We start from the raw sequence: 115,343 nt of genomic DNA, 5'->3' as shown, positions 1-115,343 counted from the left end.
CGTTCTACTTCCGGACGGACCTCGACGCCCCCCGGAAGCGCGTGATCGCCATCGACATCGAGAAGCCGAAGCCCGCCGACTGGCGCGAGCTGATCCCGCAGGCCGAAAATGTCCTGTCGGGCGTCTCGCTGGTCGGGAACACGTTCATCGCCGAGTACCTCAAAGACGCTGTCTCGCAGATCAAGCTGTTTGACACCGCGGGCAAGTTCGTCCGCGACCTTTCGCTCGAAGGGATCGGCTCGGCGGGCGGCTTCACCGGCGACCGGGAAGACACCGAAACATTCTATACGTTCTCCAGCTTCGCGACGCCCCCCAGCATCTACCGCCATGATCTGCAGACCGGCGAGACGAAGCTGATCCGACGGGCCAACGTCGATGTCAATCCGGAGAACTACGTCGTCCGGCAGGTCTTCGCCACCAGCAAGGACGGCACCCGCGTGCCGATGTTCATCGCTCACAAGAAGGGGCTGCCGCTGGACGGCAATCAGCCGACGCTCCTCTACGGCTACGGCGGCTTCAATATTCCTCTCACACCCGGCTTCAGCGTCTCTCGCGTCCTCTGGATGCAGATGGGGGGCGTGATGGCGGTCGCCAACCTCCGCGGCGGCGGCGAGTATGGCGAAGACTGGCACAAGGCCGGCACCAAGCTCAAGAAGCAGAACGTCTTCGACGATTTCATCGCCTCCGCCGAGTGGCTGATTGCGAACAAGTATACGAGCCCGAAAAAGCTCGCCATTCAGGGAGGGAGCAACGGCGGTCTGCTGGTCGGCGCCTGCATCACGCAGCGGCCCGACCTGTTCGCAGCCGCCCTGCCCGCCGTCGGCGTGATGGACATGCTCCGCTTCCACCGCTTCACCGCGGGACGGTTCTGGGTCGACGACTACGGCTCGGCCGACGATCCCGACGAATTTCAGGCCCTGTACGCCTACTCGCCCTATCACAATCTCAAGCCGGGGACGGCCTACCCCGCGACTCTGGTGACGACTGCGGACACCGATGACCGCGTGGTTCCGGGCCACAGTTTCAAATTCGCCGCCCGTCTGCAGGCGTCGCATGAAGGACCGAATCCGGTGCTGATCCGGATCGAAACCCGCGCCGGACATGGTTCGGGCAAGCCGACCGCCAAGATCATTGAGGAGGCCGCCGACCAATGGGCCTTCCTGGTCCGAGTCCTCGGCATGAAGCTGCCGGAATAGCCATCGCGTCGCGCCATCCCGATTGACTAACTCCGGAGTCTGCCGACATGCGACTGCTGCTGAGTCTCTGCCTTCTGTCGCTGGTGGTCCCCGTCGCCGGGGCCGCGGAGGCCACGTCAAAACGGCCGAACATCGTCCTGATCCTCACTGACGATCAGCGGTTTGACACGCTCGGGTGCCTGGGGCATCCCGTCCTCAAAACGCCTCACCTCGACGCTTTGGCGAACCGCGGCACAATCTTCCGCAACTCGTTCGTGACGACATCGATCTGTGCGATCAGCCGGGCCTGCCTGATCACAGGCCAGTATGCCTCCCGACACGGCATTCAGAACTTCGCCAAACCGCTGACTGCCGAGCAGCTCGCCAGCTCGTTCCCCGTTCGTCTCCGGCAGGCCGGCTATCGGACGGGCCTGGTCGGTAAATGGGGGCTGGGAGGCCAGCTTCCCAAAGACTCCTGGGATTATTTCACGGGCTACAGCGGTCAGGGGCAGTATTTCAAGCCGGGCGAAAAGGGGACCGGCGAACATCTGACCGATACCCAGCGGGACGAAGCGCTGCAGTTCCTCGCAGGCTGCAATGCCGACCAGCCCTTCCTGCTGCAGGTCTACACCAAAGCCGCCCACTGCCAGGACGGCGATGCGTGGCAATACCAGCCCGCTCCGCGCTACAAGACCCTCTACGAAGACGTCACCTATCCACGTCCCGTGACAGCCACAGAAACCGACTTCCAGGCGCAACCGCACTTCCTGCAGACCTCCGAAGCCCATAACCGCTGGAAGCTGCGGTTCACCGAAGAGCTGTTTCAGCCGACTGTCCGGGACTACTTCCGGTTGGTCCAGGGGATCGACGACCTCGCGGGGGCTCTGACGGCGCGACTCAAGGAGCAGGGGCTCGCGGAAAACACCGTCTTCATCTTCACCTCGGACAACGGGCACTACCTCGGCGAACACGGCCTCGCCGGCAAGTGGTTCATGCACGAGGAGTCGATTCGGGTGCCGCTGTTCGTCTCCGATCCCCGCGTCGCGACCGGCGCCCGGGGTCAGAATCGCCAGGAATTCGCCCTGACCATCGATATCGCCCCGACGATCTTCGATCTCGCCGGCGTTGCCCCCTCCCCTGGCCTGCAGGGCCGGAGCCTGGCGCCCATCGTGCGGGGAGAGCAGCCCGCCAACTGGCGACCGGAATACTACTACGAGCATCGGTTCGTCCATCCGCACATCGCGCAGACCGAAGGGATTCGCACTGCGCGCTGGAAATACACCCGCTACATTTCCGAAACGCCGGTTTACGAAGAACTGTTCGATCTCGCCGCCGATCCCTATGAGCGGAAGAATCTGGCGAATCAGCCCGAGTCGACAGCCGTTCTGGCGGAGCTGCGTCAGAAAACGGATGCCGCGTACGCGGAAATCAAGTAACGTCTCCCCGTCTCGCTGCTGCTGCTGAATCGATTGACGTCACCGACGGAGAAATCCCCCATGTCGCGCTGCATTCTGGCTCTCGATCAGGGAACGACCTCCAGTCGGGCCATTGCGTTTGGCGAACAGGCGCAGGTGCTGTCGGTCGCGCAGCGGGAGTTTCCGCAGCTCTATCCGTCGCCCGGCCACGTTGAGCACGATCCAGAGGCGATCTGGGAATCGCAGCTTGCCACGGCGAAGCAGGCGCTGCATCAGGCCGGCTGCTCCGCCACGAAAGTCGCTGCGATCGGCGTGACGAACCAGCGGGAAACGACGGTCCTGTGGGACCGCCAGACCGGCAAGCCCGTTTCCAACGCCATCGTCTGGCAGAGCCGGATCACTGCCGACATCTGTGCCCGACACAAGGCCAACGGTGAAGAAGAAGTCGTCCGGCAGAAAACTGGCCTGGTGCTCGATCCCTACTTCTCCGGTACGAAGATCGAATACCTGCTCGCGCAGAGCCCTGACCTGCGCGCCCGGGCCGAACGGGGCGACATCCTCTTCGGGACAATTGACAGTTTTCTCTTCTGGCGACTCTCTGGCGGCAAACTCCATATTACGGATGCAAGCAACGCCAGCCGGACGCTGCTGTTCAATCTGCAGACAGGCGACTGGGACGACGAACTGCTGAAGCTGTTCGGCGTTCCGCGGGCCATGCTGCCCCAGGTGCGGGCCTCGAGCGAGGTCTACGGCGAGACCGATTCGTCTCTCTTCGGCCGTCCGATTCCGCTGGCCGGTTGTGCCGGCGATCAGCAGGCGGCGACCTTCGGTCAGACCTGCTTTGCTCCCGGCAGCGCCAAGAACACCTATGGGACCGGCTGCTTCCTGCTGCTCAACACGGGAAATACTCCGGTGCATTCGCAGCACGGATTGCTGACGACGGTCGCCTGGAAGATCGGCGACGTGACGACCTATGCTCTCGAAGGGGCCGTCTTCGTTGCGGGGGCCGCGGTTCAGTGGCTGCGGGACGGGCTCAACGTGATCGCCTCGGCCGGCGAAACGGAGGCTCTGGCGGCGTCGCTGACTCAGAATGACGGCGTCTATCTGGTCCCTGCCTTCGTGGGTCTCGGCGCCCCCTACTGGGATCCTCAGGCCCGCGGCATCCTTGTCGGACTGACGCGCGGCACCAGCCGCGCCCACCTGGCCCGCGCCGCCCTCGAAGCGATGGCCTATCAGACCTGCGACGTCCTGCAGGCCATGCAGCAGGACCTCGCCGCTCAACCACAGGGGGGTTCCAGCGCTTTGACCGTTCTGCAGGTTGACGGCGGCGCCACCGCGAACTCGTGGCTGATGCAGTTCCAGGCAGACTTGCTCGGACTGCCGGTTCGTCGGCCCGTCGTGCAGGAAACCACGGCTCTTGGAGCGGCCTATCTGGCCGGCCTGGCTGTCGGCGTCTGGCAGAATCAGGACGAACTTCGCAAGCACTGGGCTCTCGACCGGGAGTTTCGACCGGAGATTGCCGCCGAGTCGCGCGCCAGCCTCTACGCCGGCTGGCGGCGCGCGGTGGAACGCTCGCGCGGCTGGGCCGTCGAAGGTTAACGTCTCTCGCTCCCAGGCTCTCTGCATCTCTCCGAGCGTCGCGCCTTCGGTCCGTCGCCCGGATTTCATGCTTCGGATTTCGGATTTCCGTTCTCTCTGATTACCATGCGTTTTTAGTGCCGCGTTTCAAGCCGATGGGATCCTCCTCAGGGTGGCTGGGGTCGGCTGCTTTGGGCCGCCCCCAGCGAGATGGTACGAAGCTGGAGCTCGAAGACTCGACCCCAGCCACCCGCCGCTTCTGAAGAGGATCCCGCAATTCGGCAGCATGACACGAGCATCCCGACGACCCTTGACCCCGCGAGACATCCATGCCGGGCGCTTTGCTCGCTGCTGACCTCTGGATCAGCGAATACCTCACTCCCTGCGACGTCTGGCAGCATGGCGTCACGCGTTTACTCGCGCACCGTCAAACGTCTTTTCAGGAAATGTCCATCGTCGAGTCGGGTCCGTATGGCAAAGCCCTCGTTCTCGACGGCAAGTGGCAGACTTGCACTGGCGACGAATTCCTCTATCACGAGCCGATCGTCCACGTTCCCTGTTCGCTGCACGGCGCACCGAAGACGGTTCTGATTGCCGGCGGGGCCGACGGCGGCGCCCTCCGCGAAGCCCTGAAGTGGAAGTCGGTCGAGCGGGTTGTCGTCGCCGATATTGACGGCGAAGTCATTCAGGCCTGCCGGGAGCTCCTCCCCGAAATCCACCAGGGAGCGTTCGACGACCCGCGGGCCGAGATCGCTGTCGGCGACGCCTGGGACTATGTCGCCTCCACGCCGAACACCTGGGACGTGATCATCGCGGACCTGACCGATCCGATCGAAGAAGGCCCTGCCTTCAAGCTCTTTACCCGCGAGTTCTTCGCCCTCTGCCGAAATGCGCTGCGGCCGGGGGGCCTGTTCGTCAACCAGGCCGGTTCGATGTCTCCGCCGCTGTCGCATCTGCTCAGCCGGGTCGTCAAGACGATCGGCTCCGTCTTCCCCCAGACGTCGCTGATCTCGGCGAACGTCCCGACTTACGGCTCGCAGTGGGGCTTGGCGCTGGCCAGCGATCGGCTGCTCAACACCCGGCCGGATCCCGCTGTAATTGACGAACTGCTGGCGACGTCGCTGCAGGGGCAGCCGCTGCGAATGTTCGACGGTCAGACGCTGCTGGGGCTGCTGCAGTGGCCCAAGTATCTCCGCGACGCGGTCGCCGCAGAGACCTGCATCTACACCGTCGATGCTCCGCCGAAGTTCTTCGGTCAGTCGCTCGGCACGGGGAAATCCTGAATTGCCGGAGCCGGGCAGCGCTTCGCGTCAGGGGCAATTGCAGGAGTAGGCGTTGATCCGGATGAGCTGCGGATTGCCGCTGAAACAGACGTACCGGGCGTAGGACTCGGCGGTCACATTGTAGGGGCCGAAGGTCTGGCCGAGCAGGTTGCCGGTGATGCTGGGCACCTGGATCGTCTTGCGGGCGCGGACGCCGAACGCCTGGCCGGACGACGAAATCGTCGCGTCGAAAAAGACGGTCGAACGATTCGCATTGACGCGCGTCAGCGTGCCGACCAGCGTCTGACCGCTGACGACGATTCGAACTGTCGCACCGGTGGTCGTAAACGGATTGGAGCTGGCCGCGTTGCTTGCGTCCGTCCCGAATTCGCCGCCAAAATCCTGGACCGCGGAACCTACGCCACCGCCTGAGCCGATGTTTCCGCCTACGTTGTCGGTGTCGGTTCCCCAGAAGAAGCGATTTGTGCCCGGTGTCGAGGGGGGCAATCCACTGCCAAGGGTGACTCGCATGACTCGCGGTTCTGTGGCGGCGCCGCCCGAAAAGCTGAATGTCGGACTGACACCGGCGTCATTGACGGCAATCAGGCTGTTGCCAGGACCGGGGGGAGTCCCGATTCCGCGGTTGTTGTCCGAGTTCGACTGAGCTGTCTTCAGATCGAAAAAGCCGTCATCCATTGCGGGTGTACCACCGACGGACGAGGCGATCCGCAGATCGCGAAGGTCCAGCTCCACACTGTTGAGCACCAACGGCGAGGCTCCGCTGGTCTGAGTGAATTGTTCAATGCGGAATGTTCGATTCGCTACCGTCGCGGATCCGGGGCCGGTCTGGATTTGAAAGGTATCCCCGTTAGGATCGGTCTCGACGGCAAAGAGTGCCGTGAAGGTTCCCGTCACGCACCCGGGAACCTGAGCGCAGTCAAATGCGTAGTTGCTGGCGCCGATGTCCGAGATGGCTCCGAGGACGATCTCGCCATCGCTCGAAACGTTGCCGTTATTGCAGCCGCCCGAGGTTGCGTCCAGAGACCAGACTGTACCGCGTACGGTATTGCTCACGAACGCCGCTTGTGCGTCGAGCCGCGCCAGACCGGTGCTGTTCCCTTCACCCCACGTCTTCACGCCGGACAACGCCGCGGCGTCCAGGGCATTCTTCAGCTCGATGTGACTCAACCACAGATTGGCGACGTCGGTCAGCACGACCATGCCCAGCGCGAGCGCCGGCAGCAATCCGATCACCCACATCGTGGAGATTCCACGGCGGATCGATGACTGACGGGGGAGTGGAGAAGAAGATCGCAACATATTCGGCCAGAGTCCCGTCAGAGGCGGACCAGACGGAAGGTGATGAAGGCGGCCTGTGAGCGTCCGCAGCGGTCGGTCACCGTCAGAGTCACTATTCGATCTTGCGATCCGGGAGAGTTTGGTATCGGGAGCGTCGCGGTCGTTGTCGTGCCGGAAGAGCTGCTCAGCGATGCCGCCGAAGCCCACTGAAAGACCAGGCTTCCGAACGGATCCTCGGCGTCGCTCGACGCCAGCGAGTTCAGATTGACCGAGACGACGGTATTCGCCGGCGCGTTGTCCGGCGCCGTGATCGTTACGAGCGTTGAAGCTGGCGGGGAAGTCACGATCTGGCTGCCGCCGGGCGACTCGAAGTTCGGCTCTGCCACCAGATCGACGCTCATCGGATCGATCGACTGCACCGGGACCGTCATAATCGGCGTGGGCGGGCTGTTGACCGGTTCGTAGCGGAACGTCGTCGAGTGCCGCAGCGTGGCGTCCTTCAGGGCGAAGCCGAACGTGTCGAGCAGATCCGGGACATTCCCGGCGACCCGCACGCAGACGGTGACCCGCACAAATTCGGGGTGCGCCTGGCTGCCGGGATAGGGCGAAGGTTCCAGTGGGCGCACCGGGGATTGCACCGGCGCACAACGACATCCCGCCGGGATCGACGGCGGGCTCTGCTGCACGAACGGATGACCCGAGCAGACGTTGTGTTCCAGAAAGACTTCGCAACTGGGCCCCAGTCCGACGGTGGCGAGGTAGCTGTCGATCTGAGATTTCAGCAGCGACGGATTGCCCGTATTCAGCGTGCGCAGATTGATTCGCGACTGTTCGGAGGCGATCTTCGCCCCGAACCGGCTGGCGTAGGCCACCTGCTTGTCGACCTGGTACAGAATGGCGAATTCGATCAGTGCGGCCAGGAAGATCATCAGCACGGGCAGCCAGAGGATCAGTTCCAGCACCACGATGGCGCGACGCGACCACCCGCGGCGGTGATCGCCGTGGCGAAAGCGGGCGGCAATCGATTTCCCGACCTGCATGCTGATCTTTCCCTCCAGGTCCCTCGCGCCGGAATGCGCACTCTGACCCGAATTCCTCGAATTGCAGATGATGTGCCGAACTTGTGCTCCCGACCTCGGAAACTCGCGGACAGTTCGTACGTTTCGAATTCGTTCAGCCGGCGTCATCCTCTGTGCGACTACGCTGGAAGCCTACCTCATGCCGACGGCGCTCCATTCGTTGAACAAATCGCTAACATCCGGAAACGTGACGCCGGTCCGCGGCAGTGCTGCGATTCCGGGAAAACGTTGGCTTGCCGCCACCCGGTTGCACCCCATGTTGCTCACAGGCATCGTTCCGCTGGCTTGACGCATCCCGTGGAGAAAGAATGAGTTTCGTGCCGCATGAATTGACTGGCGGAGACCGGCGGGAGCGATTGTGCTGGTCGTGCCTGGCCTGGCTGAGCACCCTGCTCTATCTGTGCGGCCTGTCGATCGCCGATCCGGACCTCTGGGGCCACACACTTTACGGTCTGCGGGCGCTTGAACAAGGTGTCGCTGCGGAACCGACCGATCCGTTCTCGTGGTCCGCTCCAAATGCCGTGTGGATCAATCACGAATGGCTGTCGGAAGACAGCATGGCCTGGGCCTACCGGCGGTGGGGAGACGGCGGACTCGTACTGTGGCGCAACCTTTGGCTGCTCCTGCTCTGGCTGGCGGTCGCCGATGCCTTCTGGCATCGCTCCGCGTCACTCTCCGGGCAACTTGTCTGCCTGGGGTTCGGGGCGCTCTGTCTCTCGGATTTCCTGGTGTTCATCCGCCCGCAACTCGCGACTTACGCCTTGCTGGCGTGGAACTTACGTCTGCTCGACCGGATGCGCGACCCGGGGCGGCAATGGCTCGGCTGGCTGATACCGCTGGTGATGATCCCCTGGGTGAACCTGCACGGCGGCTTTCTCGCGGGAGTCGGCGTCACGACCGCAGGCTGTGCGGCTATCGCGTGGGAGACCCACTCCGAGATTCGCAGTCGCCACTGGCGGTTCGCCTGTCTGGCGGTGATCCCCGTTCTGACAATCGAGGCGACGTTCTGCAATCCCTACGGCTCCCGACTACACTCGATGCTCTGGACGCATCTCGTGACCTACCAGCCGGTTCGGGAGTGGCAGCCGCTGTGGGCCACGACTCCGTCGGTGGTCTACGGCGTCCCCTTTCTGCTGCTCGGGCTGGCTCTCGTCGGATGGCGGCAATGGAGACCGCTAGAGGTCGTGACGGTGCTGGTCGTCGGCTGGCAGGCGGTGAACCATTTGCGGCACATTGGCCTGCTGACCGTGACCAGTCTCGTTCTGCTGCCGGGGGCAATCTCGGCCGGTTTGTTCCAGCTCTTCCCCCTGCTGCACGAACAATGGAGCGGCACCGCAGGGCGGCGGATCCGCTGGGCCGGCTTATTGCTGTTCTGCGGTGCCCTGTGGCTGTTTCACCAGAGTGGTGCGGAACGCCTTTCTGCATCAGGGCTTACCCCCTGGCAGGTGGCGGTCGAAGTCCGCAGCGATGTCCCCGGCGTACCGGCGCGCGCGGTCCAGTGGCTGGCAGACCGCAAGGTTCAAGGGCGTCTGCTGACGCAATACGGCTGGGGGCAATACGTCCTGTGGCATCTTTACCCAGACTGCACCGTCGGTTTCGACGGCCGATATCGGACGATCTATCCGGCCGAAATCGAGGCACAATTCCTGGCGTTTCAAGAACTTGAGCCCGGCGACGATCCGCCCGAGCTGCTGGATCAGGCCGAGATCGTCCTCTGGCCGGTCGAGCACCGCCCTCTCCCTTTTCTAGTCGGCCGGCCAGAGTGGGTCGAGGTCTACCGGGATGATCAGGCCAGCGTGTGGCTCCGCGATCAGCCTGCCTGGGCCGCCACTCTCGTCGATCGATCGAAGCTGCCGGAAACATCGTCGGACCAGCGGCGCTGGCTCCGTTTTCCGGGCGGGCCGCAGAACGGCATACCAGTTGCGACCAGTCGGAACCGTTAAGCCGGTTCGCGTCCCATGAGGGGTACGTGGCCGGCGAAGGAACCGATTCACAGGTCAGCGGCGGGCCGCTCCCGCGAAGGTGGCGTTATGTGGCAGCGTGGTAAGCAGTTGCGTCGGCAGGGGTCAGGGCGACGGAAGGGCACGATCTTCGTCGAGTACGTCCTGCTCGTGACGCTGGTCGGCCTGGGCGTCATCGTCGGACTGGCCGTCGTCCGGTCGGCGCTCGTCAATGAGCTGATCGACTTGTCGAACGCGATCAACGCGATCAACGCCTGATTGCTGACGTAGGTTAACTTCGGGAAGCGCTGTGTCAGCGAAAAGTGACGCAGCGTCTGATCCCGTTGACGCCCGTCGGATCGCCGAGCGATCTTCAGCCTTCCCTCGCGACGTCCCGCCGGGCGTTTCATTTCCTGAACGCGGTTGACAATGCGTGTTGCCTTTCGACACCTCCGACGTCTGCGAAATCGCCGCCCGGGCCAGAGTTCTCGGCGAGGTGCGATCTATCTGGAATTCCTGCTGGTCTTTCCGATTCTGTTCATCGCAACGCTGGCGCTGTTCGAGTTCCTGTTCGTGGCGCTGATCATGCAGGCTGTGACAGCGACGACGCTGGAGGCCGCGCGGGAAGCGGCCAAAGTGGGAGCGACCCCTTCGGAAGTGGAACAAGTAGTCGCCGGGTATCTGGGAATCCACAATCTGGCCGCGGGCGGAACGCTCGATTCGACCTCCAACGGTCTCGTTCACGTCTTCGTCGAACGCCCCGTCTCCGGGGACTACAACCTCGGCAACACGGCGATTCCGTGCTTTCCCCAAGGAGGCGTCTTGCCGCCCAGCCAGACCCGGGTGACGGTCAGCGTCCGCCTGACCGATGCCCAGGGAAAACGCCCGGTCCCCAACATGTTGCGATCGTTCGGATTCGACCTCGGTTCCAGCCGTTTTGAGCTGAGCTCGAAAGAGACGCTGGAATAAGCGGTTGAGTGCGAGGTAGGCTCCCCTCAGAGAGTTTCGCCGTCCGGGGCGCTGCCGAAGTCGTTTCGGTCGCGGCTTCGATCGCCTGACTCTGACGAGGGCAGTTGCGTGTCGCGCGTCTGGGAACAGTTCTGTTCGCAATTTGCCGCGGAGCTGGAGGCCGATGCGCCCTGGAATGACGCATTCCGCCTGGCGCTGGAGACCTCGCCCGGAGTTCCGAGACTTTCGACCGTTCCGACCGAACCGGCCGAACTGGCTGCCTGGCTGAATCGAGTTACATCGCCCCCCTGGCCGATGACCCTGCTGGCCGATGCGATAGAGATCGCTCCCGATCGTCCGCAGCTCTGGGCGGTCGCCGCCCGACGGGTTGTCGTCCTGCTTGACGCTCAAGACGAACTGTCGGACGAATGGCAGCGGCAGGTCCGACCGGTCCGCCGGTCCGCCTGGCTCTGGCTGGCGGGCGTGCCGACGCTAGCCGTTGGCGGGGTCGTACAGGGATGGTCAATTCTCAGCGGCGGTCTCGGGCAGCACGGTTCGCCCGTCGTTGCCGTCCTGTCGGGATCCTTGGCCGTGGCTGCGGCCGTCTGGTGGTGGCTGCTGCTGACTGAGGCTGACCGGCAACTTCCCCGCAAATCGCTGCGGACCCTTGCGACGGACCATCATGGTTCCCAGCCGTCGGCCGCGTTATCTGTGATTCGCTGACCGGAGTCCGTCGACAACCATTTCGGATTCGGAATGCACGATCTCTTTTCCCAGTTTCTGGCGTGGTTTGTCCGCTTCGCGATTGTTGCGGGGGGGGCATTGCTCGTCGTTCACTTGGCCGTCGGGCGAGCAGATCGGACGACCGGAGCCGCTCGAGTTGATCGCGATCCGCTGCTGCGCCGGCGCGTTCGCGGGGCGTTGACCTGCGTCGCGGCCGGTGCATTCGTTGCGTTCCTGTCATTGCGAGCGCCGGCCGGTCTGCCAGGCTGGGCGCTGGCGGGAATCGTACTGGCTGGCGGGCTGGCGGGGCTGGTGGTGTTTGGTCGAAAGCCGCCTGTTACTCAAGAACAGACTCCGGGGCTGGCCAGCATTCTGGAGCGGACCGCCATCCGGCTGGCGGCAGGTTGGGAGTTGGAACCGGCTCTTGCCGACGCTTGCAGCAAAGCGGGAGTGCCGACCCCGGACAGTCTGATCGGCCCGCGCTGGCTGGCCTGGCTGCGCGACGTGGATGCCGACCGCACGGGGCCGCCGGAATTGCGGGATGGGTTCGATTTCCCGGCGGAGGTAGACCGGGCAGCCATCGTCTGGCGTTGCGCAGTCGCCGTTCGCCAGCGCGATGCGGAGGCCGTTCTGGCGCGAGCAAAGCAACTCTCGGCCGAAGCCCGCCGTCCCTGGTTGTGGTGCGTGGCGCCCGCCGTCTATGTCTGGTTCCTCGGGCCGGCCATCATCGAGCTGGCCGGCTTTTGGCAGCGAGTTCCGGCGGCGGCCGTGCGCGCCGGCGATGTGGACCTCGATCACTCGGCAGGCGGATCAGCGCCGCCTCCCGGCTGTGCGACCTGTCAGACTGGCCCGGCGCAGCCCTGACCTGGAATCCGGTTCCGCGACCGCTGGTTGCGGAGCGGAGTCGCGGTATGCTCAAATGCTGGCTGATGGGTGGCCCCTCCGTGCGCCACTCCGCGAAACAGTCCAGCGACGGCAACCGGGAATTCACAGGAGAGTGCGATGCGGCTTCGATTGACCCCCTGGCTGAGCATAGCTCTGCTGTGTGCGCCGGCCTGGTTCACGCCAGCGACCGCCCAGGCCCAAGACGACGGCGTCTCGATTTTCGACGGGAAGACCCTCAATGGCTGGGACGGCAACCCGGAATTCTGGCGCGTGGAAGATGGCACGATTACCGGGCAGACGACCGCCGAGAAGCCGACCAAGGGGAACACGTTCATCATCTGGCGGGGCGGCGAGGTCGGCGACTTCGAGCTGACGCTGGACTATAAACTCGTCGGCGGCAACTCGGGCATTCAGTATCGCAGCTTCGAAGTGCCGAATGAGAAATGGGTGATCGGCGGCTACCAGGCCGACTTCGAAGCGGGAGACACTTACTCCGGCATCAATTACGGCGAACGCTTCCGCGGCATCCTGGCCAACCGCGGCCAGAAGACGATCGTCAAGAAGGGGGCCGACGGTAAAGTGCAGGTCGAGGTCGTCGGCAGCGTTGGCGATACGAAGGAAATCCAGTCGAAGATCAAGAAGGAAGACTGGAACAGCTACCGGATCACCGCGAAGGGTTACACCTTCGAGCACCGGATCAATGGCGTGCTGACGTCCGTCTGCACCGATGAACATCCAGACCGCCGGGCGACTGGAGTCCTGGCGCTGCAGCTCCATGCCGGTCCGCCGATGAAGGTGCAGTTCAAGAACATCAAGCTGAAGAAGCTCGACGCCGCGAAGACCTCGGCGGTCGGCAAGAAGCAGATCCTGCTGCTGGCCGGTCGCAAGAGCCACGGTTTCGGGGCGCACGATCACACTGCGGGCTGCCATCTGCTGGCGAACCTGCTCAATGCGAGCGGGCTGCCGGTCGAGGCGAAAGTCCACGAGCTGGAGCAGGCCGGCTGGCCGAGTCAGGCCGACCTTGAAGCCGCCAACACGATCGTGATCTACTCCGACGGCGGAGGAGGACACCCTTTCAATCCGCACCTCGATCAGCTCAAGACCCTGACCGACAAGGGGACCGGCATCGTCTGCATTCACTACGGCGTGGAAGTCCCGCAGGGACCGAGCGGCGAAGCGTTCCTCGGCTGGACCGGCGGCTACTTCGAGCCGAACTGGTCGGTCAATCCTCACTGGGTCGCCAGCTACCAAAAGTTCCCGGCTCATGCCGTCGCCAACGGCGTGAAGCCGTTCAAGACGAACGACGAGTGGTACTACCACATGCGGTTTCGGGAGAACATGGAAGGGGTCACGCCGATCCTGACCGACCTGCCGCCGAAGGAAAGCCTGAGCCGGCCGGACGGTCCGCACAGCGGCAACCCGGCGGTGCGTGAAGCGATCGCTAAGGGGGAATCGCAGCACATGGCCTGGGCCCGGCAGCGACCGGACGGCGGCCGGGGCTTCGGCTGCTCCGGCGGTCACGTCCACTGGAACTGGGGCAACGACCAGTTCCGCAAGCTGATTCTCAACGCAATTGTCTGGACCAGCGGTGCTGATGTCCCGGCCGATGGAGTCAACGCCGGGAAGGTGTCGGTCGATGATCTGCTGCAGAACCATGACGAACCGATTCCGGCCGACTTCAACAAGGCCAGGATCGAGGCGATGCTGCAGGAGTGGAATGCGCTGGCGGCGCGCTGAATGAAGCCGTAGTACGACCGTCGGTCTTTCGTACGACGGACGTCCAAGTCCGTCGCTCTCTGTGTAGCGAGAGTTCCGATAAGGAGGCCGACGGACGAGGACGTCCGTCGTACACGGGAATCGAAGGATTGGTGAATGGACCCAGCCGAGAGACTGAACTCTCGGCTGTTTCATTTTAAGCCGGGTGCCTTATGCAGAACGTCGACGTCGCGGCCCTGTTTACCGAACTGGCCGACCTGCTGGAAATTCAGGGGGCCAATCCCTTTCGCGTCCGGGCTTACCGGAATGCGGCCCGGACGATCGAGAACCTGTCCGAATCCGTCGCCGGAATTGTCGCCGACCCGGACCACGATCTGAGCACGCTGGAAGGGATCGGCAAGGATCTCGCCGAGAAGATCGAGACCATCGTCAAGACCGGGCATCTGCCGCAGCTCGAAGAGCAGCGGGCGGAGATCCCCGCCGACGTCCGCGAGATGCTGCGGATTCCCGGCCTCGGTCCCAAGAAGGTGGCGGCCCTCTTTCACGAACTCAACGTCCGCACGCTCGGGGATCTGCGGGCAGCCGCCGAGGGGGGCAAAATTGCCGAGCTGAAGGGATTTGGCAAGAAGACCGCCCAGACGATTCTGGAAGGACTCGCACTGCTGGAAGAAGTCGGCAAGCGGGTTTATCTGGCGGTGGCCAAGCCGGCTGCGGATGAAATCGTGGCCGACCTGCTGGCCTCCGGAACCGTCGAGCAGGCTTCTGTCGCGGGGAGCTGCCGCCGCCGGAAGGAGAGTTGCGGCGATCTGGATCTGCTCGCCGTCGCTTCCGATTCCAAGGGGGCGATGGACTGCCTCGCCGCTCATCCGCTCGTAACAAAAGTCCTGGCCCGCGGCGAAACCAAGCAGCGCGTGCGACTCCACAGCGGGCTGGAACTCGATCTGCGCGTCGTGCCGGCGGAGTCGTATGGGGCGGCCCTGCAGTACTTCACCGGATCGAAGGAGCACAACATCGTCGTCCGGCGCAGGGCGCAGGAACGGGGCCTGAAGATCAACGAGTACGGCGTCTTCCGCGGCGAAGAGTCGATTGCGGGTCAATCTGAGGAAGAGGTCTATGCGGCGGTCGAACTGCCGTGGATTCCTCCTGAATTGCGAGAGAACCGGGGCGAGATTGAGCTGGCGGAACAGCACAGGCTGCCAAAGCTGCTGGAACTATCCAACATGCGCGGCGACCTGCACATGCACACGACAGCCACGGACGGGACGGCCTCGATCGAGGAGATGATCGAAGCCGCCAAGGCCCGCGGGCTGGAGTACATCGCCATTACCGATCACTCGAAGCGGGTGACGATGGCGAATGGCCTCGACGCCGATCGGTTGCGCGAACACTGGCGGAATATCGACGCGGTCCGCAAGAAGACAAAGGGCATTCACGTCCTGTGCGGCATCGAGTGCGACATCCTCGAAGACGCCACCATGGATCTGCCGGACGACGTCCTCGCCGAGGCCGACTGGGTGCTTGCCGTTCTGCACTACGGCTTGAAGCAGCCGCGTGCCAAAATCCAGGAGCGGCTGCTGATGGCGCTGCGGAATCCGTACGTCCACGCCATCGGCCATCCGTCGGGCCGGATTATCGGCCAGCGTCCAGGGGCGGACATCGATTTCGACGAGCTGTTCCACGTCGCAAAGGAAGAGGGGAAGTTTCTGGAGATCAATGCCGACCCGTCCCGGCTGGATCTGGACGACGTCCATGCGGCGGCGGCGAAGGCCCGCGGCATCCCAATCGTGATCAGCACCGACGCCCACAGCACCAGGGGCTTTGCGTCGATGGAGTGGGGTGTCTACCAGGCGCGACGCGCAGGCCTGACGGCGGCCGATGTGATCAACACGCTGCCGTGGAAGGAGTTTTCGAAGAGAATTGCTCGGCGGTGAAAATTGCCACTGGTGCCCAGGCTCTGCCTGGGCGCCCGCCTTTGCGAGGCTCTGCCTCGCTTCTCTCACCCGCCGGCGCATGGTCAGATGCGACGCACAGCGTCGCTGCCAGACGCTCCCAGACAGTGACTGGGAGCGAGAGACTGGCCTGTTCAGTCCAGCGGAATCGGCCAGTTCATCCCCGCCGTGAAGCCGCCATCCACGTAGATCGTCTGGCCCGTCAGGAACGCGGCGCCAGGACTGGCGAGGAAGACTGCCGTGCCGACCATGTCTTCCGGGTTTCCGAGTCGTCCGAGGGGGGAATTCGCCGCGTTCCAGGCCTGCATGTTCGGATCGGACCAGAGCTTCTGCGTCAGGTCGGTCAGAATGAATCCCGGAGCGAGGCCATTGACGCGGACTTTGTGCCGGCCCCATTCGTTCGCCATGCCGCGGGTCATCATGCTGAGCCCTCCCTTGCTCATCGCATAGGGGAGCACGCCCGTGAGCGGCGAGCTGGTGTTGAGCGAGTCGATGTTCGTGATCCAGCCGCCAGTTCCCTGGGCGATGAACTGCCGGCCGACGTGCTGGGCGACGAAGAACGCTCCGCGCAGGTTGATGTCGACGATGAAGTCGAACTCCTCGGGCGTGTAGTTTTCGACCCGCTTGCGCTTGTTGACGCCGGCCACGTTCAGCAGTCCGTCGATCCGACCGGCTTCGCTGACCACCGATTGGACCATTGAGGCGACGTCGTCTATCCGCGAAACATCGCAGACGACGGTTTTGACCGGATAGCGCCCCGTCGAGATTTCGCCCGCCGTCGTTTCGAGCGTATCGGCTTCCCGCCCGGCGATGAAGACCATCGCATCGCGAGCTGCGAACGCGGCGGCCAGCTCGCGACCGATCCCCCGGCTCCCTCCGGAAACGAGAACGACCTGATCAGCGATGTTGAACAGCGGGTCGGTCATGGACGGTGTTCCTGAGCGGGAAGCGGCGGCGGAAGGACGTTCGAGCATCGTACTCGCCTCCGGTGATTTGCGGGAGTTTCACGGCGATTGATCGGCAGACCTTGCCGGAAACGCCGGCGGATGCAGACTTTTTCGGCACGGAAGGTCGCCGGGACCGGCAGAGCGGACGACCTGGCGTTGAGGGATCTGGCGTCCTGCGGTAACACGCACGAATCCCGTCCTGAATTCATTGATTCCCGCCGATCCCGTCGGCGGCAGCACCTCCCGTATGGAAGGTCTTCTGATGCTTGCGCGGTCCCTCAGTTTCACCCGGCTGTGGATGGCGGCCCTGACCGTTTCGTGCCTGGCTTGCCCCTCGCAGGCTCAGGATCTGCGGGTCTATACCGTAATCCGCAATGGCGCGGACGAAGGAGTGCTCGGCCGGAATCTGACGCTGTTCCACGCCGGAAAAGTCTACGACTACACCGAACCCGCCCGCGAACTGACCGTCTACGATGCGGCTCACAAGCAGTTCGAAGTCCTGAATCTCGGACGCCGCGTGGCGACGAGCATCTCGCAGGAGCAGATGCGGTACTTCCTGAAACTGGTGGAGACGGACGCCAACAAGGTTCTGGATCAGGTCCACGAACAGTCCGATCCGGATCAACTGGCGGCGGCGCAAATGCTGGAATTTCAACTGCATCCGCTGTTCCGGTCGCAGTTCGATCGCGACAAACAACTGCTGACCATGCACAGCAAGGTCATGCAGTACAAGGTCGAGTGCACGACAGACGCGATTCCCGAAGCTGTCGCGCGCTACCTCGACTATGCGGACTCGATCGCCCAGCTCAACTCGGTCCTGCATCCCCAGGCGCCTCTTCCCGCGGCCCGGCTGCGCGTCAACGACCAGTTGCGCGAGATCAAGCAGTTGCCGGTGAAAGTGGAAATGACCGTCAATCCGGGAAAGACTCCGGTCAGATTGAAGGCCGAGCATCAGTGGATGTGGAAGCTGACGACTGCGGACCGCAGCAAGATTCACGAGTGGGAGACGCAGTTGAAGGAGGAGGGGCTTCGTCGCCTGGAGTTCGCGGAGTACCAGAAGGAAGTCCTGAGCAATCCGGGCGTTGCCCGGCTCGGCCCCAGGAAGAACTAGTCGAACTGGACTCGGGGCCTGATCGACATCGCGTCGGCGCTCCGCTGCGCACTGCTGTTGCCCTTGATGCGGGTTTCTAGCTAGGATTCCGCGGATTCGGGCCAGAAGCCGAAGTCCGCGCCGCGATCGCATTGAGGCTCACTTGCCGTGGCGCGCTGGAAAGGGAGTCCCACAGTGCGCTGCAACCCGACCATTCGATGGCTGTCCCGGGGATTCTGCGGACTCCTGCTGTGCGGCCGCTTGGCCGCCGCCGACGTCGATCCGGGCGTGCGGGTTCCCGAAGGCTTCGAGGTCGTGCAGGTCGCCGGCGATGAACTGGCTCACGACATCTACTGCCTGACCGTCGACAGCCAGGGGCGGCCGGTCGTCAGCGGCCCCGGCTACATCCGGACGTTGATCGACGCCGATGGCGACGGCGTCGCCGAGCGGGCCGAGGAGTTCGCCAGCGGGCCGAAGTCGGGCGCGATGGGACTGTTCTTTCACGGCCGCAACTGCCTGTGCGTCGGCGACGGCGGCGTGCTGATCTATCGCGATCAGGACGGCGACGGCAAGGCCGACGGTCCTCCCGAGCGACTGCTCCGCTGCCGGACGGGGGGCGAGCACGACACGCACTCGATTCAGCACGGCCCCGACGGCTGGTGGTACATTATTGCCGGGAATACCGCGGAGATCACCGCGGCCTACGCCACGCTGCCGACTTCCCCGATCCGTCAGCCGAGGGCCGGCGTGCTGATGCGGCTGAAGCCCGACTTTTCGGGCGGCGAACTGATCGGCGACGGCTTTCGCAACGCGTACGACTTCGCCTTCGGTCCGTACGGCGACATCTTCACCTACGACAGCGACGACGAGCGCGATATCTCGCTTCCCTGGTATCGACCGACACGGGTCTTCCAGACGTTGACGGCCGCCGATCACGGCTGGATCAGCAAGAGCTGGAAGCGTCCCGACGAGTACATGGATATGCCTCCCGTCGTCGCCTCGATGGGCCGCGGCTCTCCGACCGGCATGGCCTGCTACGAGCATTCGCAGTTTCCCGAGCAGTACCACGGCGGGCTGTTCGTGCTCGACTGGACCTACGGCCGCGTGAATTTCCTGCGGCTGCAGCGTGACGGGGCGGCTTACACCAGCAAAGTCGAGCTGTTCATGTCCGGCGCCGGCGGGAACGGCTTTGCTCCGACCGATGTCGAGGTCGCTCCCGACGGCAGCCTGCTGGTCTGCGTCGGCGGCCGTGGGACACGCGGAGGAGTCTACCGCGTGAAGGCCAGAACGACTGCCAAACCTGCCGAGATCGAGGCCCCCCTCGAAGCCTGTCTGCGGGCGCCTCAACCGCTGAGTGCCTGGAGTCGAGCAAAATGGTTGCCGACGGCTCGCGACCTGGGACGCGACAAGCTGCTGGCCGCGGCTCAGGACGGCGAACGTCCGGTTCGCGAACGGACGCGTGCCATCGAGATCGTGACCGAAGTGTTCGGCGGACTGACCGCCGAGGAATTGAAGGCCTTTCGCACCGACAACCGCTTCCTGGTGCGAGCCCGCGCCGTCTGGTCGCATGGCCGACGGCCCGCGGCGGAATGGGATCTGAGCGAGATCGCGGCCTTTGTCGCGGACGAGGACCCGCTGGTCGCACGCTGCGCCCTCGAAGTCCTGGCGGGGCTGCCGACGATCGATGATGCCGCGCCACTGATGGATTCGCTGGCGAAGCAGCTTGGATCCGACGATCGATTCACTCGCTGGCAGGCGGCGCTGGTCGTCCGACGGTTGCCGGAATCGGCGTTGAAGGATCTCTCGGCTGCAGCCGGAAAGCAGGGATCGCGGGCAGTCACCACGTATGCCGCCGGCTGGCTGGACCGGATGCCCGATCTGATGACGCGCGCCCGGAGCACGGTTCCGACGCTCGCCACGGCGCTCGTTCAAGGCAACTACTCGGCGGACATTCGCCTGGACGCCGTGCGGCTGCTGCAGAACTCGCTCGGAGACATGGGACCGCGGGACGGAGTGCCCCCCGCCTTCGACGGCTACAATGGCGCCGTCGATCCCCAGCAGGAGGAGCCGCTCCTGCAGCCGCTCCTGATTGCATTGTCGGAAGCCTATCCCACTGGCAACGCTCAGTTGGACGACGAACTGGCCCGACTGCTGGCCATGCTGCACCCGTACAACCAGACGCTGCTCGAAAAGGTTCTCGCACCCATCAACGCAGACTCCGACGCCGTGCATGACATCCATCAACTGCTCGTCGCCGCGCAGTTCCCGGTGCCGCGATCGGCGACACAGCGCCAGCGGATCGCCGCCGGCCTGGTCGGACTGGACGTCAAGTTCGCGAAGCACAAGTTGCCCCAGGACACCAACTGGAACGACCGGATCAAAGAGTTGTATACGCGGCTGGCGTCGCGCGACGAGGACTATCTGGCCACTGCGGTCCTGGACGAACCAGAATTCGGCCGTCCCGGCCACGTGCTGTTTCTGAGCGAAATTCCGGGCGACCTGCTCCCCGGGGCCATCGATGCATTCGTCAAGAACATTGAGAAGCACGGCGAAGACTATCCCTGGAACAACGACGTCGTCTTCCTGCTGGGGGAATCGAAGGAGCCGGCTCATCGCACGCTGATCCGCGAGCAGTTCGAACGTTTCAACGTCCGCGGCGCCGTGCTGATGACGCTGGCGGGCGAACCCGATCCGCGCGACCGGCCCCTGTTTCTCCAGGGGCTGGAGATGTCCCAGGTGGAAGTCGTCGAAGCCTGCGCCCAGGCTCTGCTGAAACTCCCCGCCGGTCAGTCCGCCGCCGAACAGTTCGCCCTGCTGCGGGCTTTCCGCCGGCTGGGACAGGACGCCCGCGAGTACGCCGTCCGCGAACAGGTTCTGCGACTGCTCGAACGAAACAACGGCGTCGCATTCCCGTTTGTCTCGGGCGAAGTCGGCTATCAGCCGCAGCCGGTGGCGACACAAAAGTGGACCGACTGGTTGCAGCAGAAATGGCCCCAGGAAGCCGCCGGGCAACTCGGCGGGAACGAAACCGACCTGGCGCTCCTCAAGCAGATTCTCGCCCACGCGTCCAACTCAACCGGCGACGTCGGCCGGGGAGAGAAGCTCTATCAGACACGCCAATGCGCCCAATGCCACGGCGGACGGAGTGGCCTCGGCCCCGACCTTGCCGGCGCCGCCGGGCGATTCTCCAAGAACGACCTCTGGACTGCCATCGTCCTCCCCAGCCGGGATGTCTCGGCCCGGTATCAGACGACGATTCTGCAGACGCATGGCGGAAAGACTTATTCCGGACTGATCGTCTACGAATCTGTCGACGGTCTGCTGCTGCGCGACGGGCAGAATCAGACGTTCCGAATCGAAACGTCAGACGTCGCGATCCGCAGGAAGTCCCCCGTTTCCTTGATGCCCAGCGGTCTGCTCAAAGATCTGAGCCTGCAGGACTGCACGGACCTGTACGCCTACCTGCAGACCCTTTCCAAACCGGCCGTGGCCGAAAAGCCCCGCCCCTCGCCCTCTGAGTAGACAATGTCCGCAACCGCAGAGGCGCCTGCCCCGACGAATTCACGTCGCGATCCCCGGCGTCGCTTCGTCGCGTGCCTCCCCTGGCTGCTGCTGGTCGGCGTGGTGATCGGCAACGGCGCGGATCGGACGCCGGCTGATGCAACCGTTCCCATCGCCTGGAATGGACCTGCGCCTGTTGCCGGCAACGGCGACATTCTCAGAATCGCCACGTTCAATATCCACGGCGGACGGGGCGCCGACGGCCGACTCGACCTTGAACGGACGACCGCACAACTTGGAGAATTCGACGTCGCCTGGCTGCAGGAAGTCCACGGCGGCGGCTGGACGGGTGGGATGGATCAGGCCGGGGAACTCGGACAGCGACTGCAGATTGCTTCGGCGTTCCTCCCGACGGAACGGCGCTGGTGGACCGACCACTTCGGCAACGGTCTGTTGACCCGCCTCCCGGTCGAGCTGGTCCAGCGGTGCCCGCTACCCGGAACCCGCGGCAAAGCGTTTCGTCAGGCGGTCCTGACGGAGGTCACGCTGCAGAGCCGGCGGGTGCGCATTCTCGGCGTCCATGTCGACCGTCAGGACGATCGTCTCCGACAGCTTGAGATCGTGTCCCGGATGTTCCTGGCGCTGCAGCCCCCGGCGATTCTCCTGGGAGACCTCAACACGCAGCCCGACGACCCGGCCCTCTCAGCGCTGCTGGCTGCGCCAGATGTCGTCGATCCGCTGGGCGGCATCACCGCAGCCCGCGGCCACATCGACTGGATCCTCGCCCGCGGTCTCGAATGCCGGACCATTGAGTACGTAACGGGAGACGCTTCCGATCATCCCGCCGTCAGGGCCGAATTCAGCCTGCCGTCTGCTCGCTGAGCAGACTCTCTCCGCGAATCCCTGTGGGAATTCGTCCGAGATTCCGGTGTGCAATCAGCTCGGCGACGATGCTGATCGCGATCTCCGGCACCGTCTGCGACCCGATCTCGAAACCGACGGGCGCGTAGACCCGCTGCAAAGCGTCACGAGCAATCCCTTCCCGCAGCAGGTCTTGAAAGATCAGCCGGATCTTCCGACGGCTTCCAATCATGCCCACATACCGCGCCCGTGTTTCGGCCAGGTGATATAACGCCTCTTCGTCGTGGTTGTGCCCGCGGGTCACGATGATGCAGTACGTGCTGGAATCGACATCGAGCCCGCTCAGCGCCTGGTCGATCGGTGCGACGATCAGCCGCTTCGCTGTCGGAAACCGCTGCGACTGACAATACTCTTCGCGATCGTCGATGACCCAGACGTCGAAGTCAGCCTCCGCGGCGAGCTGAGCCACCTTCTGCCCGACATGTCCTGCCCCGACGATCACCAGCCGGCAGCGCGACAGGCACGGCAGATACGAGATCCCCCCCGCGACATACGGCCGGGGACGTTCTTCCAGCGACCGCAATCGTTCGCGAACGCCGGCCAGTTCCTTCGTCCCCGCGGTTCGCTGCGCAATCACCGTGCCGTGTTCATCGAGCAGATAACGATCGGCCTCGGCGCCTGCCCCGGCGGCTTCCGCGTCGAGTACCACCGCCTCCGTGCAACCCGTCCCCGTCAGGAGCCGATCGAACCACGTCCGGTAATAACTGCTGTCGTCGCCGGGACGGATCGGATCGACGAGCATCTTCATCCGCCCGCCGCAGATCAGGCCGTCATCCCAGCCGTAGTCGCTATCGAGCTGAAAGGTCAGCAGGCCCGCGGTTCCTTCATCAAGGAGCTGCAGCGCCCGGCGTTTGACTTCCGCCTCGACACAGCCGCCTCCCAGCGTCCCGACCTGCGACCCGTCCGGAAAGACGAGCATCATCGCCCCGGCCTTCTGCGGCGTCGATCCCCGCGTCTCGACCAGCGCGCAGTAGCAGACCGGACGTCCCGTCCGCAGAGCGACTTCCAGCTCACGCAGCACAAGTTGCATGTTCGACTCTCTCCCGCAGGCCGCGACCGGGTGATCCCCGACCAGGCTCCATCATAGCGGAGGATCGTGATCAAAGGGCATCGCGCCGGACAGGAGAAGAAGACGATTGACCGCGAAGTGTTGCGAGAATGCCTCCGGTTCAAACGGATGTTCGGGCTGATGCGAACATGCCGACGACGATCCAGCTCCATGGCAGACTTGTCGGCCTCAGGCACGATCGATCGGCGCCGGCCGCGGCGGAGTGGATGGATTCAACAGACAAGACACGGAGGACGCGGAGAAACAGTGAAACGAGAAAGGCGCGAAGCGAGTTGCAAATGGCCGGTGCGGACTGGACGTGTCCCCGGACTAACCGATAAAAGGGAGTTGGAGAGACATTGCAGGGCCGGGCGGCGCTTCTGCCGGTCGGGCGTTCTGGATGCGATCTTCCGAATGGCGGCGACCGGCCGTCTCCTCACATGGCTGACAATGAGCTTCGCGAACGGATTGCCGCCGAGGCGGCCCGTCTCATTCTGCGCGGCAAGGAACAGGACTTCTCGGCCGCCAAACGCCGCGCCCAGCGCTGGCTGAAACAGCGGAATGTTCACCGGGACGACATTCCGTCGCATGCCGAAATCCAGGTGCAGATGTACGCCCTCTCCGGCGTATTCGCATCGGAGGTCGACGCGGGCATTCTGATCCGCATGCGTGAAGCCGCTCTGCAGGTCATGCTGCTGCTCGAGCACTTTGAGCCTCGCTGCCGGGGAGCAGTGATTACTGGCCAGGTCGCCCGCGGAGCCGAACTGGAGATCACCGTCCGCAACGCCCGCCGCGAACTGGTCCGCGAACGCCTCCGTCAGGCAGGCTACCAGGTCGAGTCTCGCCGGCCGGACGAGCCGGCCCTGTCCGATGACGACGCCCCCTGGTCACTCACCTTTCAGGCCTCGTTCCCCGGCATCATCCGGAGCGGCGAATCCCGTGAAGACTTCGCCTGGTCGATCGAAGATCTCGTCGAAGCCATGGGACCGGACGACGATTCCGCGGAGTCTGCGGAATCGGAACTCGACGCCATCGAAGTCTTCGCGGCCCTCCGACTCCTCGTCGAGCCGCTGTCGCGCGTGATGCAGGATCCCGCCGATCATCCCGAAGGAGACGCCCTCTATCATTCGCTCCAGGTCTTCGAGCTGGGTCTCGCCGAGCGGCCGTGGGACGAAGAATTCCTGTTGGCCTGCCTGTTGCACGATGTCGGCCTGGCCATCGACCGCCGCCGACCGGTGGAAGCCGGCCTCGAAGTCCTCGGTGACCTGATCACCGACCGCACTCGCAACCTGATTGAACAGCGTCCCCTGGCAGGCGAGTACATTCGCACGGGCAAAGTCTCCCGCGGCGTCCGAACTCACGAAGACTTCGAAGACGCCTGCCTCCTGGCCCGCCTCGATCGCGCCGGCCGCGTCGCGGGAGAACAAGTCTGTACCCTCGACGAAGCCTTCGAGACCCTGCTGCGACTGCAGGAGGAGTGCGAGGGAGAGGGAAGCGAATAGGTAGAAGCCAGAGAAAGCGGGCGTATCGCTTATCGTGGATCGCTTATCGCCGGCGAAGAAGAGACCTGCGATTGTGCAGCACAATGCCTCTTTCAGCGGATGATCTGCGCGCCCCTCGACCAAGGGCGATCCGTATCTGGCGATCCGCGATAAGCGATCTGCGATAAGCCCGCGTTCTCTGGCTACTCGCTATTCCCTACTCGCTACTCGCTCCCCTCTTGACCTCCATACCTCAAGCGTCTAGGCTTATACCCAGCACGCCTGGGTATCGTTTGTCTCGGGAGCACCGTCATGGACTCGCGTTTCCTCTGGGGCATGGTTGAGACGCTGATTCTCGAAGTCGTCTCACGCGGCCCTTCGTACGGCTACGAAATCGTCCAGCGCGTCTTCAGCCAGTCGGGAGGCTACTTCGATCTCAAAGAGGGCAGCCTCTACCCGGCCCTGCATCGCCTCGAACAGCAGAAGCTGCTCACCTCGTTCTGGAAAGAAGTCGACGGACGCCGCCGCAAATACTACGAATTGAGCGCCGCCGGGAAGAAAGCCCTCTCGGCCCGCAGAGTCGAGTGGAAAGCCTTCTCCCGCGGCGTCGAAGGGATTCTCGACGCGCCGCTGGTCGTGCCGGCACTCTGAAGTTCCAAACACCAAATCTCAAATCTCAAATCTCAAACACCAAATCTCAGACAAAACGGCAACATCGGGACTCACAAACCACGTCGTTGCGTCTTTGCGTGAATTCTTGTGTCTTCGTCGTTCTGGCTCTCGACTCTGGACCCTCGTCTCTCGACTTCCCCGCGTGAAATCGTCTCTTCCGGACACGTGCCATGTCCCCCGAAGACCTGCTCGCCGACCTGCCTCCCATGCGCGATGACGAACCGTCGTCGCTGCGGCAGGACATCGTCGACGAGCTGGCCGATCACCTGGAATGCGCCGTCCGTCGCGAGCAGGTGAAGTCGAACGGAGCGGACGACGTCGAACGCCGGGTGCTCGAACGCTTCGGCAACCCCCGTCAGATCGCCCGCCGCCTCTGGTGGCTGGCCATGTGGAGTCGCATCATGTCTCAACGGGTTCTCCTCGGCTTCAGTCTGGCCGGCAATGTGCTCGCTATCCTGCTCAGCGTGGCGGTGTTCTGGCAGTTTGAGCGGGAGAGAATGTCGATCGCGCACGAACGACAGGCGCTGATGCTGCACATCATGGAGATGACAACCCGGATTAACGAAATCCAGAACCGCCCCGCACCCGCCCCCCTGCAACCTCTCGGCGAACCGACTCTCAAAGTCCGACTCGAAGGGCCGGAGCCCGGCTCGCCGCCGCCGGAGTCGGCCAAGGTTTCGATTCAAGGACTTCAACTACGGAATCAGGCGCTCGAACGGACGAACGGCGTGAAATTGGAACGGCCGGAAGTCGACTTTGGCAGGGTCGTATCGGGGGGATACGCAATTCAAGTCGGTGTCGGACCGTACAAATACTCGGAAGAGATCTCGCTGGCGGACGGGGAGAACCGCGAACTGCTGATCCGCTGCCCCGGATTTGGTCCCGGCGTCCGGCCGAAGCTCGATCGCGAGCTTCCCGAGGATCTCCAGGCGCGCGGAATTGTGCCGTATGCCGAGTACGAACTGCTGCCCGTCGAAGTTGCCGGAAACCTCTGGGAGCGCACTCTTCCCGAACGCGGTCGCAGCCAGGGTTTCAATCGCAATCGAAGCCCGTTTCTCACGTTTTTGGGAATCGAGGCCAGATCCGTGGTCGAGGGCCAACGTAACTCCAGCCGGATGACCCCCTGGTCCGACCAGGACAACCAACCATTCGGACCGTTTGATCCATTTCTTGCCGCCGTAATGCGATTTGCAGGAGAGGAGGCCACACCCGATGCCAGCAGCGAGAATGTTTGCCGCGGCATGCGCGTGCAACTCACGCGACTGGTCCTGGTGGATGACGTGTATCCCCTGAGCGACGACAAATTGCAGTCGTCGCGCGGGCTCCGCGTGGGGGACGGAGAGCCGCAGCAGAGGTGGTCGCCGGCGGTGCTCGTTTTCGACGCCGATCGACTGCAGCAGTTCCCTTCGATCGTCGAACCCGTCGTCCTCTCCGACGAACCGGTCCAGCTTGCGCTGCCCCAGGAACTATTGAATCTCATCCGCACGACGCTGAACCGGGTCGACGCCGCGGATGCAGCAATCCCCGCGAATTTCCTGCGGTCGTCCACCTACCGCAGAGAGGATATTCGCTCGATGCTCTCGGCCCGTCGAAAAGTTCTCCGCCCCTGAGTTCTTCGCGTCTCTGACAGAGATAGGCCGGCCGCTCAAGCCGTCACGTTCAGCAGCAGGCCGGTTGCCGGCGCTTGCGAACCGGTCTGCGTCGCCAGTCCCTCCGGATTCCCCAGCAGCGACTTGAGCACCGACAGCACCAGCGCCCGCTGATCCTCGACGCTTTGCGCGCCGCCGCCGTCGCTCGCACCCGCGGCTTCTGTCGCGTCGCCCGGCGGTCTGGCCTCGGACGCCTTGTCAGTCTCGATCCCGTTCTTCTTCAGGATCGCTTCGATCGCCTTCCTCAGAGCGTCCAGGGGATCGTCTTCTTCATCATCCGACGAATCGACGCCACTCAGAACCTCGTTGATCGCCTGCTTGAGCTGCTCGGCCAGCGATGCTTCTTTGCTCCCCGAGGCCGCGCCCGTGGAAGTCGCTGCGGCGCTGCCTGGGCTGGCGGTCGCCGTCTGGCTCTGCAACCAGAGCTGATACGAATTCGAACTGGAGATCGAGGAAACGGACATAACGGCGCCTTACCTGCAGCGGCAGGCATTTGACCGACCGGGCGGCATCCTTTCCGTCCTGACCGCAAACGCTCTTGCTCCACCGCCGTTTCCAAAGATCGACCGCCAGTCCGCCGTCACATAATCAGCGTAACCCGCAGATTCTGCAGGAGGCCTCCAGACAACGCTCCTGTTCCCGCAAACTCAACGCAGATTGCGGCAGCAAGTCGGCGAAAAGCCTCCGCGATGCGACTGCGGCGGATTCCAGCTTGCTCCGTCGCGGGATTGGCACTCGTTATGAATATCGAGCAACGCGACATCGCGCAGACGGAGGAAAGCCGATCCTGCCACTTCGCCCATATTGATCGCCGGTATACGTGAAGGGCTTTGCAACGGCGCCTTGCCGAGTGTCCGTGGAAAGGCACTCGCAACTCGGTCGATCAGGAGTCACCCCGCCCGGAGAACTCAATCGCCCTCGTCGGGCATTTGAGTCAGGGAATGGGGCGAGAAGAACTGCGTGCTCATGCCCGCAGGCGTGCTGCCCAGCCAGCACTCGACATTCGAGATTCTGCAACCCTCCGACGTTATGAACGGCTCGACTTTGCGGTTGTCAGAGGGGCGTTGCGGACGACGAAGATGCCTTCGAGTGACCAGTCCTTGACCAGCCCCCGCAGCGAATCGAACTGCCGCTGTATGTTAGCGTCTCCAGACCGGAATAGCGCATGTCTCACTCGACGCAAATTGTCAGCCGTTCCCCGGCTCAGTGTCATTGCTGCGACACTGAGATCCATCCTGGAGAAGATTGCTGCTCTCGGTGCGGCTTCTATCGCCGGGGGCGCCCCTGGCGCATCAAGGCCCTCGATCTCGCGCTGGCGATGGTGCCCTGGTTGATCTTGGGCGCTACGCTATTATTCATCGCCTATCTTGCGCTGACGTGGATTGGTGCCATCGGTGGAGCGGCATTTGTGATGTAGACGCAGAAAGCCCCCTCCACTCTCATCGGCTGGCGTTCTCCTTGCACCGTGCGGCCTGCGATGTTCGACATTGAGCCCCCGTCGCGCCGTGGCGTGAGATCTCCTCTTGATCGTGGCGCTTCGCAAGGTCTTCGATTTTCAGCGGGGGAGCCAGAGCTGCGGACTGACCGCGTCCTCTTGCGTCGAACGCCGGACCCGGCGGGCCTTCATCCGGACGTACGGCGCGACGAAGCGGCCGCGGTAGCCGAAGTGGTCGACCTTGGCGGTCGGGTCGGCGCGCTTCGGTTCGCGGAGGTCTTCAATGACGAAGCCGGCTCGGCAGAGCCCTCCGACGAGCTGGTCCCAGCGGTGGAGGTACTCGACGGCGCCCGTTTCGCGATAGGAAGTGTCTTCGACCTTCGGGAGCGGGCCGGTGTGGTAGTACTCGACGCCGATGACGAACCGGTTGCAGTCGTCGCGGTGGGCGATCTGCAGGCTGGTGGGGACTTTGTGCTGGCTGATGTAGAGTCCGTCGTCCCGGCTGACGCGGGCGATTTCCGCATAGACCTTCTCCAGGTCGGGGACGTAGCAGGTGCTGACCGGCTGATGGACGATGTCGAAGGTAGCGTCGCCGAGCATCGGCAGGTCGTCCATGGACGCCTCGATCGTCGTGACCGACAGGCCCCGGCGTCTGGCCTCCTTCCGGTCGAGCTCCAGCATGCCTGGGCTGAGGTCGACGACGGTGACGCGGGCGCCGGCCGCAGCGTAGAGGATCGACTGCCAGCCGCCCCCCGAAGCGAGGCAGAGAACATTCAGCCCGGCGACGCTCTGCGGCAGCCAGCCGCGGCTGTCGAGGGCTTTGAGGGGCTGCCGGCATTCTTCATCGCTGGCGACTTTGGCGAACTGGCTGCCGTCGGAGAGGCGGTTCCAGGCCGATTGATTCTGCCGCTGGTAGTCGGACATGGGGGGGATCGTTGATCGTTGATGGTTGATCGTTGATGGTTGGTAGAGAAGAGTTTATTGGATTCGAGTCGGCTGCGAGTCTTAACGATCAACGATCAACCATAAACGATCGACGATCTCACGATTTCAGCACCGGCAGCCGGATCTGCACAGGGCGGTCGCCTTGCTCCGGCTCTGTCGGAGCAGGTTGGAGCGGAGCGGGGTCAGGGTCGATGGTGGTGCGGCCGGGGCCGAAGAGGGTGGTCCAGGCGACGCGGGCGAAGCCTTTCCAGGTGTTGAAGGTTTCGGCGACGGCGGTGGGTTCGTAGCCGCAGTGGACCATGCAGTCGGCGCACTTGGAGTTGCCGCTGGCCTTGCCGTAACTGGGCCAGTCGGTGGTTTCCATGAGCTCCTGGAAGGTCTCGCAGGTGCCTTCGTTGAGGAGGTAGCAGGGTTTCTGCCAGCCGAAGAGGTTGTAGGTGGGGGTGCCCCAGGGGGTGCATTCGAGGTCCCACTTCCCCTGCAGGAACTCCATGAAGAGAGGGGAGAGGTTGAACTTCCAGCGGCGTTTCGGGTTGCCGAGCATCTTTTGAAACAGACGCGTCGTCTGCTTGTGCTGGAGGAAGAGGTCCTGGTCGGGGGCTTTCTCGTAGGCGTAGCCGGGAGAGACCATCATCCCTTCGACGCCGAGGTCCATGAGGGTGTCGAACATCTTCCGCATCGATTCGGGGTCGCCGTTGTTATAGACGGTGGTGTTGGTGGTGACGCGGAAGCCTTTGCTGACGGCGGTTTTGATCGCGGAGATGGCGATGTCATAGACCCCTTCGCGGCAGACGGCGAAGTCGTGTTCTTCGCGGGGGCCGTCGAGGTGGATCGAGAATGAGAGGTACTTAGAGGGCTTGAAGCGGTGGATGTGCTTTTCGAGGAGGATGGCGTTGGTGCAGAGGTAGATGAACTTTTTGCGGGCGACGAGGCCTGCGACGATTTCGTCGATCTGGGGGTGGAGGAGCGGTTCGCCGCCCGGGATGGAGACCATCGGGGCGCCGCACTCGTCGACGGCTTTGAAACACTGTTCGGGTGTAAGGTTTTTGCGGAGGATGTCGGCGGGGTACTGGATTTTTCCGCAGCCTGCGCAGGCGAGATTGCAGCGGAAGAGGGGTTCGAGCATCAGGACGAGGGGGTAGCGTTTCCGGCCCTGGAGGCGTTGTCGAAGGACGTACGACGCCACGGTCCACATCTGCGAAATCGGCACTGCCATCCCGTCGCTCCCTCCCCGGCTTGAATTTGCGGGGTGTAGAGATATCAGGTTCTGCGGCGTGTGTCAGCGCTCAAACGGGTTCCCGGCGTGGCCTGGGGTGCGGCGAGGAAGTGATCTTTGCCCTTGCGGCTGCCGGGCGGCTACACTGGCGGCATCTCGTCTTTCCCATCTTTTGCCGGGTTGCCGACATGATCTGCATTTCAGTTACGCCGGAATCGCGTCAGCTTGCCAAGGTCGACATCCTGAACGCATCGCGACAATGCGATCTGATCGAAGTTTGTCTGGACCGGCTGATCAAGGAGCCGGACGTCAAGGAGATGCTGGAGGGGGCGAAGAAGCCGGTGCTGGTTTCGTGCCGCCGGGCGGCGGACGGGGGGCAGTTCCAGGGGACGGAAGACGAGCGGCAGGGGCTGTTGCGGCAGGCGATTCTGGCGGGGCCGGCGTACGTGGAACTGGATCTGGACATTGCCCGGCGGATTCCGCGGTTCGGCAAGACGCAGCGGGTCATCAGCTATACGAGTCTCGGTCGACCGCTGGGAAACGTGGACGAGGTGTTCGACGAGGCGGTGTCGGCGCAGGCGGACGTAATCAAGTTCACGTGGCCGACGGAGACGCTGGAAGCGGCATGGCCGTTATTGGCGGCGGTGAGCCAGAAGCGGTCTGTGCCGATCGTGGGCCTGGGGCTGGGCCGATGCGGGCTGAGTTTTTCGCTGCTGGGTCGGAAATACGGTTCGCCGTGGATTTATGCGGCGCTGGAAAAGGGGATGGAGGCGTTTCCCGGACAGCCGACGGTGGGTGAGCTGGACGATATTTACCGTTGGCGGGAGGTCGGGCCGAAGACGCGGTTCATTGGTCTGGCGGGTTTCGGCGAAGCCGAGGTGATGACGGCGAAGGTGTTCAATGCGGGGTTTGATGCGCTGAAGCTCAATACGCGCTGCCTGCCGTTTGATGTCCGATCGCTGGACCAGCTTCCCAAGATGCTGGAGATTTTGAAGATCCCGGCGGTCGTCGCCACGGGCGATACGGGGCGAAAGCTGGCGGGGCTGGCCGTGCAGCGGGACGAGATCGGGACGCAGGCGAACTTCACGGATCTGCTGGTCAAGCAGGCGGATGGCTGGCACGGGCACAACCTGATCTGGAAGACGGCGTTGCGTGCGCTGGAGGAGCGGCTGGGGAAGACGACGTCGGGGGAGCGGCCGTTGGATCGACGGAATGCAGTAATTGTTGGCGGCGGCGGACTGGCGCATTCGATTGCGTTGGGGATTCAGAAGCGGAGCGGGATGGTCAGCGTGTGCGCCGGGGACGAGCAGGAGGGGCAGGCGATCGCCCGCCAGACGGGGACGCGTTTCATTCCGCCCGCCCAGCTCTACGACACGCTGTTTGACGTGGTGGTCCTGACGACGGGGAGTCTCGATCACGCCAGCCGGCGGCAGCCGGTCAATCCGTCGCTGTTGCGTCCGGACATGACGGTGCTGGATCTGATTCAGTTTCCGGCGGATTCGCCGCTGACGTCGGAGGCGCGCGACCGAAGCTGTCGGCTGATTGAGCCGTCGGCGGTGTTTGCGGACTATCTGGGGGACCTGTTCAAGTCGCTCAGCGGACAGGATCTGCCGGTGGAGGCGTTTGCGAAGGGGCTGGCGGAGTAGGGGAGGCTTTCGCCAACTGATGGTCCGCGGACCTGTTTGCGAACGATTCTCTTCCCGTGAGGCGGGGCGATCGTGCATCTTTCAGGGCGAGATTCCTCCGTCCCTCCGGGACGGCTCGAGGAGACGTGTGGTTTCCCCGGTGGCGGTTGACCACGGGTTGCGCTTCGCCCGCGGGACGCGGGCTGCGCTCCACCCGTGGCTACAACCCGACGCCCCTCCGGGGCTGAGACTGCGGCGGATCTTCGAAGATGTCCACGAAGGGGCGCCTTCCGCCATCCGATGGCGACCGTACGGGAAGAGAGAGTTCTGGCTGGCTTTCCGCTTTCCGCTTTTGGCATTCCGCTCATCAGTCCCTCCACTTCGGCAACAAATCGACTACAATTGATCCGTTAAGTCCGCCCGAGGGGGGTGGGCGTCCGTTATTCAGGAGTGGATCGGTATGAAGACTCTGACCTGTCTGTTGCTTGTCGGCGTGTGCGCCGCGCTGTCTGCCAATGCCGGGGCCGCTGAAAAGGAAACGCCCAAGCTGCTGCAGCACAAGATGAAGACGCTGACGGGCAAGGAAGTGGACCTCGGCAAATACGAGGGGAAGGTGCTGCTGGTGGTGAATGTCGCCAGCAAGTGCGGGGCGACGCCGCAGTACAAGCCGCTGGAAGGTCTGCACGAGAAGTACAAGGATCAGGGCCTGGCCGTGCTGGGCTTCCCGTGCAATCAGTTCGGCAAGCAGGAACCGGGCTCGGCGAGCGAGATTGGCGAGTTCTGCGAGAAGAACTACGGTGTGAAGTTCGATCTGTTCGAGAAGATTGACGTCAACGGCCCGGAAGCGGCGGCGCTCTACAAAGAGCTGACCAGCACGCCGGGGATGGACGGGGCCGTGAAGTGGAATTTTGAAAAGTTCCTCATCGGTCGGGACGGAAAGGTTGTGGCGCGGTTCAAGACGGGCGTGCAGCCGGACTCTGAGGAAGTTGTGAAGGCGATCGAGACGGAACTGGCGAAGAAGTAACTCAGCGTCCATACTCGGACACAGCGTCAGCCTGCCGGAGGCGTCTCCTGCAGGCTGTTTTTGTGCGCCCCCAGCGTGTGGAATCCTGAGTGACTCTGCTGTACGGACTGCTGACTCTGGCTCTCTCCGCCGGTTTCGCCAAGTTGACGGCGGTCGTGGTGAACTGGTTTGAGGCCCACCCGCTGCACAAGTTCGTCTTCTGGCTGACCAAGCTTTCCGGCGTCCTCGCGTTTCCGGCGGGGATCGTCTGGTTTGGCCTCGGACTCTGCACGGCGCAGTTGTCCGCTCCGGATCTGCGGTCTCAATGGGTCGCGAGCTGCACTGCAGCAATGATCGGGCTGGTGTGGCTGGCGGGGGATGCAATTCGCTTTCAACGCTATCGTCCGCCGGCGTGTGTGACCGACTACCGCTGTACCCGACACGACCTGCGCGTCGAAGTCGGTCCGCAGGTCCAGGGACGGCATCGATCGGGCTGGATGCTGAGACTGCCGGGGAATCAGCAGTTCCTGCTCGACTGCGTCGAGTTCACGGCTCACGTGCCGGATCTGCCTGCGGCCTGGGACGGCGTGACAATCGCGCACTTCAGCGACAGCCACTTCCGGGGGAGCGTTTCGGAAGAGTGGTTCGCGGCGGTTGCGGACCACATCGCCGCGGGCACGCCGGATCTGATCGTGTTCAGCGGGGATCTGCTCGACGATCCGCGGACGCGGGCCTGGGTTCCTGCGACGTTCGGCAAGCTATCGGCCCCGTGGGGCTGCTGGTACATCCTGGGGAACCATGACTGGCTGCAGGAAGCTGAAGCGTCCCGCGCGGCGCTGGAAGCGGCGGGCTGGCAGCCCCTCGCCGGTCGGGTTGTCGAGCTGCGTCGAGAAGGAGCGGGGTTGCTGCTGGCAGGATCAGAAGCGCCCTGGATGCCGCCCCGTCCGGAGGTCGACGGCCTGCCGCCGGGGGGATTTCGGATTCTCGTCAGCCACTCGCCGGACGAGATCGGCTGGGCGCGGCGGCAAGGGTTTCAATTGATGTTCGCCGGCCATACGCACGGGGGGCAGATCCGGCTGCCGCTGCTGGGGCCGGTCTTTTCGCCGAGTCGCTACGGCGTCCGGTTTTCGGCGGGTGAATTCTTTGTCGATCCGACGCTGCTGGTTGTCAGTCGGGGGCTGTCGGGGCGGGATCCGTTGCGGTACGGGTGCCCGCCGCAGATCAGTCGAGTCACGCTACGACGCGATACTCCGGCGCAGCATGCGTGACTACTGTTTGAATTCACCGGTCGCCTGCGGCGACTTCAGACTCTCGCGCAACTCGAACAGCGGCTGATCGGCGGCGTCGAGGCGGATGAAGCCCCTGCGGGGAAATTCGAGGTCGAAGGTCACCAGCACCGTCAGCGACAGCATGGCGGCGAATCCGGTCATATGCAGCCAGTTGCGTCCTTCCGGGATGGCCATCGCGGACCCAGCCAGAATCGAACAGAGGATGGCGAGCGCGCAGAGCAGCAGCAGGATAATATTGGGCACGTGCATCTGCGTCGCCGTTGTGCGCGCCGTGGCGATATCGAACATTTCGTTGAGAGCGGGGGTGACGAGGGTGGCGACGTGCGTTCGTCCATCTTCGGCAATCCCTGCCTGGGCCCGTTTCCAGATCATGTCCTGGAGCTCCGCCTGGCGCACCAGTCCGGCCCGGGCGGACTCGTCGAGGAGTCCCCGGCGGAACAGGTCGATTCTCAGGTCCAGGTATTCGCGGAAGAAATCGCGCAAGGGGGGCTGAACGTCGGCCGGAAGCAGATCCAGTCGCAACCAGGCCGTTCCGATGGAGTTGGCCTCGTCGACGATCTGCACGCGGCGGGCGTCATAGCGCCCCGCCGCTCCGCTGAAGGTAAAGGCGACCAGCAGACCGAGCAGACCGAAGACCGCTCCTTCGACAATCCCGGTTCCCTGACGGGACTTTTCGGGATCGAGCAAGGAGCGGTGCAGCCAGATCCGCCGACCGGCCTCCATACCGGCCAGCATCGCCAGAAACAGACCGCCGGCCAGCAGCAGAGACTCGACTGCGAAATTCAAGATTCTCTCCGTTTCCCGGACCGTTGGGCGCCTGCCGTGGATCGTGCCGAGTCTCGACGAAGCCTGCAACAATCGCAGCGTGGATCGAATCGCTGGAGAGCCGCGCGGCGACCGTGCCGTCGGACACGTCACGGCTTCGGCAGCGCCGTCCGGAACGGCGTCGCGGGCAGGCCGGCCTTGTTGAACAGAACCGCAGTCGGATTGTTCGACCAGGCGTAGCGGGCGGCGTGCGGCTGTGGGACGTCCAGGCTGGAGAGCGTCAGAGTATCACTTTCGACGCGAGCTTCGGCCGTTTTCCAGACGCCATCCGTTCCGGCGACTTCGAAGCCCGCATGCTCGCCGCGCAGTTCCAGGCCGCCGTCAGCGTGCTTGAAGCGGACCTCCAGGCTCCGGCCCTCCAGCGTCGTCTCAGTCGGAATCGGACCGGACGACGGGATGTCGCGACCGTAGACGTCGTGGAGAGCCCACAGGGCCAGTCGTCGGCCGATCTCCTGTTTGTTCTTCGGGTGAATGTCCTTCGGATCGCCGACGTCGATCGCGATCGCCATCCCGGTGTGGGGCTGCTCCAGGGTCTGCAGCATCCCTTCGCGGACCGACGGCCAGTCGCGGGTTTCCGGGGCGATGAAGTTCGGAAGCTGCACCCAGGCGAACGGCAGCTCCGGCTGGCCCCAGCGGATCCGCCAGTCGGTGATCAGCAGCGTCAACTGCCGGTGGTACAGCGTCGCGGTTTCCGGGCGGGTGTTATGCTCGCCCTGATACCAGACCATCCCGCGCACGGCGTACGGGATCAGGGGGGCGATTTTGCCGTTGAACAGATTGCCCGGATGGTTGCGATCCTGCCGCGGTTCCACCGGGACCTGCGGCCGACGGGGCAGGAGCTTGCCTGCGGCCCGAGCCGCCTCGGCCTTCGTCTTCCAGGCCGCAAGCGCCCTCTCGTACTGCTGCCTGGCCCGACCCGCATTGTACGCGGCAATGCGATCTTCCCACTCGCCCAGGATCGGCTTCAACTCCGGGTCGCGCTGCTGGACTTCGAGATCGGTCCAGGCCTCGATCCCAGTTCCACCGACCGAAGAGTTGATCAGCCCGACCGGGACCTGCAGTTCCCGATGAATTTCGCGCCCGAAGAAATACGCCGTCGCGGAGAAGTTGCCGACCGTTTCAGGCGAGCAGACGACCCATTGCCCCTTGCACTCATCTTGCGGCGAAGTCGCCGGTCCGGAGGTGACCGTGAACATCCGCAGATTCGGCAGCCGGGCGGCCTGCTGTTCTTCCGCAACGCTGTTGCAACGGGAGACCGTCATCGCCATGTTCGACTGGCCCGATCCGAGCCAGACTTCGCCCACCAGGACGTCCTTGACGGTCAGCGAATTCTTGCCTGCGACTTTCAATTCCAGCCCTTCGGCCACTTCGAGCGGCTGGAGCGCGACGCGCCACTTCCCGTCGTCGCCGGTAGTGGCCCGGACCGACTGACCGGCGACGGAAACCGTCACCGCTTCGCCGGCATCGGCCCAGCCCCAGACGGAAACAGGCTGCCCCTGCTGCAGAACCATGTGATCGGAAAAGAGTGCGGGCAGTCGGACATCGGCCCGAGCGATGGCCGGGATCGCCGTCAAGGCGATCAGACAAAACGCACTCAGAATTCGACGCATCATTTCCGGCTCCCTGCTGTACGCCACATTGTGAACGAGATGTGCCGGTATTGAACCAGACGCTCGCTGGCGACGCGAGCGGAAAGGGAATTGCGCCAGTGCCGGTAGGAATACTTCAACGGACTGGCGCCCGGATGAACCGGACATTGGCGATCCCTGGATCGCCTTCGGTCACCAGGATGCTTCCGATTGCTCGGAGACATGAGCGATCGGAAGCCGGAGATAAGTTCCGGTTTATCTGCGTCTTTGAGCGGAGATGAGGCGGGTTTTAAGTTCGCTTCAGCACGACTTTATCGCTCGCTGCGATCGTTCCTGCAGATTGCTCGTTCATCGCAAAGACGCAGGAGAAAATCATGACGCACGTCGCATTCCTTTTCCAATCGGCTGCAGCCGTTACCGCGGCCATCTTGCTGTTTCTCTGCCTGGCATGCTATCTGCGAAGCCGAACCGACTGTCACGCCAGCGACCGCGCTGCCAAGTCGAGCTGAGTTTGGCCGGGAGCCTCATGCCCGGCGACGGCCCCCGTTGCGCCGCGTTCCGCCATCCCGGCGCGTACAAAAGCCCTCCCCGATCGCTGTGTCGACCTGGTGACGAGATGACAACAGACCGCGTCGGGCGACGGCGGCAGATTTGCACAACTGAGAGGCATGATCCGCCGACCGGCCGCTACTTCGGCTTCGTCTGGTGGTGCGTCCCGTCAAAGGAGATCACCGCAGGCTGGTCGTCGATGATAGTCTCGATGTGCACAGGCCGGGCCCAGAGCTTCTGCAGATTCGTCAGCGTATCCTGCGCGTAGTCCTGCCGCAGTTCGACTCCCTGGTCGCGATGAGCCAGGTAGAGCTCGCCCCGGTTGCGGTGGTTGGCGTCGACGACGTAGATGAAGGGCCGGCCGTGATTGGTCAGACTGTTCAGAAGCTGCTGCTTAATCTCGACGAATTCCCGGGACGCGATTTCGTAGTTCTCGCTGTCGTCATTGTAGGCGAACGAGAACATCTTGTGCTTCTCGCAGAACTCGGCGGTCAGATAGGTGTCGATGAACGTCACGTCGTTGTGGACCTTGCGGATTTCAAAGATCTTCTCCCGTCCCAGCCCGAGTTGCTTGTCCCACTTGCGTTTGGTTTCGCGGTCGTCGCAGTGGTCGTATTCGGCGCCGAAGCGTCCGGTGTTCCAGCGTTCTTCGATGTCGCGAAACAGCTCCAGCCCGATCTTGTAGGGGTTGATCCGCTGCGGGCTCATCGCCACGGTACCGCTGTGGTGGTCGGCGTAGTCGATCACCTCGGCGTCGGTCAGCCCGTGCCGGGTCATCAGCGTCGTATGCCAGAAGCAGGCCCAGCCCTCGTTCATGATCTTCGTCTGGCCCTGCGGGGCGAAGTAATAGGCCTCGTCGCGGATGATCGACAGAATGTCGTGCTGCCAGTCTTTGAGCGGCGCGTGCTGCAGCAGAAACAGGAGCACGTCCCGCTGCGGTTCGTCGGGAAAGGATCGCTTGCGTTCCCGTTCTTCCTCGGCCTTGTGGCGGTCCTCGGCTTCCTTCTGAAGCACTTCGGGCGGATTGATGAACGGCTGCAGATAGCCCTTGGCGGGGAGCCGGGATTCCTGTTGCAGGTACTCGAAGTCGTCCTCACGCAGCAGCGCGGCATGGGGCACCGGAGAAATTTCGGGCTGCCGGCGGATGTGGACCGAATGAGGATCGATGAGGTCTTCGAGCGACAGACAGGCGTCGATGAATTCTTCGACCTTTTCGTAGCCGACGCGTTCCACGTAGCGCGTGATCCGGGTGGCGTGGTTGGCCATCTGATTGAGCATCTTCCGGTTCGTGTGGGAGAACCAGGCGTTATTCTTGAAGAAATCGCAGTGGCCGTAGACGTGGGCGATGACCAGCTTCTGGTCCGACAGTTCGTTGGTGTTGAGGAGGTAGGCGTAGCAGGGATCGTTGTTGATCACCATTTCGTAAATCCGCTGGAGACCGTACATGTGGGTCTTCAGCAGCTCGTCGTACTCGGCCCCGAAGCGCCAGTGGGGGTAGCGCGTGGGGAAGCCGCCGTACGCGGCGAACATGCAGAGTTCTTCGAGGTTGAGCATCTCGAAGATCGTTTCGAAGCAGTCGAGGCCGTAAGCCCTGGCGTGGGCCTCCATTTCGGCCTGGATGTCCTGGATTTCCGGCGGCAGCGCGCGATAGGTGGAGATGGACATGGCGGAGTTCCTTCAGCATACAGCAACAGCAGATTTCTTCGGACTCAGCCGAATTCCGTCCAGCGAACGGACTGCCGTCCCCGTCATTTCCCCTTCCCCAGAAACGTCCGGATCGACTCGTAGATCCCGTCTCGATCTTTGATCTCGCTGAGGATCAGGTTGTCCCACTTCCCCTGAATCTTCTTCAGCTCTTTCAGATAGTCCCCGGAGCCGTAGGGGCTTTCGACCTGGCCGTAGCAGAAGAGGTTCGCGGACGGAATGAGCGGATCCTGCAGGAGCTTCATGCAGTTCGAATTGTCTTCGCCCCAGTTGTCGCCGTCCGAAAACTGAAAGATGTAGATGTTCCACTGGGCGACGGGGAAGTCCCGTTCGATGATCTGCTGCGCTTTCACGTAGGCGCTGGAGATGCGGGTGCCGCCGCTTTCGCGGGTGCGGTAGAAGGTGTCCTCGTCAACTTCGTGGGCGACGGCGTCGTGGACGATGTATCGCCGCTGCAGGCCGTCGTACTGGCTCTGCAGCCAGGTGTCGATCCAGAAGGCTTCGGTCCGGACGATCGCCTTCTGCTCGTCCGTCATCGAGCCAGAGACGTCCATAATGTAGAGGATCGCCGCGTTCGCTTCGGGGAGCGACTCGTCGGTCCAGGAGCGGAAGCGTTCGTCTTCGCGGGTGGGGATGATAATCGGTTTGCGGGGATCGTACTCGTCGGAGGCGATCATCCGGCGGAGCGCACGCTTGTAGGTCCGCTTGAAGTGGCGGAGGGATTTGGGGCCGGTGGGGCTGATGCTGTTATAGCGGGTGCGGATGGTCCGGAGGTTTTCGTCCCCCTTGGGCTGGATCCGGGGCAGGTGCAGTTCTTCGCCGAGCATCTGGGCGAGTTCTTCGAGGGTCAGTTCGGCCTCGCGGACGTGCCGGCCCGCTTCATCCCCCGCCTGGCCCTGGCCGTCTCCTTCGTCCTGTCCCTTACCAATCGGCTGGCCGACTTCCCCTTCGCCCTGGCCGACGCCGCCCGAGCCTTTTTTGCCGTGGCGGAAGTGGGGGATGTCGATGCTGGGAACGGGGATGGAGACGACTTCGCGACCTTTGCGGCCGAGCATTTCGCTATGGGTGATGTATTTTTTGAGCCCCTGGCGCACCTTGCCCCGCACGATTTCTTTGAACCGTTGGGAATCGCGATCGATGGAGCGGGTCATGAAAACACCAGAGTGGCTAGTGGTGAGTGGTTCGTGGCTGGTGAAAGACTGTTGATGGTGTCTGCTTTGCCATGGCTCAGCCCTTTCCTGCCGCGAAGCAGGCCGTGACATCCACCACAAAGCCGGGCAGCAGGATCGAGGCAGCCACGTCCCCCGCCTTGGATTCACTCGACACCTCGTACTCGGTTGCCCCCTTGAGCAGTGTCAGAACCGTAATCGTTTCGGTCTCCGGGTCGACGATCCAGTATTCGGGGATACCCGATTCAGCGTATTCAACTCGCTTCTCCTCGAAGTCTCGTTTCCGACTCTGGGCGTCGGGACTGACGATCTCTATCACCAGGTCTGCGCCGTCAGGCACATCGGCGGTCCGCGGATGACCTGTTCTCAGAAAGAACACGTCCGGCTCCCGCAGTTTGCCGGACCGCAACCTCACGCTGACCGGCGCCCAGAAGACTTCGCCGAGCTGCCGCGTCTCCACGTGGCGACGGAGCAGATCCGACACGAATCGCGAAATCCGGGCATGGGACAGCTTCGGCATCGGCAGGAACTCCAGGATCCCGTCGGTGAACTCGATCAGCCGGTTGCTGTCGAGCGCCAGATAATCCTCCTCCGTCCACGCGCCTTGTCGGGGCGCATCGACCCCCAGTTCCCATGTCGGCTCGCCGCGCCGCGAGGGGCGGCGGCGGGGGGCGAGTTCGGGTTCTGGATGGATTGTTGACACGGTTTCATGCCTTCTGAGAATCGATGGGCGGGAGCCCACCCTACGAGAGTCGTTGCGGTGAATCTTTCTGCTACTCCCGCTTCGCGTCGCCGCGGGCGAAGATGCTGGCCACGTACTGCAGCACGTCGGAGGCCGATTCTTCGTTGTAGCCGAAGTCGCGGATCAGACGCGATTTGACGATGTCGATTTTCTCCTGCGTGTCCTTGTCGACCACGTTCGACACCAGCGTCGTCAGCTTGATCGTGTCTTTCTGATCTTCGAACAGCTTCAGTTCGAGCGCCTTGTGCAGCCGCTCGTTCGTCTTGTAATCAAACTTCTTGCCGTCCAGCGACAGCGCGCCGATGTAGTTCATGATCTCCCGGCGGAAGTCGTCCTTCCGCGTTTCCGGGATGTCGATCCGCTCCTCGATCGAGCGCATCAGCCGTTCGTCCGGCTGCTCGTCCTGGCCCGTGAACTTGTTCCGGACCTTCTCACGCTGCGTATACGCCTTGACGTTGTCGATGTAATTTCCACACAGCCGCGAGAGCGCCTCTTCGTCGGCGGCAATCGCCCGCTGGACTTCGTTCTTGACCACGTCCGTGTACTCGTCTTTGACGACCGAGATCAGCCGGCGGTACGCGTCGCGGACTTCTTCGCTCTGGATCAGGGAGTGATGCCGGAGGCCGGCCTCCAGTTCGTTGAGGACCATGAAGGGGTTGATGCAGGTCGCGTCGGCGTTGTTGACCAGCGCGTTCGAAATCTTGTCCTGCACATAGCGCGGGGAAATCCCCAGCATCCCTTCCTGCCGGGCTTCCCGGCGGAGCTGTTCGACGTTCTCCGTCGTGAAGCCCGGCAGGCTCTTGCCGTTGTAGAGCTTCAGTTTCTGCAGCAGGGTCAGGCCGTGATGCTTCGGCTCTTCCAGCCGGGTCAGCACGGCCCAGATCGCGGCGACCTCCAGCGTATGCGGGGCGATGTGTTTGCCTTTGACGCGGCGCGGGTTGTAGTCCTTTTCGTAGATCCGCAGTTCGTAGGCGAGTTTGGTGACGTAGGGGACGTCGATTTTCACGGTCCGGTCGCGGAGGGCCTCCATGAACTCGTTGGACTGCAGCTTGCGGTACTCGGGCTCGTTCGTGTGTCCCAGGATCACCGTGTCGATGTCGGTCTGGGCGAACTTCTTCGGCTTGATCTTGTGTTCCTGCGAGGCGCCCAGCAGGTCGTAGAGGAAGGCGACGTCGAGCTTCAGGACTTCGATGAACTCGATCATGCCGCGGTTGGCGACGTTGAATTCGCCGTCGAAGTTGAACGCCCGCGGATCGGATTCGCTGCCGAACTCGGCGATCTTGCGGTAGTTGATGTCGCCCGTCAGTTCCGTCGAGTCCTGATTCTTTTCGTCCTTGGGCTGGAAGGTGCCGACGCCGATGCGGTCGGCTTCGGAGAGGAAGAATCGGCGGACGACGATGGAGTCGAGGACCTTGATCCAGTCTCCGCCGGTCTCGGCGAGTTTTTCGCGGAAGTAGAAGCGGGAGAGGGGACAGACGTCGCCGGCGATTTCGACGCAGTAGTCTTTGTCGGGATTGCGACCCTCGTTGAGGATGGCGCAGAACTTTTCCCGCTGGTCGTGCGGGACAAGCTGCAGCGGTTCGCTGTTCATCGGATCCCAGATGACGCTGCCATCGTCCTGCTTCCAGCCGAACGAATACAACGCCCCTTCGGGCTTCCGGCTGTAGCGTTCCAGCCCCCGTTTCAGCAGGCGGGCGATCGTGCTCTTGGAGCTGCCGACCGGGCCGTGCAGCAGCAGAACGCGGCGTTCGCTGCCGTACTTGAGGGCGGCGCTGCGGAAGACGCTGACCAGTTGCGAGAGCGGTTCGGTCAGTCCGAAGATCGCGTCTTCGCCGTTGTGGTCCGGGTCGTCAAAGAATCGATACCGGAGCAAACCGTCCCGGCGGCCTTCTTCGATGGGGTACGACCCGTAGGAGACGACCATGTCGTACATCCGCTGGTGGGCGGAGCGGGTGACCTGGGGGTGCTGCCGGACGATGTCGAGGTACTCGTCGAACGAGCCCTGCCAGTGCTCGTGCCGGTAGGCCTCGGCGTCCTGGTCGGCCGCAATTTTTTCCAGCAATTCACGTCCTGTGGCCATGATTCTCTCCTGACGTTCTGGCCCGCGCACAGGCGGCCTGTGCTATCCCGCGAGCGGGTGGTGTTCGACATCAACAGGACGCGATCCCGGCGAATTTCCCCACCGGGATTCGCGGCTCGACCTCGACTCGGTCAACAGGGGCAAGTCTGCGGAAGAATTCGGAAACGATGTGGCAAGCTCATCGGTGTGCGACGGCCCTCCGCCGTCGGATTCAACGCCGTCCAGACCTTTGGGTCGGCGGGGCTCCTGCGGCAGCGACTGCTTCGCAGGCTTCCTGCGGGTGGCAAGGGGAATGCACCCCGAGGAAGAGAGCCGACCTTCCTGGTCCCGGCATCAGGGGTGCGAAAGAACAACGGTCCCGGAGCGTCGCGCGGACGCGTTCGACAGGCTGAGCCGTCATCCCAGCGGATCAAACTCCGCCTGTACCGGAATTATCGCATCCGGAAGACTCTCGACAAGACCAACTTCGCGAATGCAAATAATCTCGGGCGAACATCTGTCGGGCGGGCGGGCCGGCGGGTGGCCGACGCACCTCCGTGTGCCACGGCCGTGTCGGCCGTGCTCTTTACCAATCTCCGGTCATGCTGCTCGTCCGCGTAAAGGAAGAACCCGCCGCCGCGTTCTACCGCCAACACGGCTTCGAGCCGGTCCTCGACGACCCGCTCAAACTCTTCCTGCCCGTTCCACTGTCTTCGTGACGGGTGGCGACGAGGTCCTGATTGCATCTCCGGCATTCCATGTAGCGGCTGCTCGTCTTGTACAGTATTCTCGTGAGAGGATCTTCAGATCGAACGAGCAAGTCCGGTTGGAGTTCGGGAGTGTCGGCTGCTTGATGAATCGAGAAGAGCACTGCTGGCCCGCGGACGGTCCAGCAGTGGCACCCGCGCGAGTTTTCGGAGAAGAGAAGATGTCGACGTACAGGATTCGTGGCGCCTTTACAGTCGGAATGATCCTGGCATTCGCCGCCGCTGCGGTGGCGCAGGAGGGCGCTGACCTCAGCGAGACTCCCCGGTCGCCGGATTACAGCTCCAGTGGATCGACTCTGATCAACCTGCTTGCAAACCCGCGAGTTCAGACGGAGCTGGGGCTAGCCGAACCCGAGTCGAAAAGGTTGCTGGATTTGCTGCGCGAGATTGACCCGACACACCCCGCGTTTCGCACGCCGGAGGACAAGCAGCAGGAATTCGCCCGCGAAATGGCAATTCAGGAGGAGGTCAAGCGGAAGTCTGAAGCAACCATACAGAAGTCTCTCAGCGAGGAACAATTCCAACGTCTTCAGCAACTGGAGCTGCAGGACCGGGGTGGAGTCGCGTTGTTGAATCCTGAGATCGCCCGGCGATTGGCGTTGACTGCCGAACAGCAGAAAACGCTGGAGACGATCAAAGAGGAATTTCGGCGGGCGGGTCCGACGAGCCGCAGCGGTTTCGCGGGGGGCACGCCACGACCGGGCGATGAAGCGGCAGCGACTCGACTGGACAAATACAAGGCCGATCTGCTGGCTATTCTGACGCCGGATCAGGCGAGACAATGGCAAGCGATGACCGGCGCTCCGATCGAGGTTCCGAAGTTTATGAAACGCTTTCCCTTTCATCTGGTCATTGCGACGGAAGTTCAAAAGGAACTGGGTATGGCGGAAGACGAAGCCGCAGCGCTCGTGCAATCGCTGGAAGCAATCGAGCGGGAAGGGAACAAGAGCCGAGGCGAGACGTTCCGTTTAATGTGGGAGGCCAGCTCTCCGGAAGATCGGAGGCGGCAATCCCGACAAATCGTTGACACGGTCAAATCTTCGCTGACGGTCTCGCAATGGAATCGGCTGCAGGAGGTCATTCTCCAGCAGAGGGGAATGAGTGTGCTCGCTCATCCGGACGTGGCAAACGGACTGGGTCTCAGCCGGGAGCAGCGAACCCGAGTCCGCGAGACGATGGACGAATATCGGCGGGAATCCATCGGCAATCGAAGTCTGCTGCCGAAGCCGGGAGAATCTGAGACTCACAGGCAAAAGGAACAATCCGACTTGCTCGAAATCCTGACCCCGGAGCAGAAAACAAAGTGGGAAGCGATGCACGGAGCACAAGCCGATCTGGGGAACCCGTTGGGCATACGCTGACTCTCGCCGGCCGAAGGTTTCCAAGGGACTTGGAGCGCTCTCACGGCTGACACAGCCGTGGCACACGTGACTTCAACCGACTGATCGTTCGCGGACGCCGTCATCCCGGTGCGTGTTTCCTCCGAGGAGCCGATCATGGAATGGAAGCCGCTGGAGTCGGCGAGTTTTGACGCCGGGCGTCTCATCCGCGACTCTCCGCCGCGAATGGGACACAAGAACAAGCGGGTGGTCTACGAGATCGCCTGTTCCACCGGATTCCCCTTCGAAGGGGAGGTGAACTATGCCCGCTGGCCGACGCAACAGCCGCTCGGCGTACTCCAGGCCCGGCCGCCGTTTTCGATCCGTCAGGGAGTGTTCGCGTACGAGCGACCCGCGGATTCGACAACAGCCAGTTGGCACGTGAACTTCGCCGACCCCCTCCTGTTCGTCGCCTACGATTCGCCTCTGCTGGCGCAGGACGAACTGCAGGTGGCCGAACACCCGGTGCTCGGATCCTTGCGGGACGCACTGGTTGCCGCGGGGAACGAGCCGCGGACCGTCGACCGTCAAGGGAGCCCCACGCCGATCACGATCACCGGCGTGCAGCGCCGGTGCGTCATCGAGACGCGGCCGGATGCAGCAGCGGGACGCCGCCACGGTCTCTACGGAAACGCGTTCGCCCGAGCCCCCGCCGAGCTGGTGGCGGCCGCCACGCAAGCGCTCGCGCCGCCGACGGTCAGCAACATCCTGGCGATGGCCGCGCCGGACGGGGGAAGCGGCGCCTACCGTCGCGGAGAACTGGACGACATTCTGAGCACGGCGTTCACAGGTTTCTCAGCGGCCCGGCAGGAGAGTGAACGGATCGTCTCCGGCGGCCCGCGGACGACGATCCACACCGGTTTCTGGGGGTGCGGCGCCTTCGGAGGCAACCGCACGCTCATGACGATCCTGCAGTCGCTCGCCGCCGACCTGGCCGGCGTGGAGACCGTCTTCTGGGCGTTCGATGAGTCCGGGGTCGAACTGGTCGAGGCCGCCCGCCGGCAGTACGAGCAACTCCGCGACGCGACGTCGAACGTGTCGGAACTCCTGGATCGGCTCGTACAGCGGGGATTCGAGTGGGGGGTGTCGGATGGGAATTGATGGCCCGTCTTGCCCAGCTCACGCCGTTCCTGTTTGATCTGCCGGACCCGCCCTTCTTTGACTCGGAATCGCTGAGCCACCGCCATTGTCCTGCCGCCCGTATCACACGCCGCCAGCACCTTGCGCCGGTACTCCATCGAATGCGCTCTACGACTGCAGCGGCAAGTAGATCACTCGATTCCTGAGTTCATCCGCTGCACAGCAGGTCAGACAGAGTTCGAGATCGGTTGCCATCCGCCCGATTGGCTGACCCTGACGGGCAAAGAACAGGCCGGGGAACTCCCGGCCGGATTGCAGCCATCGGGAGGCAATCTCAAGGAAGTCCTCGTCCTGAGTCATCAGTAACCGGTCCAGAGAGACGGCGCGCAACAGCAGCGTTTCGTCGTCGACGTCTCGAGTCCCGTCATCTTGGCTCGTCAGAACGTCGATGGACCTGCTGCGAAGCGTCCGTGTCAGACTCGCGGGGACATGGACATCCACGTAGAGCTTGAGGGCCATCACGCCCCCTGCGCTGCTCGACGCTTCAGTAGCTCTTCCCGCGACAACGCCTGAGCGATCGGGACGCGGTCATGGTCACTGGCTGTTTGCTCGATCGACGCCACGAGCTCGTCGTAATGGTCGTGAAAGTAAGTCAGAGCGGCATAGACCTCGGCTGGACGCAGATCGGGATGCTGCCGCAGCAGTTCCTCAGCCGACCATCCATAGAAGTACTGTTCGGCCGCCAGATGACGTACTTTGTAGCGAGTCTCGGCGATCCGGACCGTTCCGTCTGGATCATTGGTCAGATGAGGGTAGCTGATGGTCGCGGACATGGAACGCAGATCCTCGCGTGGCTCAGGCCGGCGACAAATCCAGCCTTTCTCGACGGTCAAGTCACTCGTCTGATATTCTGTCGACTGCTCCGCTCGCGAAGCAACCCCGATCGAAGCCTGCCCATCAGATCTCACAGGCGGGCGATGATTGTCCGTCCGCACCCTGTCGCGGCGGCAATGCCACACGAAGTTGAATCGCCGCAGACGGGTCGCCGCTCAGCAACCGCCTGCCGTTCAATCTCACCCCAACCCCCGAATCACCCGTCCCTCCGACAATCGCCGCGGGACTCGCTGAAACTGGTCGTGGTACTCCCGCTCCGGATCGATCCCCAGATGACTCAACACCGTCGCCGAGAGGTCCGCGGGGGTGACCGGCTTGTCTTCCACAAACGCCCCGTGGCGGTTCGTCGAGCCGTAGATCTGACCGCCCCGCACGCCGCCGCCGGCGAGCAGGACTGTGAACGCGTGCGGCCAGTGATCCCGGCCCGTCGCCTCCGTCATGCCGTTCTGGGTGATCAGGCCGATCCGCGGCGTCCGCCCGAACTCTCCCGAGGCGACGACCAGCGTGCTCTCCAGCAAGCCGCGTTGATCCAGGTCCGCCAGAAACGTCGACAGCGCTCGATCGAACGGCGGGCAGAGATTGTCTTTCAGCCGGGCGAAATTGTTGTGGTGCGTGTCCCAGTGGGGCGAGACCTTGTCGCTGCGCGAGTCGTCGTCCCAGTTGACGGTGACCAGCGGAATGCCAGCCTCCACCAGCCGCCGGGCTGCCAGCAGGCTCTGGCCGAATTTCGACGGACCGTAGGCGTCCCGTTGAGACTGCGGTTCGCGCTGCAGATCGAATGCCCCCGCCGAGCTGGCCCGCTCGATGGTCGTGAACGCCGCGGCGTAATGCCGGTCAGACAGATCCCCCAGCGCGGTTCCGTCGGCGATCCGTTCCAGGCGGGTCAGTTCTGTGCGGAGTTTCCGCCGGCGGTCGAAGCGGGTGCTGGAGACGTCGGGAGGAAGTTCGAGCCCCTGCACGCGGAAATCGGGGCGCGTCGGGTCTCCCTCCATCAGGAAGGGGTTGAACTCGTTTCCCATCCGTCCGCCGGTCTGGCCGGCGATCCGCTTGTCCTGGCCGACGAACTGCGCGTACCACGGCAGGACGACGGCGGGGGGAAGGCCGGCGGGGGACTGGCCGTAGCGGGTGACGAGGGCGCTGAGCGAGGGCCAGTCCTCGGGGGTCGCCTGATCGGTGACCGGCGGCCCGAAATATTCCCGTCCGGTCGTAATCTCGCTGCAGGCCGGCCCGTGCACGGGCATCTTGTGGGTCATCGATCGCAGCAGACAGAGGTGGTGCGTCTGCCGCGCGAGGAGCGGCAGGTGCTCGCAGAGAGGGATGCCCGGCGTCGACGTGGCGATCGACCGGAACTCGCCGCGGATCTCCGCGGGGGCGTGGGGTTTCATGTCCCACAGATCGATGTGGCTGGGGCCGCCGAAGAGAAAGAGGAAGACGCAGGATTTTGCGCGGGGGGCGACGTCGGCGCGCAATTGCGACAGCCGGGCCAGGTCGAGCCCGCAGATCCCGACGCTGCCCGCGACCAGCGCCTGCCGTCGGGTGAGCGCGCTGCGATGCATCATGCCGCCTCCGGTCCGGGGCTGGGATGGAACGGATCAATTGTGCCTGATGAATGGCGTGGAGTCCAGAGGGAGTCGGGGGCCGGGCGCGCCCGGCCCCCGTACGGTGGACGTCCTCGTCCGCCGACGGTCCCACGGCCGCCGTGCCCGGCCGTCATCGCGGATCACCGTCGCCGATGCCAGAACTACTTCGCGCCCGACGTCGCTCGCGGCCGAACGGAAACAATCAGTTCGGCGTTGATCGCATTCGCCAGGCGCTCCAGCGTTTCCACCGTAGGATTCCCCTGGCCTCGCTCCAGCCGCGAGTAGTTGCCGCTGTTCATGGGCATGGCGTCGGCGACTTCTTTCGCCGACTTGCCGGAAGAGACGCGCAGTTCCCGCAAAAACTTCAGGACGTCGATATCCAACGGATCCCAGTAGACGGGAAGAAAAGACACCCAATCCCTATCCCTCGCCCGCGTTCGAATGCTCGAGAGGGAACAAGACAATGACTCGCTGTTTTAGAATCGATTTCGGTGATTCAGTGCGGCTGACACGGGGTCAGATTTCTCACACTCGCACACCATCCCCAACGCCGGGAGAGTCGTATGGACTCACGGCTCTGCCTTCAGCCGCCCCTCCAGCGCATCGAACTTCTGCTGCAGCTCCGGCGGGCTCTGCCGCCGGTAGAGCAGGGCGGTGACTTTGAACAGTTTCCCCGCTTCCGGGGTCTGGCCGGAATCGAGCATCGCTTCGATGCGACCCAGACGTGCGGCGATCCAGTCGGAAGAGCCCGGCTTCGACGTCGCCTCCTGTCGCGACCAGGTGAGCTCGCGCACCGCGTCGGCTTCCGGCGTCTTGACATCGGCCAGCAGCTTGACCGCGAGCCGGGCCAGTTCGAGATCCTGCGGATTGGCTCGAACCAGATCTTCCAGCACGCGCGACGCCCGGTGAAACTGTCCCGACGCCAGATGGGCGTCCACCAGCGCCAGATCCCACTCCCGCCTTCGCTCCGGGGGAACCGTCTTCCGTGCATCGGCAACCCGCTCGATGGTTTTCAGCAGCAGGCTTGTCAGGCGGGGCTGCAGTTCGGCGCGGACTGACTGCCGGACTTCGACCAGCGTCTTCATCAGCGTCAGCAATTTGTCGGGCGGAGCGGAATCCCACTGCGTCGCCAGAGCCTCGGCGGCGCTGCCGCGTCCTTCGCCCGCCAGGGCGACGATCTGCACCGGAACGGCTTCGGCCTTGAGGAGATCCCAGCGGCTGCGCTGCACGGCGGTCAGATCGGCGACCGGCCGGGCTTCTTGAAATGTCGCCAGGAGTGCAGCGGCCCGGGCGTAGCGGGGCGGCTCGACGGCCAGCCAGAGCCGGGCCGCCTGAATCGCAAATTCCGCCTGCGAGACCGTCCAGCCGGGGCCATCCGATTTCAGCGCCGCCAGCGGCTCCGCGAGTTCGGACAGCGCGACTTCGGCAGTCACACCCGCTTCCGCTGGATTCCCGGCGACGGCCTGCAGAAAGCAGCGGGCCGCGAGCGCGATGCAGTCCTCATGCTGCGGGTGATCGACGGGGACTTTCAGAAAACTGCGGGCCGCGTCCGCGAATCGCCCCTCGCGTTCCAGCAGTCGAGCCCGCATCAGCCAGCCTTCTCCCGTCGTGCTGTCCGACGGCCAGGCGGCGAGATGTCGGTCGAGATCGGCGAAGAGCGCCGCCCGATGCTCGGGCGTTGGAGACCGATCGAACCGTCGCGCGAGCGCGTAGGCCGACATCAGGCTGGCGGAAGAGGCTTGCGGATGCTCTTTCAGCTCGCGGGCGAGCGTCGCGAATTCGGCGGAGGCGTCATCCCAGCGGGACTGTTGCAGAAAGACCGACGCCAGACCCCAGCCGGCTTCCATCCTGGCATCATCATTCGCCCGATCGCGTGCCAGTCGCAAGGCGGCCCGGTAGGCGGTTTCCGCTTCGGTCCAGCGCTGCGCCGTCCGGGCCGAGCGGCCGGCGCGGAGCAGGCGATCCAGTTCGGGGCCGTTCTTTCGGGCGTTTTCGGCCAGCTCCCACAACTGCCGACAGCGCTGACCCCAGACGCCCCCCAGTTGCTGGTCGGCCCGCGCGACGAGTTGTTCGCCGGCCGATTGAAACTCCTGTGCGAGATCGGCCCCCTGCCGCTCGGCGGCGATGTTGCGAAGCTGAATGAGGCCGGCAAGCTGCCACCAGGCCAGTTCGCCCGGCCAGCGCTGCGTCCGACTGCGATAGGACACCGCCGCCTGGACGGCGTCATCGGGCCGCTGCTGATCGAGCGCCAGGCGGACTCGTTCGACCGCAATGGCATCGGCCGCGACGGCGGACGGCGGCGGATCGGCGGTTTCGAGAGCTTTGAGCATCTCCGCCGCACGAGCCGGATCTCCGCGGAGGCGTTGACAACTCGCCAGCATCACTCGGGCCGTGACGGATAGGTCGTCGTCATCGCCGGCGACTCGGCGCGCCGCCGCCTCGGCGTCGAGGATATCCGAACTTCGGTTCTGCCCCGTGGTCAGCTCGGCGCGCCAGAGGAGCAGCCTGGCCAGCCACCAGCGGATCTCCGCCAGCCAGCCGCGGACTTCGGCCGGGGTCATGCGCGTCGGGCGACTCGCGGCGGTGTTCCAGGCGGCGACGCGTGCTTCCTGGTGCTTCAGCTCGTCGATCGCGGGCTTGAGCGTGTCGAGGGCCTGCTGAAGGAGCGACGCTTCGTCCGCGAAGGTGCGAGCCGGCCAGCAGCGAGATTCGGCGCGCAGCCCAAGCACGACCGTTCGCTGGCCTTCGAGCAGCGCGGGGCGTTCAGGCGGAGGCGATCGGCCGAGCTCGTCAACCAGCAACTGCTCGGCGCGGGCAAACAGGTCCGCCTGTTCGTCTCCGGCCGCCAGAAAAGCGTGGTCGGCCAATGTCCGGGCGAGTTCGATGACCACGTCCGACCGGATCTCGGCGTTCAACTGCGGATCGGCGAGCCGGTGCAGGGCATAGCCTTCAGCGACGCTGAACAGCCCTCGTCCGCGCAATTGCTCGAAGAACACTCGTAGCTCAGGATCATCCCCCCCCTGTGCAGCGCCGACTCCGAAGAGCACGCAACACGCGCCGATCACGATCGACCCTGCGCGAAACACTGCCACAAGAGCCTCCAGCGGGGGAATCAGGCCCGTTCTCCTCCGCCGGGCGATCGGAGTCGTTTGCCGACATTCAATTCGAGCGGCCCGAAGGCCTGTTCGTGCTGCTGAACCGCCATCGCCAGCGTCGTCAACAGCCGCTTGGCGGTGAAGTGATTCATGATGACCCGCTGCGAGACCTTGACCACCATTCCGTTCCCGTTCGGCGGATTGGGATTCAGCCCCAGGTCCAGGATCAGTTCTTCCGCGGTGCTGAGCACCCGGCAGAAGTTGGCGTAACCCTCCGCGACGGCCGAATCGTCGACGAGCAGTTGTCCCGGGGGAAGTTCGTTCGGGCCGGCGGCAGGCCGCCCCTGTGGTCCCGGCGGCGGACCGGGACGGGCGGCGCTACCGGGCTGGCCGGGGCGACCTGGACCGGGAGGGAACTGACCCTTCGCTTGCGGCATCGGATGATCCTGCAGAGAGACCGGCCCGTCCGGCGATCTGCCGGGCGGAAGTTTGGCGGCCCATCGGTTCAGTATTGCACTCCTGAACGATGGCGCAAAGAGGGAAACCCCGCTCTCAGCAGGCGGAGCGGGACGGCTACTTCTGGACCGAGAATTTGTGAACGGTCGTCTGACGGTAGGTTTCGCCGGGGTTTAACCGGGTCGTGGGGAAGTCGGGATGATTCGGCGAATCCGGATAGTGCTGAGCTTCCAGGCAGAACGCACCATTCTTCGGGGCCATGGCGGTCGCGGGCGTCCCGTCCAGGAAGTTGCCGGTGTAGAGCTGAATGGCGGGCTCCGTCGTCGAGATCTCCAGCACGCGGCCGGACTTCGGCTCGACGATTTTTGCCGCCGGCCGCAGCGTTCCCGCGGCGCCGTTGATGATGTAGCAGTGGTCGTAGCCGCCGCCCCCGTTGACGGTTTCGCCGATCCGCTCGCCGATCTTGTGAGGTGTGGTGAAGTCCATCACGGTCCCTGCCACTGGAGCGAGTTCGCCGGTCGGAATCGCCCCTTCGTCGACTGGCAGATATTTGTCGCAGATCAGCGTCAGATCGTGATCGAGAATCGTTCCCTCGCCCGCCAGGTTCCAGTAGCAGTGGTTGGTCAGGTTCAGGACAGTCGGCTTGTCGGTCGTGGCGGTGTAGTCGATCGACAGTTCATTCTGGGGATTGAGGCTGTAGACGACGACCATCTTCAAGGCGCCGGGGTAGCCTTCTTCTCCGTCCGGACTCGTATACGTGAAGCGAACGGACGCGGAATCGGCGGTCTGTTCGGGTTCGGACTTCCAGACTTTCCGGTTGAAGCCGATCAGCCCGCCGTGCAGATGGTGCCCGCTGTTATTGGTCGCCAGCGTGTACTCCGTGCCGTCGAGCGAGAACTTGCCGTTGGCGATCCGGTTTGCGTAGCGCCCGCAGATGCCGCCGAAATACGGCGCGTTGACCAGATAGGCTTCCAGGTCCGGATGACGCAGATTGACGTTTGCCAGCTTGCCGTCGCGGTCGGGCACGTCGACGTTGACGACGGTCGCTCCGAAGTCGATCAGCGACACCTGCATGCCGGTGCCGTTCTGCAGCGTGTACTGAGTAATCTCCTCCCCGTCGGGCGTCGTCCCGAATGGTTCCTTCTGAACGGTCAGCATCGGCGCTTCTTTCTGTGCAGCCGCTTCGGGTGAACCGGGCGCCGGTCCGGCGGGGGCTCCCGGTCCGGCGGCCTCGTCGGGCTTCGTACCGGTGCAACCGGCAGCGCATAGAATCATTGCCAGGCACCAGCCGGCCAGTGTCCGCATCGGCATCAGATTCTCCCTCGAAGCGATCAGGCTGTGAAATGAATGGGGGGTCGCTGCTGGTATCTTGTTTCTGCGGACGCGGACACGCAAGGGCCGGAGCGTTTTCGCAAGACCGGTCGACAACGGACATCGACCGTCCGCCGGACGAATCGCGTGGACTTCCGTCATCGAATCAGCCTATACTGATGAATGCGGCGCTCGATGCCGAAATTCATCGAGCCGCCGGGTCGCCCCGCCTGCTGTTCCTCCCCCCATGACGTTCCCGCACAGTTCTGCCCCGAGGATTCTGCCGATGGCTCGTTGGATAGGCGCCTTCGTTCTGCTGAGCGGCAGCCCGTTCGCCGGCCTGCTCGCCGCCGAGGATCGGCCGATCAGCTACAATCGCGACATCCGTCCGATTCTCTCGAACAACTGCTACCAGTGTCACGGCCCCGATCCGAAGCATCGGGAAGGGGGGCTGCGTCTGGACGTTCGCGACGCCGCGACGGCGGCCGTCGAATCGGGCAAGACGGCGATCGTCGCCGGCAAGCTCGAAGCCAGCGAGCTGATCGCCCGCATTGTCTCGTCAGATGCGAATCTGAAAATGCCGCCGGAAGCGAGCGGCAAATCGCTGACCGCGGAACAGATCGACCTGCTGAAGCGCTGGGTCGCTTCGGGGGCGGAATACCAGGGGCACTGGGCCTTCATCGCCCCGAGCAGCCCCGAACCGCCCGCCGTCCAGCATGCAGCGGCGGTTCGCAATCCCATCGATCGTTTCGCCCTTGCGCGGCTGGAACAGGCGGGACTGGAGCCCTCCCCGGAAGCGGACCGCGTCACGCTGATTCGCCGGCTGACGTTCGACCTGATCGGCCTGCCGCCGACTCCCGCCGAAGTCGACGCCTTCCTCGCGGACACCTCCCCCAACGCCTATGAGCACCTGGTCGACCGGCTGCTGCAGTCCCCCCGGTACGGCGAGCACATGGCCCGCTACTGGCTCGACGCCGCCCGCTACGGCGACACCCACGGGCTGCACCTCGACAACGAGCGTTCGCTCTGGCCCTATCGCGAGTGGGTCATCGACGCTCTCAACAGCAACATGCCGTTCGATCGCTTTACGATCGAGCAGCTCGCCGGCGACCTGCTCCCCAGTCCCACCGTCGCACAGAAGGTCGCCAGTGGATTTAACCGTTGCAACGTAACGACCAGCGAAGGGGGCTCGATCAACGACGAGGTCCTTGTCCGGTACGCCGTCGACCGGACCGAAGCCATCGGCACGATCTTCATGGGCCTGACGCTCAACTGCACCGTCTGCCACAGCCACAAATTCGATCCGATTTCGCAAAAGGAGTTCTATTCGCTGTACTCCTTTTTCTACAGTCTCTCCGACCAGGCGATGGACGGGAACGCCCTGCTGCCGCCCCCGACAATGAAGCTCCCCACCGCCGAGCAGACGAAACAACTGCAGGATTACGACCGACAGATCAATGAGACCCAGCAGCAGATCGGGCAGGCTCTGACGGCGATCAAGTACAGCGATCCCAGCCTGGAAGACCGGCCCGCCGACGCGCTGACCGCCGTCCGACAGGAGTTTGTCTGGATCGACGACGAACTTCCCTCCGGGGCCAATCCGCAGCAGAGCGGGCACGAATGGCGCTGGGTCACCAAAGATCAGGGACCGGTCTACAGCGGTCACCGGTCCCATACTCGGACCGGAGACGGCCTGATCCAGCACTTCTTCAACGGAGCGAAGCCCGAGTTGAAGATCGGCCAGGGGGACCGGCTGTTCGCCTGGGTCTATCTCGATCCGCAGAATCCGCCCAAGTCGATCATGCTCCAGTTCCACGACGGCCAGTGGGAACACCGCATGTACTGGGGCGAAGACGTCATCCCGTGGGGACAGTCCAACACGCCCGCCCGCCGGCATGGCGGCCCGCTTCCTCCAACAGGGCAGTGGGTTCGGCTGGAAGTCGACGCCGAGCTGGTCGGACTGCCGGCCGGAAAGTCGCTCAACGGCTGGGCCTTCACGCAGCAGGGCGGCACCGTCCACTGGGATCGGGCCGGACTGCTGACGACCACGGCTCAGGGCCTGTCGAAGTTCGACTCGCTGCTCGTCTGGGAAGAGTCGGTCCGCAAGAACGCCAATGGCGTCCCCGGAAACATCGTCGAACTGATCAAGCTCGAAGGGGACAAGCGAAACGATTCGCAAAAGGCCGAGATCCTCAACTACTTCCTGCAATACGTCTACTCGGGCTCGCGGCCGACGTTCGACCCGCTCAACAAGCAGATCGCCGATCTCAAGAAGTCCCGGACCGATCTCGACAACCTGATCCCCGCCACGATGATCAGCGAAGACCTGCCTCAACCCCGGCAGGCGTTCGTCCTCATCCGCGGCGCGTACGACAAGAAGGGAGACCCTGTCGAGCGCGGCGTGCCGGCCGTCTTCCCGCCGCTCCCCGAAGGAGCCCCCTCGAACCGGCTGGGGCTCGCCCAGTGGCTGGTTTCGCCTGCCCATCCGCTCACCGCCCGAGTCACGGTCAACCGCTACTGGCAGCAGTTTTTCGGCACCGGGATCGTGAAGACGGCCGAAGACTTCGGTTCTCAGGGAGAATGGCCCAGCCATCCCGAACTGCTCGACTGGCTGGCGACGGAGTTCGTCGCCACCGGCTGGGACGTCAAAAAGATGCACAAGCGGATGGTGATGTCCGGCACGTATCGCCAGGCGTCGCGAGTGACGCCGGACGTCCTGGCGAAAGATCCCGACAACCGCCTGCTGGCGCATGGCCCGCGATTCCGGCTGGACGCCGAAGTCATCCGGGATTCCCTGCTGGCCATCAGCGGCCTGCTCGTCGAACGCGAAGGGGGCAAAAGCGTCAAGCCGCCCCAGCCCGAAGGGATCTGGGAAGCGGTCGCGTTCGTCGGCAGCAATACGCGCGACTTCAAAGCCGACGAGGGCGAAAAGATCTATCGCCGCAGCCTCTACACGTTCTGGAAACGGACCAGCCCGCCGCCGACCATGCTGACCTTCGACGCCCCCAGCCGCGAAAACTGCACGGTCCGCCGTCCGCGGACCAATACGCCGCTGCAGGCGCTGGCTTTGATGAACGAGCGCCAGTCAGTCGACGCCGCCCGCAAATTCGCCGGACGACTGATCGCCGAAGGAGGTGCGACCCCCGCCGAACGGATCGACCTCGCCTTCCGCCTGGCAGTCTCGCGCAAGCCGACGCCCCGGGAGCTGGAAGTCGTCGAGCGAGTCCTCGAACGTCAGCGGACCAGCTTCACCGCCGATCCCCAGGCTGCCGAGCAACTCGCCAGCTACGGCGACGCTCCGAAGCAGTCGACGGCAGAGATCGTGGATTTCGCGGCCTGGACGATGGTCGCCAATCTGATTCTGAATCTGGATGAGACGATTACGAAGGAGTAGGAAGCGAGCGTTACCGATGTCAGAAGTCGTTGGAATGGGGTACGAAGTCCTCGATCGAATGGTCCGCGCCGTGGAGCTCGTGCGAGAACGATTGCTGCGAACGGCTTCGGCACTGGAAGGCGCCGGCATTCCGTATTGCGTGATCGGCGGGAATGCCGTGGCCGCCTGGGTCGCACAAGTGAATCCACGCGCCGTTCGCAACACAGTCGATGTCGACATTCTGCTCCGCCGCGAAGATCTGCCGGCTGCCGCAGAGGCCATGACCGCTGCCGGATTTCGCTATCGACATGCGGCGGGGATCGATTTCTTTCTCGACGGCCCGAATGGCGGTTTCGAAGAGGGGGTTCACGTCGTTAAGGCCGGTGAACTCGTTCGTAAGGACTATCTACTTCCAGCTCCGGAGCTGAGCGACGCCGTCGAAGGTGATGAGTATCGATTTCTATCTCTGGAAGCGCTCGTCCGGATGAAGCTGACATCCTTTCGCAAGAAAGATCAGGTGCATCTGGAAGACCTGCTGTCCGCGAAATTGATTGACGCAACTTGGGTCAATCGCGTTCCTCCAGAACTTTCGGCTCGTTTGAGAACCGTCATCGAGGAGATGGAACTGCCTCCAGACCTCGATGAGCTGTCGAGCGACACGTAACGAACCGTTTCCCTGAAGACTCCTGCACAAAAAAAGACCGGCCATCATGTTCAACTTCGACCAGCTCCGCACCCAGATCTCCCGCCGGTATTTCTTCGGCCAGTCGGCGACCGGACTCGGGGCGGCCGCCCTGGGCTCCGTCCTCAACCCCCAGCTCTTCGGGGCGACGCCGAACGCCAACGACGGCCCGGGCGCCCTGCCGGCGCTCCACCATGCCCCCAAAGCCAAGCGCGTGATCTGGCTGTTCATGGCCGACGGACCGTCGCAGCTCGACATGTGGGACTACAAGCCGGGGCTCAAGGACTGGTTCGACAAGGACCTGCCGGAATCGGTCCGGAACGGTCAGCGGATCACCACCATGACCAGCGGGCAGGCCCGCTTTCCGATCGCCCCCTCCGTCTTCAACTTCAGCCAGCACGGACAGAACGGGGCCTGGGTCAGCGAACTGCTGCCCCACATGGCCGGCGTCGTCGATGACATCGCCATCGTCAAATCGATGCACACCGAAGCCATCAACCACGACCCCGCCATCACCTTCATCACCACCGGCAGCGAAATTCCCGGCCGCCCCTCGCTCGGCGCCTGGCTGTCGTACGGCATCGGCAGCCCAAACCAGGACCTCCCCTCCTTCGTGGTCCTGATCTCCCGGATCGCGACCGGCTCGCAGACGCAGGCGCTCTTTTCGCGTCTCTGGGGCTCGGGGTTTCTGCCCACCAAGCACGCCGGCGTTTCCCTCCGTTCCTCGGGCGATCCGGTGTTGTATCTCTCCAATCCCCCCGGCGTGAACGCGCAAGTCCGCCGGCAAATGCTCGACGGCCTCGTCGAACTCAACCAGGAACGCCTCGGAACGGTCGGCGATCCGGAAATCTCCGCCCGCATCGCCCAGTACGAAATGGCGTTCCGCATGCAGACCTCCGTGCCGGAGCTGGTCAACATCAACGACGAGCCGAAGCACGTGCTCGACATGTACGGCCCGGAAGTCACCCAGCCCGGCTCGTTCGCCTACAACTGCCTCCTCGCCCGCCGGATGGCGGAGCGGGGCGTCCGCTTCACGCAGGTCTTCCTCCGCGGCTGGGATCACCACGGCGGACTGCCGGGGAGCATCCGCCAGCTCACGAAAGCCGCCGATCAGCCGTGCGCGGCGCTCATCAAAGATCTCAAGCAGCGCGGCATGCTGGACGACACGCTCGTCGTCTGGGGGGGCGAGTTCGGCCGGACAGTCTACAGCCAGGGGACGTTGACCAAGGAAAACTACGGCCGCGACCACCACCCGCGCTGTTTCACGATGTGGTTCGCCGGCGGCGGCACGAAGCCGGGGATCACTTACGGCGAAACGGACGATTTCAGCTACAACGTGACCCAGAATCCGGTGCACGTACACGATCTTAACGCGACGCTGCTGCATCTGCTGGGGATCAACCACGAGAAGCTGACCTACCGGTTCCAAGGCCGGGATTTCCGCCTGACCGACGTGGAAGGCAACGTCATCAAGGATCTCCTGACTTAGCCGTTTTCTGAAGAATCTGGCGACAGGCGGGAGTGTCTGTCCCACTTAAAAATGGCTTCGCCGACCAGGGCGGCCCGGACACTCCCGTCCGGGCCGCTCGACGGAATTCTTCAACACCCTGTCTGTCTGCGGCGAATTTCGCTGTGCATGGATCATGCGAAAGCCGGCGGATCAGGAAGATTCTCGCGGTTGGGATTCCGAGTCGCGTTGTGACTCCGGGAATGCCCTCACATCCCCGTTCGCCGGAATCCGTTGCAATCTTTCGAGATTCTCGTGACGGATTCGTCGGGCGGTCGTTAGTGTGAATAGCTGGAGCTTTTTGATCGAGGAATTGGTTCTGGACTCGGGATCCGCTTCCCGGGGAGGTGTTCTGTGAACACGACGCAACGCATGGATGGACCTTTGACGGAAGGCAGGAGCGGTCCGCACACGACCGAAATGCTGGTGCAGAGCCATCTGCTGGAGCATCCGAAACTCCGCTTTTCCGATCTGCGGGTCCACCGCGGTCCCAACGGGATCTGCCTGGAAGGGTTTGTCGAGACTTGCGATCAGGATGTTGACATCGCAGCGGTCGTGCGAGAAATCGTCGGCGCGGTGCCCGTCCTGAACCGCCTGCACTGCGGCTGCCGCATTCCGGCGCCGCACGAGCGCAAGGGGCCGACCGGCGCCGAGCGGATCGAGTAATTACGGAATCTCGAAGCCCAGCCCGGTCAGGACCTGCGTCAGCTTCAGAAGCGGCAGGCCGATGATCGCGGTCTGGTCGTCGGTATGAATCCGCTCGAACAGCGCGACGCCGCGGCACTCCAGCTTGTAACTACCGGCGCAATCCCAGGGGTTGTCGGCCTCCACGTACCGTCGCATGGCGTCGACAGGAAGCGTTCGCATTGCCATCTCCGAGACGTTCTCCCAGTCGATCCAGCCCGCAGGCGACGCGACGGCGACGGCGGTGATGAGACGATGGGTGCGACCTGCGAGGCGCTGCAATTGCCGGACGGCCGCTTCGGCGGAACCGGGCTTGTCGAGCCGTTCCCCTTCCAGATCCAGAACTTGATCGCTGCCGATGACTACCGCGTGCGGAAAACGGTCGCAAACGCTATGCACCTTCTGTCGTGCCAGCCTCCGCGCGACGACCAGAGGCGGTAATCCCGCACTCTTGACGGCGTCCTCGTCGCAGTCCGGCGCGATGGCGGTAAAGGGGACGCCGAGACGTTCGAGCAGCGCCCGGCGGTAGGGCGAGGTGCTGGCGAGGATCAGTTCCATCGCGGGGGTTCCCGGCGCGAGGAGATCAATTGCACGTAGCGCGTGTCGCCCCCCAGGCGGCCGATGTTTTTCAACCAGAGCGTAATTCCGAGCCCCGCCGCGAATCCGCCGACGTGAGCCCAGAAAGCGACGCCTCCGACGCCGGTCTCCGAAAAGGCCGCAAAGACGAGCTGAAACAGAAACCAGATCCCCAGGAACAGGGGTGCCGGCAGGACGACGAACTGAAGGAAAATAAAAATCGGAATCAGCGTCAGCACCTGAGCCCGCGGGAACATGATGAAGTACGCCCCCATTACGCCGGCGATCGCGCCGCTTGCGCCGATGGTCGGAATCGGCGAGAAGGGGCTGGCGATGAGTTGCAGCACCGACGCCGCGAGGCCGCACCCGAGATAAAACAGAAGGTAACCCAAGTGGCCGAAGCGATCTTCCACGTTGTCGCCGAAGACCACCAGAAACCACATGTTGCCGATGATGTGCATCCAGCCGCCGTGCAGAAACATGCACGTCAGCAACGTCAGGACCGGGGAGATCGGCGTGGGCGCGAGCTCCCGCTCGGTCTCGCGGACCTCCATCCCCCCCGGCGTCCGGACCAGTTCGCGGTGCGGAATCACCAGCGGCCTGCCGGGTTGGGTCAGACGGGCAGGTACGAAGCCATACTCCTCGGCCATCCGCTCGCCGCCGTCCCCGCCGGCGAACTGCAGCAGGAAGACCAGCGAGCAGATGACGACGATGGCGGTATTGACCACCGGCACGCGGGTCGAAGGGACGTCGTCGCGAATCGGAAACATGCAGCACATTCTCCGCCGGCAGTCAGCGCCGACGCGGAAATTCTAGCGAGAACGGCCGGGTGAGAAACGCCGAGCGAGAACATCTCTCGCTGAGATGTTGGAAGAAATGTCGAATGTCGAAGGCGGAATGTCGAAACGAAGATTCATTCGCTCCACAGTATCGTGACCCATCGATTTAGGCGGCGACTCTATCAGCAGCTTCCGGTCTGGCTCTCGACTCTCGACACTGGACTCTCCGCTTCTTCCCTTCGACATTCATGCCGCGCGGGCGACCGAGTTGTCCGCATGCAGCGTCGCGGCGATCGCTTGCTGGAAATCGGTCGATGGCGCGTAACCGAGTTCCCGTTTCGCCTTCTCGATGGAGTAGTCGAGGTTCAGGCCCAGGAACTTGATTCGCGCCTGCGACAGCAGCGGAGCTTCCGTCTTTCCGAGCAGCTTCCAGACCGACTCCAAGACCCGTGCCAGGGGACGGGCAATGCCCAGCGGCACGACTTTTTTCGGGGCCGGCAGATTCGACAACCGGCAGATCGTCTCGACGAACTCCCGTTTCGAGACCAGCCGGCCGTCGGTGATGTTGTAGACCTGTCCGATCGAACGGTCCGAGTCGAGCGCCAGCAGAATCGCCTCGACCAGGTTGCCGACGTACGTGTTATTCATCAGCAGGTCGGGGGAACCGAGATAGGCGAACTTGCCATCCCGCAGTCGACCGATCAGCCGGGGCAGGACCGAACGATCCCGCGGGCCATAGATGAAGCCCGGCCGCAGCACCACGGCGGGCAGGCCGTGATCTCGGACGTGCTGCAGCACCAGTTGCTCGGATTCGACTTTAGTCAGCGTGTAGCCGTCGATGCCGGTGCTGGAGGGCGGCGTGGTTTCGTCCGTGCCGTAGTGATCGCGGGCGGGATAGACCCCCAGCGAACTGATGTGGACGAAGCGTCGGAGCGTTCCCTGCTGCTGAGTCGCCAGCAGGAGCTGTTCCAGTCCGCGGACGTTGATCTGCCGGTATTCGTCGATCGGCCCCCAGTCGCCGACCTTTGCGGCGCAGTGCACGATGACGGTCGCGCCGCGCACGGCTGCTGTCAGCGACTCCGGTCGGGAGAGATCGCCCACAGCCAGCTCGGCCCCCGCAGCCGCAGCCAGCTTTGCGGCGGCGGGATCTCGCACCAGAGCCCGGACCCGCAGTCCTTGCCGGCGGAGCGTTTCGACGAAGTGACTCCCCACCAGACCTGTGGCCCCGGTCACCAGAATCAGATCTTGCGCCGACAATGACATTCCAGCATCCCTTCTGTGTCGTTCAATTCGTTCGACCCTATTGTCCTGCGCCGGCCAGCAGCAGGTCAACGACAGTCTGGGCGGCGTTTGGGCGGGCCAGCGCGCGAGCGGCGTCTGCCAGACGCCGACGGCGGTCCGGATCGCCAAACAGCGGCGTGAGCACCTCCGCCAGCCGACGGACCGTGTCCTCGGCGTTGGTTGCGTGTTCAACGACTTCGGCGGCCCCCGCGTGGACCAGTGAAGCGGCGTTCGCCCGTTGATGGTCGTCGGCCGCGTGGGGGTAGGGGAGCAGCACCATCGGTTTGCCGGCGCACAATAACTCCGCGATTGTCGTCGCCCCGGCGCGAGAAATCACCAGCCCGGCTGCGGCGTACCGCCCGGGCAGATCCGTCCAGAAGGGGGAAACTTCCGCCGGAATTCCCAGCCGGGCGTACTCGGTCGCGATCTCCGCCTGCTGACGCGGTCCCGTCTGATGCCAGATCGTCCAGCCTGCGAGCAGTTCGCGGTGAGCGGCGACCCAGGAGCGCACCGCCTGATTGAGCGACTCGGCTCCCTGGCTGCCGCCCAGCACCAGCAGGACGCGGCCTTCAGGTTCCCCCTGCGACTGCGCGAGCCTGGCGATCGACTGTCGCACGGGATTCCCTGTCTCCCGGCACGCCGCTCCCCGCAGTCGTTGTGCTGACTCTGGAAACGTCAGACAGACCGCCAGCGCCTGGCGCGCCTGCCAGCGCGTCACTCGGCCGGGAATGGCATTCTGTTCCAGCAGGAGGAAGGGAATGTGCCGCCATTGAGCCTGCAGCAGCAGGGGAAAACTTGCGAAACCTCCCAGTCCGAGAACCGACCGCGGCCGATGATCGCCCAGCAGCCGCCCCGCGGCGCAGATCGCTCTCACGTTGTCGACGAGAAACCGCCAGGGATGCGATTTCAGGTCGGTGGACGAGCGAATCGGGAGCGAAACGTGCTCCTCACCGGCCTGGGCCAGAATCTCCGCTTCAATCGGCCGCTCGGAGCCGACGAAGACGATTCGACAGCCCGGCCGCCGTTCCCGCAGTTCCTCGGCGACGGCGAGTCCCGGAAACAGATGGCCTCCCGTCCCTCCACCGGCAAACAGAAACGTGTCGGTGGTCGTCATTGAGGCACAGCCGCAGGTTGAACCGGAACGTCGCGGGCCAGGCTGAGGACGATTCCCAGCGACAGTAGGCTTACGAGCAGGTTGCTGCCGCCATAGCTGACCAGCGGCAGGGAGATTCCTTTGGGAGGCACCATCGCCGTGACGACTGCGATGTTCAACGCCGCCTGGGCGACAAGTTGAGTTAGCAGCGTGAATCCGGCGATCATGCCAAAGCTGCGAGGTTTGAGAGGGGAGAGGAGTCGGAGCCCGGACAGATAGAGTCCGCACCAGAGAGCGATCAGGCTCAGCGTCCCCACCAGCCCCAGTTCTTCGCCAACGACCGCAAAAACGAAGTCCGTATTCGCCTCCGGCAGAAAACTCAGCTTCTGCCAGCCCCGACCCAGCCCCTCGCCAAACAGCCCTCCCGAACCCAGGGTCACCAGCGACTGCTTAATCTGATACGGGGCCGAGTCGAAGTCGCTCCAGGTCTCCAGAAATCCGACGATCCGTTGTCGTTGATAGGGTTTGAGGACAAGCACCCCCAGCAGGGCCGGGACGACCGCTCCCAGGCTGAGGATGAAATTCCGGAGCGGCCAGCCCGCCGCCAGCAGGACAATCCCCGTCCCGCCGAGCAGGAACGCCGCCGTCCCCAGGTCGGGCTGGACCAGGACCAGCGGCACGACCAGCACGGTCGGCCACAGGACCGGAATGGTCCCGCTCCACCAGTGACCGAGGCGATCCCTGCGAAAATCGATCAGCGTGCACAGCATCAGGGGCAGCGTGATTTTCGCCAGTTCCGACGGTTGCAGCGAATATCCCAGGATCCGGATCCAGCGCTGAGCCCCTTTCACCCGGCTGCCGATCCCCGGCACGAGGACTGCGACGAGCAGAATCACCGTCGCCAGAAAGAGCCACGGCGCCGCGGCCTTCCAGAATGTCGGCGGCAACCACGCCGCAACCGTCGCTGCGACCAGTCCCACGGCCAGGAACAGCAGGTGCTTCGAGAGATAGACCTGCTCGAATTCCGTCGGCCACGACGTGATGCTGGCGCTATGGACCATCAGCAGGCCGAAACCGAGCAGCAGACCTGCCAGCGCCAGAAACAGCTTGTGCGGCAGGTCCACGGGAGTAGTCACCTTGCGGGCCGGCGCCCCGTCAGCGGATTTTCAGACTGGCCACGGCAATCAGCGCCAGCAGCGCCGAACTGATCCAGAATCGCACGACAATCTTGATCTCGTGTTCGCCACGAAACACGAAGTGGTTGTGGAGCGGACTGCAGGCGATCAGCCGCCGTCCGGTCAGCTTGAACCAGGCCACCTGCAGGATCACGCTCAGGGTTTCGACGACGAACACCCCTCCGACGATCGCCAGCAGCACTTCCTGGCGGATAACCAGTGCGCCCAGCCCCAGCAGGGCTCCGGTCGGGAGCGAGCCGGTGTCTCCCATGAAGACCTGAGCGGGATAGCAGTTGTACCACAGGAATCCGAGGAGCGCGCCGACCATCGCGCCGAACAGCACGCTCAGTTCCCCCGCGCCGGCGAAGTACGGTGCGGCCAGGTATTCCGCCATGCCGTGGTGCCCCGCGACATAACAGAGAACGGTAAATGCAGTTCCGGCGATGATCAGGCAGCCGGTCGCCAGGCCATCGAGACCGTCGGTCAGGTTGACGCCGTTCGAGCTGCCAACCATCACGAACGCCGCCCAAACCACAAACAGCGGGCCCAGCGAAATCGCCAGCTTGCCGATCGGCCAGACGATCTCCAGTCCGTGCGGTTTGTCGTGTTGCACGGAGTACAGCCAGCCGGATACGAGAAGTGCTAAGACAAACTGCAGCAGGAACTTCTGTCGCGCGGTGAGCCCTCGTTTGTGCGTCCGGATTTTGATCCAGTCGTCCGCTGCTCCGAGCAATCCGAAGGTCGCGGTCACGAACAGGCCCTGCTGCACGTACGGGCTCGACAGATCCCCGCACAGAAGTCCCGCGACCAGAATGGCGCCAACGATGAAGAGCCCGCCCATGGTCGGAGTCGCGGCTTTGGCGGCATGCAACTCATTGAGTCGGTCGGAGGCGCTCTTGATCGGCTCGCGAAATCGCGACTTCAGCCAGCGAATGGCCATGGGACCAAATAACCAGGCCACGATGAATGACGTCATCGCCGCCAGGGCGGTGCGCGCCGTGAGGAAGACGCGCGAGTCCCCGGACGCGGCGTCTTCCAGCCGCTGCAGGAACGGAGCAAAGTGGTGCATCAGCCAGACGAGCATGGCGTCGGTCAGGGACGGAGAGAGATTGGCAGGTCGGCAGAATCTGCCGGTTTGCGCGGAGTTGTAGCAGGGAAAGCGAATCGGAGAGAAGGGGAGTCTGCCCCGTTTGAATCGTGTATATTCGGATAGACCCCTGGCGAGGACCTGCGATTTCTACCGACAATCGATCGGGGTGCTTCGGTGAAACCACCAGATGGCCTGTCTGCGCCAGATATCGCAATCCGACCGCGCGGGCGTGCCTGTGTCATAACCGGACTCCCGCTGCGGCAATTCACCAAACCCACATCGAGCCGGGGTTGCGACCTCCCAACTCCGTTCGCATGATGCGCAGATAAGTTGAGTTGGCTTTACGGTTTCCATCGGAACATGCAGATGCGAGTGCTGATTACGGGCGGAGCGGGATTCATCGGCAGCCACATTGTGGATGCCTGTCTGGCAGCCGGTCATGAACCGTTTGTCGTCGATAATCTCTCCAGCGGATCGCGCGAAAACGTCGCCGCGGGAGTCCCGCTGTTCGAAGTCGACGTCTGCGACCAGCCCCGGCTGGTCCAGGTCTTTGACGAAGTTCGTCCGGACGCGGTCTGCCACCAGGCGGCGCAGATGTCGGTCAGCCGCTCGGTCCGCGAACCGGCGTTCGACGCGCAAGTCAACATCATGGGCCTGATCCACGTCTTCGATCAGGCCGTCCGGGTCGGGGCGAAACGGATCGTCTTCGCGTCGTCGGGGGGCGTGCTGTACGGGGACGTGACCGAACCGGCCCCGGAAAACACCCCGGCCGCGCCGATTTCTCCCTACGGTATCAGCAAATGGGCCGGCGAAAAATACCTGGAATTCTACACCCGCGAGCACGGCATCCAGGGGGTTGCGCTGCGGTATGCCAACGTCTACGGTCCGCGGCAGAATCCACACGGCGAAGCCGGCGTCGTTGCCATCTTCAGCAAGAAGATGCTCGCCGGGGAGCCGGCGACGGTGAACGGCGACGGAAAGTACGACCGCGACTACGTCTTCGGGCCGGATGTCGCCAAGGCGAATCTGGCGGCTTTGACGGCTCCTCTTTCCGTGCCGTTTCTGGCGCTCAACGTGGGGACCGGAATCAAATCCGACGTGAACGTCCTGGCCGACCGCGTCCGGGCTGAAGTCCTTAAGCTCAACCCTGCGGCCAGCGTGCCGGTGGCACTTCACGGCCCGTCGCGCGCCGGCGATTTGCGGTCCAGCGTTGTCGACGCGCGCCTGGCCGGCGAAACTCTCGGCTGGAAGCCGGCGGTCAGTCTCGAAGCCGGCCTCGCTCAGACAGTGCAGTGGTTCGCGAAGCGATCCGGTTGAAACCGGTCGCGTCTGGCGAGCCGCGATAAAGGGGGCAACGAGCATGTGGCGCGTGCTGCTGACCGATCGGGCCTGGCCGGATACGGAGATTGAACGCGAAATCCTCAGTCGCGTGGGGGCCGAACTGATCGAGCCCCCCGCGACCGATGAGGAAACACTGGCGGCCATTGCGGCCGATGTCGATGCCATTGCCACGAACTGGGCGAAGGTGACCGCCAAGGTCATTCGCTCGGCGAAGAAGTGCCGGATGATCGCCCGGACGGGAATCGGCGTCGACAACATTGATGTCGCCTGCGCGACCGAGCTGGGGTTGCCGGTGACGAACTGCCCCGACTACTGCGTTCCCGAAGTCGCCGACCACACTCTCGGCCTGCTGCTCGCGATGTCGCGAAACATCGGATTTTTCCATGCCCGCACCAAGGCGGGCGAATACCAGCTCGCGGCGGGCGGTCCGATGCAGCGGCTGTCGGGACAGACACTGGGGTTGTTCGGCCTCGGTCGGATCGGGCAGGCGGTGGCCTCCCGCGCCCGTGCGTTCGGACTCCGGGTCATTGCGACGACATCCTCGGGGAGCGATCACGGCGTCGGCTGCGAGATGGTGAGCCTGGAGGACCTGCTGCGGCAGAGCGACTATCTGTCGCTGCACGCTCCCGCCACACCCACGACGCGCAAGATCATCAATGAAAACCAGTTACGGCTGATGAAGCCCACGGCGTATCTCATCAACACATCGCGGGGCGCCCTCGTCGATGAGCCGGCGCTGCTGGAGGCCCTGAAGCAGAACCGCCTGGCCGGAGCGGCGCTGGATGTATTCGACCCGGAGCCGCCAGACTTGTCACAGCCCCTGTTCCGCCACGAACGGGTGATCGTGACGCCGCACGCGGCATTCGTGTCGCAGCAGTCGCTGCAACAGATGCGGACGCAGGCGATGGAACAGGTGGCCGCAGTGCTCACCGGCAAACGCCCGCAAAACGTGGTCAACCCGCAGTTCGAGCATAATCGGACCTGATTCGGAACCGACCAGTCATGTTGTCGCGAGTCATCATGGCATGCTGCGAATTGGCGACGTAGGCTTCCCCAGCCTTGACCGGATGTGTTGACCGGCGGGTCGGGCCAATCCACAAACAAACGCACCACGGGGATGCCCGGCATCCCCGCCCCGCTGCAGGCGGCGTCTGCGGCGATTGATCAACGAGGGACGTTGCAGGTATGGCCGACGATCTCAGAAAAGGGCCGGCCTCGTCTTCCATGGTCGCCGCAACCGGCCTGGTCGCCGAGCGTGCCGCCCGCCTGGAACGTCAGCTCGCCGAGCGCGACCAGCTCGTGCAGGCGCTGACAGATCAGCTCGAACTGGCTGCCGAGCAACTCGACCGCATGCAGCGTTCCGGAACCGCCAGCCGACGGGGGGGAGCGGGGGGCAGCGGGCTGCCTTCCGACCTCGTCGCCGACCACCGGCAGATGGTGGAGGATCTGCAGCGGGTCGCCCAGCAATGGGAAGACATGCAGGCCGGGCTGACGCTGGGCCGGATCGAAGTTCAACTGACGGAACTGCGCGACTTCGTCGGCCAGCGACTGACTCCGGGCGCCTACGTTTCCGGCGTGAACGGGGCCGCCTCTCGATATGCGATTCCGGTTGACGACGCTCAGAAATCTGAGGGGGGGGAGTCGGAACAGGCCGGTACGGAGTCGGTCTGGGAATCGCTCAAGTCCGAAATGCTGGGGGAGACGGGTGCGCCGGCCGGCAGCTCGTCGGGGAAGACCCAGGAACCGATCGTACCGGCTGACGCTCCGTCGGCGATCGACATCAAGACGGCGACACCGGAAGAGATGGCGGATGCGATCTCCGAGCGGGAATCGTATATCTGCTATCTGCTGCAACTGTTGCGAACCCGGACGGAAGTCTCGATTCCTCCGGACTGGTCGGCGCTCAACAACGCTCCGGAGGAGCTGACGGCCCGTCTCGAACGAATGGCGGCGGAACTTCAGGACAACTTGCGTCGGGCGGACGTCGAAATCTCGATCGAACGAGCCCGGCTGGCGCGCGAGCAGGCGCAGCTTGCCATGCGCGAAGAGCAGCTCAAGCGACAGATGCGGGAGCTGGGAATCGAGCAGGAAGCGGCGACCAGCCACGAAAAACGGGGCGGCAAGGGGAACGCCCCCGACCGCCGCTGGTCGCGATTCCTGGGTATCAACCGCGAATCGTGATCACTCGGCCCTGAACTCGCGGCTCAGGGCAGCCGCTGCTGCGGCGGCGGTGCGGGCGCCTGGAACAGCGCGGACGCGACCTGTCCTGGCCCGCCAGTTCCCACGGCGTGCTCGACGGCGCTGGCGCGAACGATGCCGGTTCCCTCGCCGGGTTGCAACTGCCCGGCAGGCGGCTGGACGGCGGCCAGTTCTGTCGGGAATGACGCCAGCGCGGTGACGACTTCCTTTTCCTGGGCCACCTGGGTCCCATCGGGGAGCGTGACCAGCATGCTGACGCGGCGTTCGATGTGCGATTTTGTCGGCAGGCCTGTGCGGCGGTCGAACTGGCACTGCCCGGTCGCATGCCCTTCACGGATCGCCACGGACATCGTCCCGGGAATGGGGCTCGTCGCCGCCCCGGGAGTGATCTTGCCAAACAGGCTGACTTCGGCGGCCTCCGGCGAGAGCTGCTTGACGATGCAATGCGCCTGTTCGACCATCGGTGCCGGGGACTGGTACTGGCGGGGCGCCAATTGCCACGCCGAACCGATTCTCAGCCCGGCCGAGGCACGGGCGCCGTCGGCTTCCGCAGGCAACATGCCGACGCTGTCGTCCACGAAGCTGGCCACGCCTTGTCCCGACTGGAACTGAGCCAGTTGCGTGAGGACCTGCTGACGATTTTCGGGGGTCGTCCGGCCCGCGCAGCGCTGCAGAAACTCCGAAAAGCCAACCAAATCGCCGACGCGGCCGTCGGTGGTCAGCCAGAACGAGAAGCCATCATTGATCATTCCTGCGTAGGCCAGAGCCGCCGGGGGAGGCGCCGCGGTGCTGCTGCCGGAATCGTAGTCGAACGTTTCGCCGGCCATTTCGCGGACCAGCCGGACGCGATGGTATCGGACGCCGAACCGCGCCCGTTCGGACGAGACTTCTTCAACAGTCAGCGACAGCAGGAGCTGCAGGCGTTCGGACCCTGCAGAGGGCGTTCCCAAACCGACCTGCGTGACCTTCTGAAAGACGGTTTTTTCAAGGGGAAAGCGGTCGCCGAGGCGCCAGCGCGGCGGTGCAGGCGTCATGGTGGCCGGTGCGGCGCCCGCCGCACCGGCGTCTGCGGGGGGAGCCGCGGACGCGGCAGGAGCGTCGCCGTTGGCCCCCAGATCGTCCAGTTCGGCGAACAGATCTTCGTCCGCGTCCGTCGCCGCTCCTTGAAACGGATTGCAGCCGGGGATTGCTCCGCCGAGCATGCAGCAGATCAGTCCTGTCAGCCACCATCGGCATTGCATCGGGTCGGCCTTCCCTGGACGACGTTTTCTTCTTTGGAACACCCGCAGCCCTCGAAAACTAGCAGAAACAGCCGGTTCGGAGAAGACGAGGTCGGGTGCGGATGGCTGAGCCTGCGGGGGGAATTTCGGAGCGACAGGGCTTTCGGCGAATTTCATTGCGTGAGATCCGGGATTGCTGGAGGAGTGCAACCTGGGAATTCGCAATGAATTGCGTTCGACTCGCTCGAACGACGCGTCATACAGTACAAGGCGAGGAGTCGGCTGACGTGGTCGCAGTCGGCGGGATTGGTTTGGCGAAATGCTCGCGGGAGATCTTATGGACAGATCGAAGTCGGTCGTTCCAGTCCGGGTCGGGGTTGTGGGGCTGGGCCGGTTCGGTCGGCTGCATGCCCTGACGCTGGCAGGGCTTGGCGACGTCGAACTGGTCGGACTTGTGGCCCGGCGGCGGGGCAGCCTGGAAGCCCTTCAGCAGGAGCTGCCGGGCATTCCGGGCTGGACGGATCTGGAACAGGCGGTCGCAGTGTCGGGAGCCGAAGCGTGGGTGGTGGCCTGCTCGACGGACCAGCATGTTGCGGTGACGAGAACGCTGCTGCGGGCAGGCCGAACCGTCCTGCTGGAGAAGCCGATTTCCGCATCACTGGCGGATGCCGAGAGCCTGGCTCCGTGGGTTGCGGCGGAATCGGCGAATCTGATGCTGGGGCATATTGTGCTTTTCAACAGCGAGTTCCGGCAGCTTCGCGACGAGGTTTCCCGGCGCGGGCGACCGGCCTACATCGACTGCGTCAGGCATCGACCGGCGACGATCGTCCGGGACTTTCCGGGGGAGAACCCGCTGCAGGCGGCGATGATTCACGATCTGTACGCGGTGCAGGTCCTGCTGGGCGGCGAGGAGCCGCGGAGATTCGCCGCGCAGTTTCATCGAACGGCCGGCGGCGACGTCGATCTGGCGCTGGCTCAGCTCGAATGGAGCAGCGGTACGCTGGCCTCGTTCGCGGCCTCGTATCTGACGCCGGGCGGCATGCCGCCGCGGGGGTTCGACCGCATGGAAGTCTTTGGCGAGGGGTGGGCGGCGCGGATCACGCCGAATCCGCGTCCGCTGGAGGTCTGGGACGAGCGTGCTCAATGGCCGCTGGCGCTGGAGATCCGGACGGAGGCCTCGGGTCCGACCGGCATGATGGCGGAGGAGTTGCGGACGTTCTGCCGCGTGGTGCGCGGGCTGGAGAGCGTCCCCGCCGGGGCGACGTACGAGGCCGCCTTGCAGACTCAGCGATGGATGCACCGATTGGAGCTGGCTGCTGAAGAGGGCCGGATTTAGTCCCTCTCCGGAGCCTGTCGCGTTATCGTGGGTCGGACGTCACAGTCCGAAAATGGCCTTCCCGTCGATCGAGGCACCGATGAAACGTCGCACCTTTCTGCAGTGTGGATTTGCCGGCGCCATTGGCGCACCGTTGCTGGCGGCGCTTCGGGACGACCGTCTCGATGACGCCGTGGAGGTGCTGGCGAAAGCAACCGCCAGCGGTCAGGTCGCTTCGGCCGTGCTGCATGCGGCGCAGCGTCAGGCGACATTGACGAAGCACTTTGGCAAAGCGTCGTCCGGGGAGGCGATGTTCCTGCTGGGGTCGATTTCGAAGCCGATCTGCGTCACGGCTCTGATGCGACTGTTCGATCAGGGAGAGTTCCGGCTCGACGATCGGCTGCAGAAGTTTCTGCCGAAGTTCGCGGGGAATGGTCGGGAGCAGGTGACGCTGCGGCAGGTCCTGACTCACGTGTCGGGGCTGCCGGATCAACTGGCCGCCAACGCGATGTTGAGGAAGAATCACGCCGGTCTGGCGGAGTTCGTCGAGCACGCGATTCGGACGCCGGTGGAGTTTGTGCCGGGCTCGAAGTCCCAGTATTCGAGCATGGGGATTCTGCTGGCGACGCACGTTGCGGAGTTGATCAGCGGAACGGGAATTCTGGAACTTGTCGAAGGGACGGTGATGCGGCCGCTGGGGATGCAGCATTCGGCTCAGGGACTCGGTCGGTTTTCGCTGCAGGATGTCGTCCCCTGTCAGACCGAGTTCGGCGCGCCGGAATCCGGGGCGGGGGATCCGACCGCCAAAGACTGGGACTGGAACAGTCTTTACTGGCGCAAGCTGGGGGCCCCCTGGGGCGGCACACATGCCTCTGCGCCGGACGTGGGGCGATTCCTGGCGGAGTTTCTTTCCCGTCAGGGGGTCGTCGTTAAACCGGAGACGGCGCAGCTCATGACCAGCAATCAGAACGGGCCGGGTCTGACGCCGCGCGGCCTGGGCTTCAACGTCAGCGCGGCGGCCGGCAGTCCCGGATGTTCCGCGAAGACATTCGGGCATACGGGATCAACAGGAACGCTGGCGTGGGCCGACCCGAGCACGGAGACGATCTGCGTCGTGCTGACGTCGCTGCCCGGCACAGCGGCTCACCCGCATCCGAGAGCGCTGGCCGGTGCGGAGGTGGCGGCGGCCGCCGCCCGGTGATGGCTCCCGGATGGAGCTCCGCTATTCGAGCAGGAAAAAGATGCCGAAGGTGGGACTCGAACCCACACGAGGGGTGAACCTCGGCGGATTTTGAATCCGCTGCGTCTGCCATTCCGCCACTTCGGCTCAAAGAGGGAGTTCCGCATGATCCGCGGACGGCCCCGTCACGTCAAGCAAACAGCTCGCGAATCGGCTGTCCGCCGTCGGTAATCGGCACGGGACGATCGCCCGCGTACAATTCTTCGTGCGGATTGATGCCCATTGCGGCGTAGACCGTGGCGTGCAGGTCCGGCACGGAAACCGGTCGCGAGAGCGGATTCATCGCCAGCTCGTCGGTTTCGCCGATCACCTGGCCGGTTTTCAGGCCGCCGCCTGCGAGGACAACGCTGAAGCATTTGCCGTGGTGGCCTCGGCCGCCGCCGCCATCGAACTGAGCCGGTCGGCCGAACTCCGTCGCGACGAGAATGAGCGTTTTGTCGAGCATTTTGCAGCGTTCGAGGTCGACGACCAGCGCCGAGACGGCCTGATCCAGTTCCTGAATCAGCCGGTGCTGCTGCTCGATCCCCTCGTTGTGGACGTCCCAGCCGGTGCCGTTGAGGAAGTTCAGGTTGTGCGAGACTTCGACAAAGCGGACGCCGCGCTCCAGCAGCCGGCGGGTCAGCAGGCAGCGCTGGCCGAACTCGCCGCCGTAGCGGTTCCGCAGTTCGGCGGGCTCGCGGTCGAGCTGGAAGGTCTGCATGAACTGCGGCCCCGACAGGCGCTGCAGCTCGGTGACGGCGCGGTCATAGTCCTGGGCCAGCGGATTGCCGGAGGCCCGACGGCGGTAGTCGCCACGGACTTCCGCGAGCAATGCTTCGCGGCGGCGGACGCGTTCCGGCGTGAGATCGGCCGGTCGCGAGAGGCCCTGCGGCCCCGATTCGGTATCGGTCAGGTACAGATAGCCGGACTGGGATCCCAGGAAGCCGGGACCGCGGGTCGTGCTCGGGTATCCGATGAGGACGTAGGCGGGCACCCCTTCGTCGGCCGGGCCGCGGCGGTAGGAGACGACCGAACCGATCGACGGATAGGTGACCGTCTCGCTGACGGGGCGGCCGGTGTGCAGGCGGTTCACCGCGGCGGCATGCTCATCGATCACGTCGTGGTGCAGCGTGCGGATGGGGGCAAAGCGGTCGAGGATCTTGGCGCACTCGGGGAGGTGCTCGCAGACCTTGGCGCCGGAGATCGCGGTGTCGATGGACGGATAATACGAGCCGGCCTTCTTACCCTTCGGGTCGCCAAGCTGTTTGGGGTCCCAGGTGTCAATCTGCCCGGCTCCGCCGCCGAGCCAGACCATGACGCAGTGTTCGGCCTTTCCGAGGGAGACGGGGGCCGCGGACTCTTCGGCGCGGAGTTGCGAGCCGGACATCAGGGCGGCAGCGGCAAAGCTGCCGGCCTGGAGAAAGTCGCGTCGACTGGCGTGAAGCGTCATCAGTTGCTCCGTGGAAATTTTCCGGCAGCCATCGTCAGGGAGGAAAGGGGGCGGGGCTATTTCAGGTCGGAACCTTTGATCGGCTGGTCCCTGGAGATCGTCTGCGGACCCTTGCCGCAGCGTTTTTCGTAGATGCCGTTGCCGGCCTTCACGTACTTGGTGAAACCCTGCTTTTCCAGCTTCTTGTCGTCGGAGACGCTCTTGTGCATGGAGTGCTCGGACCACTGCCCGCCGATGAACGGCGGGGTGATGAGCCGCTCGACCGGCTGCCCGGTTTCCGGATGCCGGGTCAACGGTTCGTCCTTGATCTGCTGAAAGACCTCAAACGTGCCGGCCGGCTCGCCATCGTCGTCCAGAATTTCATAAACATAGATCGGCATCTGCAGCAGTTCCCCCCGGGGAATGACCGTCGGAATCACCATCCGTCATTTTCGACGAACGGGGACGAGAAGTCCATTCCCAATCCAGAATCACCGATCAGTTCCGTGGGGGGGGGGCAAGTGAGACACGAAAGCGGCGAGGAGGATCCCGAGTGGGACCTCCCCGCCGCCCAACATCCGTCACAAACGGCAGAGCCCGTTACGAACCGGCTGCCGCGGTCTCGCAGCAGAGGCACTCGCAGTCGTCGCCGCAGAGGCAGGGTTCGCCGCTGCAGCAGGCGCAGCCCGCGACGCAGTCACAGGCGCAGGTCTCGCACAAGCCGCAAGCGTTGTCGGAGCAGCACGCTCCGGCAGCTCTGGCGACCGATGCCGTCGTGGTCGACGACTTCGCGAGAATCGCCCGCAGATCAACGGAACACTTTCCGTCCGCGGCACAGCAGGCCGGCTTTCCAGCCGAGGTTGCTGTCGTCGCAGCAAACTTCGCGGTGAGGTCGCAGCACTTGCAGGTGCAGGCGTCTCCGCAGAGGCAAGGTTCGCCTTCGCAGCACCGGCAGCCGTCGACACAGGCGCAGGTGCAGTTCTCACACAATCCACAAGCGTTACTGGAGCAGCAGCCCTGGGCCGTGGCGGCTTTCGCACCGGTCCCGGAGACGGTCATCACGAGTCCGAATCCGGACAGAGCGGTGAGAGTCACAAAGGTCAGAAGTTTGGCTAGCATGATGGAAGTTCCTTTGCCAGAAACACACGCAAAACGGGAATCGCAGGCGCAGAACAGCGCCGGCGAGCGTGGATTGAGCAGCAGAAGAGGCGCAGAGATCGTCAGATCCTGCACGCAGCGCTGCCCGGGCGAGGACTCATTTCTGCCAGCGGCAGTTGAGCACCATCAGCGTGGGTGGCGGAGAATGCCCCGCTTCGGAAAGGGAGGCGAGGCTGGCATGGCAAATGATCGGCCGGGCCGGCAATTCGATCCGTGCGACGACCAACAGCGGCGCATCGCTGCTGACAACCCGCTCGGATCCTGCAGTGGCGGGGACGGAGCCCTGGCGGAGCTGGCACTTGGGGCACTCATGGCAGGGATCCGATGTCGGACCTGCGGGGGGCTCGCAGCAGTCGGGGCGCTGCGGCGGCTGACAATGCTCGCAACTGCCGGCGTGCGTCGCAACTTTGGCTGTCGGCTGGCAACATCCGCAGTCCAACGCGGCGAGGGCCGGCGAGACCATCAGGACCGCCGCAATCCACGCCGAGCAGATCAGATGCAGCAGGCTGCGAAACATGACGACCAAGTCCCACCGAAAAGAGGACTGCACAACTCCAGTGACAGTATTCGTCAACCGGCGACGGGGTCAATAGGTCTTTCCGCGGTCGTCGTCCGATGGACGTCATTCCCGTCGGCGGGCTTGCGATCGCTCTGCACCAGAAAGACGGCGACTGCGATCAGTCCGAAGGCGAGAATGTGGTTCCAGCGGATGGATTCGCCGAGATAGGTCACGGCTACGACGCCAAACACAATCAAGGTAATGACTTCCTGCAGGACCTTGAGCTGGACGGCGGTCAGGACGCCGGAGCCGATCCGGTTAGCAGGGACCTGGAAGCAGTATTCGAAAAGGGCGATCAGCCAGCTTGCGAGGATCGCCAGCCAGAGGGGGGACTGCTTGAACTTCAGGTGTCCGTACCAGGCGAACGTCATGAAAACATTGGAGATTGTCAGCAGCAGCACCGTCAGGATCTGGGTCCGGAGCATGTTTGGCGTCTTCGGATTCGAGGGGAGAAGGCGAGGCCCGCGCTGGGGGCGCAGTCACAGTAGCGTCGCGGCGTTGTTTCGCAAGTCTGACACGGCGGCTCACAATGCCGTAACTTGTTTCAGCATAAACCGTTGAGACGCAATCACGAAATCTGCGCTGGTCGGATGGCGGTTGATCGAGGCCGGGCAGCACTGGTCTGACGCTCGAACGGCGGTCGGCTGGCGCACTTTTTTCAAAGTCGGTAAGTTCTCGCCGGAACGCAAGTTATGGGGGACCTTGCGGGTCGGCCCCCCAGAGTTTGTGTGAGCAATTCTTGACAATCCAGATTGGGGGCTTATAGTGGGGACGCGTTGCCGATTCACTATATCTAGGGCTTTGCAGACACGTCGGCCCTACTGGTTGTGTCTTCCGCCAGCCACACACTCTTCGCAAAGCCCCCAAGTTTCGCCATCAGGCGACTCTGCACGTACCGTGGACTGCTATGAGGCGGTCCGTTTTCTCTGCCCGCACGGAATCCAGGAGTGCATGATGCACCAGTCCAAAGGAATGTCCCCCTCTGATTCCCCGGTCGCGGTTGCGAACGGGCATCAGGCGAACGGCCACAGTCACCGCAATCTTCCGGAGTTGCGGCCGATGAGCGTCGACCCGAACTTCTGTCCCCCGAATCAAGATCCATTCGATACGGTCGAGTGGGATCGGCGGACGGCGGCCATTAAAGACGAGAACGGCAAGGTTCTGTTCGAGCAGACGGACTGCGAAATCCCCGTGCAGTGGAGCGGGCTCGCGACGAACGTGGTCGTCAGCAAGTATTTTTACGGCGAGCACGGGACGGCGGAACGGGAGCGCAGCGTCCGCCAGGTGATCCATCGCGTGGCGCGGACGATCGCCGACTGGGGGATCGCCGACGGGTACTTTGCCAGCGTCGAGGACGGCGAGAACTTCTACAAGGATCTGGCCTGGCTCTGCCTGCATCAGTACGGGTCGTTCAATTCTCCGGTCTGGTTCAACGTCGGACTGTTCCATCAGTACGGCGTGAAGGGGAGCCGCGGGAACTATCACTGGAATGTGAAATCCCGCGAGGTCGAGCGTCCGGACAGTTCCTACGAGGTGCCTCAGGCCTCCGCCTGTTTCATCCAGGCGGTCGACGACAACATGGAAGACATCATGCGTCTCGCGACCAGCGAGGCCATGCTGTTCAAGTTCGGCTCCGGCACCGGGACCGACCTTTCCAGCATCCGCAGTTCCAAGGAGAAGCTGTCGGGCGGCGGAACGCCATCCGGTCCCCTCTCGTTCATGCGGGTCTACGATCAGATTGCCGCAGTGGTCAAGTCGGGCGGCAAGACCCGCCGGGCGGCCAAGATGCAGTCGCTGAAGGACTGGCATCCGGACATTCTCGAATTCATCGAGTGCAAATCGAAAGAAGAGAAGAAGGCTCACACGCTGATTGAGTCGGGCGAATACGACTCGAACTTCAACGGCGAAGCCTACAGCTCGATCATGTTCCAGAACGCGAACCTGTCGGTTCGCCTCAGCGACGAGTTCATGCGGGCGGTCGAAGAGGGGAAGCCCTGGAAGACGCGCTGGGTGACCGATCCGAACCGGTTCGGGCCGCAGTACGACGCCCGCGAACTGCTGCACAAGATGGCCGAGAGCGCCTGGTTCTGCGGCGACCCCGGGGTCCAGTACGACACGACGATCAATCGCTGGCACACGTGCCCGAATTCCGGCCGGATCAATGCCTCGAATCCATGCTCGGAATACATGTTCCTCGACGATACGGCGTGCAACCTGGCGAGCCTGAACCTGCGGAAGTACCAGCGGGCGGACGGCCAGTTCGACGTCGACCGCTTCCGCAAGGCCGTCGCGATCTTCTTCACGGCTCAGGAGATTCTGGTCGATCACGCCAGCTATCCGACGCCGGATATTGCGACCAACAGCCATATGTATCGGCCGCTGGGGCTGGGGTTTGCGAACATCGGCAGTCTGCTGATGTCGATGGGCATTCCCTACGACAGCGATTCGGGTCGGGGGATCTGCGGTGCGATCACTGCGATCATGACCGGCCAGGCCTACACGACGTCGTCGCGGATCGCGGCCCACATGGGTCCCTTCGAGGGCTACCCGCCGAACGCGGATGCGATGCTCCGCGTGATGCGGATGCACCGCGACGCGGTCGACCGGATCGACTACTCCTGCCCGGATTATCTGCGCGAGTCGGCGGGGCAGGTCTGGGACGAATGCGTCGATATGGGGCGTCAGTATGGTTATCGCAACGCGCAGGCGACGGTGCTGGCGCCGACCGGGACGATCGCCTTCATGATGGATTGCGATACGACGGGCATCGAGCCGGACATCGCCCTTGTGAAGTACAAGCAGCTTGCCGGCGGAGGGATGATGAAGATCGTCAACCGGACGGTGCCGATGGCTCTGAAGTCGCTGGGTTACGATGTGCCGACGACCGATGCGATCATCAAGTCGATCGAAGAGAAGGGGATGATCGAAGGGGCGCCGGGGCTGGCCAGCGAGCACCTGCCGGTCTTCGACTGTGCGTTCAAGGCGGCGGGCGGGCAGCGGACGATCCACTGGAAGGCCCACATCAAGATGATGGCGGCGGCTCAGCCGTTCCTTTCGGGAGCGATCTCGAAGACGGTCAACATGCCGGCCGACTCGACGGTCGAAGACATCCAGAAGGCGTACCACGAAGGCTGGCGGCTGGGGCTGAAGGCCCTTGCGATCTATCGCGACGGCTCCAAGCAGAGTCAGCCCCTCAATACGTCGAAGGACTCCAGCGGCGGCAAGAAGGCTCAGCCGGGCCAGCCGTTGCGTCGTCGCCTGCCTGCTACGCGAAATTCGATCACTCACAAGTTCTCGGTGGGCGGTCACGACGGCTACATCACCGTCGGGCTGTTCGAAGATGGTGCTCCGGGCGAGCTGTTTATCAGCATGGCGAAGGAAGGGAGCACGATTGGCGGCCTGATGGATGTCATCGGCACCGAGACGTCGATGTGTCTGCAGTACGGCGTGCCGCTGCAGGTGCTCGTCGAGAAATTCTCGCACATGCGGTTCGAGCCGTCCGGCTGGACGCAGAACCCGGATATTCCGAACGCCAAGAGCGTGGTTGACTACATCTTCCGCTTCCTGGGGATGCAGTTCATCGCGGGCTATCGCGAAGCCAATGCTCCGAAACGCCATGCCCCGTCAGGGGTCGAGGAGGGTGGCGACGCCGAGGAAACTCATCCCGCGGCCGGGACCGCTCCCCGCACGGAGCCCGCGGTCTCGGCCACGAAGACGAAGTCGCTCCCGCTGGCGATCGCCAACCGGTTGCAGAGTTCCACGACGGCGTCCGCGAACTCGGCTGCGGCCGTCGAGCTGGCCAACCAGCTCCTGAGCCAGCAGTTTTCCAAGTTCCAGTCGGATGCTCCCGCCTGCAGCAATTGCGGCGCGATCACCGTCCGGAACGGAGCCTGCTACCTCTGCCACAACTGCGGCACCAGCCAGGGCTGCAGCTAGGTGATGCCAGCCGCACGGGGGGGCGCGGACTCGCATGGGTTAGACCATGCGAGTCGCCGGCCGCGGGATGCCGTCAGGAATTGAAGACCGACGGTCGCGTGACGTGCGAATGGAAATGTGAACTGCCTCGCCGACTCGCTGAAGGATTGGCGACCTGCGGGGTTTTCGGCGGCCCGGTCTTCGGAAGGACCGGGCCGCTCTGTTTTTTTGAGGGGTGTCATCGCCCCTCTGGCACCGGTTACCGGCGGCTGAAATGATGCCGCGGCCCTGCCGCCAACCGGGTGATGAAACGTGAATTGCTGGTCCGCCGGCCTTCACCAACCACTACCCACGATCCACCACCCACTGCTTTTCGCCCTATTCCGGCATCACGCCGAAGTCGTCTTCGGGTTCGGGGGGCGAAGGGGGGGGCGATGGCTGCGGGGGAGATGAGTCCGCAGCCAATCCTGGCGGCGCTTGTTGTTGCACCGGGGCTTCCCCTTCCGTTCGAGGCTCCTCATTCCGTCGCGGCGGACGGGGTCTGGGGGGACGACCGCCGGCGCGATCGCGCTGGCCTTCGGGGCCTGGCGGCCGCGGGCCGTCGCCATTCTCGCGGCGCGGCGGTCGAGCCTCGCGCGGCTCGGAGGGCTGATCACCGGAGCGTTCGCCTTCACCGGCCTGACGCGGCGGATTCTGCGAACCGCCCGACCGGGTGCTGACGACCGTGATTACGTCGTCGAAACTGGTGAGGATGTAGCGGGACCCTTCGTAGGCGACCATCAGCTTTTTCGCGAGTAGTTCCTGGCCGACCACGCGACCGGTTCCCTGCTTGGTGAGCACGGTCGCGCCGACGGGGGGCAATTCCTTGCGATGATCTTCGTAGGTGTCGTATTCGTAGCGCAGGCAGCATTTCAGGCGGCCGCAGCGGCCGGAGATCTTGTTCGGGTCGAGCGTGGCCTTCTGCAGCTTGGCCATTTTCATCGAGACAGGCGGCATTTCGCGCAGGAAGGTATTGCAGCAGACCGGTTTGCCGCAGTCCCCGTAGTCGGCGAGCAGTTTGGCTTCGTCGCGGACGCCCATCTGCCGCATTTCAATCCGAATCTGCAGAGTCTTGGCCAGAGCCTTCACGAGCTCGCGGAAGTCGATGCGTTGTTCGGCAACGTAGTAAAAGACCAGCCGTTCGCCGCCGAAGATATGTTCGACGTCGACGAGCTGCATCTGCAGGTTGCGTTCTTTGACGAGGTCGCGGCAGGCCGCGAATTCGTCCCGTTCGAGATCGGCGACGCGATCCCGCTGAACTTCGTCCTCGGGCGTGGCAATGCGCAGGACGCGACCGTGTTCGAATTTGCCCCCCAGATACGTTCGCGTCTGCTCGGTCGCGGGGCAGAGGACCGTGCCCCATTCGGCGCCGCGATCGCTGCGAATGATGACGGACGCACCGCGGGGGAGCATCCCCAGACCGCGGGCTGCAAATTCTCCGACAATCCGGGTATTGCCGTAGCGCACAACGTAGGACTGTTCAGACGCGGGTGTATCCATGCGGCGGGGCAGAGTCCTGGAGAATGAGGGCAACGGGGGGACCTGGCCAACCTTGGATTATAGACACTCCGGCGGGAGAAACGCCAATTGGTCGAATGGTGCGGCGATTCGCCGATTGATTGATCGACCGGCCCCGACTACAACTCGTCGCCATGACGAAATACGACCCCCACCGGTGGACCGACCATCTGTTTGACGTCGAAGGCTCGATGGTCCGGGAGATCCTCGGCCGGGTAAGCCTGTGCGTGCTCTGGTCTGTGATCGTCGTCAGCCTGCATATGCTGCTGCCGGAGGGGTGGTTCGACCTGGCGGTGCCGGAGACGGCCCACGCGCTGATCGGAGCGGCTCTGGGATTGCTGCTGGTTTTCCGCACGAATGCGTCGTACGACCGGTTCTGGGAGGGTCGTAAGTTCTGGGGCGGAATCGTCAACGAGACCCGCAATCTTGCCCGCCTCTCCTCGACCTGGATCGTCGGACGGCCCGATCTCGCCCGCCAGATCCTGCTGTGGACGATCGCATTTCCCTGGTCTGCCATGTACCGGTTGCGAGGAAGTCGCGAACTGGGGAATCTGCGGGACGAATTGCCGCCCGATCAAGTCGCCGCAGTTGTTGCGGCCGATCACGTGCCGCTGGCAGTCGCCCGTCGGATCACCGCACTGATCGAAGACGCTCGGGCGGATGGTGCGATCAGCGATATCCAGCAGTCGCAGATCGATCAGAACGTCCAACTGCTGATCGACTATCTGGGGGGGTGTGAGCGAATCCGGTCCACCCCGCTGCCGTTTGCTTACGCGGTGCATCTCCGTCGGGCGTTGATGGCGTATTGTTTTACGTTGCCGCTGGCGCTCGTCAGCCAGTTTGGCTGGGATACGATCATTGTAACGCTGCTTCTGGCCTACGTGCTGTTTGGAATCGAAGAGATCGGCGTGGAAATTGAGGATCCGTTCGGCACGGACGACAACGATCTGCCGCTCGACGAGATTTGTCGGAATATCGAGGGGAATCTGCGGGACATTCTTCCTCGGACGTGAGACTTCCACCCTCGGACGTGGGATTTCCGCGCCGAATTCTTGCCGGATGAACAGTGGTTCCTGCGGGGCGCCCACTTCGGAATGGTGAAAACCCCACGTTCCAGCAGTTGCGTCTGCTCGTCAATTTGCGGACGCTATGGATTCCGGAGCTCCGTCGAGCCGACCGGGGGATCCCATCCGCCAGCAGCAAGGATTGAGCGTGTCGGACGCGCACTCGTTGATCGCAGCGTTGGAACGCAATATCAGCTCGGCGGTTCTGGGAAAGCCGGAACCCATTCAACTGACGCTGGTCGCACTGCTCGCCGAGGGGCACATTCTGGTTGAGGACGTCCCGGGGGTGGGGAAAACGTCGCTGGCCAAATCGATCGCCCGGAGCATCAACTGCGATTTCAAGCGGCTGCAGTTCACGCCGGACATGCTCCCCAGCGACATTCTGGGATCGAGCGTCTACCTGCCGAATCTGGGGGACTTTGAGTTTCGCCGGGGACCGATCTTCACCCACGTCCTGCTGGCGGACGAGATCAATCGGACGACTCCGCGAACCCAGAGCGCTCTGCTGGAGGCGATGAGCGAAGGGCAGGTCTCCATCGAAGGGCAGACGCACCAGCTCGAGGCCCCGTTCTTCGTGCTGGCGACGCAGAACCCGTTCGAATATGAGGGGACGTATCCGCTGCCCGAGAATCAGCTCGATCGATTCATGCTCTGCGTCGAACTGGGATACCCGGCTCGCGACGTCGAGCGAGCGGTACTTACTCAGCACCGCTCGGGCGAGCCTGTCGACAAGCTGCAGCCGGTGATCAGTCTGGAGCAGTTGCGCGGTCTGCAGCAGCAGGCGCGCGAGGTTCGCGTTGACGATTCCATCAACGACTATCTGCTCGACATTGTCGCCGCCACACGATCGCACGAGCAGTTGCAGCTTGGCGTCAGCACCCGCGGCGCCCTGACGCTGTATCGCGCCTGCCAGAGCCTGGCCCTGATTCTCGGGCGGAATTTTGTCGTCCCGGATGATGTGAAACGTCTGGCGGTGCCGGTCCTCGCGCACCGCGTCGTCTGTCGGGGCGTGCTGCGTGAAGGGCAGCGGCAGCGGGCTCAGCTCGCGATCCGCCAGATCCTGGGTAAGATTCCGGTCCCTGCATAGCAGTCTATCGTAGCCAGCCCCCCAGACAGGAAGTCCGGGCCACCAGCCCTGACGACTCTTCGGGCGGTCCAGACAGACAAGTCTGCCTGGAGCCTGATCACGTGCGGGGGCGCGGTGAACTCCAGCTCGCGACACCAGAGCTGGTCATTCAACGCCGCCGAACGGGGCATCCACGCCCAACCCATCTCTGAGTCGGCACCCGTGCCGCGTCCGGCGGCAAAAAAGACCCGCCCGTCGAGGGGGGCGCGACGGGCGGGCAAACCACTGCAGCGAAGGGGGGCGCAGCGGTTATCTCACGCGGGGGGTGGCCATGAGCTGGGGTTGCGGATCGAAGATCCATGCCTGCTGTCGTCCGTCGGCAAGCTTGAGCGTCAGGACTTCGGCGATCATGCCTTCATTGCCGGTCGCGGGGTCCGTGCCGGGTTTGGCTCCGAGCTGCGCGGCGATGCGGCGGATCTGCGGATCATCCGGCGAATCGAAGCCCCCGACGGTCACGATCGATTGAAAGCGGTCGTGGTAGACGTAGGCTTCGAACTGCCGGGCGCGGAGTGCGTGGGCCAGTTGGGTGGCGTCCTCGCCGGCCCGGTTCAGGTCGTAGGAATCGGCGTCGCGGGGCTTGGCCAGTTTTGCGTCGAAGCGTTCTTCGTTGCTGGCGAACATGCTGTTGCCGAGCGGCGTGACCGAGCGTCCCGAGAACGTCGCGACTTTGACCGTGTACGGTTTCTTGAGGCTGACCAGCGCATTGTCGATTCCGGAGTTCAACGCCAGAACTTCGGGGTCGGGCTTCCGCTGCAGCACGTCGCTCGGCTTCAGCAGCGGATTGATCGTCAGGAAGGCTCCGCTGAGAGGACCTTTCCGACCGGGCGTCAGACGAAAGATCCCGCCGCTCTTCTCTTCCTTCAGGAACTTGGGGAAGTACGCCTTGACGTAGCGCAGCGTGTCGTCGGCGATTTTGTCGTCCTTCTTGTTCTTCAGGCTGGCAGACTGTCGGCCGCTGTCGGCGAATGACTCTGTTGCTGAGAGATCGTAGTTTCCCGCGAGAACGCAGATCATGTCGCGCTGCGAGGCATAGATCCGCTGGTCGGGGCGATTCAGGCGATCGATCGTGTCGATCTTCTCGACCTTGCCATCCTGGGCGAAGGTGTAGGCCGGAATGCCGTTGGAACGCAGCTCAAAAACGAGCTCGGCGGCGGCCTCTGCCGCGCTCAGCCCCTTTTCCTTGCGATCTTCGTCTTTCACGTCGCGAAAGCTCGTGACCATGATCATCCATGGTCCGTGCTTGGGGGTCAACTTGTACTCTTTGCCGCGGACGGCCTCGATGGCCGACGCCGGCGAGGCCGCTGCGACCGCCAGGCAAATCGCCAGGCACCGGACCAGGGGGGACAAAGTTCGCACGACAGACTCCATTCCGGAGGCGAACAGAATACGGGGGCGAACGCGATTCGTCCGGAATCGCCGCCGACCCGCAGAATTGACTCAAGTTTTTGACGGGAGATGACGGAACGGCGGGGAAATTAGCAGCAGTCCCCGAGCATGTCCAGCCCCAGTTTCCGGTCTAAAGAGCGCCGATTTCAAACGGCCACTCCGCTCCCAGCACGTCCTGTTGCAGCCGCGTCAGGCGCGCGATCCCGATCTCTGCGAGATCGAGCTGCTGCTGCAGTTTCTCCCGCGAGAACGGCCGGCCCTCGGCGGTCCCCTGGACTTCGATAAATTCTCCAGTCCCGGTCATGACCACGTTCAGGTCGACTTCGGCCTGCGAATCTTCGATGTAATCGAGGTCCAGCACGGCTTCGCCCGCACACACGCCGACGCTCACCGCGGCGATGCTGGAACAGAGGACTTTCTGTTCGGGCGGAAGTTCGCCACGGAGCGTCGCCACGGCGTCGCACAGGGCAATAAAGCCGCCTGTGATGCTCAGCGTCCGAGTGCCGCCATCGGCTTCGAGAACGTCGCAATCGACCGTGATGGTCCGGGCTCCGAGAGCCTTGAAATCGACGGCCGCCCGCAGGCTCCGTCCAATCAGCCGCTGAATCTCGCTCGATCGCCCGTCGAGCTTTTCCCGCTCCCGGCGTTTCCGCGGCGCCGTGCTGCCCGGCAGCATCGAATACTCAGCCGTCAGCCAGCCGGTCGCCAGCGCCGGATCGGCGACTTTTTTCCAGGGAGGCAGTGCGTTTTCGACGCTGGCGGTGCAAAGCACGGTTGTCCGCCCCGCCTGAATCAGCACACTCCCCGGAGCCGCTCCCGTAAAGTGCCGCTGTACGCGAATTCGGCGTAATTCATCAGCCTGTCGTCCGTCGTGTCGCATCGCCTGCCCTGTCCGCTGCTCGTGTCATTGCCGGAATCTTCCGACGGGGCACGGTACCGTGGCCAGGGGGCTTCGCCAACCTTGAATCAAGCGCAGGAGGGCGATCAGATTTCTTCGACGGTTCCGTCGGCCCGGACGCGGAGCGCGGGCAGGGCATCGCGGGGAGGGCGGGAGTAGAGCTTCACGCAGACCGGTTCCGGTCCGACCAGCCCGCGAACCGTGAGAAATGAACCTCCCCCTTCGCCTTCGCTGGAGGAGACATTCCAGCTCACGGCGTCGACGAGATCGAAGCAGCCCTGCAGATTGACGAGATCGAGTTCGAAGCCGGTCGTGCGGGACTGGCCGTCGTGCTTGCCGCCGACGATTTCGGCAAGGCCGAGAAACAGGCGGGCTTCCCAGCCAATTTCCGTCAGTTCGCATTCGCAGCCGACCCGGCCGACGCCGGTGAGGGGTTCGAATAATTCCGCGACGCGCTGGACGAGTCCGGTCAGCCACTCCGGGCGCGGGTCGCGTTCTTCGCGGTCGAGAGCGAAGAGTTCGAGTTGCTTCAGGAGGTGCTGGACAATCAGATGCGAATGGGCCAAGGCAACCGACTCCGACGGGGCGTCCACGCGGGGACGGACAACATGTGAATTCTCTGAGTGGGGAATATCGGGCTGTTCGCTGACATCCGCGGAGCAAAAAGCCGGCTGAACACGCGGCTCGTTCAAATTTCTCCGCCCGGTGCAACGGGAATGCGGGAGGGAGGAAACGCCCCGGTCGTGCCCGCCGCAGCGATCCTGCCCGCGGCGGCGTCCGGGGCGGTCTGGGGAAAAAGGATCATGCGCCGCACCTCCGCCAATCGGAAGAAATGACTGCCAACTCCTTGTACTTCTTACAAATTCCGGCCATCCCAAAGTCTCGCCCGGACTTCGGCACAGCCGGAAAGATCTCCCGCAAGTCTTTTCAATTCCAATGGTTGCAGCCCGACGACGAGGCTCCCGTTGCGTCATTCTGGCCGGCTGGTGCAGATTTTGCTGCAGATTCTGCCGGTCCCGGCGATGGCTGGATGCCTGGCTGGACCGCCGCCTCTCACCAATGACTCCAGACCCGGACTCCGCATGGACGCGCTCTTCCGTGGCATCGTACTCGTCGGCGCCCTGTCCTCCCTGGGAGCCAGCTACACCACCACGAACTTTCACGTGGAGGCTCCGACCCGGGAGTTTGCGCAGCAGGTCGGCCAGGCGGCGGAATACTACCGCCGGGAACTGTCGATCGCCTGGACCGGCAAAGTCATGCGAGACTGGGGCGCCCGCTGCCCCGTCACCGTGCAGGTCGGCAACATGGGGGCAGGCGGAGCGACGACATTCAGCTTCGACCGCGGCGAGGTTTACGGCTGGAAAATGCGAGTCCAGGGGTCCGAGGAACGGATTCTCGACTCGGTGCTGCCGCACGAAATCAATCACACGATTTTCGCCTGCTATTTCCGTCGCCCGCTCCCCCGCTGGGCCGACGAAGGGGCCGCATCGCTGATCGAGCACGAATCCGAACGACTGCGGCTGCAGGCCATTTCGGACCAGGTGCGCGGGACGACGCGGAAGATTCCGCTCCGCAAACTTCTACCGATGAAGGAGTATCCGACCGACCAGCAGGACGTGCTGACGCTGTACGCCGAAGGATATTCGCTGGTGGATTACCTGATGCAGCACGGCGATAAACCGAAGTACCTGCGGTTTCTGAAGTCCGCGTTTTCGGGGAGCTGGGAGACAGCTCTCGAAGAGCACTATGGATTTGCGAGCATCGACCAGCTCGAAGCCCAGTGGGACCAGTGGACGATCGCCGGCAGCCCCCGACTGAACCTGCTGAAGGGAACCGAAGTGGCCGCCGTCGAGCCGTCGACCAGCGCTGCCCCCGAACGACGAATGGCCGCCAGCCCGGCTCAGAAAGAGGCTCCGCCGACAATCCGGGCTCAAACGCCGGAGGGCCAGCCGATTGCCCGCAGCGACGAACCGGCGTCGCGACCCGCCGGCCCGTTGAGCCGCGCCGCGTTGCTGGAACCGCTGCTGCGGCAATCGTTCACGACGGTTTCGCGTCCGTCGCAACCGGCCTTCGGCGCGGTGGCCGATCGGAGCCGAGGAGTGCGATTCGACCCGTAACGTCGGGAGTTCGGAGCGAATCCGAAAAAAAGAAGAGCCGAGTCCCTTCCCAGCGAGCGAACGGCGGTTATACTTCGCAGACCGACGCGGCCAATGGTCGAGTCGTCTTTGTCGCGGGGTGGAGCAGCCCGGTAGCTCGCGAGGCTCATAACCTCGAGGTCGTAGGTTCAAATCCTGCCCCCGCTACTTTTCGATGGTCGCGAAATATGCGTTCCATCCATGGAAGTCAAAAAAAGGTCGACGTCTCCGGACGTCGACCTTTTTGCTCTAACACTAGTTTCTGCCAACACTTCAGGCATCGTCCCAAACCTGGAGGGCTGACGGCGCGGCCGGTCGCCTACTTACCGACCTTGGCCTTCGCCTCCGCCAGTCGCATTTCGCAGTCCTTGCGATATGCCTCAATGTTCGTCTTCGCAATCGCCTGCTCGTATTGCGGAATGGCGAGGACGAAGTCGCCACAGTCGAAGAAGACATCGGCCAGGCCCCGGTGCCAGAAGTGCTCCAGCAGTTCGCCCCGCTGTTCCGGGTCGGCCGCTTCGGAAGCCTTGGCGGATGCCAGGGCTCGCTCCTTGTCGCCGGCTTTCAGCCAGGCCGTCGCAGCTTCTTTCAAGTGCCAGGCCGCGAGACTGGTGTCACGCGGCGCCGTGGCTTCGTAGAGTTCAGCCGCCTGCTTGAACTTCTTCTGCTTGACGTATTCTCCGGCCAGTTGCGCGGCTTCCGAGACTTTCATTTCCTCCCCGGATTTCTTCTTCAATTCACTCCATTGTTCGAGGAGGACCGCCGCTCGACGGGGGTCGTCTTTGAGTCGCGAGTAGACTTCGATCAGGATGTAGATCGTCGCCTCGTCATTGGGCGACAGCTTCAGTCGTTCCTCATAGCGCTTCGTCGCGTCGTTCGTCTTGCCGCGGGCGCGGAGGAAGCCCATCAGCTCCGTGCGGGCCAGCGAACGCTCGGCGGCCTGCTTCGAGCGGGCGATGATGAACTCCAGCGCCGCGGCACAGGGGAGCCAGTTGGAGTCCTGGCGGTAGGCGGCCAGGAGCGCCCGGTAAACCTTGACCCGATACTCGTCGTCGGGGGCGAGCTTCAAGGCCGCTTCGAATGGTTCTCGCGTCTTTGCGTACTCTTTCAACGAGTAGTAGGCGTTGCCGACCCGCATGGCTTCTTCTGCTGATCCGTACTTCGCATCAATTTCGTCCTTAGCTTCGTTAGCCGCTTCATCGGCTTCAGCCACCAGCCGCGGTCCGCGGTCCGATTCGTTCGGAGCTGCCTCCGCTTTGGCCGCCACATCCGGCTGAGGCTGGGGAGCGCCCAGGAGGCCGCTCATCAGCAAGCCAACCGCCAATGCTGTCATTGAGACCATGAATACACCTCCAGAAACCAGAAACACGGGCCAGAGCGAGCGAAGCGATGTTGCTTCGTCATTGACGTCGTCGAGCAGTTCCGCGGGCAGCGCGTAATCCGATGGTTGCTGCACGTGCCGCAGACATTGCTCCAGGAGATCGGCGGCTTCGGCGGCGCTTTGCAGACGGAAGCTCGGCGACTTTTCATGCAGCCGCTCGACCACGCTGGCGAACCAGTCGGGCGTCTCCGGGCGAATGTCGTCCATCGGCCGCGGAGAATGTTCGCACAGGCGACGCAAAACGCCGAACGCGGTCTCTGCCCGAAACGGCGGCCGGCCTGTCCAGAGGGCGTAGAGCACGCTGCCGAGGCTGAACAGGTCGCTACGATGATCAATCCGGTCGCCGCGGGCCTGCTCGGGCGACATGTACTGCGGCGTACCGGCCACCTGACCGGACTGAGTGACGGAGGCATCGTCAACAGCGCGCGCCAGGCCGAAGTCGGCGAGCAGCACGCGTTGCCCCGCCTTTTCGACGAGAATATTGGCCGGTTTGACATCGCGATGGACCAGCCCCTGAGCGTGAGCCGCGTCGAGCGCCTGAGCCGCCTGAACTCCAATTCGCAGCACATCAACCAGTTCGAAGGGGCCGTCGCGATCGAGCTGGTGCTGCAGAGATTCGCACGCCAGATAAGGCATTACCAGATAGGGCAACCGGCCTTCGGCACGCACGGCATGGATCGGCATCACATGCGGATGGACCACGGCCGCCGCCGCGCGGGCTTCGCGGATGAATCGCTTCCGTGCGGCCCCGCTGCCGCACAAATCGGGCCGCAGCACCTTCACGGCCACCAGTCGCTGCAATTCAGGCTGCCACCCCTTCAGAACGACTCCCATCGCTCCATGACCGATCACTTCCTGAATTTCGAGATCATCCAACCGACCGATCGCCCCCTCAGTCTGAGCCGGCAGCAGCACATCGACGATGAAATCACTGGCCTGGAATACCTGCGGGTCGGCGATGACGGGCGGCACGCTGGCTGCAGAATGGGGCGGGCTTTGTGATGGCAGCTCGCGCAGCCATGCTCCCGCCGTCGACCAGTTCTGCGGCGGGGCGGCCAGCCGTTCCAGTTCGTCGCGGCAGGTCGCGCAGATGGAAAGATGCTGCTCCAGTTGCTGCTCTTCCGCGGGCGTCAGCGCGTCATGCAGACACCGGTCGAGCAGTTCGGCGGAACAGACAGGGGGCTGGGGAATCACAGCGAGTCCTCGATCATGACGGTTGTCGATTCCGGTTCAGACGGTCGCGTCGTCCGGGTCGAACTCTTTGGATTTCTCGCGCAGCCGGGCCATCACTCGACTGCGCGCCATGTAGACGGCGCCAGCACTGAGCCCCAGCTCCGCGCAGACGTCTTCAACGGGGCGAGCCTGCATCGCCGTTTCCCGGAATGCCGCCCAGGACGATGGCCGGAATTCGTCGCGAATCTGCTCCAGCGCCCATGCCAGCGCCTGCTGGCGATACTCCAGCTCGGCCGACGCCTGATCCCCCGCCGCGGGGACGCGCCCCACGGCGCCGAGATCCACCTGCGGGCGACGGGTTTTTCTCGCGAGGAACTTCACCGCGGCGTTGCGGGCAATCGTCGTCAGCCAGCGTCGAAACGACGCCGGAAGCCCGTCCGGCTGCCATTCGGAGACGCGCCCGGCCACCGACATCAGCACCTGCTGGGCCACGTCGCGGACGTCGGCCTCCTGCAGCCCGCGCCGACGGAACAAATTCAACAGAAACGGCTCATACTCGGCCAGAAACTGCGTCCATGCCTCTCCGTCGGCCGGATCCCGCAGGCGAACGACGAGGTTCAGTCGAGTCTCGGGAACCTGCATCGTCGCTGCCTCTGCCCGGGGGGTGTCAAATTCGGACGCACGCAGTCCGCATCACCCCTTATAATCCGGTCGGGCGGAGAATCTCACAGAAGATTTTCTGTTCGGCGCTGCGACCGGCTCGCGGTAAAGGACATTGCAGCCTTCGTAACACCGTCAGGGCACCAGAACATGAATTCGTTCTCCGTCCGCTGCATCTTTCGCTGGGACTCCCTGCCAGACCGTCAGGCTGCGCACGTTTACGAGGAACGCATTACGCTGTGGCGAGCCGACAACGCATCTGCCGCAATCGAACTGGCCGATCAGGAGGCGGATCGATACTCCAGCGAGAGCGGGGCAGAGTTCCTCAACTGTTTGCAGGCTTATGAGCTTGCAGAACCCTTCGACGCGCACGGCGTTGAGGTTTTCTCGCTGCTTCGAGACAGCGATCTGGAGCCGCCCGCGTATATCGGCACGTTCTTTGACACGGGCTTTGAACGACAACGGCCCGCGTAACGGCTTTTCGTCGAGCCCCCAACGAGGTCGCGATACGCCACTCCGCGGCGCAAACACGGTCTTCCGATTACAACACATGCAGATCGTCCAGTTCGATCTCCCACCGGTCGTCCTTGCGGACCATCGTCAGCGAAAGCGTCAGATCGGATTCTCCATCTTCCAGCGTCCAGAGTGGAGCGTTGATCGACCACGCGGGCCGTTCCGTTTCGCCCACAGAAACAGCGTCGAGCTTCCAGCCGACATTCGGCGGTGCGACGAGCCTGCGGCCGAAATCCCGGATGATCTCGTCGAGGTCGGCGGCCGTCAGCCAGGATTTTGCGCAGTACCGGACAGCGCCGGGATAGTCTCCTTGGACCAGCAGATTCGCGAGGGAACGGACGACCGGTTCCAATGGTCAGCGTGACATTCGCGTGTCCCCGGAGACGCTGACGATTTCTGCGGATTCGCCCACGCTCACAACCCAGACGACGGACGCCTGAATCTGGCGACTCACGAATTGCCTGTTTGTAAGCATTCCGACTAACATCGTCTTCCTCACATCGGCTTCCGTCAAGCACCTCTGTCGACGCTTCTGCAGATTCGGAAGGGCAGCATGCTTTCGCACTTGCGTCTGTCACGCCGGCATCCCGTTTCCGTCACGACTGTGGCAATTTCTGCGGATGGCAGTCGCTATCTCTGGGGGGGCGGCGATCTTTCCACGACCGGCGTCATCACCGTTTACGACACGGCCACCGACAAAGTGCTGCAATCGCTGAAGGGACATAAGAAGCCGCTGATTCGCGCCCGTTTTCTCAAGGACGACTCGATCGTCTCCTGCAGTTTCGATTCGCACGTCTGCTGGTGGACGGCGGACGGTGACCTGGCGGCCTCGAACTCGGTCCGTCTCGACTACCGCGCCGATGGCTTTGCTCTCGCGAGCAAGGGGCCGGTGGCGATTGTCGGCGACTACCGCGGCAACATTTCGGGCTGGAATCTGAAAGATCCCGCGAAGTCGTTCGCGTTCAAAGCAAACGCAGCCGGCCCGCAGATCTGGGCCGTGGCGCTGGATCCCGCCGGGAAGCAACTGCTCACCGGCGGCGCGGAGGGAAAGCTTCGGCTCTGGGACCTCGCCAGGCAGCGCTTGAAGTGGGAGCTGGACTTCGGCGTGGGGCGCCATATTCAGGGGCTCGACTGGAGCGCGGACGGCAAGCACTTTGCCGCTGCGATCGCACCGGATGGCCTGGCGCCGAAGGAGGCCCGAAGCCGGGTCGTCGTCTTCAAGGGCTCCACGTGCGAGGAGGCCCACTCGCTTTTGATGCAGGGCCATCAGCCCCTGTGCTGCGCGTTCAGCCCCGATGGGAGACTCATTGCCGTGGGGGGCGGCGGCACGGATCGGGGAGGGAATGAAACCAAGAAGAATTGCGTCATTCACCTGTGGGACGTTGCATCGGGAGAGCCACTGGAGGATCTGGCCGGCCATACGGGGCAGGTCCGCGATCTGGCGTTCTCACCCGATTCCCGCTGGCTGCTGTCGGGCGGCTGGGATCAGACAGTTCGAGCGTGGTCGCTGAGCGATGAGGAGTGATCGCGGGCGAGCCGGTCAACGCGATCGATACGGCCCGGGGACGATTTCCGGCAGTCGATCTTCGGAGCTGGCGACAGGGGGCTCCGGCTGCTCGTCGGCGTTCCCCAATTCGACGGCCTGCTGAATGCCTCGGTCCACGAAATCGCGAACCGCGTCTGCGATTTGCGGGAGTCGGCCGGAGCTCGCCGCACCCGCGACGAACAGGAGCACGAGGGGGAGGACAACGGGGATTCGCCACTTCGGGCGAAAACGTCGGACCGGAGCTGGCGACCAGGCGTCAGCATACGCCACACCCCGGGCCGCCCGCTGGACCGGGGGAACATCTGGAATCGAGGCCGGGGGTGAGGAAGCAGGTTTCATGGCAGGAACGGCGGAGGTTACGACGAATTCAACCGGCGCGGGGCGTCTGGCTGGCGGTGGCGCCGATTTGGCGGGCGCAGGGCGTTCAAGGGGTGGCGGCGTGTATGGGATTGGCGCCGGACGCTCGGCGAGTGCTGCGAATTTGCCCGGCGCAATTTTTATGATTTCGTCACGCGCCCAGTCGCAGGCCCGGATGTATGTCTCCAATTGGCCCAGCAACCATCTTCTCCCCGGCTCGTGGACAAGCCGATTCCGCGTTCTCGCGATTGATTTCAGCTTTCTGAACAGTTCGGGCGGCAGCAGGCGCCTGACGCTGACGGCCTTTTCAAACAGCCCGCGCCCGCGGGCTCCAAGTTGCTCCAGCAACTGCTCGAGTTCCTTACAACGGGTGATCGCGATCTCATACGGATTCATAGAGCCCAGACCTCCTTGACCAGATGGACCGCGGGATCTCTGAAAGCCAGCGTGACCGGCATTCCAGCGGACGGGGAACGCCTGACAGGTTGTATCGTGAAGTGTGCGTTCTGGTTCAGAAGAGGCAAGCGGACTCGGGTCGGCCCGGGGAAGATTTCCGGAGAGTCCGGTTCTGGTCTTCGTGTCCCGAGTGGACGATCCGACGGCGGCTGAGCACCGCCAAGATCCACAAGCCTATTCCATCAAAGGCTGTCGATGGGTTATCCTCTGCCTCTCCCGTTTCACATCCACGAGTTTCAGCGAGACAGGGAATGGACGCTGGCGACGAACGCCTGAGATCCACGAGTGCCACTGCATTGCCGACGGGGCTGGAGCTCTCCACGCCCGCCCTGACGCTGCGCCGCCGGTCGTTCCTGCAGGTCGGTGCGCTCGGTCTGGCCGGACTGGGAGTCGGCGGATGGTCGCTCGATCAACTTCTCCGCACCGAAGCTTGTGCGGCGGCGCTCGACCCGGCGGTCGTCCGAGGCAAGTCGGTCGTTTTCCTGTTCCTGCATGGCGGCCCGAGCCAGATTGAAACCTTCGATCCCAAAGGGGACGCGCCGGTCGAGATCCGCAGTGCGACGGGCGAAGTCTCCACCCGACTGCCCGGCATCACCTTCGGAGGCACGCTTCCCAAACTGGCCGGTCTCGCCGACCGGTTGACCGTCGTCCGCTCGTTTGTCGCCGGGAACGGCAATCACGACATCAAGCCGATCGTCGGTCCCGCCACTGGGCAGGCGAACCTGGGATCGATCTACGCCCGCCTCGCGGGTGGGAATAATCCCAACAGCGGCATGCCGACGAACGTCGCCCTCTTTCCGCGCGCCGTCGATCCCGACGCCGGGCCGGAACAGAACAACTTCGGCCGGTTCGACGCGACCGGGCTGCTCGGATCGGCGGTAGCGCCGTTCGTTCCCGGCGGCAACGGCGAGCTGCAGAAGGCGATGAAGCTGGCGCTGCCGCGCGAGCGGTTCGACGATCGCCGATCGCTCATGACGGCGCTCGACGGCGCCCGGCGCAGTTTCGAATCCAACGATGCTCAGTCGGCTCTCGATGCCTATCAGCGGCAGGCGTTTGAAACGATTCTCGGGGGAGTTTCCGAGGCCTTCGACCTGCAGCGGGAAGATCCGCGATTGATCGCCCGTTACGACACCGCGCCGCTGGTCCGCCCGGATCAGATCGACAAGAAATGGACGAATTACAAACACTACGTCGACCACAACCGGACGCTCGGCAAGCTGATGCTGATGGCCCGCCGGCTGTGCGAAGCCGGCACGCGGTTCGTCACCGTCACGACGAACTTCGTCTGGGACAATCACGCCGATCAGAACAACGCGGGTGCGGTCGAAGGGATGCGATATTGCAGCGTAGCGCTGGATCATGCGGTCTCGGCGTTTCTGGAAGACGTCAACGATCGCGGATTGAGCGACAAGATTCTGCTGGTCGTCGTCGGCGAAATGGGCCGAACGCCCCGCATCAACGCGCGCGGCGGAAGGGATCACTGGGGCGGCCTGGCCCCGCTGCTGCTGGCGGGCGGAGGGCTGCCGATGGGCCGGGTCGTCGGCCAGTCGACCCGCGACGGGGGCGGCCCGCTCAGCGAACCGATCACAATTCCGCACCTGGTCTCGACCATCTTTCACACGTTATTCGACATTCCCCGGCTGCGGCTGCGGGCCAATATCCCGGCCGAAGCGGCCCGCGTAATTTTTGCCTCCGATCCGATTCCGGGACTCTGATCGTTCCCTCCGTCTTCAGGAAGACGCCGCCATGTCCAGCCTCAATCGACGAGTCTTTCTGGGAGCGGCGACGGCCGCCGCGCTGTCGGCGAGCCGCCTGCAGGCCGCCCCGTCCGAGTCGTTTCGCGTCGCGCTCATCGGCTGCGGCGGGATGGGGAACAACCATCTGGGCCTGCTGGCGCAGCGCTCGGATCTGAAAGTTGCGTGGCTGTGCGACGTCGACTCACAACGCCTGGCGGAGTCGGCGAAAAAGGTGGAGGCCGCCGGCAAACCGGCCCCCCAATTGACGGGAGATCTCCGGAAGGTCCTGGATGACAGGACGCTGGATGCCGTCTGGATCGCCACGCCCGATCATTGGCACACTCCCGCAGCGTTGCTGGCTATGGCGGCCGGAAAACATGTCTACGTCGAGAAACCGTGCTCGCACAACGTGCGCGAGGGGCGGCTGCTGGTCGAGGGCGCCCGCAAGCATAGTCGCATCGTGCAGGTCGGCACGCAGAGCCGGAGCACGGCGGCCGTCCGCGAAGCGATTGATCTGGTCCAGGGGGGAGCGGTCGGCGACGTCCTGTCGGTCAAGGCCTGGAACAGCCAGCGACGCGGGAATATCGGGCACAAGCAACCCTCCGCGCCTCCCTCCAACCTCGACTTCGACACATGGCTCGGACCGGCTCCGGAGCGTCCCTATCAGGCGAACCTACTACACGGCATCTGGCGGTTCTGGTACGACTACGGCGCGGGAGATATCGGCAACGACGGCGTGCATGAGATCGATATTGCCCGCTGGGGACTCGGCGTCACGGCAGCGCCAAGCCGGGTGGTGGGACTGGGGGCCAAATACTACTTTGACGACGACCAGGAGTTCCCGGACACGCAGAACTGCATCTTCGAATGGCCCGGCGACGGCGCGATCGGTCATCGGCGGCAGCTCGTCTTCGAACAGCGCGACTGGTCTCCGTACGTGCAGGAAGGCCACGAAAACGGCGTCGCGTTCTACGGCACGAAGGGCTATGTCATTGTCGGGAAAGGGAAGGGCTGGGCGCACTATGCCGAGCGGAACAAACTCGTCGCCGAGCGTCCATCATCCCCCGATCTGGCGGCCCATCACCAGAACTTCCTCGACAGCATCCGCGGAACGGCGAAGCCGAATGCCTCAGCGGAAATCGGCCACCAGTCGGCCGTGCTGGTCCATCTGGGAAATATCGCCTGCCGGACGGGACGTTCGTTGAACGTCAATCCGGACGCCGAGCAGATCGTCGGCGATCCGGAATCCGCAAAGATGCTGACTCGCGCGTATCGTCCCGGTCACTGGGGAACGCCCGCGGTCTGACGGGTCACGGAAAGACTTCTACCTGGGCGATTCCCGCCAGTTCCGAGGCGGCCATCCAGCGATTCTCCAAAGCCGTCAGATATCCCAGGCTCGATTCGACCAGCGCCCGCTGCGACTGCAGCAGCCGGAGAAAGTCGAACTGGCCCTGCTGGAATCCCTGCTGGGAGACGCTGACGCTCTCGCGGGCCTGCGGCAGGATCCGATCTTCGAAGCGATGAACCTGCTGGTCGGCCTGCCGAAAGCGACCGGTGGCGTCGGCCATCTGTCGGGCGATGTCGTTCTGGACCTGCTGGACAGTTTCCATCGCCCGGCCGACGGCCGCCTGGGCGGCGTATCGATTTCCCTGGTTCTTGTTCCAAAGGGGCAGCGGAACGGAGATCTGCAGGATGCCGTAGTTGTGGAGCGGTTCCACCTGGTACATGTATCCCGACTGAACGGACACGTTGGGAAACGGTTCGACATCGGCCCGGCGGGCCAGGAATCGCGTGCGACTGATTTCCTGCTCGGCGATCTGCACTTCGGCGTTGTAGGGGACGTAGTCGTCAACGGCGATCTGCGTGGCGAACTCGTCGAGCGAGACCGTCAGCAGCCCGGAGACTCCGTCGATTCGCAACCCGCGCTGGCCGATCACCGCGGAGAGCTGGCGCCGCCAGGCCAGGAGCGCCGTCTCCGCATTTTCGAGGGCGACTTCCGCCTTCTCCAGCTCGATGCTCAACAGCAGCGTATCGCCTTTGGTTCCTTCGCCGGCGTCCTGCAGTTTCTGGGCGGCGGCTTGAGACTTGCGGGCGATCTCGACGAGACGGCTGAGGACGTCGACCCGCTTCTGGGCGGCCAGTGTTGCGTAGTAAGACTGCCGGACCGTCGTCAACAGGTTGAACCGGACCCGCAAGAACTGCAGTTCCGCCTGGAAGATCTCGCGTTCCGCCGCGCATTGCTGAAGATCCAGTTTGTGCTTGGTGACGATTTCCTGGCTGATCGTCGCCACATATTGCGACTGGCCGGCGTTCATCTGCTGCGTACCGGACATGAGAATGGGATTCGGATAGCGGCCCGCCTGATCGGTCCGTCCGCGAGCCATCTCAATGTCTGCCGTCGCCTGCCGGAGATTGGGGCTGGAGGACTCGGCGATTCCGATCAGGTCCGCGAGAGACAGGCCCGTGCCGACCAGGAGATCCTCGGTCCGCTCCGCCATCGGGCTGGGAGGTATCGCCGCGGTTTGCGCCTGGGTCAATCCGGAGGACGCCAGAACTGCGGCAAGCACAAAGGCTCGACCAAACGCCTCCGCGACAGCCCCGAACCGGAACTTGAATGCCGGGCCGCGACGCCCGAGCCAATGCAGACCGCGAATTGTCATGTCACCTCCCTGAGACCTGCCTTGGCGGCATCCTGCCGAATGGGTTGGTCATTTTCCCTATCGACGGGCGCAATCCCGTACTTCCATAAGTCAGGCATGCCCGAGACAACCGCAGCAGCCCGAAGACTCCGCCTCGCCGGAAAACTCCGCGACCGGCGGCGGCGGGGACCAATACTTTTGCGCAGATCGCATTTGGCCATCGACGCGGCCAAACCCCTCTTTTCAGGCCCGATCGAGGCTGGTATGACTCTCGGCATGCGGGACTGCCCGCTGAGAGAGGAGCGTTTCGATCATGGGTAAACGACTGGCGGCGTGCACAGGCGTCCTGATTCTCTCCGTAACTGGTTGCGCAGTTTCGGGTAAGAGTTTTTCCATGGACAGTGTGTCGCGAACGCCCTTCTTCGGTCTGTCCCTGCAACCCAAAGGACCGGAGAAGTCGGACTCGATCCACAGGTCGATCAGTCGCGACGCAGAGACGCCGGTTCCGACCGAGAACGCAGACCGGAAGTCGCGAACGGCCTCCGGCTGGAAGGGCTGGTGGCCTGGAACAGCACCGGACAAGTCGGAGTCGGAGCTGCCAATGCAGACGATTCCGCTGCCCCGGACCGATATCGGCCCTGTTTCGGAAAGCACTTCCGGCCTGGTTACCGAAGGCGGCGCCGACTCTTCGGGCTCGCCATTCTAACCGCGTGCTTCGCTCATGACGCTGCCCCCGAACCGCAGGACCATTGCCTGCCGGATTCAATGATTGCGGCATGGATTCATTCCCGATCCAGACCGGCGTGGCAGCGTTTCTTGCCGGGAATTCCTGTCGGTGACGACAGGCGGCAGGTGTCTGATGCCGCCGAAAGCTGCTAAACTGCCGCCGTTGCATCATGGATTCGCCGCCGGCCGTCTCGGGGACTGACCGTGCGAGGCAACTCCCTGTCGGGATTCGCCTTGCATTGACCTCCGGGACCGGTGCCGTAGAATCGTGCTGTTTGATAATGGCCCCTCCGGCAGCAGCCGGGGCTCAAACTCCAGGAGTTTTTCGCAGTGCAGGTGGCAATTACCTCGCGGCATGGCACACTCAGCCCCAGCGCGCACGATTACATTTCAGGCAAAGCTGAAAAAATTCTGACGTTTCACGACCGGATCACCGCGATTGGGATTACTGTCGATTTCACCGGCGGTCGATCCAAAGTGGAACTGCTCGTTGATGCGGAGCACAAGCACAATTTTGTGGCGTCTGAGCAGGCGGACGATGCTGTCGCCGCCTTCGACCTGGCACTGCATAAGATGGAACAGCAGATCCGGAAGTACAAAGAGCGGATCCAGGATCACAAACACACTCCGCCTGTAAGCGAAATCACGCGCGACCCCAATAGCTGAAGTTGAACGATTTGTACGAATGGCTGCTGGTTGATCGGGATTATTGCCGGCGGCACTCGGCTTGCAGATATGATGCGGAATCGGCAGTCCGGCATGCCGGCGGCTGGTCCCGAGGGAATTCTCGCACACTCACGAGCGACGTGCTGAGGTCACCATTCCGGGCCTGGCGTCGAATCAGAGGGACGAAAAGATGAAGCTGACGGATTTTGTCGTCAAGGACGCCGTTGTTGCAGACCTTCAGGCGACCACGAAAGAAGCGGCGATTCGAGCGATGGTCGGCAAGCTTCGCGAAGCCGGCGCCATTGGTGCCGACGACGAAGACGGCATTGTTGCTGCCATTCTGAAGCGAGAAGAACTGGGATCCACCGGCATCGGCAACGGCGTCGCCGTGCCTCATACCAAGCACCCCTCCGTCGACAAGCTGGTGGCCACGGTCGCGCTGGCCCATGACGGGGTCGATTTTTCGAGTCTCGACGGCGAGCCGGTCTACATTCTGTTCCTGCTGGTCTCTCCGCCCGATCGGCCAGGCGACCATTTGCGGGGGCTGGAAAACATTTCGCGACACTTGCGGAATCAGAACTTCTGCAAGTTCCTGAAGCAGTCGAAGCAGCAGGCGGCGGTTTGGGATCTGCTTCTGGAGGCGGACAATAACGAGATTTAATCCCGAGCCTGTCGGGCCGGAAGGTGTCCTGTCGGTCGGGAGACTTTCGCCCGAAACAGGTTCAGTTCGTAGCGGTGGCGTCAAATCATGGTGGATGCAGCCATTATTCGCAGGGTGGTGACGGTCAATACCGAGCACGGCCTGCACATTCGCCCGTGTTCCCTGATCGCCAAGGCGGCTCAGCGATACTCCAGTCAAGTCTGGGTTCAGAAAGATCAGACACGCGTCGACGCTCGACGCGTGCTGGAGTTGCTGACTCTGGCCGCTGGTCCCGGAGCCGAACTGGAGCTGCAGGCGGCAGGGAGCGATGCTGAAGCCGTGATCGACGAGCTGAGCCGGTTGTTTGAAACCAATTTCATCGATGCCGAGCCCTCGCCGGTCCCTTCGGCCTGATCCAGGGGGAACGCCTCGGCCGGGAACGCTTGAATCTGTTTCTCCCGTCCTGTCAGGGGGTTTCCCCGTTCACGTGGCCGATTCGCAATCCCACCGATTGCGGCTGAAGCGGAAGTGGCGACATGCTTGTGAAGCGCGGGATTGCCGTTTCTCCAGGCGTGGCCATCGGCCCGGCCATGGTGTTCGGCACGGAGAACTTCCGGATCCCGCGCCGGGTTGTCTCTCGAGATGCCGTCGAACTGGAGCTGCAGCGGTTCGAGACGGCCCTGGCGGCGGTTTGTCACGAGATCGAACTGAACGAGAAACTGGCAGCCGATCGTCTCGGGGCTCAGTACGCCGCAATTTTCGGCGCACATCTGATGATGCTGCGTGACGGCGAATTGATCGCTCAGATCGAAGCCCTGATCCGGCAGAAGAGTTTCTCGCCCGAGTTTGCCGTCAGTCGGATTTTGCGGCAGTACGCTCATCGATTCCAGAATCTGGGCGGACAGTATCTGGCAGAACGGGCTGCGGATATCTACGACCTGGAGAAGCGAATTCTCCGGCACCTGCTGGGAGAGGCCCGCGAAGAGCTGCAGCACCTGATGGCTCCGGTTGTCATCCTCGCCCACAACCTGACGCCAAGCGAAACGGCAAATCTCGACCGGAAATTCGTGCTGGGATTTGCGACCGAAGTCGGCGGACATACCAGCCACACGGCGATCCTGGCCGGCGCTCTGGAGATTCCGGCAGTCGTCGGCGTGGGTTCGTTTCTGAACGATGTTTCCGGCGCCGAGACGATCATTATCGACGGCACGTCGGGCGAAGTGATTCTCGATCCCGACGAAGACACGCTGATGCGGTATCGCGCCTCTGAGGCCCGATATCGCAGCTTCACAAAACGGCTGGAAACGCTGCGGCATCTGCCCGCGGAGACGCGGGACGACGTTTCGATCGAGCTGCTGGGGAACATCGAGTTTCCCGCGGAAGCCGAGCACGCCAGGCAGCGGGGCGCGGAGGGGATTGGTCTGTATCGGACCGAGTTCCTCTATCTCGAGTCCAATCGCGAGCCGACTGAGGAGGATCATTACCAGGCCTATTGCGAGGTCCTGCGAGCCTTCCCGAAGGAACCGGTCATCATCCGGACTCTCGATCTGGGGGCGGACAAGATGCCGGGGAGCCTGCGCTCAAGCTACCCCGACAGCGTCAATCCCGCCCTGAGCGTCCGCAGCATCCGGTTGAGCCTGCTGCATCTGGAGCTGTTCAAGACGCAACTGCGGGCGATCCTGCGGGCGGGAGTGCACGGCGATCTGCGAGTGATGTTCCCTCTGATCGCCAGTCTGCTGGAATTCCGGCAGGCGCGAATGATCCTGGGTGACGTGATGGAAGACCTTGATGAGCAAGGAGTTCCGTTCCGCAGAGACATGCCGGTCGGCATGATGGTCGAGGTCCCCTCGGCGGCGCTCCTGGCGGAGGAATTCGCGCGCGAGGTCGATTTTTTCTCCATTGGGACCAACGACCTGATCCAGTACACTCTGGCGGTCGACCGGGCCGATCCGGCGGTTTCCAAACTGTATCAGGCGGGCGATCCCTCGATTCTGCGCCTGATTCAGATGGTGGTCGCTGCTGGCCGCAGGCGAGGCGTACCGGTCTCGATCTGCGGACAGATGAGTTCCGACCCGCTCTACCTGCCGTTGTTAATCGGCATGGGAGTCCGCAAGTTCAGCGTGACGCCGCATGCCATTCCGGAATTGAAAGAAGTCATTCGCAGTCTGACCATCGCTCGTGCGGAGAAGATCGCTTCCCGCGTGGAAGCGATGGAAGTCGCCAGGGACGTGGAGAGCTTTCTGCGTGGCGAGTTGAGTCGAAGATTCGGGGACTCCGTCAGAGGGGTTCCCCAGCAGTCAGAGAGTGAACTGGATGCCGGCGCTGCGTCGGCATCGGTGTGATCGAGAAAACCGTTTTTCAGGTTTTGGACAGAGTGCGTCGCCGCGATTCCCAATTTCTGACCACGTCGTGGTCCGCCTGTCGGCCCGTTGCCGATTTTCACGCCGTCGTCGCTGACGACGGCGACAGGGCGGATATCGGCGTGTCCGGGGAATCCGACCAGCACCTGCCCGGGTTTCGGAACGGGACCAGTCCTCCCACTGCGTTGCGTGCCGCCGGTCTCCGGCCCTGCAGCAACCCGGGAGGGACGGTAACCCGGATGATCAGGCTCTGTATCCCCGAACGGTCCGGCCGGCAGCCGGCCTTCCGGGATCTCTCTTGCGAGGCAACGACATTTCCGTCGCACCCCGGAGCGCACAGCTTCGCGACGGTCAGCCTTGCACCTCCTGATGACGAACTCCGGCAGGCTCGCGGTCTGGAGCGGGCGTTTCCCCTGGTGGGGAACTCCGCCACGGCAGGACTCGTTGCATCCCTGAGCAGACATCGAACATTTTTCCCGCGGGATCCGGATCGGACGAGCTCGCTCGCCGGCCCGTGGCCTGCGAAACACCGACCGGCGCGCCTGCCTGCGCTTCGGCTCCGGGAGAATGCTCCGCCTGTCCGCCCGGCGATCGACGATTCGCGCATGGTCCCCAGAAGGGTGCGTGATGACGAACGAAATGCTGATGAATGTCCTCCAGCCGGAGGAGAGCCGGATCGCCATCGTTGAAGACGGCGTTCTGGAAGAGCTTTACGTCGAGCGAAACAGTCTCGAAAACTACGTCGGGAACATCTACAAAGGCCGCGTCGTCAACCTGGAGCCCAGCATCCAGGCCGCGTTCGTCGACTTCGGCGTTGGCCGCAACGGCTTCCTCCACGTCAGCGACGTCGAGTACCAGTACTACAAGCACCTCGTCGACGGCAAACCGGACGAGTTCGACGACGACGATGAGGACGAGGAAGAAGAGCGTCCGCCCCGTCGCGGAGCGCCGCGCGGCCGCGCCAACGAGCGCAACGCCCGCAGCAAGCCGCCGATTCAAGAGATCTTCAAACGCGGCAGCGAAGTCCTGGTGCAGGTCATCAAGGAAGGGATCGGCAGCAAAGGGCCGACCCTCTCGACCTACATCAGCATCCCGGGCCGCTATCTGGTCCTGATGCCCGGCCTGCAGCGCGTCGGCGTGAGCCGCAAAATTGCCGACGACGTGACCCGCCGCAAGCTGCGCCAGGCGCTGACGGAGCTGAACCCGCCGCCTGGTCTGGGATTCATCATTCGGACGGCGGGGATCGATCGTTCGCAGAAAGACCTGCAGCGGGATCTCAACTACTTGCTGCGGCTGTGGTCGCTGATCGTCGGCCGGATCAAGAAGTTCCCGGCGCCGGTCGACATCTACGAAGAAAGCGACATGATCATTCGGACGATCCGGGACATCTACACCGGTGACATCGACTCGATCCTGATCGACGAGCCGCGGGCCTACGAGCGAGCCCGCGAGTTCATGAAGATCGTGCTGCCGCGCCACGTCGACCGGATTCAACTGTTCGACGGACGCGAGCCACTCTTCAACAAGTACGGCATCGAGGACGAGATCGCCCGCATCCAGAACCGGCACGTGCCGCTGAAGGGTGGCGGATCGATCGTCATCGACCAGACTGAAGCCCTCGTCGCCATCGACGTCAACAGCGGCAACTACCGCGCCGACGAAAACGCCGAGGAGAACGCCTACCAGGTCAACCTGCGGGCGGCCGAGGAGATCAGCCGGCAGATCCGCCTGCGGGATCTGGGCGGCGTGATCGTCAACGACTTCATCGACATGCGCGACGAGCGACATCGTCGCGGCGTCGAGCGGGCGCTGATGAACGCCGTCCGCCGGGACCGGGCCCGGACGAAGATCATGCGGATCAGCCCGTTCGGGCTGATCGAGATGACCCGTCAGCGGATCCGGCCGTCGCTCCGCCGAAGCGTCTACGAGGACTGCCCCTGCTGTCACGGGACGGGCCAGGTCAAGACCGGCGAGAGCATGGCGATCGAGGTCATGCGGCTGCTGATGACCCACTCCAACCACCCGGACGTGGTGAAAGTGAATGTGGAAGTCCACGATCGCGTCGCGGCGTTCCTGAACAACCGGAAGCGGCGGGACATCATGCAGCTCGAAGAGTCGTATGACGTGACGATCAGCATCAACGCCCTCCCGAACGCCGCGCCGGAACACCTCAAGTTCCATTGCACCAATGAGTTGGGGAACGAGATTAAAATTCCGATGCGGGAAGACTCGAAATCCCGCCGGTAAACCGTTAGATTACCGGACTCTCCGTTTCCGGCCTTGCGCCGGAGGTATGCGGGGCGTTAATCTTCGTCTGTCTGGTTTTCGTCGCCTGCGGGCGGCGTGCTCTTGGATCTGGATTCAGGCTCATGTTCGCGATTTTTGAAGATGGCAGCCGGCAGTACAAAGTTCAGCCGGGCGAAAAAGTGGTCGTCGATTACCGGGTTGACGCCCAAGTCGGCGACACGATCACCTTCGAGAAGGTGCTGCTCGCCAACGGCGGCGGCGCCAGCGTGATCGGCCTCCCCGCCATTGAGGGGGCGACCATCACCGGCGAAGTGACGAACAATCTGTTCAAGGGACCGAAGCTGGAGATTCAGAAACTCCGCCGTCGGCACGCCTCGAAGCGTCACACCGGTCACCGCCAGAAGCACACTCAGGTCCAGATTACCGGGATCACAATCCCCGGCCTGCAGGTGGTCGAAGCGGAAGCCGCCGCCAACTGAGCGATGGCGACAACTGTCGAGAATTTCCAGACGCACGGCTTGAGTTCGCTCAGGCCGTGCGTCTGTTTGTTTTGGGGGCGTTGGAGAAACGGGTTTCGGGATTCGGGCTTCGCAGAGACATTGAAGCTGCCGACTGCTGCTCGGACCGGGCCGACGCTCAACGTGCGGCCTGGTAATCGGCTGCTTGAACTCGGTCGATACGCCTTCCGTGTGTTCAGCCTGATGCGGAGATCTGCTTGAGGTCGGCGCGCGTGTCGGCGTAGGTTTCGCTGAACTCGATGGCGGCCGGATCGGGCGCGACGCCCCAGCGGGCGCAGGCCTGACGATACAGGTCGGGCCACCAGTTGCGGTGATCGGTCAGGCCGCGGTCGCGGTAGTCGCGCCAGTGGCTCATCACCTGCGTCCAGCAGCGGTCGCCGTAGTCGAGAGCCGACTTGAGGTCGGGGAAGTCCTTGACGTACCACTCCCGACCGAGCTGGGCGTGGAGCACTTCGTCGGCCCAGTCGAAGTCCTGGAACAGAGCCGTCAGCGGCAGACCGGAAGCCTGGGCCACTTCCCATTCGTAGCGCTTGCCGGTCCGCGGCATCAGCCCCTGTTCGATGAAGAACAGGACGGCGTGCCGTTCCTGGGGGGTGAGCTGCGTGTTAAGGTTCAGCGACCAGGTGAAGTTGATCGGGATCTGCGACCAGTCGAGCCCCAGGCTGCGGAAGCCGGCCTCGCCCAGCAGGGAGTGCCGGGCTTCGTCCCAGAGCTGGCGGGACATGTCGGCGTAGAACTTCCAGGGCTTGCCAGCAGTTTCGTGAATGATCCCGGCCATCATCTCGGGGACATCGAGCTCGCGGAGCCGCTTGTAGTAGAGCATCAGCACCTTGTCGCGGGGCTGAAAGCGCTCGTCGTAGAGGAAGGCCTCGGGGTTCACGCCGGCGTTGTAGGAGTCGTGAAAGCGGGCATCCCGACGGGGAACGCGGTCGTAGACGTAGGGCGTCGCTGAGAACTGCGGGGAGGGCAGGGGGCCACACTCCGGTTGCCGACCGCTCAGTCCGCCGGCGGCCGAGAGTGCCTGACGCAGGGTGTCGAGCCAGGGCTGCAGTGCAGCTCGGAATTCGTCGTCGACGAGAGCGACCACCGCTTGCCGCCCGAAATGGTCGATGTCTTCCAGTTCGAGCTGGCAGAAGCGGGCGATGCGGATGCTGGGGGAGTCGGCCAGCGGGTTGGTCGTCGCCTGATAGTCCCGGACTGAATCGAGCAGAGCCGGGACCAGAATCTCATACAGCCCCAGCACGAGCTCCTTTGCCGACGGCGCGGCCAGGATTTCGTCGCAGCAGAACTGCAGGCCGCGGTGGGGGATGACTTCCAGCCCGAGTGGCGGCTCGCGAAGCTCGTTGACCCGCTTGCGGATGGCAGAGGCGTGCTCGGCGCAGAGATAGGCATGCAGGCTGAAGGCGGTTTTGAGTTCGTAGAGCGGCTCGGCGGTGATGCGGGCGGTGCAGATCTGATGGAGCCGCTGGAGGACATAGTGATGCCGCTTCATCCACGCAACGCACTCTTCGACGCTGAGCCCGGGACGGAGGGCGTCTGCGGGGGAGCAGAGTCCGGCGAAGGGGGGGAGGCCCTCGTTCATCTGGGTGGCTCACAGGGTATTGGAAGTCGGCTTCGGCTATGGTTGACGTGGTAGAGGTATATATACCTCTACCACGCCAGCTACAACGCCGTCAATTGGATTCCGCAAATCGTTTCAACGATGCTCTTTATGTCTGGCGAATGGATCCGCATTGCCCCCATGCAGCGAAGTATATATACTTCGCTGCACGATGCCTCCTACGTCAGATCGAATTCACTCGAATAACCATGGCAACTCGACTCGACATCGCCTGGAAGGACATTCAGTCCTATTTCGATTCACTCCCGACGACAATCCAGTCCCGACCAGACATCGAAAAGGTTCTTCGAGAACACCGAGAGTTCTGGAGGCTCGCCCAAAGCACGACCGCAGCCAAGTTTATCGCCTTTTTGCAGGCCAAAGGACGCCTTCAAGAGTTTCGCATTGAGTTGCCCTATCGTCCTACGACCCGATTCGTCTGGGGAACGGCGACGGCTTTCGAGATCGTCCAGTCGCTGAACCGAGAGGGCTATCTCTCGCATTACTCCGGCATTCTCCTACATGGCCTCACCGAACAGCACCCAAAGACGATCTACTTCAACGTCGAACAGCCCTCGAAGGGAACCGGCGGGCAACTCACCCAGGAGGGGATCGACCGGGCGTTTCGCGGCAACTGCCGCACATCCCAGAATATTACCCAGATCATGGGATTCGAGGTCTGCGTGCTGAACGGTCGAAATACCGAGCATCTTGGAGTCGTCTCGGTCGAAACGCCTCACGGCCGTTCGCTCAGAGTTACGAACATTGAACGGACGCTGATCGACATCGCTGTGAGGCCGATTTACTCAGGCGGAGTCTTCGAAGTCGCCAAGGCTTATCGCGAAGCGCGGGGGAAGTATTCCCTGAACAAGCTGGCCGCGTATCTCCACAAGCTCCAATACGGCTATCCAATTCACCAGGCGATCGGCTTCTACCTGGAGCGGTCAGAGGCATACTCCAGAGCCCAACTCATGGAGATTCTCGACTTTGATCGTCGGTTCGATTTTTACCTGACGTACGGAATGAAGGAGATGGATTACGTCCCGGAGTGGCGGCTATACATCCCAAAGGGGTTCTAACGAACGACAGATTTCGACGACTCGGTTGAAGCAATCGTCGTAATCCACTCCAGGACGATCTTCTGGCGGAATTGACGTCAGAACGCTCACGAAATCGACGCGATGCACCTCGCGCTGCTCTTCAATTCTTGAGAGCAAGGATAGCGGAACCCGCTTGGCTTGAAAGAGTTTGACGACAAGCTCGGAGAACTCGACGCTCGGTACACCAATCTGCCGCTGCTGAAGAATTGAGGCGATGTCGATGAAGTCCCGCGCCCTGCCAGCGCCAGGTCGCTGCCGACGGACGATTGGCCCGTACTCCGGCATCTGCTGGCAGATCGCTCGCAGCTTCTCGCCAACGATCTGCTCCAGCGAATACACGTAGATCGTGAAATCGTCGAGCTTGTAGCGTCTCCGATCTCCGCAGTACTCATGTCGGCTCAAATCGATTGAGTACTGAGTCGAGCCAGTTGGACTAAGAGGCAGAGCGCGACGACGCAATTCCTCGGGGTTACTCCCGATTTGCTCAGCTTCGCTGAAGCTGATGAGTTTGAATCGAATCTCGTAGCCACCCCAGAATTCCTGCAGCTCTTCAGAGATCTCTGGCGGCCGGCCTTCGATCTTGACGTCGAAGACTCGCAAACCAATTTCGCCGAAAGACGAGTCGAGGACGCCGGTTATGATGTGCTGAAGCTCGTCAAAATCTGCGAAGTCACCATCGATCGAGAAATCGAGATCGAACGACGACCGTCGCCCCAGACCATAGACGATTTGGAGAGCGTTCCCACCTTTGAGCGTCAGCCGTTCGAAGAGCAAATCGTGGGAGAACATCGCCACGATTGCTCTCCGTTTGATCGCCTCGACGTCAACGTTTTGGGGAGGTTTTCGTTTTGCCAACTCTCAACCCTCCAAATACAAGCGATCAAGTATTGACTCCTACCCGAACACCTCCGGCTTCAGCAGCGGGAAGAAGATCACGTCGCGGATGCTCGTCGTGTTGGTCAGCAGCATCACCAGGCGGTCGATGCCGATCCCCATCCCGCCGGCGGCGGGCATGCCGACCTTGAGAGCCCGGACGAAGTCGTGGTCCATCTTGGCCATCGAGTCTTCTTCCGCCAGGCCCGCGAGCTGTGTGCGGAACAGCTCTTCCTGCAGCCGGGGGTCATTCAGTTCGGTGTAGGCGTTCGCCAGTTCCAGGCCGTGAACGAAGAGCTCGAACCGCTCTGCGACCGCGGGGTCTGACTGCTTGCGCTTGGTCAGCGGGCACATGGAAGCCGGGTAGTCGATCACGAAGACCGGGTCGGTCAGGGCGTCTTCAACGGTCGCTTCAAAGACGTCGTTGACGATGACATCCGGATGCCGGCCCGCCGTCGGGATGCCGAGCTGCGTGGCCTTTGCGGCGACTGCCGTCGCGTCGCGCATGTCGCAGCCGGCGTGTTCCAGGAACAGGTCGGCGTACTTCCGACGGGGATAGGGGGGCGTGAAATCGATCGACTTCTCGCCCCACAGCACCTTGAACTGCCCATCGTTCGCGGCGGCGCAGGCGCTGGAGATCAGCTTCTCGGCGAGGTCCATCATGGTCTCGTAATTGCCGTACGCCTGGTACAGCTCGATCATGGTGAACTCGGGGTTGTGCGTGCTGTCGACCCCTTCGTTGCGGAAGACCCGGCTCATTTCATAAACGCGTTCGATGCCGCCGACCATCAGCCGCTTGAGGTGCAGCTCCAGGGCGATCCGCAGGAAGAGCGGGATGTCGAGAGCGTTGTGGTGGGTCTCGAAGGGGCGGGCTGCCGCTCCGCCAGCGATGGCGTGGAGGACGGGCGTTTCAACCTCGAAGAACTCTTCGCCCTTGAGCGTCTGGCGGAAGGAGTCGATGATCCGCAGCCGGCGAAACATGCGGTCGAGCACCCCTTCCGTATAAATCAGATCGGTGTAGCGCTGGCGGAGACGGGTTTCCATGTCTTCCAGCCCGTGCCACTTCTCGGGGGGCTGGGCCAGGCTCTTGCAGAGGCAGGTCAGCTTTTCGACGAAGATCGTCTTCTCGCCGGTCCGGGTGACCCGCAGCCGGCCGTCGATGCCGACGAGATCCCCCCGTTCCAGGCACTCCATGACGGTCCAGACCTCTTCCGGGACGTCGGCCTTGGAGATCATGACCTGGATGCGGCCGGTGTAATCCTGGATATGGCCGAAGCGGAGCTTGCCGGAATCGCTCCAGCGCATGATACGGCCGGCGACGCGGACGGTGTCGCCGTCGACCCCCTGCTCAGCCGGACAGAGGTCGCGAGCTTTTTCGATGTGGATATGGCCGTCGAAGCGCTGCCCCCAAGGGTCGAGGCCCAGCGATTCCAGCTTGTGGAGCTTTTCGAGGCGGAAGGCTTCCAGACGATCGGGGTTTTCGGACATGCGCGGGCCGTTTCAGCAGAATTCGGAACAGAGGGACAGACGCGTCAATATCTGAAAGGTTCGGCGGAACGTCAACCGGGGGCGTCACATCCGGCGAGCCGAGAGTTTTCCGCAGCCTGGCGGACTTCCGGTCGCGACGGATCAATATTCACTGTTGAGTCACTCCGGAGCACGGGGTAGAGTGCGGGATCACGTCAATCCATCGCGGGCACGACAACCGGGAGATCTCCTCATGCGTTGGCACTTCTGTCGACTCTTTCTAGCCGGCGTCTGGTTGCTGGTTTCGAGTTCCGCGTTTCTCCAGGCTCAGACAGACGAAGAGATTTCCGCCGCCCGATTGAAAGGGGTGGAATATCTGAAGTTCACGCAGGGGAAAGACGGAAGCTGGGAGTACGAGAATCATGCCGTGGGCATCACGGCCCTCTGCACGCTGGCGCTGATTGAAAACGGCACGCCGATCTACGACCCGGTGGTCGAAAAGGGGTATCGCTTTGTCCGCAAGAACTGCGCGGGGGAAAAGCAGACCTATGATCTGGCGTTGAGCATTCTGCTGTTGTCGCGTGTCGGCGACCGGCAGGACCGCGGACAGATCCGGACGATGGGGGCCAGGCTGCTCGCCGGTCAGACGAAGTCTGGCGGCTGGAGCTATTCCAACCCGGAAGTCGATGCGAGCATTTTCTCCGACCTGCGCAAGATCGAGAAGAAAGACGGCGCGGGGGACAACAGCAACACGCAGTTTGCGGTGCTGGGACTGTGGGTCTCCTCCCGATACGGCGTGCCGATCGACGATGCGATGATTGAAGTCGCCGCGCGGTTTGTGGGGGAGCAGAAGGACGACGGGGGCTGGCCGTATACTTCGAAGGACGAAGGGAGCCGGAATACGATGACTTCGGCCGGCCTGTTCTGCCTGACGGTGGCCCGCGCGAACCGCATTCGGAAGGACCAGAAATCCTCCGGCGGGACGATCCGGGGCCAGAAGGAGACACTGCTGTCCGATCCGGTCTACGCCAAGGGGCTGGAGCGGGTCAACGCCTATGCAAAGGGGATGTCGCCGGGATCCGCGCGGTACTTCATCTGGTCGATTGAACGGCTGGGGGTGCTGCTGGGGGTTGAGAAACTGGGGGACACCGACTGGTTCCGCCAGGGGGCAGCGGCGCTGCTGAAGACGCAGAAGGCGGATGGCTCGTGGCCCGATTCGAAGGAGAGCCCGAGCGACACGTGCTTTGCGGTGCTGTTTCTGCGGAAGGCGAACCTGGGGAGCGATATTTCGCGGCTGCTGGCGGGGGAGCCGGATCAGGTTTTTCTGCTGGCGAATCGCGAGGACAAGCCGCGGTTTGACACGCTTCAGGAGGCGCTCGCCGGGGCGAAAGCCGGCGATGTGATTCGAGTCGACGGGAACGGTCCCTACAAGCTGCTGCACGACGTCATCGACAAGGATCTCACCATTCAGGCGGGCTACGGCTACGAGCCAGTGTTCGAGTATCAGGTGGGCAAGTCGGACAAAGGCCTGATTCTTCGGCCCGAGCGAGACGTGGATGCCCAGCACATGCTCAAGATTGCGGGGGGGACGGTGACGCTGGAAGGGCTCCGGCTGCAGTTCGACCCGCCCGTGACATCGAATCCGGTTCCCTGGAAGGGAATTCACGTTACAGGCGGCGCCTTGCGACTGCTCAACTGCCAGATTTCCGAGGGAAATAAGCGGGGAATGACGGGAGTCGTCATCGCGGCTCCCGGCCGGCACGTCATCAGGAACAGCCTGCTGATCGGCGGGAACTCCGCGCTGGAGATCGTCAGCGCCGGGGAGCAGAACGTGCTGGTCGAGAACTCGATCCTCTACTCCGGAGCGTGTATCAGTTTTTCGAACAGTCCGGAAAAGGGAGTGGCCGGGGACGTGAAGCTGATGCTGTCGCAGAATGTTTTCCAGGGAAAAGACGCCTTTACCGCTTCGAAGTGGGACGGCAAGCTGGCGATCGGCAGCACGCTGTGCGCGTACAAATGCGACAACCTGGGGACCTCGCTGCTGAAGACCTCGACCAGTGCGGAAGGTCGCTCGTGGTCAGGCGACAGCAATATTTACAACCTGACCTCCTGGCTGGGCGGGGGCGGCAAGCGGACGTCGACGGTCAGTGATCCGAAGTCGTTCAGCAAGTTCTTCGGAGAGGCGGATCGGGACGGAGGCAAGCTGCCCCTGGTGTTTGTGGTGCCGCGCCGCGTCGGCAGCTACGCGCACGTCATGGCGGCCCAGGACTGGGACATTTCCGAAAAGTCGGAGCTCTCGTTCCTCGCCCGCCGGCCGGGCGTCCGTCCGGTGACGATCGGTCCAGGCGAGGGCTACAGCCGGTATCGGGAGGATTTTCAGTACAACGAATGGCGGAGCGGAAACGTGCAGCCGCTCGCGGCGGTGGATCTGAAGCCGGTGAAGTAGAGTTTCCCATCGGGTTCGTGCGTTGAATTGAGCGCGCAGTCACTCGCTGGCGGCGGACGCGATCGATCATTCTTTGAGATCGGCGGCGAGGCGTTCGTTCTCGATACGACGGAAGTACGGTCGCACCGCAATTGTGATCAGATAGCTCGCCGCCGCGCCGATGAGTCCCCAGAGAAGTCGCTCAATCAGGCCGACTTGCTTGCCGGGACCTGCTCTCAGCTTCGCCTGCGGCACGGTCATGAAGACGCTCGACAGCAGAGTCCCAAAGGCCGCCTGAACCGTGTGAAATTCTGTGATGACAACCCTTCGTCGTTCAATTTTGACCTAATCAAGCGGGATGCCGCGCCGCCGCAAGAGCAATTCAACCTCACGCGGGTCGTCCGCCTGCCAGCACGAGCAAGTATCACGTTCTTTGCACCGCCTGGAGCCGCAGAACAGGCGCCTCTGGCAGTCCGGACAGAATTGCCCGAAGAGGGGAGCCGGCATTTCGCAGCCGGGACACCGGATGAACTCCGAATTCTCCGGGCCCGTCTGCAAGTTCTCCAGGACGTCGCCACTTCCTGGCACTATTCTGCTCGGGCTGATGCTGCGATCGCGCGCGGAGCGCGACTCAGCGCGACAATTCCTTTCGACGTTGCGCCATTTTTGACGCTGACGGCGAGAACACGAAATTGGAGCTCTCCGGCGAAGGACTACCGACGGGCGGATGGGCAGCGGCCTCCACCGCATGCTGTCTGGCTCCGAGGATCGTCGCCAGCAGCGATTCCAGCGTGAGCCGGTCGTCGTCGAAATCGCCGTGATGCGTCGCTCCCGAGGCGGCGCCGGGAGCCTGCCCCGCGCCCGTCGGTGACGCGATCCACTCCACGGTTCCCTGTTTTGCGAGGGTCTGCAGCCGCTCGAGCGCCTGCCGCAGTTCGGTCACTTGCCCGGGCTCGACGAGTGGCAAACCGTAGCCATCGAGCAGGTCTTTCGGCTTGATTCCAAACGACTTTGCAAGCCCCAGCAGCGCCTCGCCGTGAGGTCGGAACCACGGCAGGCGGACAAATTCCTCAAATGCGTTGGAAACGAGATACAGCAGGGATTTGTTGTAGATTTTCGCGCAGTTGTCATCCTGTTCGACCTCGTCAGACAGCGTGAAAACGCGGCAGCGGCCGATCTTACCCGCCTCGAGACAGGGGGCGTACATCTCTGCAAACAGCCGGACGGTGCAGGCCGGCGCCCAGAGAGTCAGCGTCTTGACATTCAATCCCAGGCCGTTCACGGCCGCTCCCTGCGAATCTTTCCAGACCTCGCCCGAACTGCACAAGTAGCGAATCAGGGGAGCGTTGAAAATGCCTCCGGCGCTGTGGCCGGCGACATGGACTTCGAGTTGGGGAATCTGGTTCAACAGTTCCGCCACTTTGTCGGCGACGAAACGCGCTGCGCCGTCATCGGCCTGGCTTGCCAGCAGGGCGTTCTGTTTCATTTCCTCCCAGACCGTCATTCCGG

General features: G+C 63.4%; 91 protein-coding genes, 2 tRNA genes and 1 pseudogene (2 of these 94 cut by a window edge). 48 read left to right on the top strand and 46 right to left on the bottom strand.

The features are described from left to right. From SH412_RS01605 to speE, 4 genes are all read left to right on the top strand, one after another. Positions 1-1,196, top strand: partial view of a prolyl oligopeptidase family serine peptidase gene (locus SH412_RS01605; RefSeq protein ID WP_336521755.1) — the 3' portion only. Its footprint begins 931 nt before the window's first position; only the last 1,196 of its 2,127 coding nucleotides appear in the window; the start codon falls outside the window, past its left edge; the stop codon is at positions 1,194-1,196. A 47-nt stretch (positions 1,197-1,243) separates the two neighbouring features. Next, positions 1,244-2,611, top strand: coding sequence for a sulfatase family protein (locus SH412_RS01600; RefSeq protein ID WP_336521754.1), 1,368 nt, complete (start codon positions 1,244-1,246; stop codon positions 2,609-2,611). Between the two features lie 60 nt (positions 2,612-2,671). Next, entirely contained in the window at positions 2,672-4,189 is a 1,518-nt protein-coding gene (gene glpK, locus SH412_RS01595) for a glycerol kinase GlpK (RefSeq protein WP_336521753.1), read from the top strand. 308 nt (positions 4,190-4,497) lie between these two features. Beyond that, positions 4,498-5,451 (top strand): polyamine aminopropyltransferase, encoded by a 954-nt coding sequence (speE, locus tag SH412_RS01590; protein ID WP_336521752.1) that lies wholly within the window; start codon positions 4,498-4,500, stop codon positions 5,449-5,451. Between the two features lie 27 nt (positions 5,452-5,478). On the opposite strand, the gene SH412_RS01585 is transcribed toward speE, so the two are convergent. After that, on the bottom strand, positions 5,479-6,690 hold the full coding sequence (locus SH412_RS01585; RefSeq protein ID WP_336521751.1) for a Tad domain-containing protein: 1,212 nt from the start codon (positions 6,688-6,690) through the stop codon (positions 5,479-5,481). Positions 6,691-6,767: 77 nt separating this feature from the next. After that, the gene (locus SH412_RS01580) at positions 6,768-7,769 is read right to left on the bottom strand and encodes a TadE family protein (protein WP_336521750.1); all 1,002 of its coding nucleotides are present in this window, start codon (positions 7,767-7,769) and stop codon (positions 6,768-6,770) included. A gap of 347 nt (positions 7,770-8,116) precedes the next feature. Here SH412_RS01580 and SH412_RS01575 point away from each other — a divergent pair, with 347 nt between their 5' ends. From SH412_RS01575 to polX, 7 genes are all read left to right on the top strand, one after another. Beyond that, positions 8,117-9,751: a hypothetical protein gene (locus SH412_RS01575; RefSeq protein WP_336521749.1), complete on the top strand. Its 1,635-nt coding sequence runs from the start codon at positions 8,117-8,119 to the stop codon at positions 9,749-9,751. Between the two features lie 87 nt (positions 9,752-9,838). Beyond that, a complete protein-coding gene (locus SH412_RS01570; RefSeq protein WP_336521748.1) occupies positions 9,839-10,027 on the top strand; it encodes a hypothetical protein in 189 nt (62 codons plus the stop codon). Positions 10,028-10,177: 150 nt separating this feature from the next. Beyond that, positions 10,178-10,717 (top strand): TadE/TadG family type IV pilus assembly protein, encoded by a 540-nt coding sequence (locus SH412_RS01565; protein ID WP_336521747.1) that lies wholly within the window; start codon positions 10,178-10,180, stop codon positions 10,715-10,717. A 108-nt stretch (positions 10,718-10,825) separates the two neighbouring features. Continuing rightward, positions 10,826-11,419: a hypothetical protein gene (locus SH412_RS01560; protein ID WP_336521746.1), complete on the top strand. Its 594-nt coding sequence runs from the start codon at positions 10,826-10,828 to the stop codon at positions 11,417-11,419. 33 nt (positions 11,420-11,452) lie between these two features. Continuing rightward, positions 11,453-12,283 (top strand): hypothetical protein, encoded by an 831-nt coding sequence (locus SH412_RS01555; protein ID WP_336521745.1) that lies wholly within the window; start codon positions 11,453-11,455, stop codon positions 12,281-12,283. Positions 12,284-12,421: 138 nt separating this feature from the next. After that, on the top strand, positions 12,422-14,041 hold the full coding sequence (locus SH412_RS01550; RefSeq protein ID WP_336521744.1) for a DUF1080 domain-containing protein: 1,620 nt from the start codon (positions 12,422-12,424) through the stop codon (positions 14,039-14,041). A gap of 191 nt (positions 14,042-14,232) precedes the next feature. After that, positions 14,233-15,951: a DNA polymerase/3'-5' exonuclease PolX gene (gene polX / locus SH412_RS01545; RefSeq protein WP_336521743.1), complete on the top strand. Its 1,719-nt coding sequence runs from the start codon at positions 14,233-14,235 to the stop codon at positions 15,949-15,951. Between the two features lie 152 nt (positions 15,952-16,103). Here the strand turns inward: polX and SH412_RS01540 are convergent, their stop codons facing one another. Then, entirely contained in the window at positions 16,104-16,895 is a 792-nt protein-coding gene (locus tag SH412_RS01540; protein WP_336521742.1) for an SDR family NAD(P)-dependent oxidoreductase, read from the bottom strand. Positions 16,896-17,178: 283 nt separating this feature from the next. Here SH412_RS01540 and SH412_RS01535 point away from each other — a divergent pair, with 283 nt between their 5' ends. From SH412_RS01535 to SH412_RS01525, 3 genes are all read left to right on the top strand, one after another. Further along, positions 17,179-18,027: a hypothetical protein gene (locus tag SH412_RS01535; RefSeq protein WP_336521741.1), complete on the top strand. Its 849-nt coding sequence runs from the start codon at positions 17,179-17,181 to the stop codon at positions 18,025-18,027. Between the two features lie 174 nt (positions 18,028-18,201). Beyond that, entirely contained in the window at positions 18,202-21,528 is a 3,327-nt protein-coding gene (locus tag SH412_RS01530; RefSeq protein ID WP_336521740.1) for a PVC-type heme-binding CxxCH protein, read from the top strand. A 3-nt stretch (positions 21,529-21,531) separates the two neighbouring features. Further along, positions 21,532-22,389, top strand: coding sequence for an endonuclease/exonuclease/phosphatase family protein (locus SH412_RS01525; RefSeq protein ID WP_336521739.1), 858 nt, complete (start codon positions 21,532-21,534; stop codon positions 22,387-22,389). On the opposite strand, the gene SH412_RS01520 is transcribed toward SH412_RS01525, so the two are convergent. Beyond that, positions 22,367-23,458 carry an XdhC family protein gene (locus SH412_RS01520; RefSeq protein WP_336521738.1) on the bottom strand — a complete coding sequence of 364 codons (1,092 nt, stop codon included), beginning with the start codon at positions 23,456-23,458 and terminating at the stop codon, positions 22,367-22,369. The genes SH412_RS01525 and SH412_RS01520 overlap by 23 nt on opposite strands. A 458-nt stretch (positions 23,459-23,916) precedes the next feature. Between SH412_RS01520 and SH412_RS01515 the strand changes: the two genes are divergently transcribed. The 3 genes from SH412_RS01515 to SH412_RS01505 all read left to right on the top strand — a co-directional run bounded on the left by SH412_RS01515 (position 23,917) and on the right by SH412_RS01505 (position 27,239). Next, complete coding sequence (locus SH412_RS01515) at positions 23,917-24,978, top strand: hypothetical protein (protein ID WP_336521737.1); 1,062 nt, start codon at positions 23,917-23,919, stop codon at positions 24,976-24,978. Positions 24,979-25,269: 291 nt separating this feature from the next. Further along, positions 25,270-25,608, top strand: a complete 339-nt coding sequence (locus SH412_RS01510) for a PadR family transcriptional regulator (RefSeq protein WP_336521736.1) — start codon at positions 25,270-25,272, stop codon at positions 25,606-25,608. Between the two features lie 191 nt (positions 25,609-25,799). After that, entirely contained in the window at positions 25,800-27,239 is a 1,440-nt protein-coding gene (locus tag SH412_RS01505; protein WP_336521735.1) for an HAAS signaling domain-containing protein, read from the top strand. A gap of 35 nt (positions 27,240-27,274) precedes the next feature. On the opposite strand, the gene SH412_RS01500 is transcribed toward SH412_RS01505, so the two are convergent. The 3 genes from SH412_RS01500 to hpnH form a co-directional block, all read right to left on the bottom strand. Continuing rightward, positions 27,275-27,742, bottom strand: a complete 468-nt coding sequence (locus SH412_RS01500; RefSeq protein ID WP_336521734.1) for a hypothetical protein — start codon at positions 27,740-27,742, stop codon at positions 27,275-27,277. A 1,091-nt stretch (positions 27,743-28,833) separates the two neighbouring features. After that, positions 28,834-29,637 (bottom strand): class I SAM-dependent methyltransferase, encoded by an 804-nt coding sequence (locus tag SH412_RS01495; RefSeq protein ID WP_336521733.1) that lies wholly within the window; start codon positions 29,635-29,637, stop codon positions 28,834-28,836. A 118-nt stretch (positions 29,638-29,755) separates the two neighbouring features. Then, a complete protein-coding gene (hpnH, locus tag SH412_RS01490) occupies positions 29,756-30,874 on the bottom strand; it encodes an adenosyl-hopene transferase HpnH (protein WP_336521732.1) in 1,119 nt (372 codons plus the stop codon). Between the two features lie 188 nt (positions 30,875-31,062). Between hpnH and SH412_RS01485 the strand changes: the two genes are divergently transcribed. The 3 genes from SH412_RS01485 to SH412_RS01475 all read left to right on the top strand — a co-directional run bounded on the left by SH412_RS01485 (position 31,063) and on the right by SH412_RS01475 (position 34,770). Beyond that, the gene (locus SH412_RS01485) at positions 31,063-32,520 is read left to right on the top strand and encodes a type I 3-dehydroquinate dehydratase (protein WP_336521731.1); all 1,458 of its coding nucleotides are present in this window, start codon (positions 31,063-31,065) and stop codon (positions 32,518-32,520) included. Positions 32,521-32,959: 439 nt separating this feature from the next. Then, positions 32,960-33,523 carry a glutathione peroxidase gene (locus tag SH412_RS01480; RefSeq protein ID WP_419555765.1) on the top strand — a complete coding sequence of 188 codons (564 nt, stop codon included), beginning with the start codon at positions 32,960-32,962 and terminating at the stop codon, positions 33,521-33,523. Positions 33,524-33,612: 89 nt separating this feature from the next. After that, on the top strand, positions 33,613-34,770 hold the full coding sequence (locus SH412_RS01475; RefSeq protein WP_336521730.1) for a metallophosphoesterase: 1,158 nt from the start codon (positions 33,613-33,615) through the stop codon (positions 34,768-34,770). On the opposite strand, the gene SH412_RS01470 is transcribed toward SH412_RS01475, so the two are convergent. From SH412_RS01470 to SH412_RS01445, 6 genes are all read right to left on the bottom strand, one after another. Beyond that, on the bottom strand, positions 34,771-35,577 hold the full coding sequence (locus tag SH412_RS01470; RefSeq protein WP_336521729.1) for a bestrophin-like domain: 807 nt from the start codon (positions 35,575-35,577) through the stop codon (positions 34,771-34,773). Positions 35,578-35,705: 128 nt separating this feature from the next. Then, positions 35,706-37,229 (bottom strand): sialate O-acetylesterase, encoded by a 1,524-nt coding sequence (locus SH412_RS01465; protein ID WP_336521728.1) that lies wholly within the window; start codon positions 37,227-37,229, stop codon positions 35,706-35,708. Between the two features lie 663 nt (positions 37,230-37,892). Further along, positions 37,893-39,419, bottom strand: a complete 1,527-nt coding sequence (locus tag SH412_RS01460; protein WP_336521727.1) for a SpoVR family protein — start codon at positions 39,417-39,419, stop codon at positions 37,893-37,895. 83 nt (positions 39,420-39,502) lie between these two features. Beyond that, on the bottom strand, positions 39,503-40,609 hold the full coding sequence (locus SH412_RS01455) for a DUF444 family protein (RefSeq protein ID WP_336521726.1): 1,107 nt from the start codon (positions 40,607-40,609) through the stop codon (positions 39,503-39,505). A 76-nt stretch (positions 40,610-40,685) separates the two neighbouring features. Then, complete coding sequence (locus SH412_RS01450; RefSeq protein WP_336521725.1) at positions 40,686-41,330, bottom strand: Uma2 family endonuclease; 645 nt, start codon at positions 41,328-41,330, stop codon at positions 40,686-40,688. 70 nt (positions 41,331-41,400) lie between these two features. Next, complete coding sequence (locus tag SH412_RS01445; RefSeq protein WP_336521724.1) at positions 41,401-43,449, bottom strand: PrkA family serine protein kinase; 2,049 nt, start codon at positions 43,447-43,449, stop codon at positions 41,401-41,403. Positions 43,450-44,356: 907 nt separating this feature from the next. Between SH412_RS01445 and SH412_RS01440 the strand changes: the two genes are divergently transcribed. Both SH412_RS01440 and SH412_RS01435 read left to right on the top strand, forming a co-directional pair. Further along, positions 44,357-45,556 carry a hypothetical protein gene (locus SH412_RS01440; RefSeq protein WP_336521723.1) on the top strand — a complete coding sequence of 400 codons (1,200 nt, stop codon included), beginning with the start codon at positions 44,357-44,359 and terminating at the stop codon, positions 45,554-45,556. Positions 45,557-45,691: 135 nt separating this feature from the next. Beyond that, positions 45,692-46,675 (top strand): poly(ADP-ribose) glycohydrolase, encoded by a 984-nt coding sequence (locus SH412_RS01435; RefSeq protein WP_336521722.1) that lies wholly within the window; start codon positions 45,692-45,694, stop codon positions 46,673-46,675. 147 nt (positions 46,676-46,822) lie between these two features. Here SH412_RS01435 and SH412_RS01430 read toward each other — a convergent pair whose 3' ends face one another. The 7 genes from SH412_RS01430 to SH412_RS01400 all read right to left on the bottom strand — a co-directional run bounded on the left by SH412_RS01430 (position 46,823) and on the right by SH412_RS01400 (position 53,990). After that, positions 46,823-47,173: a DUF5615 family PIN-like protein gene (locus SH412_RS01430; protein WP_336521721.1), complete on the bottom strand. Its 351-nt coding sequence runs from the start codon at positions 47,171-47,173 to the stop codon at positions 46,823-46,825. Continuing rightward, on the bottom strand, positions 47,173-47,487 hold the full coding sequence (locus SH412_RS01425) for a DUF433 domain-containing protein (protein ID WP_336521720.1): 315 nt from the start codon (positions 47,485-47,487) through the stop codon (positions 47,173-47,175). The genes SH412_RS01430 and SH412_RS01425 overlap by 1 nt, the downstream gene beginning before the upstream one ends. Positions 47,488-47,727: 240 nt before the next feature. Continuing rightward, a complete protein-coding gene (locus SH412_RS01420) occupies positions 47,728-49,107 on the bottom strand; it encodes a DUF1501 domain-containing protein (protein ID WP_336521719.1) in 1,380 nt (459 codons plus the stop codon). Between the two features lie 182 nt (positions 49,108-49,289). After that, positions 49,290-49,541: a helix-turn-helix domain-containing protein gene (locus tag SH412_RS01415; RefSeq protein WP_336521718.1), complete on the bottom strand. Its 252-nt coding sequence runs from the start codon at positions 49,539-49,541 to the stop codon at positions 49,290-49,292. Positions 49,542-49,697: 156 nt separating this feature from the next. After that, on the bottom strand, positions 49,698-52,220 hold the full coding sequence (locus SH412_RS01410; protein ID WP_336521717.1) for a hypothetical protein: 2,523 nt from the start codon (positions 52,218-52,220) through the stop codon (positions 49,698-49,700). Between the two features lie 20 nt (positions 52,221-52,240). After that, positions 52,241-52,660 carry a DUF3467 domain-containing protein gene (locus SH412_RS01405; RefSeq protein WP_336521716.1) on the bottom strand — a complete coding sequence of 140 codons (420 nt, stop codon included), beginning with the start codon at positions 52,658-52,660 and terminating at the stop codon, positions 52,241-52,243. Between the two features lie 136 nt (positions 52,661-52,796). Beyond that, entirely contained in the window at positions 52,797-53,990 is a 1,194-nt protein-coding gene (locus tag SH412_RS01400) for an aldose epimerase family protein (RefSeq protein ID WP_336521715.1), read from the bottom strand. Between the two features lie 286 nt (positions 53,991-54,276). Here SH412_RS01400 and SH412_RS01395 point away from each other — a divergent pair, with 286 nt between their 5' ends. The 4 genes from SH412_RS01395 to SH412_RS01380 all read left to right on the top strand — a co-directional run bounded on the left by SH412_RS01395 (position 54,277) and on the right by SH412_RS01380 (position 60,218). Next, positions 54,277-57,384, top strand: a complete 3,108-nt coding sequence (locus SH412_RS01395; RefSeq protein ID WP_336521714.1) for a PSD1 and planctomycete cytochrome C domain-containing protein — start codon at positions 54,277-54,279, stop codon at positions 57,382-57,384. 16 nt (positions 57,385-57,400) lie between these two features. Further along, complete coding sequence (locus SH412_RS01390; RefSeq protein ID WP_336521713.1) at positions 57,401-58,027, top strand: hypothetical protein; 627 nt, start codon at positions 57,401-57,403, stop codon at positions 58,025-58,027. Between the two features lie 46 nt (positions 58,028-58,073). Continuing rightward, positions 58,074-59,534 carry a DUF1501 domain-containing protein gene (locus tag SH412_RS01385; protein ID WP_336521712.1) on the top strand — a complete coding sequence of 487 codons (1,461 nt, stop codon included), beginning with the start codon at positions 58,074-58,076 and terminating at the stop codon, positions 59,532-59,534. Positions 59,535-59,936: 402 nt separating this feature from the next. Continuing rightward, positions 59,937-60,218, top strand: a complete 282-nt coding sequence (locus SH412_RS01380) for a hypothetical protein (protein WP_336521711.1) — start codon at positions 59,937-59,939, stop codon at positions 60,216-60,218. On the opposite strand, the gene SH412_RS01375 is transcribed toward SH412_RS01380, so the two are convergent. The 6 genes from SH412_RS01375 to mraY form a co-directional block, all read right to left on the bottom strand. Further along, the gene (locus SH412_RS01375; protein ID WP_336521710.1) at positions 60,219-60,794 is read right to left on the bottom strand and encodes a Maf family protein; all 576 of its coding nucleotides are present in this window, start codon (positions 60,792-60,794) and stop codon (positions 60,219-60,221) included. Further along, positions 60,785-61,582, bottom strand: coding sequence for a rhomboid family intramembrane serine protease (locus tag SH412_RS01370; RefSeq protein WP_336521709.1), 798 nt, complete (start codon positions 61,580-61,582; stop codon positions 60,785-60,787). Before SH412_RS01370 ends, SH412_RS01375 begins: the two co-directional genes overlap by 10 nt. A gap of 255 nt (positions 61,583-61,837) precedes the next feature. After that, the gene (locus SH412_RS01365) at positions 61,838-62,854 is read right to left on the bottom strand and encodes an NAD-dependent epimerase/dehydratase family protein (RefSeq protein ID WP_336521708.1); all 1,017 of its coding nucleotides are present in this window, start codon (positions 62,852-62,854) and stop codon (positions 61,838-61,840) included. 37 nt (positions 62,855-62,891) lie between these two features. Beyond that, positions 62,892-63,986 (bottom strand): undecaprenyldiphospho-muramoylpentapeptide beta-N-acetylglucosaminyltransferase, encoded by a 1,095-nt coding sequence (murG, locus tag SH412_RS01360; RefSeq protein WP_336521707.1) that lies wholly within the window; start codon positions 63,984-63,986, stop codon positions 62,892-62,894. Next, the gene (locus SH412_RS01355) at positions 63,983-65,101 is read right to left on the bottom strand and encodes an FtsW/RodA/SpoVE family cell cycle protein (RefSeq protein WP_336521706.1); all 1,119 of its coding nucleotides are present in this window, start codon (positions 65,099-65,101) and stop codon (positions 63,983-63,985) included. The genes murG and SH412_RS01355 overlap by 4 nt, the downstream gene beginning before the upstream one ends. A gap of 19 nt (positions 65,102-65,120) precedes the next feature. Further along, positions 65,121-66,224 (bottom strand): phospho-N-acetylmuramoyl-pentapeptide-transferase, encoded by a 1,104-nt coding sequence (gene mraY, locus SH412_RS01350; protein ID WP_336521705.1) that lies wholly within the window; start codon positions 66,222-66,224, stop codon positions 65,121-65,123. A gap of 372 nt (positions 66,225-66,596) precedes the next feature. Here mraY and SH412_RS01345 point away from each other — a divergent pair, with 372 nt between their 5' ends. The 3 genes from SH412_RS01345 to SH412_RS01335 all read left to right on the top strand — a co-directional run bounded on the left by SH412_RS01345 (position 66,597) and on the right by SH412_RS01335 (position 69,752). Beyond that, positions 66,597-67,547: an NAD-dependent epimerase/dehydratase family protein gene (locus SH412_RS01345; RefSeq protein ID WP_336521704.1), complete on the top strand. Its 951-nt coding sequence runs from the start codon at positions 66,597-66,599 to the stop codon at positions 67,545-67,547. 43 nt (positions 67,548-67,590) lie between these two features. Then, positions 67,591-68,556 carry a C-terminal binding protein gene (locus SH412_RS01340; RefSeq protein WP_336521703.1) on the top strand — a complete coding sequence of 322 codons (966 nt, stop codon included), beginning with the start codon at positions 67,591-67,593 and terminating at the stop codon, positions 68,554-68,556. Between the two features lie 200 nt (positions 68,557-68,756). Continuing rightward, complete coding sequence (locus SH412_RS01335) at positions 68,757-69,752, top strand: hypothetical protein (protein ID WP_336521702.1); 996 nt, start codon at positions 68,757-68,759, stop codon at positions 69,750-69,752. Positions 69,753-69,775: 23 nt separating this feature from the next. Here the strand turns inward: SH412_RS01335 and SH412_RS01330 are convergent, their stop codons facing one another. Beyond that, positions 69,776-71,011 carry a DUF6263 family protein gene (locus SH412_RS01330; protein WP_336521701.1) on the bottom strand — a complete coding sequence of 412 codons (1,236 nt, stop codon included), beginning with the start codon at positions 71,009-71,011 and terminating at the stop codon, positions 69,776-69,778. Between the two features lie 316 nt (positions 71,012-71,327). Here SH412_RS01330 and SH412_RS01325 point away from each other — a divergent pair, with 316 nt between their 5' ends. Together SH412_RS01325 and SH412_RS01320 are read left to right on the top strand one after the other, a co-directional pair. Next, positions 71,328-72,326 carry a Gfo/Idh/MocA family protein gene (locus tag SH412_RS01325; protein WP_336521700.1) on the top strand — a complete coding sequence of 333 codons (999 nt, stop codon included), beginning with the start codon at positions 71,328-71,330 and terminating at the stop codon, positions 72,324-72,326. 79 nt (positions 72,327-72,405) lie between these two features. Continuing rightward, entirely contained in the window at positions 72,406-73,506 is a 1,101-nt protein-coding gene (locus tag SH412_RS01320) for a serine hydrolase domain-containing protein (RefSeq protein WP_336521699.1), read from the top strand. Between the two features lie 41 nt (positions 73,507-73,547). Here SH412_RS01320 and SH412_RS01315 read toward each other — a convergent pair. The 6 genes and pseudogenes from SH412_RS01315 to SH412_RS01290 form a co-directional block, all read right to left on the bottom strand. After that, a tRNA-Leu gene (locus SH412_RS01315) sits at positions 73,548-73,632 on the bottom strand. Positions 73,633-73,675: 43 nt separating this feature from the next. Continuing rightward, positions 73,676-74,974, bottom strand: coding sequence for a DUF1501 domain-containing protein (locus SH412_RS01310; protein WP_336521698.1), 1,299 nt, complete (start codon positions 74,972-74,974; stop codon positions 73,676-73,678). Between the two features lie 56 nt (positions 74,975-75,030). Then, on the bottom strand, positions 75,031-75,396 hold the full coding sequence (locus SH412_RS01305) for an FmdB family zinc ribbon protein (RefSeq protein WP_336521697.1): 366 nt from the start codon (positions 75,394-75,396) through the stop codon (positions 75,031-75,033). A 157-nt stretch (positions 75,397-75,553) separates the two neighbouring features. Next, a complete protein-coding gene (locus tag SH412_RS01300) occupies positions 75,554-76,072 on the bottom strand; it encodes a hypothetical protein (protein ID WP_336521696.1) in 519 nt (172 codons plus the stop codon). A gap of 136 nt (positions 76,073-76,208) precedes the next feature. Next, the gene (locus tag SH412_RS01295) at positions 76,209-76,628 is read right to left on the bottom strand and encodes a hypothetical protein (protein WP_336521695.1); all 420 of its coding nucleotides are present in this window, start codon (positions 76,626-76,628) and stop codon (positions 76,209-76,211) included. A gap of 137 nt (positions 76,629-76,765) precedes the next feature. Further along, positions 76,766-77,095, bottom strand: a pseudogene (locus tag SH412_RS01290) (DMT family protein); the annotation flags it as partial. A 634-nt stretch (positions 77,096-77,729) separates the two neighbouring features. On the opposite strand from SH412_RS01290, the gene SH412_RS01285 reads away from it, so the two are divergent. After that, positions 77,730-80,606 (top strand): vitamin B12-dependent ribonucleotide reductase, encoded by a 2,877-nt coding sequence (locus tag SH412_RS01285; protein WP_419555764.1) that lies wholly within the window; start codon positions 77,730-77,732, stop codon positions 80,604-80,606. 357 nt (positions 80,607-80,963) lie between these two features. Here SH412_RS01285 and SH412_RS01280 read toward each other — a convergent pair whose 3' ends face one another. Beyond that, positions 80,964-82,124: a PSP1 domain-containing protein gene (locus tag SH412_RS01280; RefSeq protein ID WP_336521692.1), complete on the bottom strand. Its 1,161-nt coding sequence runs from the start codon at positions 82,122-82,124 to the stop codon at positions 80,964-80,966. A 152-nt stretch (positions 82,125-82,276) separates the two neighbouring features. Between SH412_RS01280 and SH412_RS01275 the strand changes: the two genes are divergently transcribed. Together SH412_RS01275 and SH412_RS01270 are read left to right on the top strand one after the other, a co-directional pair. Further along, positions 82,277-83,155, top strand: coding sequence for a bestrophin family protein (locus SH412_RS01275; RefSeq protein ID WP_336521691.1), 879 nt, complete (start codon positions 82,277-82,279; stop codon positions 83,153-83,155). A gap of 199 nt (positions 83,156-83,354) precedes the next feature. Next, the gene (locus SH412_RS01270) at positions 83,355-84,293 is read left to right on the top strand and encodes an AAA family ATPase (RefSeq protein ID WP_336521690.1); all 939 of its coding nucleotides are present in this window, start codon (positions 83,355-83,357) and stop codon (positions 84,291-84,293) included. A 288-nt stretch (positions 84,294-84,581) separates the two neighbouring features. Here SH412_RS01270 and SH412_RS01265 read toward each other — a convergent pair whose 3' ends face one another. The 3 genes from SH412_RS01265 to SH412_RS01255 all read right to left on the bottom strand — a co-directional run bounded on the left by SH412_RS01265 (position 84,582) and on the right by SH412_RS01255 (position 87,182). Beyond that, the gene (locus SH412_RS01265; RefSeq protein WP_336521689.1) at positions 84,582-85,688 is read right to left on the bottom strand and encodes a hypothetical protein; all 1,107 of its coding nucleotides are present in this window, start codon (positions 85,686-85,688) and stop codon (positions 84,582-84,584) included. A 160-nt stretch (positions 85,689-85,848) separates the two neighbouring features. Then, complete coding sequence (rph, locus tag SH412_RS01260) at positions 85,849-86,598, bottom strand: ribonuclease PH (protein ID WP_336521688.1); 750 nt, start codon at positions 86,596-86,598, stop codon at positions 85,849-85,851. A gap of 104 nt (positions 86,599-86,702) precedes the next feature. Next, positions 86,703-87,182 (bottom strand): hypothetical protein, encoded by a 480-nt coding sequence (locus tag SH412_RS01255; RefSeq protein ID WP_336521687.1) that lies wholly within the window; start codon positions 87,180-87,182, stop codon positions 86,703-86,705. 516 nt (positions 87,183-87,698) lie between these two features. Between SH412_RS01255 and SH412_RS01250 the strand changes: the two genes are divergently transcribed. Both SH412_RS01250 and SH412_RS01245 read left to right on the top strand, forming a co-directional pair. Next, the gene (locus SH412_RS01250) at positions 87,699-88,733 is read left to right on the top strand and encodes a gluzincin family metallopeptidase (RefSeq protein ID WP_336521686.1); all 1,035 of its coding nucleotides are present in this window, start codon (positions 87,699-87,701) and stop codon (positions 88,731-88,733) included. Between the two features lie 112 nt (positions 88,734-88,845). After that, positions 88,846-88,919, top strand: a tRNA-Met gene (locus SH412_RS01245). Positions 88,920-89,070: 151 nt separating this feature from the next. Here the strand turns inward: SH412_RS01245 and SH412_RS01240 are convergent. Further along, on the bottom strand, positions 89,071-91,326 hold the full coding sequence (locus tag SH412_RS01240) for a serine/threonine-protein kinase (protein ID WP_336521685.1): 2,256 nt from the start codon (positions 91,324-91,326) through the stop codon (positions 89,071-89,073). 36 nt (positions 91,327-91,362) lie between these two features. Then, positions 91,363-91,947: an RNA polymerase sigma factor gene (locus SH412_RS01235; protein WP_336521684.1), complete on the bottom strand. Its 585-nt coding sequence runs from the start codon at positions 91,945-91,947 to the stop codon at positions 91,363-91,365. A gap of 168 nt (positions 91,948-92,115) precedes the next feature. On the opposite strand from SH412_RS01235, the gene SH412_RS01230 reads away from it, so the two are divergent. Continuing rightward, on the top strand, positions 92,116-92,439 hold the full coding sequence (locus SH412_RS01230) for a hypothetical protein (RefSeq protein ID WP_336521683.1): 324 nt from the start codon (positions 92,116-92,118) through the stop codon (positions 92,437-92,439). 67 nt (positions 92,440-92,506) lie between these two features. Here the strand turns inward: SH412_RS01230 and SH412_RS01225 are convergent, their stop codons facing one another. Continuing rightward, complete coding sequence (locus SH412_RS01225; RefSeq protein WP_336521682.1) at positions 92,507-92,830, bottom strand: DUF7668 domain-containing protein; 324 nt, start codon at positions 92,828-92,830, stop codon at positions 92,507-92,509. Between the two features lie 201 nt (positions 92,831-93,031). Here SH412_RS01225 and SH412_RS01220 point away from each other — a divergent pair, with 201 nt between their 5' ends. From SH412_RS01220 to SH412_RS01210, 3 genes are all read left to right on the top strand, one after another. Beyond that, a complete protein-coding gene (locus SH412_RS01220; protein ID WP_336521681.1) occupies positions 93,032-94,003 on the top strand; it encodes a WD40 repeat domain-containing protein in 972 nt (323 codons plus the stop codon). Positions 94,004-95,088: 1,085 nt separating this feature from the next. Next, complete coding sequence (locus tag SH412_RS01215) at positions 95,089-96,552, top strand: DUF1501 domain-containing protein (protein WP_336521680.1); 1,464 nt, start codon at positions 95,089-95,091, stop codon at positions 96,550-96,552. A 31-nt stretch (positions 96,553-96,583) separates the two neighbouring features. Next, a complete protein-coding gene (locus SH412_RS01210; protein WP_336521679.1) occupies positions 96,584-97,879 on the top strand; it encodes a Gfo/Idh/MocA family protein in 1,296 nt (431 codons plus the stop codon). 4 nt (positions 97,880-97,883) lie between these two features. Here the strand turns inward: SH412_RS01210 and SH412_RS01205 are convergent, their stop codons facing one another. After that, positions 97,884-99,233 carry a TolC family protein gene (locus tag SH412_RS01205; RefSeq protein WP_336521678.1) on the bottom strand — a complete coding sequence of 450 codons (1,350 nt, stop codon included), beginning with the start codon at positions 99,231-99,233 and terminating at the stop codon, positions 97,884-97,886. 1,035 nt (positions 99,234-100,268) lie between these two features. Between SH412_RS01205 and hpf the strand changes: the two genes are divergently transcribed. The 6 genes from hpf to rplU all read left to right on the top strand — a co-directional run bounded on the left by hpf (position 100,269) and on the right by rplU (position 106,330). Then, on the top strand, positions 100,269-100,604 hold the full coding sequence (hpf, locus tag SH412_RS01200) for a ribosome hibernation-promoting factor, HPF/YfiA family (protein ID WP_336521677.1): 336 nt from the start codon (positions 100,269-100,271) through the stop codon (positions 100,602-100,604). A 190-nt stretch (positions 100,605-100,794) separates the two neighbouring features. Further along, complete coding sequence (locus SH412_RS01195) at positions 100,795-101,265, top strand: PTS sugar transporter subunit IIA (protein ID WP_336521676.1); 471 nt, start codon at positions 100,795-100,797, stop codon at positions 101,263-101,265. An 87-nt stretch (positions 101,266-101,352) separates the two neighbouring features. Then, positions 101,353-101,658, top strand: a complete 306-nt coding sequence (locus SH412_RS01190; protein WP_336521675.1) for an HPr family phosphocarrier protein — start codon at positions 101,353-101,355, stop codon at positions 101,656-101,658. 122 nt (positions 101,659-101,780) lie between these two features. Beyond that, a complete protein-coding gene (ptsP, locus tag SH412_RS01185) occupies positions 101,781-103,586 on the top strand; it encodes a phosphoenolpyruvate--protein phosphotransferase (RefSeq protein ID WP_336521674.1) in 1,806 nt (601 codons plus the stop codon). A gap of 645 nt (positions 103,587-104,231) precedes the next feature. Beyond that, on the top strand, positions 104,232-105,851 hold the full coding sequence (locus tag SH412_RS01180) for an Rne/Rng family ribonuclease (protein ID WP_336521673.1): 1,620 nt from the start codon (positions 104,232-104,234) through the stop codon (positions 105,849-105,851). Positions 105,852-105,973: 122 nt separating this feature from the next. Then, on the top strand, positions 105,974-106,330 hold the full coding sequence (rplU, locus tag SH412_RS01175; RefSeq protein WP_336521672.1) for a 50S ribosomal protein L21: 357 nt from the start codon (positions 105,974-105,976) through the stop codon (positions 106,328-106,330). A 214-nt stretch (positions 106,331-106,544) separates the two neighbouring features. Here the strand turns inward: rplU and SH412_RS01170 are convergent, their stop codons facing one another. Further along, positions 106,545-107,951, bottom strand: a complete 1,407-nt coding sequence (locus SH412_RS01170; RefSeq protein ID WP_336521671.1) for a hypothetical protein — start codon at positions 107,949-107,951, stop codon at positions 106,545-106,547. 227 nt (positions 107,952-108,178) lie between these two features. Between SH412_RS01170 and SH412_RS01165 the strand changes: the two genes are divergently transcribed. Then, a complete protein-coding gene (locus SH412_RS01165; RefSeq protein WP_336521670.1) occupies positions 108,179-109,048 on the top strand; it encodes a type IV toxin-antitoxin system AbiEi family antitoxin domain-containing protein in 870 nt (289 codons plus the stop codon). Here SH412_RS01165 and SH412_RS01160 read toward each other — a convergent pair. Both SH412_RS01160 and lysS read right to left on the bottom strand, forming a co-directional pair. Continuing rightward, positions 109,025-109,858: a nucleotidyl transferase AbiEii/AbiGii toxin family protein gene (locus tag SH412_RS01160; protein WP_336524184.1), complete on the bottom strand. Its 834-nt coding sequence runs from the start codon at positions 109,856-109,858 to the stop codon at positions 109,025-109,027. The two genes, SH412_RS01165 and SH412_RS01160, sit on opposite strands and share 24 nt — an antisense overlap. Before the next feature lie 105 nt (positions 109,859-109,963). After that, positions 109,964-111,430, bottom strand: a complete 1,467-nt coding sequence (lysS, locus tag SH412_RS01155; protein ID WP_336521669.1) for a lysine--tRNA ligase — start codon at positions 111,428-111,430, stop codon at positions 109,964-109,966. Between the two features lie 232 nt (positions 111,431-111,662). On the opposite strand from lysS, the gene SH412_RS01150 reads away from it, so the two are divergent. Continuing rightward, complete coding sequence (locus SH412_RS01150; RefSeq protein ID WP_336521668.1) at positions 111,663-113,855, top strand: prenyltransferase/squalene oxidase repeat-containing protein; 2,193 nt, start codon at positions 111,663-111,665, stop codon at positions 113,853-113,855. Positions 113,856-113,921: 66 nt separating this feature from the next. Here SH412_RS01150 and SH412_RS01145 read toward each other — a convergent pair whose 3' ends face one another. Then, complete coding sequence (locus tag SH412_RS01145; protein ID WP_336521667.1) at positions 113,922-114,095, bottom strand: hypothetical protein; 174 nt, start codon at positions 114,093-114,095, stop codon at positions 113,922-113,924. A 370-nt stretch (positions 114,096-114,465) separates the two neighbouring features. Further along, on the bottom strand, positions 114,466-115,343 hold the final stretch of the coding sequence (locus SH412_RS01140) for a C1 family peptidase (RefSeq protein ID WP_336521666.1). 1,336 nt of this gene lie beyond the right edge of the window; 878 of the gene's 2,214 nt are visible here — the last part of the coding sequence; the start codon falls outside the window, past its right edge; the stop codon is at positions 114,466-114,468.

The organism is Planctellipticum variicoloris (assembly GCF_030622045.1).
Classification (GTDB): domain Bacteria; phylum Planctomycetota; class Planctomycetia; order Planctomycetales; family Planctomycetaceae; genus Planctellipticum; species Planctellipticum variicoloris.
This window is presented reverse-complemented; position numbering and strand designations above follow the sequence as displayed.

Excerpts from the sequence above, each read along its gene's own strand:
- SH412_RS01600 (WP_336521754.1), top strand. The coding sequence starts at position 1,244 with ATGCGACTGCTGCTGAGTCTCTGCCTTCTGTCGCTGGTGGTCCCCGTC.
- glpK (WP_336521753.1), top strand. The coding sequence starts at position 2,672 with ATGTCGCGCTGCATTCTGGCTCTCGATCAGGGAACGACCTCCAGTCGG.
- speE (WP_336521752.1), top strand. The coding sequence starts at position 4,498 with ATGCCGGGCGCTTTGCTCGCTGCTGACCTCTGGATCAGCGAATACCTC.
- SH412_RS01585 (WP_336521751.1), bottom strand. The coding sequence starts at position 6,690 with ATGTGGGTGATCGGATTGCTGCCGGCGCTCGCGCTGGGCATGGTCGTG.
- SH412_RS01580 (WP_336521750.1), bottom strand. The coding sequence starts at position 7,769 with ATGCAGGTCGGGAAATCGATTGCCGCCCGCTTTCGCCACGGCGATCAC.
- SH412_RS01575 (WP_336521749.1), top strand. The coding sequence starts at position 8,117 with ATGAGTTTCGTGCCGCATGAATTGACTGGCGGAGACCGGCGGGAGCGA.
- SH412_RS01570 (WP_336521748.1), top strand. The coding sequence starts at position 9,839 with ATGTGGCAGCGTGGTAAGCAGTTGCGTCGGCAGGGGTCAGGGCGACGG.
- SH412_RS01565 (WP_336521747.1), top strand. The coding sequence starts at position 10,178 with ATGCGTGTTGCCTTTCGACACCTCCGACGTCTGCGAAATCGCCGCCCG.
- SH412_RS01555 (WP_336521745.1), top strand. The coding sequence starts at position 11,453 with ATGCACGATCTCTTTTCCCAGTTTCTGGCGTGGTTTGTCCGCTTCGCG.
- SH412_RS01550 (WP_336521744.1), top strand. The coding sequence starts at position 12,422 with ATGCGGCTTCGATTGACCCCCTGGCTGAGCATAGCTCTGCTGTGTGCG.
- polX (WP_336521743.1), top strand. The coding sequence starts at position 14,233 with ATGCAGAACGTCGACGTCGCGGCCCTGTTTACCGAACTGGCCGACCTG.
- SH412_RS01540 (WP_336521742.1), bottom strand. The coding sequence starts at position 16,895 with ATGACCGACCCGCTGTTCAACATCGCTGATCAGGTCGTTCTCGTTTCC.
- SH412_RS01535 (WP_336521741.1), top strand. The coding sequence starts at position 17,179 with ATGCTTGCGCGGTCCCTCAGTTTCACCCGGCTGTGGATGGCGGCCCTG.
- SH412_RS01525 (WP_336521739.1), top strand. The coding sequence starts at position 21,532 with ATGTCCGCAACCGCAGAGGCGCCTGCCCCGACGAATTCACGTCGCGAT.
- SH412_RS01520 (WP_336521738.1), bottom strand. The coding sequence starts at position 23,458 with ATGCAACTTGTGCTGCGTGAGCTGGAAGTCGCTCTGCGGACGGGACGT.
- SH412_RS01515 (WP_336521737.1), top strand. The coding sequence starts at position 23,917 with ATGGCTGACAATGAGCTTCGCGAACGGATTGCCGCCGAGGCGGCCCGT.
- SH412_RS01510 (WP_336521736.1), top strand. The coding sequence starts at position 25,270 with ATGGACTCGCGTTTCCTCTGGGGCATGGTTGAGACGCTGATTCTCGAA.
- SH412_RS01505 (WP_336521735.1), top strand. The coding sequence starts at position 25,800 with ATGTCCCCCGAAGACCTGCTCGCCGACCTGCCTCCCATGCGCGATGAC.
- SH412_RS01500 (WP_336521734.1), bottom strand. The coding sequence starts at position 27,742 with ATGTCCGTTTCCTCGATCTCCAGTTCGAATTCGTATCAGCTCTGGTTG.
- SH412_RS01495 (WP_336521733.1), bottom strand. The coding sequence starts at position 29,637 with ATGTCCGACTACCAGCGGCAGAATCAATCGGCCTGGAACCGCCTCTCC.
- hpnH (WP_336521732.1), bottom strand. The coding sequence starts at position 30,874 with ATGGCAGTGCCGATTTCGCAGATGTGGACCGTGGCGTCGTACGTCCTT.
- SH412_RS01485 (WP_336521731.1), top strand. The coding sequence starts at position 31,063 with ATGATCTGCATTTCAGTTACGCCGGAATCGCGTCAGCTTGCCAAGGTC.
- SH412_RS01480 (WP_419555765.1), top strand. The coding sequence starts at position 32,960 with ATGAAGACTCTGACCTGTCTGTTGCTTGTCGGCGTGTGCGCCGCGCTG.
- SH412_RS01465 (WP_336521728.1), bottom strand. The coding sequence starts at position 37,229 with ATGATGCGTCGAATTCTGAGTGCGTTTTGTCTGATCGCCTTGACGGCG.
- SH412_RS01460 (WP_336521727.1), bottom strand. The coding sequence starts at position 39,419 with ATGTCCATCTCCACCTATCGCGCGCTGCCGCCGGAAATCCAGGACATC.
- SH412_RS01455 (WP_336521726.1), bottom strand. The coding sequence starts at position 40,609 with ATGACCCGCTCCATCGATCGCGATTCCCAACGGTTCAAAGAAATCGTG.
- SH412_RS01445 (WP_336521724.1), bottom strand. The coding sequence starts at position 43,449 with ATGGCCACAGGACGTGAATTGCTGGAAAAAATTGCGGCCGACCAGGAC.
- SH412_RS01440 (WP_336521723.1), top strand. The coding sequence starts at position 44,357 with ATGTCGACGTACAGGATTCGTGGCGCCTTTACAGTCGGAATGATCCTG.
- SH412_RS01435 (WP_336521722.1), top strand. The coding sequence starts at position 45,692 with ATGGAATGGAAGCCGCTGGAGTCGGCGAGTTTTGACGCCGGGCGTCTC.
- SH412_RS01430 (WP_336521721.1), bottom strand. The coding sequence starts at position 47,173 with ATGGCCCTCAAGCTCTACGTGGATGTCCATGTCCCCGCGAGTCTGACA.
- SH412_RS01425 (WP_336521720.1), bottom strand. The coding sequence starts at position 47,487 with ATGTCCGCGACCATCAGCTACCCTCATCTGACCAATGATCCAGACGGA.
- SH412_RS01420 (WP_336521719.1), bottom strand. The coding sequence starts at position 49,107 with ATGATGCATCGCAGCGCGCTCACCCGACGGCAGGCGCTGGTCGCGGGC.
- SH412_RS01405 (WP_336521716.1), bottom strand. The coding sequence starts at position 52,660 with ATGCCGCAAGCGAAGGGTCAGTTCCCTCCCGGTCCAGGTCGCCCCGGC.
- SH412_RS01400 (WP_336521715.1), bottom strand. The coding sequence starts at position 53,990 with ATGCCGATGCGGACACTGGCCGGCTGGTGCCTGGCAATGATTCTATGC.
- SH412_RS01395 (WP_336521714.1), top strand. The coding sequence starts at position 54,277 with ATGGCTCGTTGGATAGGCGCCTTCGTTCTGCTGAGCGGCAGCCCGTTC.
- SH412_RS01390 (WP_336521713.1), top strand. The coding sequence starts at position 57,401 with ATGTCAGAAGTCGTTGGAATGGGGTACGAAGTCCTCGATCGAATGGTC.
- SH412_RS01385 (WP_336521712.1), top strand. The coding sequence starts at position 58,074 with ATGTTCAACTTCGACCAGCTCCGCACCCAGATCTCCCGCCGGTATTTC.
- SH412_RS01375 (WP_336521710.1), bottom strand. The coding sequence starts at position 60,794 with ATGGAACTGATCCTCGCCAGCACCTCGCCCTACCGCCGGGCGCTGCTC.
- SH412_RS01370 (WP_336521709.1), bottom strand. The coding sequence starts at position 61,582 with ATGTTTCCGATTCGCGACGACGTCCCTTCGACCCGCGTGCCGGTGGTC.
- SH412_RS01365 (WP_336521708.1), bottom strand. The coding sequence starts at position 62,854 with ATGTCATTGTCGGCGCAAGATCTGATTCTGGTGACCGGGGCCACAGGT.
- murG (WP_336521707.1), bottom strand. The coding sequence starts at position 63,986 with ATGACGACCACCGACACGTTTCTGTTTGCCGGTGGAGGGACGGGAGGC.
- mraY (WP_336521705.1), bottom strand. The coding sequence starts at position 66,224 with ATGCTCGTCTGGCTGATGCACCACTTTGCTCCGTTCCTGCAGCGGCTG.
- SH412_RS01345 (WP_336521704.1), top strand. The coding sequence starts at position 66,597 with ATGCGAGTGCTGATTACGGGCGGAGCGGGATTCATCGGCAGCCACATT.
- SH412_RS01340 (WP_336521703.1), top strand. The coding sequence starts at position 67,591 with ATGTGGCGCGTGCTGCTGACCGATCGGGCCTGGCCGGATACGGAGATT.
- SH412_RS01335 (WP_336521702.1), top strand. The coding sequence starts at position 68,757 with ATGGCCGACGATCTCAGAAAAGGGCCGGCCTCGTCTTCCATGGTCGCC.
- SH412_RS01330 (WP_336521701.1), bottom strand. The coding sequence starts at position 71,011 with ATGCAATGCCGATGGTGGCTGACAGGACTGATCTGCTGCATGCTCGGC.
- SH412_RS01325 (WP_336521700.1), top strand. The coding sequence starts at position 71,328 with ATGGACAGATCGAAGTCGGTCGTTCCAGTCCGGGTCGGGGTTGTGGGG.
- SH412_RS01320 (WP_336521699.1), top strand. The coding sequence starts at position 72,406 with ATGAAACGTCGCACCTTTCTGCAGTGTGGATTTGCCGGCGCCATTGGC.
- SH412_RS01310 (WP_336521698.1), bottom strand. The coding sequence starts at position 74,974 with ATGACGCTTCACGCCAGTCGACGCGACTTTCTCCAGGCCGGCAGCTTT.
- SH412_RS01305 (WP_336521697.1), bottom strand. The coding sequence starts at position 75,396 with ATGGTGATTCCGACGGTCATTCCCCGGGGGGAACTGCTGCAGATGCCG.
- SH412_RS01300 (WP_336521696.1), bottom strand. The coding sequence starts at position 76,072 with ATGCTAGCCAAACTTCTGACCTTTGTGACTCTCACCGCTCTGTCCGGA.
- SH412_RS01295 (WP_336521695.1), bottom strand. The coding sequence starts at position 76,628 with ATGTTTCGCAGCCTGCTGCATCTGATCTGCTCGGCGTGGATTGCGGCG.
- SH412_RS01285 (WP_419555764.1), top strand. The coding sequence starts at position 77,730 with ATGAGCGTCGACCCGAACTTCTGTCCCCCGAATCAAGATCCATTCGAT.
- SH412_RS01280 (WP_336521692.1), bottom strand. The coding sequence starts at position 82,124 with ATGGATACACCCGCGTCTGAACAGTCCTACGTTGTGCGCTACGGCAAT.
- SH412_RS01275 (WP_336521691.1), top strand. The coding sequence starts at position 82,277 with ATGACGAAATACGACCCCCACCGGTGGACCGACCATCTGTTTGACGTC.
- rph (WP_336521688.1), bottom strand. The coding sequence starts at position 86,598 with ATGCGACACGACGGACGACAGGCTGATGAATTACGCCGAATTCGCGTA.
- SH412_RS01250 (WP_336521686.1), top strand. The coding sequence starts at position 87,699 with ATGGACGCGCTCTTCCGTGGCATCGTACTCGTCGGCGCCCTGTCCTCC.
- SH412_RS01235 (WP_336521684.1), bottom strand. The coding sequence starts at position 91,947 with ATGCAGGTTCCCGAGACTCGACTGAACCTCGTCGTTCGCCTGCGGGAT.
- SH412_RS01230 (WP_336521683.1), top strand. The coding sequence starts at position 92,116 with ATGAATTCGTTCTCCGTCCGCTGCATCTTTCGCTGGGACTCCCTGCCA.
- SH412_RS01220 (WP_336521681.1), top strand. The coding sequence starts at position 93,032 with ATGCTTTCGCACTTGCGTCTGTCACGCCGGCATCCCGTTTCCGTCACG.
- SH412_RS01215 (WP_336521680.1), top strand. The coding sequence starts at position 95,089 with ATGGACGCTGGCGACGAACGCCTGAGATCCACGAGTGCCACTGCATTG.
- SH412_RS01210 (WP_336521679.1), top strand. The coding sequence starts at position 96,584 with ATGTCCAGCCTCAATCGACGAGTCTTTCTGGGAGCGGCGACGGCCGCC.
- SH412_RS01205 (WP_336521678.1), bottom strand. The coding sequence starts at position 99,233 with ATGACAATTCGCGGTCTGCATTGGCTCGGGCGTCGCGGCCCGGCATTC.
- SH412_RS01195 (WP_336521676.1), top strand. The coding sequence starts at position 100,795 with ATGAAGCTGACGGATTTTGTCGTCAAGGACGCCGTTGTTGCAGACCTT.
- SH412_RS01190 (WP_336521675.1), top strand. The coding sequence starts at position 101,353 with ATGGTGGATGCAGCCATTATTCGCAGGGTGGTGACGGTCAATACCGAG.
- ptsP (WP_336521674.1), top strand. The coding sequence starts at position 101,781 with ATGCTTGTGAAGCGCGGGATTGCCGTTTCTCCAGGCGTGGCCATCGGC.
- SH412_RS01180 (WP_336521673.1), top strand. The coding sequence starts at position 104,232 with ATGACGAACGAAATGCTGATGAATGTCCTCCAGCCGGAGGAGAGCCGG.
- rplU (WP_336521672.1), top strand. The coding sequence starts at position 105,974 with ATGTTCGCGATTTTTGAAGATGGCAGCCGGCAGTACAAAGTTCAGCCG.
- SH412_RS01170 (WP_336521671.1), bottom strand. The coding sequence starts at position 107,951 with ATGAACGAGGGCCTCCCCCCCTTCGCCGGACTCTGCTCCCCCGCAGAC.
- SH412_RS01165 (WP_336521670.1), top strand. The coding sequence starts at position 108,179 with ATGGCAACTCGACTCGACATCGCCTGGAAGGACATTCAGTCCTATTTC.
- SH412_RS01160 (WP_336524184.1), bottom strand. The coding sequence starts at position 109,858 with ATGTTCTCCCACGATTTGCTCTTCGAACGGCTGACGCTCAAAGGTGGG.
- lysS (WP_336521669.1), bottom strand. The coding sequence starts at position 111,430 with ATGTCCGAAAACCCCGATCGTCTGGAAGCCTTCCGCCTCGAAAAGCTC.
- SH412_RS01150 (WP_336521668.1), top strand. The coding sequence starts at position 111,663 with ATGCGTTGGCACTTCTGTCGACTCTTTCTAGCCGGCGTCTGGTTGCTG.
- SH412_RS01145 (WP_336521667.1), bottom strand. The coding sequence starts at position 114,095 with ATGACCGTGCCGCAGGCGAAGCTGAGAGCAGGTCCCGGCAAGCAAGTC.